A 108044-nucleotide genomic window follows, 5' to 3' on the forward strand; every position below is an offset into this window, starting at 1 on the left:
TAGAATCGTTATTGTTTGAACTGGAGGCCGTTTTTGCCATTGATGTGGCGGCATTCGCCATCATGAGTAATCATCTGCATCTGGTGTTGCATATCGATATAGAGACAGCAAACCGATGGACAGACAGAGAAGTGCTTTGTAGTGCTCAAATCCCCTACCGGTGCTTGAATACAGACAGAAAGAAGATTAAGTTATTGTTTTACAGTGGGTGGCTTGATTTTTCCTGAAAATTACAAAATAGATTATAGATTAAAGAACGAATATGGATATTTTAATAGAAACACCTCGTCTCTTAATGAGAGAGTTTTGCTTGGATGATGTAGATGCTGTCTTTGAATTTTCTACTAATCCAGAGGTTATGCGTTATACGGGTGATGTGGGTGCCGTTAATACCAAAAAAGATGCAGAGAATTTAATTGTTAATTGCTGGCAAGCAGAATATAAGAAGTATGGTTACTCTCGGTATGCATTGATTTATAAAGAAGATGATAAAGTCATAGGGTTCTGCGGAGTTAAGTACGAACCTGATTTGAACTGTCCAGACATAGGTTGTCGGATGCTACCCGAATACTGGGGAAATGGATTGGCCACAGAAGCTGTAAAAGCCACTTTAGAGTATACAATAAATACGCTTGGGCTTACTAAAGTAATTGGTGAGGTCTTAGTTGAGCATCCAGCATCAGGTAACGTTTTACTTAAATCTGGTCTACGTAAGGTTGACACTTATGAAAAAGATGGGTTTATATTGAATAGATATGAATAAAAACTTAAGTTTACAAGTAATAGTAAAGAAAGATAACAAGTTACTGAATTCGATAAACGAATTGGCGGAGCGTTATTTTTCAAGGAAGATATTATGAGAATTTGGCACATCGCTTTTTTAAGCCTCCTGTTACCAGGTTGCTCTTCGTCCAATAAAACCACCTATCAACCTGTTTGTTTTCAATCCGTAGAACAAGCAATAAACATTGGTGAATCTCTTATATCCGCGGGGTATTTTGAAAAAGTAAGTTACTGGGTTAACGGAGACCCCAGCATACCTGTTCGTGGGTTGGGTTTGGAATGGGATGGATTCGAACATTCAAAGTATTGTCCCAGCGGCGGGTATCCTGTCCTCATCTCTTACCTGGATAAGGATGAACTTGGGAACTCTGAAATAGTAATTAAATGGGCTCAAATAGTTTTTAAAAATATGCTTAAGGAACGAGGCATTGAAACATAACGAGTGACGGTGGCAACCCGTCAATAAGTATTTCGCTAATTGTGATAGCTTTCACCCATCGGGTTCGATTTTTCATCATGGTATTGAGCGTAACCAACGGCTCTCGCATACAGGATATCAACGCTACTTTGGGAAGCGATTATTTCCTGAGGGGCGTCCCTTTGCAATGTTATTTGTGCCAACGGCTTTCGGCGACACCGAGGGGGGAATTGGTGCAACTCTGTTAGTCCTAAATAGCTTGAAATATTTGAGAGATCTGCAGACATACACCTATTTTCCAGGCATAGGCGGAACTGTGACCGTCGAAAACAGGGTCGAATTTTGTTCCCGACAAATTCGGCATTTCCTACGTCCTTGTAGGTCAGACGTTTTCGTCGAGCGCCCAAGGATGGGTTCACAACAACTTCCCTGTTTAACGGCCAGCTCACCATCCCTGTTTAACGGCCAGCTCACCATCCCTGGTTCGCGCTCGAAAGCATGTTGCTATGCAACTCTCGCCGAGTCACAGGATCGCCTGTGCGAAAGGCGCACCGCAGGTGATTGGCTACAACTAGCTAGCCGCTAGGATTAAGTTCATTGGTGAGTTTTGGCTTAAAGCCATGCTAGCCACTGTGCCAGTGGCCTAAAGTCGTGGAACAAGTGCATCCATGCACAACGGCCAGCTCACCATCCCAGGTTTGCGCTTGAAAGCATGTTGCTGCGCAACTCTCGCCATGTCACAGGGGAGTCTGTGCGAAAGTTCGTCTCGAACATCCTGTTTTTCAATTGCATTCTTGCTTCTTGCCCATCCCAGCGGCAGGCAACGAGAAACATCCATTGCCGGAAACTTGACCAGTGCTTATTGGCAGCATCAAGGGGGGCATTATCGCCATTTGGCAAGATTAGCCTTGTTGGAAATAGGTAAGGATGGGGAATGAATGTACCATTCCCCAATCTCAACTTCTGGGTAAAAACAGAGTGAAGCGGGCGCCGCCCAGGGGAGATTGATCTATTTGCCACTGGCCTTGGTAGCTCTGCAGCAGATCTTTGACTATCGCCAGTCCTATACCATGACCTTGTTGGTAGTTATCGGCTCTGACACCGCGCTCGAACAGCTGGGTTTTCTGCTGCTCTGTAATGCCCGGGCCATCGTCTTCGATGCAGATGTTCAGCCCTTTTTCGCTAACCCAGGTTTTGAGGGCGACCTTGCTATTTGCTGCCTTGCAGGCGTTATCCAATAGATTGCCGAGGAGTTCGGCCAGGTCGGCTTCATCACCGTAAAACAGGGCATTTGTTGCCAGGTCAGCCTCAAACTCCAGCACCTTGTCGGCATAAATCTTGCCAAGGGTTCGCAGTAGTTTGTCGGCCACGGTTTTGCTGTTTACCCCTTGATGCCAAGGGCCGCTGCCGGCACTTTGGGCTCGCTTCAACTGGTGCCCTATGCTGGCGTTAATTTGGCTGATGGGCTCTTGGGCATCGCTTGGCAAAGACTTGAGGCTTTGCAGTACCGCCAGCGGTGTTTTCAGGCTATGGGCCAGATCCGACAGGGCGTTGCGATAACGTTGGCGTTGGCGCTGCTCGTTGCTTATCAGGGCATTGAGCTGGGTCGCAACCTGTTGCAGCTCCTTGGGATAGTCACTGCCGAGATGTTGCCGTTTGCCTTGCTCAACCGCTTCGAGCTCGGCGCGAAAGCGCGCCAGTGGTTTGAGTGTCCACCAGAGCCAGCCTCCTTGTACCAGTAACAGGAACAGCATCAATAGTCCCAGGTATTGCCAGAGCTGGCGGCTGAAGGCGCCTTGGGTTTGCTCAAAGCCGGTCTGATCTTTGATGATGTGTACGGTAAAGGGAATATCCCGGCCATTATCCGAGGCCGAGGCAAAGCTGGCGCTGAAGCTGTAATTGAAGTGGGGTTTGCCCAGGAGAAGCATTTCGCCAAAGCGGCCTTCTCCGAGTGGTGGGCTTGGAAGCTTGCCCGGAGGCGGCATACCGATAAAGGAAGGCGAATGCCATACCAGTTTGCCTTGGCTGCTGACCAAGGCGTAGAGCCCGGATTGATCTATGTTGAACTGTTTGTCCTGTAATTGATCCGGCAGAACCAGTTCGCCCTGTTCCACTTCTGCCAATGCCAATACTCCATAAAGGGCGGCGCTGAGTTCATCTTTTACCGCGTGGGCCAATTGGGCACGAAAGGCATCGCTCAGGGTCACGCCGATAAGCGGCAAGAGTACCAGATTCAACAGCAGGGCGCTGATCACCAGCCGGCCCTTGAGTGAACCGGGCAAAAGCCTTGCTGGCAAGGGTTTCATCAGGGGTTATCTCTAACTGGAAGCGCGTTGAGGCGATAACCCTGACCACGCAGGGTTTCAATAAGCCCAAGCGTGCCCTCGGGATCCAGCTTCTTGCGCAAACGGCGAATAAATACCTCAATCACATTGGAGTCCAGATCAAAGTCCTGATCATAGATATGCTCGATAAGCAGACTCTTGGAAGTGACTTCTCCCTGATGCAGCATCAGATACTCGAGCAATTTGTATTCGGAGGCGCTGAGGCTGACGCTGTGTTTGCCAAGTCGGACTTCACCGCTGCTGGTATTCAGGGTGACAGGGCCACTTTGCAGCAAGGGGCTGGCCTTTCCGGCGCTGCGGCGGATTAAAGCCTTGATCCTGGCGGTGAGTTCCATGGGGTGGAAGGGTTTGGTGAGGTAGTCATCAGCGCCGGCATCCAGGCCTTCCACCTTGTCCTGCCAGCCATCTCTGGCGGTGAGGATCAGCACAGGGTAATCCAGTCCCTTGGCTCGCATCTGTTCAATCAGTGCTATGCCGCTGAGTTTGGGCAGGCCGATATCGATAATGGCGGCATCATAGGGATATTCCGCCGCCAGAAACAGGCCTTCTTCGCCGTCTGATGCCGTATCCAGATTGAAACCTGCCTCTTGCAGATGTTGTTTTAAGTTGGCTTGTAAGGCGGCATCATCTTCTACCAATAACAGTCGCATAAGCTATTTCCTGTCAGTTTGCCTGCAGTCGGCCGCTGCGGGCATCCACAGAGACATAGACAATTCGGCCACTGTCCTGCAGCAGTTTGACCCGATAACCCGGGTTGCCGTTGACCTTCACAGACTGCACCCTGAGTACTTTACCGCCATAAGCCTGCTTCACCAGTCTGGCGGCTTCATCGCCGCTGCGGACTTTCAGCTTGGCCTCCTGGCCCTGAGTTGTTCGTTCCGGCTTGGCAAAGGGGCCGGCATGCAGGGGCTGAGCGAAAGCCAGCGACAGCAATAGCATGCTTGCCGCGATAATTCCGCTTGAGTGATAAGCTTGATGCTTGATTTTACTGCCCCTTTTCATGGTTTTGCCCTTTTGGAAACGCTTGGCCCAGTGTAAAAGATCCCCGCGGTGGATGAAATAGCCAGCCGGGTCTTCACTCTCTATCTGTCCTTCCCCCTGGTTTTCGCTCTGGCCCGGTCAGTTGTACTCCTTCCAAGATGAACATCGGCTGACAGAAACCGTTCATCTCATGTTCACCCAGGCTGACTTTTAATAATGCCAACAACCCGGATAAGCGCGAGATGCGCCCTGTGGAGAAGCACTATGAAATTATTATCTTACACTGTATTTGGCCTGTCGCTGTTTTTGGCTCTGTTTTGGGGGGCGCCCGCTGCCTATGCCAAGGAGCCTGTCGGCGGACAAGCCTCCATCGGCCAAAAAGCGCAGCAACCAAGCGATGAACAGGATAGCCCAGGCACCGAGATACGGGCGGCACAACACAGGCAGTTGCTCAAGCAACTGCAGCAGGAGTGGCAATTTGCCGGAGCTCAAGTTTCCGGTGAGCGCATGACCCGCGAGCAGATGATTGCCAAGAAACAGAAACTGCCCGAGAGCCAAGCCGCGCCGCAGCGGATGGTCTCCACTACGGCCCACAGCTATTACCATGAGTTCAGCTTTTATGAGGCGGCCAGCTACCTTTATGACGATTATGACTCTGATGGCTTTTATCGCAGCTTTGCGGTGCGCTTCGATGCTGATGTTTACGGCAATGATCCGGCCGAGTCTGTGCCCGTTTATGCCGAGCTTTATCTGAGCCGCAACGGCGGTGACTGGGAGCATTACTACAGCACTGAGGTGTTCTACATTCAGGGAGACAGTACCCAGGATGACTTTGAAGTGCTCACCACGTTAGAGAGCGGCTATCCCAGCGATCACTATGATGTGCTGATCGACCTTTATGAACCCGGTTACAGTGACATAGTGGCGACCATAAGTTCTTATGAAAGCAATAGCCTCTATGCCTTGCCGCTGGAAAGTCGCGAATGGGACAGAGATGATGGCGCGACCGTGATAGTCGATGCCGGCGGCAGCCTGTCAGTGGTGGCGCTCGTAAGTCTGGTACTGCTTGGCGGCTTGCGTTACAGACGCGGCCGAGTTGCCCCCTGAAATCACAAAATTTAACTACACAGGCCGGGGTCTCCCCCGGCCTGTTTCTTTCCGGGTTCCCAACGGGGGCCGGAATGGGTCAACAAGGTTTACGCTTGTTGGCTTTTTATTTAGAGGCTTGCAGGATCACAAACTTACCATTGGAGGCTATGGTTTTACAGTTGCCGAACAGGCGCTTGAGCTTGATGTGGTAACCCAGGTGACGGTTGCCGACCACATGCAGTATGCCGCCGTTCACCAGGCGCCGTCTGGCATCGAGGAACATCTGCCAGGCAATATGATCTGTGATGGCCTCTCCCTGATGAAAAGGCGGGTTACAGAGCACCAGATCCGGTGCGACCCCGGCGCTCAAATGACTCAGACAGTCGTCCCAATAGAAGTGGCCGCGTTCGGCTTCAAAGCCATTGCCGTGCCAGTTGAGCCTGGCACTTTCCACGGCCATCTCTGAGTCATCGACAAAGTGAATACTCGCCTCGGGATAACGCTTGGCCGCCGCCAGCCCCAAAACGCCATTGCCGCAGCCCAGGTCCACCACAGAGCTAAACTCACCTTCGGGGAGGTTGGCCAACATCAAACGGGCGCCGATATCCAGTTTGCCGGCGGCAAATACATTGCTGAGATTACAGATATTGAGGCCGAACTCGCCAAGGGGCCACTCGCTGGGGGCCGGCAATTCGCGTGTCTGGCCATCGGCGAAGGCGGTAATCACCCGGGTCTTTTTCCATGCCAGACTGGCGCTGGCCTGGCCCAGATGTTTGCCAATCAGGGCCAACAAGGCTTGATTGATGGATTTGGCCTTGGCGCCAATCAATACCCGGGTACCGGCGGGAAGCATATTGGCCAGCAGGGTCAGCTGCCAGGCAAAGAAGTTGAGGTTCTTGGGCAGCTTCAGCAATATGGTATCGGGTACACAAGCAGGTATTTCCCGACTGTTTAGCCAGTGAATGTCGGCATCGCTGAGATGGTTTTTCTCAAGATTTTGTCGAGTGCCAAGGTGGGAAGTGCGGGCATCCGAGCTCCAGTGAATCTTTGCATCGGGGTAACCTTGACGAATGGCGCACAGCAGGGCACCAAAGCTGTCGTTGATAATAAGCACAGATTGAGGTGCCTCTTCCTCGGCGAGCTGTTTGAGCAGGTGTTCATCGGCGGCATCCCAGGCCTGGAGGTTGGATTCCTGCTCTTCGGGATAGCGGTGCAGAGTGAGCTGAATATCAGCGGCTGAGAACTGGCTGGTCATATAACTGGGCTTAAAGGACGAATTTGCGCGGATTATCGCAAATACTGGCGCTCAAGGCGATATTTGCGAAAATCTGCCTTGGTCATTATCTAATAAAGAAGGCTTAAGCCTGGCAATAAGCCACAGAGAAACAATGCCATGAAGTTCAAAGATGAGTTCAAAGATGAGTTCAAATATGAGTTCAAAAGAGATACAGCAGTCGCTGTTTGCGCTTGAGCCTGGGTCATCTGCTGAGTCGGCAACAGGCGTGCAGCGGTTTGAGCAACCGCCTATGTTGCTGGTGCGCGGTTATCTCAATCCAGCCCAGCAGGATGCCATTTGGCGCGAGGCGGAGCATTATCCCCTGACTCGCCCCGAGCTTGAGATATTCGGTAAGCGTCACGCCATTCCCCGTACTCAGGTGTGGTTCGGCGATCCCGGCTGTGATTATCGTTACTCAGGGTTATTGGTCAGGGCGCTTCCCTGGCCCAAATATCTGTTAAGGCTAAGGCAAAAGCTGGATCGGGATTGGCAGCTTGGCAGCAATGGCGTGCTGGTAAACCGTTATGCCGATGGCCGCGACGCCATGGGTTGGCACAGCGACGATGAACCTGAGCTGGCAGAGGGGGCCGATATCGCGTCAATCAGTCTGGGCGCCGGGCGCGATTTTGATTTGAGACACAAGCAAAGCGGCGAGAAGCTGCGGCTCAGGCTTAACTCGGGCGATCTCTTGTTGATGCGCTGGCCGATGCAGCAGGAGTGGCAACATGCATTGCCAAGAAGGCTGAAACTCACAGAGCCCAGGCTCAATCTCACCTATCGGCGGCTCAAACCGGGTTTTCATCCTCCTGGTGGTTGAAAATTGTCGGATTGATCTTTGTTCGCCGAAGCAGTAACCTGCCGCCAATCCCAACAGCTTATATCAGGTTTTACCATGTCCGTTGCTCAGACCATAGAGCAGAAGTTGCGCCTTGCCCTGACGCCGAGTCATATAGAGGTCATCAACGAGAGCCACAATCACCATGTGCCGCCTAATTCAGAGACGCACTTCAAGGTGATCATTGTCAGTGAAGCCTTTGATGGCAAGCGTCTGCTGGCTCGCCATAGAGAAGTGAACCAGGAATTGGCGGAAGAACTGGCCAATGGCGTGCACGCTCTGTCCATGCATACTTATACTCAGGCCGAATGGGATGCTCAAAGCGCCGTGCCTGAGTCGCCCAAGTGTCGTGGTTAAAAGTCCCTGCTTGATAAACCGCCTCCAGGGGCTGCATTTGTGTTTTGGCGCTGTAATAATAGCGCTTTGAGACGCGAAACCATTTAACAGTGCAAGCCAGCTTGCCATCCAAGGGAGAATACCCATGCCATTGTTAGACAGCTTTACCGTGGACCATACCAAGATGGAGGCACCGGCAGTGCGGGTGGCCAAGACCATGAGCACACCAAAGGGCGATACCATTACGGTATTTGACCTGCGTTTTTGCGCGCCCAACAAGGATATTCTCAGCGAGCGCGGCATTCATACACTGGAACACCTGTTTGCAGGCTTTATGCGTGATCACCTCAATGGTGACGGAGTGGAGATCATAGATATTTCGCCAATGGGCTGTCGCACCGGCTTTTATATGAGCCTTATCGGGACACCGGAAGAAGGCCGGGTTGCCGATGCCTGGTTGGCAGCCATGGAAGATGTGCTCAAGGTACAAGATCAAAAGGCTATTCCTGAGCTGAACGAATACCAGTGCGGTACCTATCAGATGCATTCTCTGGAGCAGGCACAGGATATTGCCCGCAATATTATTGCCGCCGGTGTCAGCGTTAACCGCAACGACGATCTCAAGTTGAGTGAGGAACTGCTGAAGCAGCTCTAATCCCGCCCGGCTTACCTCGCACAATCAAGCGACTTGATATTTACTCAAGTCGCTTTTTTTTTGTCCGCAAATCAGTTAGTTTACAAAAATATAACATCAAATATGCGGTAACTGCTGATAGGGGATTGGGATATGAGTCAGAGGCGAGGCTTGCTTAAGGTGAGTGCTGTGGCCGGTTTGGTGAGCGGGAGTTTGGCCGGGCAGTGGGCGCACGCTTCCGAATCTTTGGTTGCTGACCATCCGGCTTTTGAGACTGCAGCAATCAATGCCATGTACTATGACTCGGCCGAGCGGCAACTGACCGCCGGTGGCGAGCTTATCCCAACCTTGCCTGGCAGTTTCAGTATTCGCGGCGCCGGTGGTAGCGGCCATTCCGGAATAGCGATTATCGAAGACAGGGTCAATCTGGCGCCGGCGCCTTATTCTGCGCCTTATCTGTGGCAACTGCCGGATCCCGATACCCTGGTTGCCAGCTCGGCCAATGCCGCCGGTAGCTTGCTCTATGGTGGTAGCGGCAGTTTTGGTGTTTTGGAAACCCAAAGCCTGGGGTTGCATGATACTCCGGGCAACAGTTTGCGGCTTCAGGGCAATGAGGATAAAGGTTGGGGCGCCGAGGGCCGCGGTCTGATTGATGCCGATGACTATAAGGTATTGCTGCAGGCGAGCCACAGGCGCCAGCAACCCTGGCAAGAACCGAGAAGCGCTGAGCTGGGGCAAGATGACAGCCAGACCAAGGTCCTTTTCAAGATAGCGGCCAACAGCTTGCCGGGTGCCCGCAGTCGGCAACATACTGAATTTAAGTATCAATATTCACAGCAGCGACAGTTTTTACCGGGAATGGGGCTGACGCCTGCCGATTGGCAACTGAACCCTGAGCTGTTGTATGGCGCTGCCACGCAGGATAGACTCAAGAGCCGCAGCCACAGATATCAGCTGTCACACCGCGTTGAGCCTACCGCCGGCTCCCGGGTGTTTACCGAGCTTTACTACCATAGCCATCACAGCTCGCAGTTGCAGATGAGTTTTGCCGATGGCGCCTTTATTCAAGGTGACGCGCTTGAGCAACTGGCGGCCTTGGATGCCGCTGCTATCGGCGCGGTTTCATTGGTCGACTTTCGCCGTGATGATGACTTCGAGGCTATGGGGATCCAGACTCAGGCCATTACTCAATATGGTCGTCACAAGGTGAGTTACAGTGCCCGTTGGCACAGAGACAAGGCCGAGCTGGCACCCGGCCTGGGGAGTTGGCTGTGGCAGGGTGGACGACTGAGTGATACTGCGCAGAGTCTGAGTATCAGGATTGATGACAAGGCCAGTGTTTGGAGCTCGGCGGTGACGGCTGAGCTCAACTGGTCGGCTGTGACTCTGGAGCTCGGCGTCGGCTATGAAGATGTCAGCTTGGAGCGCAGTAGCGAAACCGTGCCGCTTTCAGCCGCGGATTTCTCCGAAAGTGAATGGTTACCCACGGCAAAGCTTAGTTGGCGCGGGGAGGCACTGAGCCTGTTCATCAGTGTCGGCAGAGCTTGGGCGGCGGCGAGCCCCGGCAACCAGGGGCAACGCTCCCAGCAAGCCTGGCAATATGAACTGGGTGGCCGCTTTGAATCAGGTAGGCTGAAAAGTGCACTGAGCCTGTACCAGCGAGACTTCGATAATCTGCATTTTGATTGCACGGCAAATAGCTTCTGTGACCCAGCGCTGCGCCTCAATCAATACAATCTCGGAGAAGTCGATGTCAAAGGCGTCGAACTGGCGCTCGACTACCGCCTGGACTCAGGTAGTGTCAATTGGCCCATGGGGCTCAAGTACCATTACACCCAAGCCAAGGCGCTGCACTCGGGTTGCCTTATGCTGAGCGGACCTTGCCTGATGGCAGATGAACAGTTGCCCTGGTTGCCCGAGCATGCCTTGAGTCTCCATGTTGGGTTGGAGTGGGACGGCTTTAAGGCCAAGGCTCAGGGAATTTATCGTTCAGAAGTGGCAAGTCTTAGCCCTCAGGAGACGGCAAAAGACAGCATGCAGCTGGATCTGCTGCTGAGTTATGACTTCAACTCAAAACATCAGCTCTATTTTCGCGCTGAGGATCTGCTTGATGACGCTAGTCCGTTACGTGAAGATGACAGTGGTTTATTGGCAAGTGTTGGCCGACGTTTACAGCTGGGCTACCGAATGAAATTTTGAAGCAGAGCCTCCCCGGCAAGGCCCTGAAGATGAAATAAGTATTTTTGACTATTTAGTCTATTATTTCTTTAAAAATTAAAGGTATAACTTTGTGCGTCAGGACAAAATCCTGCCTTTTGCCTACTTGTCGCTATCTCTGGTTAACTCGTTTGGCTCAATTCTCTCTTGGTCACTTTGAAAGCAGGTTAAAACACTACAATTTTCGTGGCGATAGCGTTGCAATTGGGGTAAAATGCGCGCGACCAGCGTGATTGCGATCGCATTTCTGTGATAAATCTGCGCTAGCTCAACGCTCGATTTTTTTGTGTGAGAGTCGGGGGTTAGCAGGAACGCGGCGCATTGTCTTTCCTTCAAAACGTAGTGCATGTGGATATGATTACAATTAAGAAAGGATTGGATTTGCCTCTAGCAGGCGGACCAAAGCAAGTTATCCATGATGGCCCAGCCATTAAACACGTAGCTACTTTGGGTGAAGAGTATATTGGCTTACGTCCGACGATGAAGATCAAAGTGGGCGATAAAGTGCAAAAAGGTCAGGTGATTTTTGAGGATAAAAAGAATCCTGGCGTTAAATATACGGCTTTGGCCAGTGGCACAATATTAGAAATCAACCGCGGCGCCAAACGTGTTCTGCAGTCGGTCGTCATAGAGATAGAAGGGGACGAAGCCGTCTCTTTTGCCAAGTATGATGTCCAGGCTCTGGATACTCTGGAACCGCAGCAGGTTCGCGATAATCTGATTGAATCAGGTATGTGGACCGCATTGCGCACCCGTCCTTTCAGTAAGGTGCCGGCAGTGGATGCGACAGCAGCGGCTATCTTCGTGACAGCCATGGACACCCAGCCACTGGCGGGCGATCCTCAAGTTGTTATCGCTGAGCATAAAGACGATTTCGTCAACGGCCTGAAAGTACTGGCCCGACTGACAGACAAAGTCTTCGTCTGTAAAGCACCAGGAGCAGACATTCCAGCGGGTAATGCCCAAGTGGAAGAGTTTGCCGGCCCCCATCCGGCGGGTCTGCCTGGGACTCATATCCACTTCTTGATGCCTGCCTCTGCCCGTCGCAGCGTATGGTACCTGGGTTATCAGGACGTCATCGCGATAGGTCAGCTGTTTACCTCAGGTGAATTGAACAACCAGCGCATAGTGGCCATCACAGGCCCCAAAGCCAAGAACCCTCGCTTGGTGCGTACTCTGCTGGGTGCCAGCACTCAGGCCCTGACCCAAGACGAAGCCGATGGCCAAGTTCGGGTTATCTCAGGTTCTGTGCTTAACGGCCGTACAGCAATAGGTCCTCATGCTTATATGGGACGCTACTTCCAGCAGTTGACCCTGATTGAAGAGGGGACCGAGAAAGAGTTCTTCGGTTGGGTGATGCCCGGATCCGATAAATACTCCATTACCCGTGCCTTCCTGGGGCACTTGAGTCCTTCCCGACTGTTCAATATGACCAGCAGTACCGGTGGTTCCGAGCGGGCCATGGTGCCTATTGGCAACTATGAGCGGGTGATGCCTCTGGATATTCTGCCCACTATGTTGCTGCGCGATCTGCTCTCCGGTGATACCGATGGCGCCGTGGCATTGGGTGCGCTGGAGCTGGATGAGGAAGACCTGGCACTGTGTACTTTCGTATGTCCCGGTAAGTATGACTATGGTTCATACCTGCGTGACTGCTTGGAGACCGTCGAGAGGGAAGGCTTATGAGCTTGAAAGATTTTCTTGAGCGTATTGAACCGCAATTTGAAAAGGGCGGTAAATACGAGAAGTGGTATGCGCTCTATGAAGCCGCAGCGACCATTTTTTACACCCCGGGTAAAGTGAACAAGGGCAAGACCCATGTGCGCGATAACCTGGATCTGAAACGCATGATGATTACCGTTTGGGCCTGTACTTTCCCCGCCATGTTTGTCGGGATGTACAACGTGGGTCTACAGGCACAAATCGCCCTGGCCGCTGGTTTCGGTACTCCCGATGTTTGGCAGGTGGGGCTGTTTGAGCTCTTCGGTACTCAACTGACTGCCGATTCCGGCTGGGCCACCTTGATGTGGTATGGCGCCTGCTTCTTCTTGCCTATATATGCAGTGACCTTCGCGGTTGGTGGTATTTGGGAAGTGCTGTTCGCCTCGGTTCGTGGCCATGAAGTCAACGAGGGTTTCTTCGTAACCTCAGTACTGTTTGCCTTGACCTTGCCGGCAACTATCCCATTGTGGATGGTGGCACTGGGTATCACCTTTGGTGTGGTCGTGGCCAAGGAAGTGTTCGGTGGTACCGGACGTAACTTCCTCAACCCTGCACTGGCCGGTCGTGCTTTCCTGTTCTTTGCCTATCCGCTGAATATGTCCGGTGACACTTCTTGGGTCGTTGCTGACGGTTTCTCCGGCGCCACAGCGCTGAGTCAAGCGGCTTCAGGTACTCTGGACTACGCCTTCAACCAGAACTGGTGGGACGCCTTCTTTGGCTTTATTCCTGGTTCCGTCGGTGAAGTTTCTACCCTGGCTATTCTGCTCGGTGGTCTGGTTATCATCTATACCCGTATCGCTTCCTGGCGCATCGTCGGCGGCGTGATGGTAGGTATGATTGCCGTCTCTCTGCTGCTGAACCTGGTCGGTTCTGAAACCAACCATATGTTTGCCATGCCTTGGTACTGGCACCTGGTACTGGGTGGTTTTGCCTTCGGTATGATGTTTATGGCCACTGACCCAGTGTCGGCTTCCTTCACCAACCAGGCCAAATGGGCTTACGGTATCCTGATAGGTGCTATGGCAGTATTTATCCGTGTCATCAACCCTGCATTCCCTGAGGGCATGATGCTGGCGATTCTGTTTGCCAACCTGTTTGCGCCACTGTTTGACCATTTTGTAGTCCAGGCAAACATCAAGCGGAGGATTGCTCGTGGCTAGTAATAAGGATTCGTTCGGAAGAACGCTATTTGTTGTCGTTGGCCTGTGTCTTGTCTGCTCGATTTTCGTATCGACTGCAGCGGTATTGCTCAAGCCAACCCAGCAGGAAAACAAACTGCTGGATAAGCAGAAGTTTATTCTGGAAGCCGCCAACCTGATCGATACCAAATCCGGCAAGGTCAGCAAAGATGTGGTTCTGGAAACTTACAAGAAGTATGTTGAAGCCAAGGTTATCGAGCTGAAAACCGGTGACGAAGTCACAGATATCAACGGCGATACCTATGATCAACAGAAAGCCTCTCGCGATCCTGCCACCTCAGTGGTGCCTGAGCATGACATAGCTTCGGTTAAGCGGATCGCCAAAAACGCCGTGGTTTATCTGGTGCGTGATGATGCCGGTAAAGTGACCAGCGTGATCCTGCCGGTTCATGGCTATGGTCTGTGGTCAACCATGTACGCCTTCCTGGCTTTGGAACCGGACATGAATACCATCCAGAACCTGGTGTATTACAACCAAGGTGAAACCCCTGGACTTGGCGGTGAAGTTGAAAACCCAAGCTGGAAAGCCAAATGGCAGGGTAAGAAGCTGTTTGATGAGCAGGGCAACATAGCTATTACCGTGACCAAAAACCCAGCCGTTGCCGAGTCAGCTCATGGTGTTGATGCCTTGTCTGGTGCAACTTTGACCAGTAATGGTGTTCAGCATTCGCTGACATTCTGGCTGGGCGAGGAAGGTTTTGCTCGCTTTATTGAAAAAGCACGCAATGGAGGATTGAGCTAATGGCCGATAGTAAAGAACTCAAACAGGTTCTCACTGGACCTATAGTCAGCAATAACCCTATTGCGCTGCAGATCCTCGGGGTGTGTAGTGCCCTGGCGGTAACCAGTAAGCTGGAAACCGCATTGGTGATGACCATAGCATTGACGGCGGTAACCGCGTTTTCCAACCTGTTTATCTCCATCATACGTAACCATATTCCTGCCAGTGTTCGGATTATCGTACAGATGACCATTATTGCCTCGCTGGTAATAGTGGTGGATCAGGTACTGCAGGCATACGCCTATGACATCGCCAAGCAGCTGTCGGTATTCGTTGGTTTGATTATTACCAACTGTATCGTGATGGGCCGCGCCGAGGCCTATGCGATGAAGACCCCACCGCTGATGAGCTTTATGGATGGTATAGGTAACGGCCTGGGTTATGGTCTGGTACTGATGAGTGTTGGTTTTGTCCGTGAACTCTTTGGTAACGGTTCGTTGTTTGGCGTCGAGATACTTTCCAAAGTATCAGACGGTGGCTGGTATCAGCCCAACGGCCTGTTACTGCTGCCGCCAAGTGCCTTCTTCCTGATCGGTATTCTGATTTGGATAATCCGCACTTATAAGCCAGAGCAAGTAGAAGCAAAAGGGTAAGCGCGATGGAACATTATATCAGTTTGTTAATTCGCTCTGTTTTCATCGAAAACATGGCACTGGCCTTCTTCCTGGGGATGTGTACCTTCCTGGCCGTTTCCAAGAAAGTGAAGACGGCCATGGGGCTTGGGGTTGCGGTTATTGTGGTGCTGACCATTTCAGTACCTGTTAACCAGATAATCTATCAAGGTATTCTGGCTCCTGGCGCACTGGCTTGGGCTGGTGTCCCGGATGCCGATCTGAGCTTCCTTAAGTTCATTACCTTTATCGGTGTTATCGCAGCTTTGGTTCAGATCCTGGAAATGGCTCTGGATAAGTACTTCCCGCCACTGTACAACGCCTTGGGGATCTTCCTGCCGCTGATCACAGTAAACTGTGCGATTTTCGGTGCGGTATCTTTCATGGTTGAACGTGACTACAACCTGGGTGAGAGCCTGGTGTTCGGTTTCGGTTCCGGTTTTGGCTGGGCATTAGCTATCGTCCTGTTGGCCGGTATCCGTGAGAAGCTGAAGTATGCTGATGTGCCTAATGGTCTGCGTGGTCTGGGTATTACCTTTATCACTGCGGGTCTGATGGCCTTAGGTTTCATGTCGTTCTCTGGTGTGTCCCTTTAAGGGGCACCAAGCGGCTTCCGAAATTGAACCTCTAAGGATAAGTTAATGGATATTCTTGGTATTTTTAAGTCTACTCCACTCGAGGTTTACCTCGGTGTGAGTATGTTTACCGCGATAGTTCTGATCCTGGTACTGGTGATCCTGTTCGCCAAATCCAAGTTGGTCTCCAGCGGTGATATTACTATTGGCATCAACGGTGACCCAGAGAAGGCAATCACCACTGCTGCCGGTGGCAAGTTGCTGGGCGTTTTGGCCAACAACGGTATCTTCGTGTCATCAGCCTGTGGTGGCGGTGGCTCTTGTGGTCAGTGTCGTGTCAACGTTAAGTCCGGTGGCGGCGATATTCTGCCAACCGAACTGGATCATATCAGCAAGGGTGATGCCCGTAAGGGGTGCCGACTGTCTTGTCAGGTTAACGTCAAGTCAGATATGGAAATTGAGCTGGATGAAGAGATCTTCGGCATCAAGAAATGGGAATGTACTGTTATCTCCAACGATAACAAGGCAACCTTCATTAAAGAGCTCAAGCTACAGATCCCCGATGGCGAGTCAGTACCTTTCCGTGCCGGTGGTTATATTCAGATTGAAGCCCCGGCTCACCATGTGAAGTATAAAGACTTCGATATTCCAGCAGAGTATCGTGGTGACTGGGAACACTTTGGTTTCTTCAACCTCGAATCCAAGGTTGATGAAGAAACCATTCGTGCATACTCTATGGCAAACTATCCGGAAGAGTTCGGCATTATCATGCTGAACGTGCGGATTGCTACGCCTCCACCACGGAATTTGAGCCTGCCTTGTGGTAAGATGTCGTCTTACATCTGGAGTCTCAAGCCAGGTGATAAAGTCACTATCTCCGGCCCATTCGGTGAGTTCTTTGCCAAAGATACCGATGCTGAAATGGTCTTTATCGGTGGTGGTGCAGGTATGGCGCCTATGCGTTCTCATATCTTCGACCAGCTCAAGCGTCTTAAGTCCAAGCGTAAGATGAGTTTCTGGTACGGTGCCCGTTCCAAGCGCGAAATGTTCTATGTTGAAGATTTCGATGGCCTGGCGGCAGAGAATGATAACTTTGTCTGGCATGTGGCCTTGTCCGATCCTCAGCCTGAGGACAACTGGGATGGCTACACAGGCTTCATTCACAACGTGCTCTATGAGAATTACCTCAAGTCGCACGAAGCCCCTGAAGATTGCGAGTTCTACATGTGTGGACCTCCAATGATGAACGCAGCGGTAATTGCTATGCTGAAAGATCTTGGCGTTGAAGATGAAAACATCCTCCTGGATGACTTCGGTGGCTAAGCATTAGTTCATTCCCTGGCACTGCCTTTTGGCAGTGCCAGTTTGTAAGGGAAATTCATAGTATGCAGTTCAAGACCGCTAAGTTTACAACGCTGGCAAATTGGCTGGTCCTTATGGGATTGGCCTTTTTTGTTTCTGGGTGCAGCAGTCAGGATGATGTGATAGCACTTTCCGGAAGCACTATGGGCACCACTTATCATATTAAAGTGGTCAACAGTGAGCGCTTGCCGGATGCCCAGCTATTACAGGCTGAAATCGATATGGCGCTGGAGCAGGTGAACGACCAGATGTCCACCTACAGACCCGACTCCGAGCTTTCACGTTTCAATCAGCTCAAGCAAGGCCAGAGCCTGGCCGTTTCTGCTGATACTATTACCAATATTCGTGAAGGTATCAGGTTATATCAGCTCACCGATGGCGCGCTCGATATTACCCTGGGGCCCTTGGTCAACCTGTGGGGCTTTGGCCCGGACAAACGGCCTCTGGAAGTGCCTTCTGCCGAGCAGATAGCCGAGGCCAAGGTACGAATGGGGATAGATGCCATTCAAATAGAAGGGGATAAGCTCAGCAAGAGTCAGTCCAGCGTCTATGTGGACTTGTCATCCATAGCCAAAGGATTCGGGGTCGATAAAGTGGCTCGTTTGCTGGATAAGTATCAGCCCAAAGGTTATCTGGTGGAGATTGGCGGTGAGATTAGCGTTAAGGGAAGCAAAGGCGATGGCAAACCCTGGCGGGTGGCGATAGAGCAGCCGGCGGAGAATGGCCGGGCAGTGCAACAGGTGATAGAGCCTGGCACCATGGCCATGGCTACCTCGGGCGATTATCGCAACTATTATGAGGAAGACGGACAGCGCTTTACTCATATTATCGATCCCCGCAGTGGCTTTCCGGTCGAGCACAGATTGGCCTCTGTCACTGTGTTGCACCCTGACTGCATGACGGCTGATGGTTTTGCCACTGCCATGATGGTGATGGGCACAGAAGCATCACTGGCCTTAGCTGAAGAAGAGAAGCTGGCCATCATGCTGATTGAAAAACAGGACGAAGGGTTTAAGGTATACTATAGCTCTGCGTTTAAAGCCTTCGTTCACTAGAGTAATTGGAGCCTTTATGAGTACTTTTATTGCAGCCTTTGTGATACTGCTGGCGTTTTTCCTGCTGATGTCTGTGGGCTATTTAATCAAGCGCAAGGCGGTGCAGGGCAGTTGTGGTGGCCTCGGGGTCTTGGGTATAGAAAAGGCCTGCGATTGTGATGAACCTTGCGATAAACGCAAGGCCCGTGAAGCGGCTGAAGAAGCCCGGCGCGAGCGTTTAACCAAAGATAGAATTATTTGAAAAAGGGCCTCTTCGGAGGCCCTTTCTTCATTCATCGCCCTCGTCATTTTCTCCTGTACTACACTCAGTGGCAAAGCGGTCTGTAGAGGAGATATGCCCATGAGCCGGGAGCCGGAAGCTATTCTCGATTCAGTGGTACAGTTGACCGAGCAGCGGCAGTTGGATTCGCTGGCTGAGAGCCTGGTGTCCACAGTATCGCAAATGCTCAGTATAGATGAGGTGTGTATCCTGGATGTGGATAAGCTCACCAAGCGTAAAGGGGGCCTGGATGGCCAGCGCAATGTCAGTAGCGCCAGCTTGGCGGTGTCGGTCAAACTCTGTATCGAACAGCAAAGGGAGATCTGTTTCTCCAACGGTCTGCATCAGGAGTTGGCCGTTCCCATCATCATCAATGATAAACTCACCAAGGTGCTCTTGGTCAGCGCGCCTTTATTGACTGAGCAAGACAGGGTTCTACTCAGAGGTTTCGCCAAGGTCTATGAGAACTATTTTCACATAGTGGTGGAGAGCGAAACTGACAGCCTGACCAATTTATTAAACCGCAAGGCTTTTTTGCCACAGCTTTACAGTTCGGTAGAGATTGCCTGTGACCTCCTGCAGGAACAAGCGCAGGCAAGTCAGGATGCCGACGAGGAGCTCAAGCTGTGGATCTGTATCTTCGATATAGATTACTTCAAGAAAATCAACGATACCTTTGGTCATCTCTATGGCGATGAAGTCTTGTTGCAGGTTTCGGCGCTGATGAAGCAGGTGTTTAATCCCCAGGATCTTATGTTTCGTTTCGGCGGTGATGAGTTTGTTATTTTGCCGGCACCGCGAAGCCGCAGGGCGCTTATCGAATTGTGTCAGGAGTTCACCCAGAATTTGGCTCAATTGCAGCAAGAGCGTTTAGGCGGGATCCGCATCTCTATGGGCATTGTGGGAATCGATCCCCGAGTTGATCCCGGCACCTTGCTCAATCAGGCTGACAATGCACTGTATTTTGTTAAAGGCAATGGCCGTAACCAAGTAGCGTTTTATGGGCAACTGCTGGCGGAAGGCAAGCTACAGAGACCAGAGATAGAAGATGATATCGAGCTTTTTTAATCACTTGAACACAAAATCGGCTTGCTAACCTTAGTCAATATGATAATGATTATCTTTTGTAAGCTGGTGAAATTAAAGGTTAATTTGTAATACCCTCTACTTTAGGCTAGGCTGGAAAAACTTGACTTGGATCAAGTTTAATCAAAGCTAAAGGACGAGATAATGAAAGGTCATCCCAAAGTGGTTTCCCAGCTCAACAAGGTGTTGACCTGCGAGCTGACAGCCATCAATCAGTACTTCCTTCATGCCCGCATGTTCAAGAACTGGGGCCTGGAAGGACTCAACCATAAAGCCTACAAGAAATCGATTCAGGATATGAAACACGCCGATAAGCTTATCGAGCGGGTGTTGTTTCTCGAAGGCCTGCCCAACTTGCAACAGTTGGACAAGCTGCGTATAGGTGAACACAGCGAAGAGATGCTGGCCTGTGACAAACAGATGCTGGAAGAACAACTGACTGTGCTGCGTGATGCCATTGCCCTGTGTGAGATTGAACGTGATTATGTCAGTCGCGATATCCTCGAGGATCTACTGGAAGATGAAGAGGAACATCTGGATTGGCTGGAAGCTCAGTTTGAGCTGATAGGCCTGACCGGACTGGCTAACTATCTGCAATCACAGATTGAGACAGAATAAGGAGACAGATATGAAAGGCCATCAGCAAGTCATAGATGTGCTCAATAAGCTGCTGACCGGGGAACTGTCGGCAATGGATCAGTATTTCGTACATGCTCATATGTATGAAGACTGGGGGCTAAATGAGCTCTATGAGCGTATTAAACATGAGTCGGATGATGAAAGAGAGCATGCCGCCAAGTTGATTGCACGGATCCTGTTTCTGGAAGGCACTCCGGATGTTGCCAGTCGCGATGCCCTCACCATAGGTAAGAATGTGCAGGAGATGCTGCACAACGACTTGCAATATGAATACAAGGTTGCCGCCAATCTGAGAGAAGCCATCACCCTGTGTGAACAACTCAAGGACTATCAGAGCCGGGAGTTATTGGAGCTATTACTTGAAGAAACGGAAGACGACCATATGTATTGGTTGGAGAAGCAACTGGGCCTTATTGGCAAGGTTGGACTACAGAATTATATCCAGTCCAAGATGTAATGGTATTAAAGCCGTCACCACAGGAGCCGCTATTGCGGCTCTTTTGCTATCTGGTGTTGGTTGAATGCACTTAAGTTGGTAATAAGATACTGAATCGCTTCGGTTTGGTGCGGGCGATTGTTTACATAGAAAATTATATTGTTTCTTGTCATTTAATAGTCAAACTTGTTAACGGATTCTGATACATTGCTGGTTTCCTTAAATAAAAATATAACAAATAGGACTCGCAATGGAGCAGATAAGACGTTCCCTCAGTTTGCAACTTGTATTGGCTATCGCCGGTGCCCTGGCGCTGTTGTTGTCTATAGTGGCCGCAGTGATGGTTAAGAGCAGCAGCGACGATACCCGTGCCCGCATAGATCAGGACATATCGGCGCTGATCACCCTCAAGGCAAATGAAATCGGCAACTACTTCTACGCCAAGGGGCAGATTATTCACTCTGTCTTTGCTAACCCTGCCATCAATAACTGGTTTGCCAAATACCATAGCCGTGGCTCAGATCTCAGTCTCGATCCCGGTTATCAACAGCTGGTTGATTATTTCCACTTTTTCTCCGAGCAGGACAAGGAGATCAAGTCGGTGTTTTTTGGCTCGGCCAATACTTTCGAGTACTTTGATCTCAATGGTCGTTACGATGGCGATCCCGACTACTACACCAACAAACGTCCCTGGTGGCAGGAGGCGATAGCCAAAAATGGTTTGTTTGTCGGCGATCCGGCTGTGGATGCCAACGACGGCTCAATCTCGGCCACGGTCAAGACAGTAGTCAAGGATGCCAATGGTCGCCTTATAGGCATAGGTGGTATGGATATTCTCATCGATACCATAGGTAAAAATCTGCTGGCGCCAATCAAATACCGGGGCGAAGGTCAGGCATTTTTGATGACTGAGCAGGGAAAGTTGGTGTACTTCCCGGGTTTTAATCAAACGTTCCCCGCCGGCTCTGATGCGGCCGTTATTGACAATCTCAGCGGTGACAATCAGGGCTTTAGTGAACTGAAACGTGAAATGCAAACCCGGGATGCCGGTATCGCCGAAGTCACTTATCAGGGAGAGTTGCAGCGAGTGAGCTATATTGCCATTCGCGGTGATTATCCCAAGGTGCGCTGGTATTTGGGGTTCATGTTGCCCAATGAAGTGTTTCAGGCTCCTGTGAAGCAAAGCCTTTGGCAAACCAGCCTGGTTTCAGTGGGGATTATTTTACTGGTGGCGTTAACCGTTTTCCTGATGATGCTGCCGTTTCGGCGTAATCTCAATAGCCTGCTGCACACCATGGAAGATATCGCCGAGGGTGAGGGCGACTTGTCACGCCGCATTGAAATCAACCGCACCGATGAACTTGGGCGTCTTGGCGCAGCATTCAATCGTTTTGCCGCCAAGGTGCAGAGTCTGTTGCTGGAAACCCGTGAGCTCAGTGGTCGGGTGGATAATGGGGTTGCCGCCGCGGCTGAGGTGTGTGACAACGCACTGGCCTCTGTCAGTGCCCAGAAACAGGAAATTGCCTCGGTGGCTACAGCTGCTACCGAAATGGCCCACACAAGCCAGGAGATGGCGACCAACGCCCAACGAGCCGCCGAGTTTGCCGAGACGGCACTGTTGCAGTCCAGAAACGGCGCAGATGTGGTGCAGCAGGCCAGTCAGGGAATGCACTCACTTTCCACACAGGTCAACCAGGCTGCCGGGGTTATTCGGGCGCTCAGAAGCAGCTCGGAGGAGATAGGCGAGGTGCTCAGTGTGATCCGCGCCATTGCCGAGCAAACCAATCTGCTGGCACTCAACGCCGCCATTGAAGCGGCCCGCGCCGGGGAGCAGGGAAGGGGCTTTGCGGTTGTTGCCGATGAGGTGCGCACCCTGGCATCCCGCACCCAGGACTCGACGACCAATATTCAGGGCATTATCCAGACTCTGCAGCAACAGGCACAGCAAGCCGAACAGGTGATGGAAGCCGGAGTCAGGGAGGCCAACCAGGGCCAAAGCCTGACTCTGGAAGTGGAGCGAGCATTGACAGAAATCACCGCGGCAGTGGATGCCATCCAGTTGCAAACCATGGAGATCACAGCGGCTATAGGCCAGCAGGCTGTGGTGGCCGAAGAAGTGGCCTGCAATATTGAAAATGTTCGTGGCCGCTCCGATGAATCCCTGAGCGCCAGCGAAGAATTGTCACAAAAGATGCGGGCATTTCAACAGTTGGCCACGGCTCTGGGGCGCAACATAGGTCAGTTCCGCATAGATTAAGACGAGCTTTAAATCCATAAAGGAGAGCCCAGGCTCTCCTTTTTTGCTCCCGATTGAAATACCTTTACGTTATCCTGGCTTGTTAACTGTGTTTATATACAGTACTCTGTTTGTGTCCGGCTCGACCGAGCCCTTTGAGATCCGGAAAGTAAGCTTGAGAAAGATCATACATATCGACATGGACTGCTATTTTGCCGCAGTGGAGATGCGTGATTTTCCAGAATATCGTGGCCGACCTCTGGCCGTAGGTGGCAGCAGTGACAGACGCGGGGTGATAAGCACCTGCAATTATGAGGCGCGTAAATTCGGCGTTCGCTCTGCCATGGCCTCAGCCTATGCGTTAAAGCTTTGCCCGGATCTGCTGCTTATCCCCGGACGCATGTCTGTCTACAAGGAGGTCTCGGCAGAGATCCGGGCCATCTTTGCCCGGTATACCTCACTGATTGAACCTCTGTCGCTGGATGAAGCCTACCTGGATGTATCCGATAGCTCGTTATGCCAAGGCTCGGCCACCCTAATTGCCGAAGCGATTCGCGCCGATATCCTGGCGGAAACCGGCCTGACAGCCTCTGCGGGTATCGCCCCGGTCAAGTTTCTCGCCAAGGTGGCCTCGGATCTCAACAAGCCCAACGGTCAATATGTGATAACGCCACAGGCGCTGCCTGAGTTTGTTAAAACCCTGCCGCTTATCAAGATCCCCGGTGTCGGTAAGGTCACCGCCCAGAAGCTGGCTGATATGGGGCTGCATACCTGTGCGGATGTGCAAAAGGTGCCTCTGGCCATATTGCAGCAGCGGTTTGGGAAGTTTGGAACCTTACTTTATGAAAGGGCTCAGGGGATAGACGAACGGGAGTTGACTATTAACCGAGAACGTAAATCGGTCGGGGTAGAGACCACGCTGGCAGAGGATATCCATACTCTGGCTCAGTGTCGTCAGGTGATGCCACAGTTGGTTCAGGAGTTGGCCCGCCGTTTGGAGCGCGGAGCCAAAGACAGGCAAATTCAAAAGCTGGTGGTCAAACTCAAGTTTAGTGACTTTAAACAGACCACTATAGAAACCCGCTCGAATGAGTTATCTGTGCGTCTGCTGGATGACTTGCTGACCCAGGCATTGCAAAGAGCCAACGGTCGTGGCATCCGCCTGCTGGGGGTAGCTGCCGGCCTGGTCAGCCAGGATGACAGCCACTCATCGGCAGAGGAAACTATACAGCAGTTGGATTTGGCTTTCTAAATTTACAGTTTGGATTAGTTTACAGAAATGCATTCGGCTATCGGTTCTTGGGGTAACGGAACTGTTGGGCTAAAAAGCTCCTTCTACGGCATTACCTAGGCGCCAGTTCACCCAGCGCTTACTGTACGAGGCGATTCCTGGGTATTGGGCCATCATCATAGGGCCATCACCAATTTCCAACATTAGGCGAGCTGCACAGATGAGGCCGAGAATCTTCATTGCCCTTCAACAATGGCTGAATATGGCGTATCACACTAGCTTCACTTTCGGCGCCTTGGGTTTCAGTACTTTCTGTATCAAGAGTGCTGACAGGATAAGTCCCATGCCGACCAGAGTCGCCAGTGTGATGGCTTCTTTCAATATCAGCGCAATAAACACCATGGACAGGAGTGGCGTCAGAAACACCAGGTTGGTGATGCTGGCTGCTCGCTCTGTGGTTCTCAGTGCCATTAGCCAGAGCACAAAGGTAACGCCCATTTCAAACAGCCCCACATAGATACCGGCCCCTAGCGCTTGCCAATGCAAAGAGGGCAGACTTTCTGTTGCCAGCAGGGTGATGGTTATTAGCGGTAGACTCACCAAAAAACTCAGCAATAGGCTGACAATGGCATCGCCCTTGTCTTTGGTATTAATGATCCAATATAAGCACCAGAGCAGGGTACTGGAGAGTGCCAGCAGGATACCGAAGGGGTTTTCAAAGTCCATCGATAACAGGTTACCGCCGGTGGCGATTACCAATACTCCAAAGTAGCCGGTGATGGCCGCCAGCATGTCGCTGAGTTGCAGCTTTTGCTGCAACATGGGGGCGGCAAGCAGTGGCAGCAGTACCGCCCAGGTGTAGTTCAGCGACAGCGCCTGCTGCGCCGGCAAGAGATCATAGGCTTTGAACAGTACCAGATAATATAGAAAGGGATTCAGTATTCCGGTTTGCAGATAAAACCAGGGCCGGGCGCGAAACTGCTGCTTTAATAATGTGAGTTTTTTCTGCCAGGCAAGAATAAGCCCCAGACAGATGGATGAAGTGATAACGGCAACAAACACCAGTTGCAACGGCGAGAAGAAGCCAAGGGCGATTTTAAAGGCGGTCGCAACAGTGGACCAGAGGAATACGGCGGCCATTCCGTAGATCAGGGCCAGCTGGGATTTTTTCACTTTAGAGGTCTCTGTTTCTACTCTTGTTTTATGGCTGGTTCGGCCACGGTCGCAATCGACACTATTTTATTCAGCACTGCTAAACAAAAAAAGATCTTCGGCACCGACGATGCGAAAAAAGATTGTACAAAAGATCCATTTTTTTCTTCCTGGCCCTTGTAAAGCAGTTTTACGCCCTTATATAGGGGGTAAGGCAAGATTGGGGGCCATCTACAACGGGCTTGAAAACAGCGAGTTTACCCCCATATCTGAAATCAGATAAACATATTCAGTTCGAAAGAAAAGATTTTTCGGAGGACCTCATGGGTAAAATTATTGGTATCGACTTAGGCACAACAAACTCTTGTGTAGCTGTCCTCGATGGTGACAAGGCTCGCGTATTGGAGAATGCCGAAGGCGATCGTACTACACCTTCTATCATCGCCTTCACTGAAGACGAGACGCTGGTTGGCTCACCTGCAAAGCGTCAGGCTGTTACCAACCCTGCCAACACTTTCTTTGCCATCAAGCGTTTGATTGGCCGTCGCTTTACTGACGATGAAGTTCAGCGCGATGTCAGCATCATGCCTTTCAAGATCATCAAGGCCGACAACGGCGATGCTTGGATTGAAAGCCATGGCAAGAAAATGGCACCTCCTCAGGTGTCTGCTGAAGTACTGAAAAAGATGAAGAAAACTGCTGAAGATTTCCTGGGTGAGCCAGTGACTGAAGCGGTAATCACAGTACCTGCTTACTTCAACGACTCTCAGCGTCAGGCCACCAAAGATGCCGGCCGTATTGCGGGTCTGGAAGTAAAACGTATCATCAACGAGCCAACTGCAGCGGCACTGGCCTATGGTATCGACAAGAAGCAGGGCGACAACATTGTTGCTGTATATGACCTGGGTGGTGGTACTTTTGATATCTCCATCATCGAAATCGACAGCAACGACGGCGACCAGACTTTCGAAGTACTGGCAACCAACGGTGATACTCACCTGGGTGGTGAAGACTTCGACAACCGTCTGATCAACTACCTGGCTGACGAATTCAAGAAAGAGCAAGGTCTGGATCTGCGTAACGACCCTCTGGCTATGCAGCGTCTGAAAGAAGCTGCCGAGAAGGCCAAGATTGAGCTGTCCAGCACCACTCAGACCGAGGTGAACCTGCCTTACATCACTGCCGATGCGACAGGTCCCAAGCACTTGGTGGTTAAGATCACCCGTGCCAAACTGGAATCTCTGGTTGAAGACCTGATCCAGCGCTCTCTGGAGCCTCTGAAAGTGGCTCTGGCTGATGCCGACCTGTCAGTGTCTGACATCAACGAAGTGATCTTGGTGGGCGGTCAAACCCGTATGCCTAAGGTTCAGGAAGCGGTAACCAACTTCTTCGGTAAGGAACCACGTAAAGACGTGAACCCTGATGAAGCGGTAGCCGTAGGTGCTGCGATTCAAGGTGGTGTACTGGCCGGTGACGTGAAAGACGTACTGCTGCTGGACGTAACGCCTCTGTCTCTGGGTATCGAAACCATGGGCAGCGTAATGACTAAGCTGATTGAGAAGAATACGACTATTCCTACCAAGGCACAGCAGACCTTCTCTACAGCAGACGACAACCAGAGCGCAGTGACCATTCATGTGCTGCAGGGTGAGCGTAAGCAAGCCAGCGCCAACAAGTCACTGGGTCAGTTCAACCTGGAAGGTATTGAGCCTGCTCCACGCGGCATGCCACAGATTGAAGTGACTTTCGACATCGACGCCGACGGTATTCTGCACGTGTCTGCCAAAGACAAGAAGACAGGCAAAGAGCAGAACATCACCATCAAGGCCTCTTCCGGTCTGTCTGATGATGAAGTCGAGAAAATGGTTCGCGACGCCGAGGCTCATGCCGAGGAAGACAAGAAATTTGAAGAACTGGTCAGCGCCCGCAACCAGGCTGACGGTCTGGTACACGCCACCAAGAAACAGGTGGAAGAAGCCGGTGACGCTCTGGCAGCAGACGACAAGGCCAAGATCGAAACCGCTATGGCTGCTGTAGAAACTGCCACCAAGGGTAACGACAAAGAAGCTATCGAGAAGGCGACTCAAGAGCTGATAGAAGCTTCTGCCAAGCTGATGGAAATCGCTCAGGCCAAGGCACAACAAGGCCAAGGTCAAGGCGAAGCCCAGAGCAGCAATGCCCAGGCCGATGACGTTGTCGATGCCGAGTTCGAAGAGGTTAAAGACGACAAGAAGTAATTGGGTGGTAACACTCGATTAATTCCGGCGGGCGTTACGGGGCAACCCTAACGCCCGCTTGTGTGAATCCAGCTTGGAAAGCGTGAGATTATGTCAAAGCGAGATTATTACGAAGTATTGGGCGTCGGTCGCGACGCCAGCGAGCGGGAGATCAAGAAGGCCTATAAGCGCCTGGCGATGAAGTATCACCCTGACCGCAATCCGGGCGATAAGGCGGCCGAGGCCAGCTTTAAAGAAGTCAAAGAAGCCTACGAGATCCTGACCGACGAAGACAAAAAAGCTGCCTATGATCAGTTTGGTCATGCCGGGGTTGACCCTAACCGTGGCGGTGGTGGTTTTGGTGGCGGCGCTGATTTCGGTGATATCTTTGGTGACGTGTTCGGGGATATCTTCGGTGGTGGTCGTCGCGGCGGGCATCGTCAAGCTGCCCGTGGTTCAGATCTGCGTTACAACCTGGAACTGTCGCTGGAAGAAGCGGTGCGTGGTATTACCCGTGAGCTTAGGATCCCAACCTTGGTTAGCTGTGATCTCTGTGATGGCAGCGGCGCGAAGAAGGGTACCTCGGCGACCACTTGTGGTACCTGTCATGGTGCCGGTCAGGTACAGATGCGTCAGGGTTTTTTTGCTGTGCAGCAACCTTGTCCTACCTGTCATGGTCGCGGCAAGATCATCAAAGAACCTTGCAGCAAGTGTCACGGTGATGGCCGCATAGAAAAGAGCAAGACACTGTCGGTGAAAATTCCGGCCGGTGTCGATACCGGCGACCGTATCCGCCTGGCCGGTGAAGGTGAAGCCGGTGAATTCGGAGCCCCGGCGGGGGATCTCTATGTACAGGTTACTGTGCGCGAGCACCCGATCTTTGTCCGTGACGGCAATAACCTTTATTGTGAAGTGCCGATATCCTTCGCCAAGGCCGCCCTCGGCGGTGAAGTGGAAGTGCCGACACTGGATGGTAAGGTCAACCTGAAGATCCCGGCGGAAACCCAGACCGGCCGCATGTTCCGCATGCGCGGCAAAGGGGTTAAGTCGGTGCGCAGTCACGCGGTTGGCGATCTGCTTTGCAAAGTGGTGATGGAAACGCCGGTGAACTTGTCAGAGCGTCAGAAAGAGCTGCTGCGTGAATTTGAAACTTCAGTCACCGGCGCATCCAAGAAACATAGCCCCAAGGCTGAAGGCTTCTTCGATGGAGTGAAAAAGTTCTTTCAGGATTTGAATAGCTAACCGGCGCTCTACCGAAACAAAAAACCGATGCTCAAGGCATCGGTTTTTTTTGGGGTCATACTTGAGCTGGCGTTAATGTCGCACTCGATACTTATGCTGTTGCTGCTGTTTCCGGCCGCGGATTTAAGCACTTTTAGAATAGCAATGTTCAGAGTTACTGTCTGGTATTCAGAGCCCTGATATTCAGGCACCCAGCTTATGGAGCAGGCTTAGCCACAGTTGTTGCTCTTGCTCACTCAAGCGTGACATAAACTCATCGGCGACTTGCTGAAATGATACCTCGGCCTCAGTAAAAATCTTAGTGCCCGCCGGTGTCAGGGCTACCAGGCTGACTCTGGCATCACGGCTGGCGGTTTCCTTTTCTACCAGACCCATTTTTTCCATTGGGTTAAGCAGGCGGGTGATCCCCGAAGCGCTGAGTCCGGCACCCTGGGCCAGGTCGATCCTTCTGAGTTTATTGCCCTCGGCCTTTGCCAATTGTCTCAGTACCAAAAACTCGCTGAAGCTGATACCGTGCAGCGACAACCTGCCTGCCAGACTGCGTTGCAGTTGACTGTGCATCTCGGTTATAGCAAGCACAATGCTTGTCGTTATGGGTTGTGTCATCTGTGAAACCTCTGGAAACGAAATTAACTTGACCAATGCTTTATTAATACTTGATTGTGCAAGTATTAGTCTATTTGCTTGAGCAGTCAAGTAGTTTGCAAGTTTCTATCGGGTTGGATGACTTATGGCGCTGAGCTTCAGGTCTTTGCCTAAGGCTTTTGTTCGGAAGAAGACTCTTGCTCTTGCGGTGGCGCAGACTCTTGCCCTTGCTTTGGCGCAGACTCAGCTTGGGTTACGGGTGCATTGGCATTGCTTATCATGGCGGAGCTGCGCTCAAAGGTCATTATCAGGCGCTCAAACATCCCCTGAACCATTTCCAGTTGCTCCTGTGTCAAACCATCGGTTTGCAGCCGGGCTAAAAGGCGTTCGCAACTGCTACGGAAATCAGGTGGATTTTCGCCGCGGGAACAGAAGATAAAGGCGTTGGCGAGCGCCAGTTGCCAGTCTTGCAGTAGTTCGTCGAGTTGGCTGTCGCTGATGCTGGCCAGCAGGCGGCGCAGACGCATTGATACATGGCCCAGGTTAAGGCCGGTGAGGCCTAAGTCGGTCAGGGTTCGGTTGCTGCTCTGGCTGCTGCGTTCATAATTGGCCAAGCGCAGCAAGCGATCAGCCATACGGGCATTAAACCAGTCTTCAGGCTTGTCCTGTTTGACCATCTCAATCAGATCTTTGCGGGTGGCGTTGAGTAGGCGTTGCTGCATCATTTTGACCCCGGGCTCAGTCACCAGCTTAAACAGCCAATAGAGGATGCTGACGCCGACAAAGATGGCCATCGCCTTGCTCAGGGTGTTGTCTACGGCAAAAGCCTGGCTCATGTCTTTGCCGGGGCTGACCAAAATAGCAAATGGGATGCAAAATCCAAGGCCGTAGGGCAGGGTGGCCTGATTGGCCAGCGCCATCAGGCCAATAAAGAAGGGGCCTGCCAATACCAACAACATGATCTCAATATCGCCGCTGCTTTGGGCCAGTAGTCCGAGGGCGTAAAATATTGCGACAGGAATGGCGATCATTACTCCTATCAGCAGTCGCCGCAGGATCATGCTCAAAAGGGGTAAGGGCAGTCTGGCCATCATGATGGAGAAGATCACCGGCATGGTCATTATCATCAGGGCCGCACTGGAAGCGGTGCCAATCCACATCCCGGCACCTATCAGGAAAATCAGCATGGTTCTGACACCCGTGATAAGCCCCAGCAGGGGATCTCTGTGGGTCTGCATCGCGGGAGCATTGAGCAGCGTTTTATCCGGTGACTCCAACGCCTTGAATGCCCGCAGCACCAGCACCAAATCGCTGGCCAGCTCCGAGGCGGTTTTCAGCAGCCGCGATTCCAGTGGGCTGATACAGGTATGAGTGTTGCGAAAGTGGATGATTTCGCGCCTTTGCCTGTGTGCCAATTCATAACAGAATTGGAAATCGTCCGACTCGGACATCGCCTTGAAGTTGCTTTTTAGGGTACGGATTAGCCCTGAGAGAGTGCTTGTCATCAACTCTTCGTGGTTACGCTGCAAACGGCCGAATATCTGGATCACGGCGAGCAATGATAACACCTTGTTGAATAACAAATTGGCCGCACGACTGCGTCCCGGGCCTTCCGGACCCTCGTAGCTGAGAGCGTTGGCATCGTCGCTGGCTGCTGCCAGTGATTCAAGAATTGCGTCTATCTGATTATGGCGATTTTCATGGGAGCCGTTGAGATCCAGCTCCAGTGTGAGGTATTCCAGGGTTTGGTTGACTATTTTACGGGTTTGTTTTTGTAGCCCTTCGGTGACTCTGACTGGCCACAGCAACTGGCTCATCAGAGTGGCACAGATGGCACCGACTATAATTTCGCTGACCCTGGAGTGGGCGACGGCGAAGATGGTTTCACTGTTTGCTGTAGCTGGGCTTACCATCACCAAGAGCACAATAAGACAGGGGGTGATCCCCGCCATGGCAAAGGCGTAGACAAAGTTGATATGGCGTACCATGGCCGACAATGCAGAGTTGAGCCCCAACCACAGCGCCAGGGTGAGCATGGCCAGTTCGGGGGCACCGTAAAAAATGCTGAGAATAGCTATGCCGGCAACCCCGCCTACCAGGGTGCCTATTATCTGGCAAAGACCTTTTTCCAGCACCAGGCCACTTTCGGGGCGCATCTGCAGGAATATTGCCGATACCAGCGCCCAGTAGGGGCGCTCCAAGTCCAGATAGAGCGCCGCCGTCAATGCCAGTGCCATGGCAATCACCCCTTTGGTGGCGAAGATTAGCGTGCGCTTGTCCGGGGTCAGAAATACCGCCAGCGTGGGAGATAGGGGCATATTATTTTTCGGCTTGCAGTTGGATGGAAACCGTCAATCCGGCGCTGAGTTCATGTTGTTCCGAAGCCGGGTCCAGCTTGATATCAACAGGGATCCTCTGTGCCAGCCTGACCCAGTTGAAGCTCTGTTGAATTTGCGGCAACAGTTGACCATTGGCATTGGTATTGGTATCGGCAATTGCTTTGCCTATGCTGATCACTTCGCCCCTGAGCGGCTCGCCACCGCTCATTAGGCTGATTTTGGCCTTTTGGCCTACCTTTATTAATGGCAGTTTGGTTTCTTCAAAGTACCCTGTGACATAGAAAGAGCCTTGTTTAACCAGAGATAATACCGCCTTGCCCTGGTTAACATAGTTGCCCCGACGCAGGCTGAGGTTGATTATGGTGCCATCGGCGGGGGAGTGAACCTGAGTGCGCTGCAGATCTATTTTGCTGCTGTCGAGTCTGGCCTTTGCCAAGTTGTAGCTGGCTTTGGCCAACTCTGTGTTGATCCGTGCAGTTTCCAAATCCTCTTCACTGATCACCTCGCGGCCGGTGAGATTCTTGCGCCGTTCATATTTGTGCTTGGCCAGTTCCCATGCATGTAGCTTGTTTTCCAGCTCGGCGGCCAATTCGGTACTGGCGGCTTGATAACGGGTATCGTCCACCTTAAACAGCAGATCGCCACGTTTGACTTGTTGGTTATCTTTAACATTCAGTTGAGTGACCCAGCCTGAGACATCGGCCGAGAGGGTAATGACTTCGGCCCGCACCCGGCCATCACGGGTCCAGGGGGAATAGAGGTAGTGATTCCAAATCCAATATCCGGCCACTAAGGCAGCCAGCACGAGAAGCAAGGTAATGGAGATGCGCAGTACTTTTGCCATGATAAGTGTCAACTCTCAAACAGGTAGATAATCAGTGCCAGATAGCACACGAACAGGGCGACTTCGAACCAGGCCACTCGCCAGATTTTTGTGTACAGTCCGGTCCAGTGAAGAACCAGTCTGGTCAGAAACCAGAGTGCGAGCGCAAGAGGTGCGAAGAGAACCAAAGGACTGAACAGCAATCCCCCCAAGGCTAATTCTTCAAGCATTGTATGAGTTGGAACCTATAAAAAGACGTTTGGTAAAGAGTAACTTATAAGTGGATAACGGCGTTTGCCGTATCCATGTATCTCAATCAGTGTCGTGCCTGACAAGCCAGAGGTCAACTTTTTTCAAGCCTTGGCTGTACGCGCAGCTGGCTGTACGCGCAGCTGGCTTTTGGCCGGCGGGATCATTGGCGATACGAGAAGCTGTGCTTGCGTGTGACACTCAGGTAAAATCCAGGGAAACTTTATCACCGGAAGATAAAAGATGAATAACCGAATTTTCGGCCTACTTGCCATACTCTTTGTGGGAGCTCTTTCAGGCTGCTCCACTACTCAGTCGCCCACCGGGCGCTCGCAGATGCTGTTGTTTTCGCCCGAGCAGATAAACCAGATGGGTACCGCCTCTTTCGAGCAGATAAAAGCAAAAGAGAAGCAGAGCCAGGACAAGGCCGCCAGTGCCTATGTTGCCTGTGTGGCGCAGCGTATTACCTCTTTATTGCCGCAACAACATTGGCAATGGGTACTGTTTGAGTCGGATCAGGTCAACGCCTTTGCCTTGCCCGGTGGTCATATCGGTGTCTATACCGGGCTTCTTAAGGTGGCCAACAATGAAGACCAACTGGCAACGGTAATCGGCCATGAGATAGCGCATGTGTTGGCGCAGCACGGTAATGAACAGGCCTCACGGGCCCAACTCAGCAATACCGGTATGCAGTTGGCCGGTACGGCGTTGGGGATGGGGCAAGTAGCCAATGCCGATCTTTACATGGCGGCCCTGGGGCTTGGGGTGCAGGTGGGCTATATCTTACCCTATGGCCGGGCGCAGGAATCCGAGGCCGATGTGATGGGGCTGGAGCTGATGGCCAGGGCCGGCTTCGATCCTGGAGCCGGGGTGACCTTATGGCAAAACATGGCCAAGGCGGGGGGCGGTCAGGGGCCGGAGCTGTTGTCGACTCATCCATCCAATGAGAACCGCATTGCCCAGTTGCGTGATTTACAAGCGCAGATGATGCCGCTCTATCAGGCGAGCAAGGGTAAATTTAGCTCTTGCCAAAAATGAGGTTAACAAAGTCGGCTTGAGGCTCGGCCTTCTGTCCATTTTGGCTTGAGACTCGGCGAATGAACAAAGCGTAAGGATACGAATAAGCGCAACACTTGAACCCGGATAAGTGTTACACTGTGCCGCGAAAAATTCACAGATAAACTGAGAGTAAACTGATTATGTCTGATAAGTTCACCAGTGTTGAACAACAAGCCAGCTACGGCGTAGGCCGCCAGTTGGGTGAGCAACTGGCCGCAAACTCTTTCGAAGGTCTGGATATTCCAGCCGTTCAAGCCGGTCTGGCCGATGCATTTGACGGCAAAGAGAGTGTTGTTTCCATGGAAGATATGCAGGTTGCTTTCTCTGAAATCAGCCGTCGCTTGCAAAAGGCGCAGGAAGAGGCTGCCGAAGCCGCTTCTGCCGAAGGTAATGCTTTCCTGGCCGAAAACGCCAAACGTGAAGGTGTGGTGACTACCGAATCAGGTCTGCAGTACGAAATCATCAACGAAGGCTCAGGCGAGAAGCCAAGCTATGATTCCAACGTTCGTACTCACTATCACGGTACCTTTATCGACGGTAAAGTATTCGACAGTTCAGTAACCCGTGGTCAGCCTGCCGAATTCCCGGTTTCCGGCGTGATTGCCGGTTGGACCGAAGCGCTGCAACTGATGCCGGTTGGCGCCAAGTACAAGCTGTATGTACCGCATCACCTGGCCTACGGCGAGCGCGGTGCCGGGGCGGCTATCCCGCCTTATTCCACTCTGGTCTTTGAAGTGGAACTGCTGGACATTCTGTAATACCAAAATCGCTTGAGTCTGACTCAGGCGATTTTTTTAGCCTGTATGTGGAGAAAGTTATGAGTGGACATGTCAGAGTTGCGGTTGCCGGAAGCAGCGGCCGTATGGGGCGTACCTTGATAGAAGCGGCCGCGCATTCCAGCCGGATCATTCTGGGCGCGGCCATCGAGCGCGCTGGCTCGACTCTGGTGGGAGTCGATGCCGGAGAGTTGGCCGGGGTCGGTTGTCTTCATGTCCGGGTCTGCGATAGCCTGGATCAGGTTGCTGATGACTTCGATGTGCTGGTGGATTTCACCAGCCCGGAAGGCACCCTCAGCAATCTGGATTGGTGCGCCCGCCATCATAAGGCGATAGTGATAGGCACTACAGGTTTCAATTCGGCGCAAAAGGCGCAGATTGAGGCCTTTGCCGAGCAGATCCCTGTGGTATTGGCACCCAATATGTCGGTTGGGGTTAACTTGATGTGGAAGCTGCTGGAATTGGCGGCGGAAGTCATGGGTGATTATACCGACATAGAGATCATCGAAGGCCATCACAGGCACAAGAAGGATGCACCTTCAGGTACCGCCTTGAAGATGGGGGAAGTGATTGCCAACACACTGGGGCGGGATCTGGAAAAAGTCGCCGTCTATGGCCGCGAAGGGATCACCGGCGAGCGTGAGCGCGACACCATAGGTTTTGCCACTATCAGGGCGGGCGACTTGGTGGGTGAGCATACCGCCATGTTTGCCGATATGGGCGAGCGTTTGGAGATCACTCACAAGGCTTCCAGCCGAATGACCTTTGCCAACGGCGCCATGCGTGCGGCACTTTGGTTGCAGGAACAGGATGCCGGGCTCTACGACATGCAACAGGTATTGGGGTTGAAACCCCTATGACATTATTTAAAAAACCGCCGATTGGCGGTTTTTTTTTGAATTCCTCCGTCTGGCTATAGACGGATCGATATTTATCGTGTAGGATGCGCGGAATTTGTCAAAATTTCGTATTTTAGCGGAAATTGGTACTTTAAACAAAGATAAAAACATTACATTTCAGTGGCTTGGCTCTTTTCTCGGAGGTCGCGTTGACAAAGTCTGCCTTACTCGTACTCGAAGATGGAAGCGTATTTTCCGGCACAGCAATCGGTGCCGATGGGATCGCAGTCGGAGAAGTCGTTTTTAACACTTCGATGACCGGATATCAAGAAATCCTCACCGATCCATCTTATTCTCGCCAGATAGTAACTCTAACCTACCCACATATCGGTAATACCGGTACTAACAATGAAGACACAGAATCCGATGCAGTTCATGCCTGTGGTCTTATTATTCGTGATCTTCCCCTCCTCGCCAGTAACTTCCGTAACCAACAATCCCTCAGTGATTACCTCAAAGCCAACAAGGTAGTCGGTATCGCCGATATCGACACCCGTAAGCTGACCCGTATTCTGCGGGAGAAGGGCGCTCAGGCCGGTTGCATTCTGGTGGGTGAGCAGGACGTAGACAAGGCGCTGGCCGCCGCCAAGGCATTCCCTGGGCTGAAAGGCATGGACTTGGCCAAGGAAGTGACGACCGACAAGTCTTACACCTGGCGCAAGGGAACCTGGCGTTTGGAGAGCGGCCTGCCGGTCGATACTCCCGAGTCAGAACTCAAGTACAAGGTAGTGGCTTATGACTACGGCGTGAAGCAGAACATACTGCGGATGCTGGTAGACAGAGGCTGTGATGTGACTGTGGTTCCTGCACAAACGCCTGTCAGTGAAGTACTGGCGATGGCACCGGATGGGGTATTCCTCTCCAACGGCCCCGGTGACCCGGAGCCATGTGACTATGCCATCAAGGCGATTCAGCAAATTCTCGAAACCGATATCCCGGTATTCGGCATCTGCCTTGGCCACCAACTGCTGGCGCTGGCCAACGGTGCCAAGACGCTGAAGATGAAGTTTGGTCACCACGGTGCCAACCACCCGGTAAGCGATATTGACAAAGGCACTGTGATGATCACCAGTCAGAACCATGGTTTTGCTGCCGACGAAGCCACACTGCCTGCCAACATCAAGGTGACTCACAAGTCGCTGTTTGATGGCTCACTGCAGGGGATCCACCTGACAGACAAGCCGGCCTTCAGCTTCCAGGGTCACCCTGAAGCGAGTCCGGGGCCGCACGATTGTGCACCACTGTTCGATCACTTTATCGAACTGATTGAGCAATACCGTCACCAAGTCAAGCTGTAATCGCCGTGAGAAGATAGAAGAAAATGCCAAAACGTACTGATATCCAAAGTATTCTTATCCTGGGTGCCGGCCCAATCGTTATCGGTCAGGCCTGTGAATTTGACTATTCGGGAGCCCAGGCCTGTAAGGCGCTGAGAGAAGAGGGTTACCGGGTTATTCTGGTGAACTCCAACCCTGCAACCATCATGACAGACCCGGAAATGGCCGATGCCACATACATCGAGCCTATCCACTGGGAAGTGGTGCGCAACATTATCGCCAAAGAACGCCCCGATGCGATTCTGCCAACCATGGGCGGCCAGACGGCGCTGAACTGTGCCCTGGAACTGGAAGCCAAAGGCGTATTGAAAGAGTTTGATGTCGAGATGATCGGTGCCACTGCCGATGCCATCGACAAGGCCGAAGACCGTGCCCGTTTCGACAAGGCGATGAAGAGTATCGGCCTCGAGTGTCCTCGTGCCGGTATTGCCCACAGCATGGAAGAAGCGCACAAGGTACTGAATGAAGTGGGCTTCCCCTGCATCATTCGGCCCTCTTTCACCATGGGCGGCAGCGGCGGCGGTATCGCTTACAACGTCGAAGAGTTTGAAGAGATCTGTACCCGGGGTCTGGACTTGTCGCCGACCAATGAGCTGCTGATTGACGAGTCGCTGATTGGCTGGAAAGAGTACGAAATGGAAGTGGTGCGCGATCGCAACGACAACTGCATCATAGTCTGCGCCATCGAAAACTTTGACCCCATGGGCGTACACACAGGTGACTCCATCACAGTTGCACCGGCCCAGACCCTGACCGACAAAGAATATCAACTGATGCGTAACGCCTCCATGGCGGTGCTTCGGGAAATCGGCGTTGAAACCGGTGGCTCCAACGTGCAGTTTGGTATTAACCCCAAAGATGGTCGCATGGTGATCATCGAGATGAACCCAAGGGTATCGCGCTCATCTGCGCTGGCTTCCAAGGCGACCGGTTTCCCGATTGCCAAGGTTGCAGCCAAGCTGGCGGTGGGCTTTACCCTGGATGAGCTGATGAACGACATTACCGGCGGCCTGACCCCGGCTTCGTTCGAGCCCTCTATCGACTATGTGGTTACCAAAATCCCTCGCTTCAACTTCGAGAAGTTTGCCGGCTCCAACGACCGCCTGACCACTCAGATGAAGTCTGTCGGTGAAGTGATGGCCATTGGCCGTACCTTCCAGGAGTCGATGCAAAAAGCTCTGCGCGGTCTGGAAACCGGGATGACAGGTTTCGACCCTATCGTGGATATCAACGAGCCGGAAGCCCTGGCCAAGATACGTTACGAGTTGCAGGATGTCGGCCCTGAGCGTCCTTGGTATATCGCCGATGCTTTCCGCGCCGGTATGTCCATGGAAGGTATTCGCCGCATCACCAACATAGACCCTTGGTTCCTGGTGCAGATTGAAGATCTGGTGCTGCAGGAAGAGAAGGTCAAGGAAAGCGGCTGGAGCGGTCTTACCCAAGAGTTCCTGCGCAAGCTGAAACGTAAAGGTTTCTCCGATGCGCGCCTGGCGTCACTGCTGGGGGTTTCTGAAAGTGAAGTGCGCAAACTGCGTCACAAGTATGAGCTCTTCCCTGTCTACAAGCGGGTAGATACCTGCGCCGCCGAGTTCGCCACGGATACCGCCTACATGTACTCCACCTACGAGGAAGAGTGTGAGGCCAATCCGTCCGATAAAGACAAGATCATGGTGATAGGTGGCGGCCCCAACCGTATCGGTCAGGGTATCGAGTTCGACTACTGCTGTGTGCATGCAGCGCTGGCGATGCGTGAAGACGGATATGAAACCATCATGGTTAACTGTAACCCTGAAACCGTTTCCACCGACTATGACACTTCTGACAGACTCTACTTTGAACCTGTTACCCTGGAAGACGTACTGGAAATTGTGCGGGTTGAGCAGCCCAAAGGGGTTATCGTGCAGTATGGTGGCCAAACACCACTGAAACTGGCCCGAGCCCTGGAAGCCGCAGGTGTACCCATCATAGGAACCAGCCCGGATGCTATCGACCGCGCCGAAGACCGTGAGCGCTTCCAACAAGCGGTTGAGCGTTTGGGGCTGAAACAGCCTGAAAACAGCACTGTGACCAACCTGGAGCAGGCGGTACTGGATGCCGAGCGTATAGGCTACCCTCTGGTGGTTCGTCCCTCCTATGTTCTGGGTGGCCGGGCGATGGAAATTGTCTACGACGAGCAGGATCTGCGCCGTTACTTCAACGAAGCCGTCAGTGTATCCAACGAGTCGCCGGTACTGCTGGATCGCTTCTTGGATGACGCCACCGAAGTAGACGTGGACGCTATCTGTGATGGTAAAGATGTGGTTATCGGCGGCATCATGGAGCATATCGAGCAGGCCGGTGTTCACTCAGGTGACTCAGGTTGTTCATTGCCTCCTTACACTCTCTCCAAGGCGATTCAGGATGAGATGCGCGAGCAGGTACGCAAGCTGGCGCTGGAGCTAGGCGTTGTCGGTCTGATGAACGTGCAGTTTGCGGTCAAGAGTGATGTGATTTACCTGATTGAGGTAAACCCGCGCGCCGCCCGTACAGTGCCTTTCGTTTCCAAGGCCACAGGTGTGCCTCTGGCCAAGATTGCCGCCCGGGTGATGGCCGGTACTTCACTGGCCGAACAGCAACATACTCAGGAAGTGATCCCGCCTTACTACTCAGTGAAGGAAGTGGTTCTGCCGTTCAACAAGTTCCCGGGTGTTGACCCTCTGCTCGGCCCTGAAATGCGTTCTACCGGTGAGGTGATGGGTGTGGGTGATACCTTCGCCGAAGCCTACGCCAAGGCGCAACTGGGCTCAGTGAAGGATGTGCCCAAGTCAGGCCGCGCCCTGTTGTCTGTTCGTCACAGCGACAAGAAGCGGGTTTCGGATCTGGCGGCCAAGCTGATTGAACTCGGCTATGAGCTGGATGCCACCCACGGCACGGCTGTGGTGCTGGGTGAAGCGGGTATCAATCCCCGTCTGGTGAACAAGGTGCATGAAGGTCGTCCACACATTCTTGACCGGATCAAGAACGGTGAATACACCTACATAGTGAATACCACAGAGGGTCGTCAGGCCATCGAGGATTCCAGACAGCTGCGCCGCGGCGCGCTGCAGCACAAGGTGAACTACACCACCACCATGAATGCGGCTTTTGCAACCTGTATGGCCCATGATGCCGACGACAGAAGCAATGTTGCCTCGGTGCAGGAACTGCACGCCAGGGTCAACAAGTAAACGCTGTCAGTCAGTAACTGAAAGTGACCAGGCCACCCATTAGGGTGGCCTGTTTTTTTGTAAACCGGATGATTTGGGTCAAACGCCTTGGCTTTGGGATCTTGGCAGCTCTTGCTAAACTCGCCCACTATCAAGGCGTTTCATTTAAGACGCTGCAATCAAGATGTTTCAGGGAAAGGAAGTGATGATACTCGAGTCTGTCTCAAAGGAGCCCAAGGGCCGGGAAAGCGTTGCGGGGCGAGTCACAGGGCTGTTTAACCGGCGGAGCAAATCACGGGCTCTTGCCTTGAGTTTTGGCTTGGCTTTGAGCCTCGGCAGCAACGGCGTGCGGGCCGATATCAACACTGTGCCTTTGGTGGCGCCTTTGTATCACGGCGGCGATCTGCTGCAAAAGCAGCTGTTTAAAGGGTTGGAGCTCAGTGTCACCACAGGGCGCGATCTGGCGATATTTTCCGTTGCCGGTATGAGTCTGGATGCCTACATTTTAACACTGCCGCTTGATGCGCCGACCAAGGCCAGGGTTATAGCCCGGCTGTCGGATCCTTTCTACAGCATCCCCCTTGGGCATTTTCTCTACCTTTTTTACGACAGATACAGCCGCGCCGAGAACCGGGATCAGTTCCGGGATTATCTGCTGAGCCAATACAGCGAGGAGCAAATCGCACCCTGGCAGCATTCGCTGTTCAGCCTGGAGGAGCAGGTCAAAGACAATACCGAACCGACCGCCGAAGCCAATGACAGACGCGAAGGCATGACGCTCAATCGCCAGTTGGTTGCCATGTTGGTGACTGTCTATGATCGCCTGTTCAACAATGATGACTGGGCCCTTGGCAAGAAACTGCCGGAACATTACCGCTATCTTGGCAACACCCCTGAAGATCTGGCGCTGATTGCCGACATTCAGCCGCTGATCATCACTGAGATTGGCAAGTATGTCGGCAGTCTGCCCGAGGGGGATATGCGCAGCGCCCTCGAGCTGATTATTGAAGATGGCAAGGCGGAAAATGCCGCCAAGGTAAACAACAAGGCGCAGGCGATAACAGTTACTCTTATCGACTTTGTCCGTCTCAATGTGCTCAAGGCCTATCGCCAATATGCATTACCGGCGCAGCGGGCCAAGGCCTTTTCTGCCTGGATGCAGGCCAGTCTCAAGGAAGACCCCAAGGGGCTGAGTGACTTTTTGGCAAGTTGGAGTCAACGCCCAAGAGCGGTGCAGATAACAGTAGATGGTTTGAGCCAGGGACTGATGCAGGCGTTGGTTGCACCCAATTCCGGCCCTTATCTCAAAGAAGTACTAGCCAGGGATGCGGCTTTGTCGCAACTCACGCCCGCGTCAGCCATGGGGCGGCCGCAGCACACTCCCAAACAGGACTTTTTGCGTCAGCTGGTGAAAAATGGCGTCACCGATCAGTACTATCTGCCGTTTTTTAAGTCACTCTATCGCCGGAGTGAAAATGGCATAACCACAGGAGGTATCTCTTCCACGCCTACCATCAGTGTGCGCAATCTGCCGATTATCAAGACAGGCGCCGCAGTGTCCGGTAAGGGGGGCACAGGGATCCCCAATTTTCACTTTGTCGATCGCACCCGTGATCGGGCCTATTACTTCTTCGGCAATGATGCCCTGCAGCTCGAAAATCTGGTGGAAAGCCGTGGCATGCGCACCATGTTCGACCGCCTGAACTATCTCAAGACCTTAAACTGTAACGCCCAATATGACTGGAACGCCCAGACCAGTTTCGATGCCCTGGTCAATTTGGGGCTGGGGGAAGTGATCCGTGATTTTGGCGAGCAGCGCTGTCTCAATGAGTTGTCGCTGCGTGCCGAAGCCGAGAAGGGCTTGCAACATAGCGTGGCGGCGGTTCGCGAGCAACTCGAGGCCTACGACAGGATGGGCGCCTGGCGGTTGTTTTCCCGCATGAGCTTACGGGCCAAGCTCAATGAACAGCTCAATGAGCTGGCCTTGCTGAGTGAGCAGGCAATGCCGGACTATCTGCTTATTTATAACCCCTGGCCGGATCACTTCGCTCATTTCAAGGGGCCGTTCAGCGACGAAATCATAGCGCCGACCGGTGAGCTTAACCGCCTCGATTACTGGCTCGGCCGTCTGGACAAGGTGTATCGGGACGCGGGTATCTATCCGCAGACGCTGTGGGGCATGGCCGGCGATCATGGTTTGGCACCTGTGTATCACACCCTTAACCCTGAACTGGTGTTGCAAGATGCGCTCAAGCAGCGCGGGGTCGAGCTCAAGATAAGCAAAATCTCCTCTGATGAAGGAGAAGGCCCCAAGATAACCAACAACCTCAATCCGCCTTCACTGCATGGGGTAGATTTGGTGATAGCCTCCACTGCCGGTGGCAACTATATGCTGGACTTCTTTAACTCGGACCGAGGTTGGCAGGTGCAACCCCTGTATCAAGAGTTGACCCGTTTTAAGGTTAAAGGAGGTAAGGCGCTGGATATGGTCAGCCTGCTTGCTGATGAGTTGCAGGAATCGCTGGATTATCTGGTGGTGCGCCAAAGCGATTGTACGCTTGATAGCTGCTCTGTGCGTTTGGTGGGATACAGAAACGGGCAGCGCCGCGATGAAATGATTAATCGTGAATCGGGCGTTATCCGTTATCAGGCGCTGGATGGTAAGGGCGCGCCAGAGTTGCTGGCACTGGCTCAGAGCAACCCTTATTTGGCGCCGCTGTCTGATGTTCAGCTGTCTGCCAAGCAACAACTGCTCGAACTGTGCCTGGGGAGTGCCAAGGGCTGCAGCGCCGAGCAGTGGCGCAGCCTGGCGGCCATGAGTCCCAGACCCGATGCCGTGGTGCAGCTGGCACATCTCTATGATGAAGACAGGGCCGGCACCATCAATCTCTTCCCCAAAGAGGGTTTTGGTTACAACACCTTAGTGCCGGGGCGTCATGCGGGGGAACATTATCTGGAAAAAGATGCTTTCATAGGTTTCTGGGGCGAGCCTAGCAAACCCGGCCAGAGATTGGGGCCGCTGGATAACGGCTCACTGGCGCCGACTTTGTATCAGTACCTTACCGGTGAGCAGGTCGAGGTAGGAGACAATGGTTGGGGCTATCCCTCTGTGCTTTCGAGTCTTAACTGAGATGAACTTATTATCGTCGGTGCCACAGAAACAGAGATTTTTGTCGCCATCACTGGCAAGCCTGCCATGGCTTAGGTAAGCTTGTAGCCAAGATGAATTGAGTTTTGGCCGGTGTGTTCCCCGGTATTCCGCTATGCATCCCTGGCGCCGCAGACAAAATGGCGCCCATTCACCCGAAAAATGAGTCTCTGTTGGCCCTTGGCTGACGGAGGCTGCTTTTGTTTGACAGGAGACGAAAGAGATTATGAACAAGGTTCCCATGACCCTGGTTGGGGCAGAACAGTTGCGTAAAGAACTGGATATACTCAAGTTTGATCGCCGTCCCAAGATCACCGAGGCAATTGCCGCGGCGCGTGAACTGGGGGATTTGAAAGAAAACGCCGAATACCATGCCGCCCGTGAAGAGCAAGGCATTTGCGAAGCCCGTATCCGCGATATCGAAGGCAAACTGTCCAACGCCCAGATCATTGATGTGACCAAGATGCCCAACAATGGCCGGATCATCTTTGGTTCTACCGTGACCATACTGAACCTGGACACAGATGCCGAAGTGACTTACCGTATTGTCGGTGACGATGAGGCCAATATCAAAGAGAACCTGATCTCGGTGAACTCCCCTATTGCCCGTGGCCTAATTGGCAAAAATCTCGGGGATGAAGTCAATATCCAAACTCCCGGTGGCCTGGCAGAGTATGAAGTGGTCGCCGTCGAATATATCTGATTGCGTTATCAAGCCGCCTCCGGGCGGCTTTTTTGTACAAGATGGACAAAGTTTAATTTGCCCGCCAGGGCTTGAAAGACTAGCATCCGCCCAAATAACCATTATCAATGGACACCTTGTTGCTGAAAATCATGCGCCTCTTTACCCTGCTGATCGCCATAGGTCTGCTGGGCAATGTGTATTCCGGGATTGCCTCTGATGCAACCTGGAAGGCGTTTGAACAGGCTTTACCCGAGCTCAGTCAGCAAGATGCTGACAAAGAGCCGTTGTCCATAGCTTCATCTACCTCAGTTGGCCAGGAGCCTCAAGCCCAAGAGTCCCGGCATCACAAGTTTGGCAAGCATGATGCTAGTGGCAGAGCTGAGGTGGAAGGCAAGGTTTCCCTGTCTCACTTATCCAAGTTGCTGCGCTCCGAGCAGGGCGACCAACTCTATTCGGCGCCCGGAGCCAGCCAGCGCTGCCTCAGCACTGCCGCTCCGCATGATGTGGCCGAGCCACCCTATGAATTGGCGTTTGAAATCGCTATGCCACCGGCGCCTTTGCTCAGCATAGGTTTTGCCGAGCAATTGCCTATTGAGCAATATTGGACCTTAAAGCACCCAGGAGCCGGTTTGCGCCTTGGAGGCTGGAAAGACGCCAACCTCCGCTATCGCTTCAGTCAGCAAGCCGCCTGACGCTCTCTACCGGGCTTTTCTGTCCGGGTTTCACTTCATCTGTTGTCAGTCACTCCTTCATTGGATGGCTGCGACTGTGATATGTGGCTTAAGCCACGAGTCGAAAAGAGAGCGTAAATATGATAACTGACTCATTATTAAAGAGTAATGCCCGCGGGCGCCAGCCTAAAAAACTGCTGAATCACTACAGCGCCTGGAAATATCTGGTACTGGTAGTCACCCTGGTGGTGATGGCGCTGAGTGCCTTGCCGACTTGGTATGGTGAAGATGCCGCGGTGCAAATATCCCCCAAGGCCGGAATCGCCTTATCTCCGACCCAGATAGTTTCTGAACTGGCCAAGGCCGATATTCTCGTCAAGCGCCTGGACAGCAAAGATCAGCAAACCCTGGTTATTCTCAATGACGAAGGCCAACAGACGCTGGCCAAGTCATTGCTGGCCACTCATGCCCAAGATCCCGCTGAACTCACTCTGGCCTTGAGTCCGGCGGCGCCCGAGTGGTTGCTCGGCATGGGGTTTGAACCCATTAAACTGGGGCTGGATCTTCGTGGCGGGGTGCAATTCTTGTTGGATGTGGATATCACCCCTGTGTATCAAACCCAGGGAAGTTCACTGGCCGACGCCCTGCGTGCCTTTGCCAGAGAGCAAGGGATCCGAGGCTTGAGTGTGCGTCAGGGCGCTGAAGAGCAACTGACAGTGGTTATGCCAGAGGCGGCTCGCGCCGAGGTGCGGCAGTTTATGGCCAAGCAATACCCACTCTGGCAGGTGAGCAGCAATAACAGTCAGCTCAAGTTGGCGCTGACTGAAGCCGAGAAAATCAACTTGCGTAACCTGACGGTGCAGCAAAACCTGCAGATCATGCGTACCCGTATCGAAGAGTTGGGGATCACCGAAGCACTGGTGCAGCGTCAGGGCGAGAGCCGCATCCGTATCGAGCTTCCCGGTGTTCAAGACCCGGCGGCCGCCAAGAGCGTGATAGGGGCAACTGCGACTCTGGCCTTCTATGAGGTCAAGGACAGCGCCACCGGCGCCATCTTGATTAAAGACAAGACCGGCAATCCTGTGCCCGTGGCGCGCAAGCCTGTGCTGACCGGTGAGCATATTGTCGATGCCCGTGCCGGCATAGGTGAAATGGGCACTGCCGAGGTCAATATTACCCTGGACAGCGAAGGCGGTCGCCGTATGACCGACTTCTCCCGAGGCCATATCGGCAAACCTATGGCCACGGCATATAGTGAGTACAGCCGCGATGCCAACGGTAAGGCGGTGCAAAGCAATGAAATTATAAGTGTCGCCACCATTCAGTCTGTGCTGCCGGAGCGTTTTCGGATAACCGGCGCCGGTAGTTATCAGGATGCGCAGCAACTGGCTCTTTTGCTGCGGGCCGGTTCTATGACTGCGCCTGTCACCATAGTTGAAGAGCGCACCATAGGCCCGACGCTGGGTGCAGAAAATATTCACAACGGCTTTGCCGCCCTGGCGCTCGGTCTGGGGATCACCCTGGTGTTTATGGCGCTTTGGTATCGCAGGCTAGGCTGGGTCGCCAACCTGGCATTGCTGGCTAACATGGTGTTGCTGTTTGGCTTGCTGGCTTTGATCCCCGGCGCGGTATTGACTCTCCCCGGGATTGCCGGTTTGGTGCTGACAGTGGGTATGGCGGTGGATACCAATGTGCTGATTTTCGAGCGGATCCGCGACAAGCTTCGTGAAGGGCGAGCATTGGCTCACGCCATTGACAAGGGCTTTGACAGCGCCTTCTCCACCATTTTCGATGCCAACTTCACCACTATGATCACAGCCGTAGTGCTCTACGCCATAGGTAATGGCCCTATTCAGGGGTTTGCGCTGACGCTGGGGCTGGGGTTATTGACCAGTATGTTTAGCGGGATTTTTGCCTCAAGGGCGATTATCAATCTGGTTTATGGCAAGAACTTCAGCCGCGATGTGAGGGTTTAATATTATGATTAATATGAAAAATGCAACCAAGTGGCGTTATTTCAGCAGCGCGGTTTCTGTAATTTTGATGATAGTGTCCATCAGTGTGATTGCCGTCAAGGGGCTCAACTGGGGGCTGGATTTTACCGGCGGCGTGGTCAGTGAAATCCGTATCGACAGCTCAATCAGCGCCAAGACGTTGCAACCTGTGTTGCAGCAGGCCTATGGCCAGGAAGTCAGCCTGATTGCAGCCGGTGAGGCTGGACGCTGGGTGCTGCGTTATGCCGCGCCAAGTGCCGGGCAAACCATGCCCGAACTACCGGAGGTACTGGCGGGTATGAACACTCAGGTGGAAGTGCTCAATACCAGCATAGTCGGGCCTCAGGTCGGCCAGGAGTTGGCTGAGCAGGGCGGTTTGGCTTTGCTGGTGGCTATGCTGTGTATTCTGGGGTATCTCTCTTATCGCTTTGAGTGGCGCCTGGCATCCGGCGCGGTATTTGCTCTGGTGCATGATGTTATCTTTGTGCTGGCTTTTTTCGCCGCCACTCAGATGGAGTTCAACTTGACTGTGCTGGCGGCTGTGTTGGCCATTTTGGGATATTCGCTCAACGATTCCATCATTATTGCCGACAGGATCCGCGAATTGCTGGCGGCCAAACCCAAGTTGGCGGTAAAAGACATCAATAACCAGGCGATTGCGGCCACTTTTGCCCGAACCATGGTGACATCCGGTACTACACTAATGACCATTTCAGCACTGTGGATCATGGGTGGAGGCCCCTTGGAAGGATTTTCCATCGCCATGTTTATCGGGGTGTTGACCGGTACCTTCTCATCGATATCCGTTGGTACTTCATTGCCGGAATGGCTGGGGCTGTCCAGTGAGCATTATCGGGTGACGCCTGTGACCCAAACACCTTGATTGAACTCGTCAATTAATACTGATTTAATCCGCCGGCGCCACAATGTGCGCGCCGATGGGATTATGGCAACAAAAAAGCCACCGGTTAAGGTGGCTTTTTTGTGGGGAAAGGGCTTATCTGGCCTTGGGCAGAGCGATTTTCATCTCTTCGGATTGACGGAAGAGCACCAAAACATGGCCGATTAGCTGCACCTTGGTTGCCTGGGTTTCACGGACAATGGCATCAACGATAGCGGCTTTCAGTTCTCTGTCTTCAGAGGCGACTTTAACTTTAATCAGCTCATGGTGAGAGAGCGCATTATCAATTTCAGCCAGTACCCCTTCAGTCAGGCCATTGGCACCAAGCAGCACTACCGGCTTGAGGCTGTGTGCCAGGCCCTTTAGATGCTGTTTCTGTTTGGTTGTTAAGTTCATTTCTACCAACTTTTGCTGAGTTACTGTTGAAAAGCCGCTATTCTACCCTCATATAGCCCTTGTGTAACTCTCATTTGTTGCGGATTTTGAATGTCAGGTAAGAAACGTACGGCCAGTTCCACCCGTTGGATGCAGGAACACTTTGATGATCACTATGTCAAATTGGCACAAAAACGGGGGCTGCGTTCGCGGGCCGCGTTCAAGTTAGAGGAGCTGCAACAAAAAGATCAGCTGATTAAACCCGGGATGACAGTGGTCGACCTGGGGGCGGCTCCCGGAGGTTGGTCTCAGGTGGCGGCCAAGTTGGTCGGTGAAAAAGGTAAAGTGGTTGCCTGTGATATTTTACCGATGGACCCAATCGTTGGCGTCGATTTCCTTCAGGGAGACTTCCGTGAGGAAAAAGTCCTTGAGGCCTTGCTGACCCGGGTAGGGGAAGATAAGGTTGACTTGGTGCTATCGGATATGGCGCCCAATATGAGTGGTTCAGATGGTGTGGATCAGCCCAGAGCCATGTATTTAGTGGAGTTGGCGCTGGATATGTGTCATCAGGTGTTGGCAGCCAATGGTAGTTTTGCTGTTAAAGTCTTTCAGGGGGAGGGCTTTGACGAGTATATGAAAGCAGTCAGACAAGCGTTCAAGACTGTAAAAACCCGTAAGCCGGATTCCTCCAGGCCACGTTCTCGCGAGGTCTATCTGGTAGCGACAGGGTACAAGTTGTAGTACCCTGATTGAAGTAAATCTCAAGACTTTGTGAGGTTCAGTAATTGAGTGACATGGCAAAAAATTTGATTCTCTGGGTGGTCATCGCCGTGGTGCTGATGTCCGTGTTCCAGGGTTACTCCCCCTCTTCTTCGTCAGCGCAGAAGATGGATTATTCGACTTTCCTGGACGATGTTCGTAGCGGCCAAGTCAGTAACGTGGAAGTGAAAAGCGACCAACGTACGATTGAAGGCGTCAAAAAGTCCGGTGAAAAGTTCACCACCATTATGCCCTTGTATGACCAGGATCTGATCAATGACCTGGACCGTAAAGGCATCCGCATGAAAGGGCAGGAAGCCGAAGAGTCAGGTTTCCTGACACAGATCTTTATCTCCTGGTTCCCCATGTTGCTGCTTATCGGGGTGTGGATCTTCTTTATGCGACAGATGCAGGGCGGTGGCGGTAAAGGCGCCATGTCCTTTGGCAAGAGTAAAGCCAAGCTGATGAGCGAAGATCAGATTAAGACCACCTTTGCCGATGTGGCCGGTTGTGACGAGGCCAAGGAAGAGGTGAAGGAGATGGTGGATTATCTGCGTGATCCCAGCAAGTTCCAGAAACTCGGTGGCCGTATTCCTACCGGTGTATTGATGGTTGGTCCTCCAGGTACAGGTAAAACCTTGCTTGCCAAGGCGATTGCCGGTGAAGCCAAGGTACCTTTCTTTACCATTTCAGGTTCTGATTTTGTGGAAATGTTTGTCGGTGTCGGTGCCTCTCGGGTACGTGACATGTTCGAGCAGGCCAAAAAGTCGGCGCCATGTATCATCTTTATCGATGAAATCGACGCCGTGGGTCGTCAGCGTGGTGCCGGACTCGGTGGTGGTCACGACGAGCGTGAGCAAACATTGAACCAGATGCTGGTGGAAATGGATGGCTTTGAAGGTAATGAAGGTATTATTGTTATTGCCGCAACCAACCGTCCAGACGTATTGGATGCCGCGCTGCTGCGTCCAGGCCGTTTCGACCGCCAGGTTGTTGTAGGGTTGCCGGATGTTCGCGGTCGTGAGCAAATTCTTAAAGTGCACATGCGTAAAGTGCCTTTGGGTGACGATGTCAAAGCCAGCGTTATTGCCCGTGGTACGCCTGGGTTCTCAGGTGCGGATCTTGCCAACCTGGTTAACGAGGCGGCACTGTTTGCTGCTCGCGGTAATCGCCGTGTGGTGACCATGGAAGAGTTTGAGAGTGCCAAAGATAAGATCATGATGGGCGCCGAGCGCCGCTCCATGGTGATGTCTGAGTCCGAGAAAGAGATGACGGCTTACCACGAAGCCGGCCACGCGATTGTGGGCTATCTGGTGCCTGAGCACGACCCTGTGCATAAGGTAACCATTATCCCTCGAGGCCGTGCCTTGGGTGTGACCTTCTTCCTGCCGGAAGCCGATGCCATCAGTGAGAGCCGCCAGAAGCTGGAGAGTAAGATCTCTGTGGCCTACGGTGGTCGACTGGCAGAAGAGATTATCTTTGGCACTGAAAAAGTCTCTACCGGCGCATCTCAGGATATTAAATATGCTACGGCCATTGCCCGTAACATGGTGACCCAATGGGGCTTCTCCGAGCGACTCGGTCCGCTGCTGTACGCAGAGGAAGAGGGTGAGGTATTCCTGGGCCGCTCCATGGCCAAGTCCAAGCATATGTCTGATGAGACTGCGGCCATCATAGATTCTGAAATCAAGGCTATCATCGACCGCAACTACCAGCGAGCCAAACAACTGCTGGATGAGAATATGGATGTACTGCACGCGATGAAAGATGCGCTGATGAAGTATGAGACCATAGACTCGCGCCAGATTGAAGACCTGATGGAGCGCCGTGAAGTACGCCCTCCGGTCGATTGGCATATGGATGACAACGGTTCTTCCAACGGTAATAATGGCAATAAAGCCGCCAAGCCGGAAGAAGCCGAGGTTGAAGAGCATGAGCCGAGTGAGACGACTGCTGATTTGGGTAAGCCCGGCGAGAGCCCACTGAAATAGGCCCATTTTGAGGTTAAAGAAAACCCCGCAAGGGGTTTTCTTGTTTCTGCCTGAAGGCACAATACGAAATCCAATAAAGATGTTCTCGCGCTTGACGCGTAAGGGAGTAATGAGTGTTTGAATTGAAGTCCGGTGCTCACCAACTACTACTCGATGAGCCTAAGGTGATGGGGATCCTCAACGTAACCCCGGATTCGTTTTCCGATGGCGGCCGTTTTTCTTCCTTTGAACTGGCCTGCCGACGTGCCGACCAAATGGTGGCCGATGGCGCCGTGTTTATCGATATCGGCGGCGAGTCCACCCGTCCAGGTGCTGCCGATGTCAGCGTCGAAGAGGAGCTTTCCCGGGTTGTTCCCCTGGTGGAGTATATTGCTGCCAAGCATCCCAAAACCTGGATCTCTTTAGATACCAGCAAAGCCGAAGTGATGCGCGCCGGTATCAATGCCGGCGCTCACCTTATCAATGATGTGCGGGCCTTGCAGGAGCCGGGCGCCCTGCAAGCCGCTGCTGAACTGCAGGTGCCTGTATGTCTGATGCATATGCAGGGGCAGCCCAGAACCATGCAGAATGAGCCTCACTATGAGGATCTGCTCGCCGAGGTGAACGACTTCTTTGCCAAGCGTATTGAGGCCTGTATTGAAGCGGGGATCGCCAGAGAGGCAATATTGCTGGATCCGGGTTTTGGATTTGGCAAGACGCTGGAACACAATTATCATCTGCTGGCTCATTTGCAAGAGCTGGCAAAATTTGATCTGCCTTTACTTATCGGACTGTCGCGAAAGAGTATGATAGGAAATCTGCTTGAGCGCAGCGTAGATAGTAGATTGGCAGGTAGCCTGGCTGGCGCCATGTTGGCTGCTCAGCGGGGAGCTCATATTATTCGGGTACATGATGTTGCAGAGACTTGCGATGTACTTAAGGTGATGGCTGCCAGCAAACGTTTTGGATAATAAATGTATTTGGGATAAAAGCATTTCAAGCCAATAGGTCAGCCAATATTAGGTTTACAGTATATAGAATAGCCATTTGAAGATGGTTCTCAGTAGGAGTGAACGTGAGAAAGTTTTTTGGTACGGATGGGATCCGCGGCAAGGTCGGAGCGGGCAAGATGACTCCGGAGTTGGCTCTTAAGCTTGGCTGGGCTGCCGGTAGGGTCTTGTCCCGCAGTGGCACTCGTAAAGTGATCATAGGCAAGGATACCCGGATCTCTGGTTATCTGTTTGAGTCGGCTCTGGAAGCCGGCCTGTCTGCCGCCGGGCTCAATGTGATGTTGATGGGCCCTATGCCGACGCCTGCAGTTGCCTACCTGACCCGAACATTCCGCGCCGAGGCCGGAGTGGTTATCAGTGCATCTCACAACCCCTACTACGATAACGGTATCAAGTTTTTCTCCACAGATGGCAGTAAGCTGGATGACGAGTTGGAACTTGAAATTGAAGCCGAGCTGGAAAAGCCTCTGGTTTGTGTCGAGTCACACCTGCTGGGGAAAGTCTCCCGCATTGATGATGCTGCCGGTCGTTATATCGAATATTGCAAAGGTAACTTCCCGGCGGACCAAACCCTCGCCGGACTCAAGATAGTGGTAGACTGTGCTCACGGCGCAACCTATCACATCGCCCCCAATGTGTTCCGCGAACTGGGCGCCGAGGTAGTGACCATAGGGGATAAGCCCAATGGCATCAACATCAATGATCAGGTTGGCGCGACCTCCATGGCCAAGATTTGTGAGACCGTGGTCAGCGAAGGCGCCGATCTGGGTATCGCGCTCGATGGCGACGGTGACCGTATCATGATGGTCAATCGACAGGGTGAAGTGATAGACGGCGATCAGATCCTCTATATTCTTGCCTGCGACGCGCAAAAGCGCGGCATTCTTAAAGGCGGGGTTGTCGGTACTCTGATGTCCAATCTGGGGCTCGAATTGGCGCTCAAACAGCTCAATATCCCTTTTGCCCGTTCCAAGGTCGGTGACCGCTATGTAATGGAGTTGCTGAAAGAGAAAGATTGGCGCATAGGTGGGGAGAACTCTGGCCATATCCTCAATCTGGATCATGGCACTACGGGTGATGGCATAGTGGCAGGTATTCTGGTGCTGGCGGCAATGCGTCGTCACAATGCGTCACTGGAAGAGCTGACTGAGTCGATGCAGATGTTGCCTCAGGTCCTTATTAATGTTCGCTTTGAAGGCAACTCAGATCCACTGGCGTCACAACTGGTGAAAGACGCCCAAGTTCAGGTCGAGTCGCGACTTGGCGAGCGTGGCCGGGTACTGCTGCGTAAATCCGGAACTGAGCCTTTGATCCGGGTAATGGTGGAAGGGGACGATGAAGTCCTGGTGCGCGCCCATGCCGAAACCATAGCCGCCGCAGTCAAACAAGCGGTTTAAACTGGCATTCTTCAGCTTAATCAAAGTAAAATTAACGACTTAAGTTGGAATTGTGAGCGATTTACTGAGTGTGAGCATAAAAAGTAGCCGAACACACAGTAAATCGCAAAAATTCCGTAATCAGGTATTGTAAGTTAATAAGTGGTTCGCTATTATTCACGCCGCTTTCAGAGGAGATGGTGATGGCACTCAGACGTCCAATGGTAGCAGGCAACTGGAAAATGAATGGCAGTGCACAGTTGGCACAAGAGCTGTTCAAGAAGTTTGCCAGCAAGCTACATAATGATTCTGTTGAAGTGGTTTTATGCCCACCAGCGATTTACCTGGAAAGCGTAAGGCAACTGCTCGAAGCTAACAAAGAAACCCTGAATGGTTCTCTGGTTAGAATGGGGGCTCAAAACCTGAGTCAGCACGATTTTGGTGCTTATACAGGTGAAACCTCGGGGCGGATGCTGAAAGATGCCGGTTGTCGTTATGTGATAATTGGTCACTCGGAACGCCGTCGTATGTACGGTGAAACGAGTAATATAGTGGCAGAGAAATTTGCCGCGGCTCAAAAGCACGGTCTGACTCCGATACTTTGTGTTGGTGAATCTGGCCCGGCTCGTGAAGCAAGACGTACCTTTGAGGTGCTTGCCGAGGAGCTTGATGTGGTAATCGAAAAGAACGGTACCATGGCTTTTGATAATGCGATCATCGCCTATGAGCCCCTTTGGGCTGTAGGGACAGGAAAGAGCGCAACACCAGAGCAGGCGCAAGAAGTTCACGCGTTTATACGCAATCGCCTCTCTGAAGTGTCCCCTTATATTGGGGAAAACATCAGGATCTTGTACGGCGGCAGTGTCACACCAAGTAATGCTGCAGATTTATTCGCCCAACCTGATGTAGATGGTGGACTGATAGGCGGTGCTAGCTTAAACTCTACCGAATTCTTGAGTTTATGTTCAATAGCAATGAGCGCTTAATATGAAAGAAGTACTGATGGTTATTTACTTGTTGGTGGCTTTGGGTCTGATTGGACTCATTCTTATCCAGCAAGGCAAGGGAGCTGACATGGGCGCATCTTTTGGTGCCGGTGCTTCAGGAACCCTGTTCGGTTCAGCAGGTTCAGGTAACTTTCTGACTCGGACAACGGCGATTCTCGCTATCGCGTTTTTCACTCTCAGCCTGGTTATCGGCAATATGAGTGCGCATCACGTGAAGCAGGATACCAACATTTTGGGGCCTGAGGTAGAACAGACCCAACAGTCTGAGAGCAAAATTCCAGACTAATACCGAATATGCCGAGGTGGTGAAATTGGTAGACGCGCAGCCTTGAGGTGGCTGTGACCTAACGGTCGTGCGGGTTCAAGTCCCGCTCTCGGCACCAATCTTTAACTGAGTTAATGAATGTGAAATTTTTCTCAGTTATTGCAAGTGAAAGCTGAAATCAGTAAACTTGCAGCAGTTGACGCGGGGTGGAGCAGCTTGGTAGCTCGTCGGGCTCATAACCCGAAGGTCGTCGGTTCAAATCCGGCCCCCGCAACCAGCTCCCAGTGATGAATTAAGCTAATATTTAATTCATCCTGTTTACAGGTTCTTGAACATAATGACCTCGTGATTACGGGGTTTTTTGTTATCTGGGACTTTTAAAATTGCTGCCTTTTACGGCAGCTCAATACTGGGGCTATTAATAGCCCTTTTTTGTTTTTCGGGGGTTACCTTGGCAACATTAGAATCCAGACTCACAGAAATGCTTACTCCAGCAGTGGAAGGCCTCGGCTACCAGCTCTGGGGTATTGAATTTGTTAAGGCCGGCAAGCATTCAACCTTGCGGCTCTTTATTGACAGTGAGAACGGCATTAATATTGAAGATTGTGCCAATGCCAGTCGTCAGGCGAGCGCCATTCTGGATGTCGAGGACCCAATCACTTCCGAATACACGCTGGAAGTCTCCTCTCCCGGTCTCGATAGGCCGCTGTTCACCTCTGAGCAATATGGTATGTACCTTGGAGAGGAAGCAAAGATTCAACTGACTATGCCGGTAGCGGGTAGTCGTAACTTAAAAGGTACCATCACTAAGGTGGAAGGGCAGATGCTCACTCTGACAGTGGATGGAAAAGACTTGATTATTGCCTTGGATAACATCCGTAAAGGCAACCTGATCGCTAAGTTTTGATGGTTTCAAGGTGAACGAGGCAAGACGATGAATAAAGATATTTTGCTGGTCGCTGAAGCGGTTTCCAACGAAAAGGCTGTACCGCGCGAAAAGATTTTCGAGGCGCTCGAAATTGCGCTGGCTACCGCAACCAAGAAAAAGTATGAAGGCGATATCGATGTTCGTGTTGCCATAGATCGCAAAACTGGCGATTACGAGACTTTCCGTCGCTGGTTGGTGGTTGATGATAACGGTGAAGCGTTGGAAAACCCTTACCGTGAAATCACTCTGGAAGCGGCTCGTTATGAGAACCCTGAGATCCAGCCTGGCGAGTTCATTGAAGATGAAATCGATTCGGTACAATTTGACCGTATTACTACTCAAACCGCCAAGCAGGTAATAGTACAGAAAGTCCGTGAAGCCGAGCGCGCCCAAATCGTCGAGCAGTTTATCGACAAAGAAGGTGAGTTGGTTACCGGTGTGGTCAAAAAGAGCAACCGCGACAGCGTAGTGGTTGATCTCGGCAACAACGCCGATGGCGTGCTGTTCAAAGAAGACCTGATCTCCCGTGAGACTTTCCGTCCTGGTGACCGGGTACGCTCCCTGCTGTATGCTGTGCGTCCTGAGGCTCGTGGTGCTCAGTTGTTCCTGACCCGCACCAAGCCTGAAATGTTGATCGAACTGTTCCGTGTTGAAGTACCGGAAATTGCCGATGAGATGATCGAAGTGATGGGCGCCGCCCGCGACCCAGGTTCACGTGCCAAGATCGCCGTGAAATCAAACGATCGTCGTATCGACCCTATCGGGGCTTGCGTCGGTATGCGCGGTGCCCGGGTGCAGGCTGTATCCAATGAACTTGGTGGCGAGCGTGTTGACATAGTGCTGTGGGACGATAACCCGGCACAATTTGTTATCAACGCTATGGCACCAGCCGATGTGGCCTCAATTATTGTTGACGAAGATAACCACTCAATGGATATCGCCGTCGAAGCCGATAGTCTGGCACAAGCTATCGGCCGCAATGGTCAAAACGTTCGTTTGGCGACACAGCTGACAGGCTGGGTACTGAACGTGATGACAGTGGAAGACATGAACAAGAAACATCAGGCCGAAAGCGCCAAAGTGATGGAGCTGTTCGTGGGTGCGTTGGATGTGGACGAAGATTTCGCCCAGGTGCTGGCCGACGAAGGATTCACCTCTCTGGAAGAGGTGGCTTATGTTCCTGTTTCCGAGCTGTTGGCCATCGAAGGATTTGATGAGGACATAGTTGCCGCATTGCGTGAGCGCGCCAAGGCTGCCTTGTCTACCCGTGCACTGGCATCCGAAGAAGCACTGGATGGTGCCGAACCTAGCGAAGAGTTGTTGTCCATGCCTGAAATGGAGCGCCACCTGGCGTACGTTTTGGCAAGTATGGGTGTGATAACTCTGGAAGATTTAGCCGAGCAAGGCATTGACGATTTGATCGAAATTGAAGAATTGACAGAAGAAAAAGCAGGTGAGCTCATCATGGCAGCCCGCAACATCTGTTGGTTTGGCGAAGAAGCATAGTCGATCAACAGGGGGATTTAACTGATGGCAGAGACAACAGTAGAGAAACTGTCCACTGAAGTGGGAAAAAGCGTAGAGCGATTGATCGAGCAGTTTTCCAAGGCCGGTATCAAGAAAGGCAAGGATGACAGTGTCACCGAGGCCGAGAAACAGCAACTGCTGGACTACCTGAAAAAACAACATGGTGCGGACAGTGCGCCCACCAAGATGACATTACAGCGTAAAACTGTATCGACTTTGAGTGTTGCCGGCAGCGGCGGCCAGTCCAAAGACGTCAAAGTCGAAGTACGCAAGAAACGCACCTTTGTGAAGCGTGACCCGGCCGAGTTGGCCCGTCAGGCGGAAGAACAGGCTCGCGCCGAAGCAGAAGCCAAAGCTCAGGCAGAAGCCGAAGCGAAAGCCAAGGCAGAAGCGGAAGCCAAGGCTAAGGCAGAAGCCGAAGCGAAAGCCAAGGCGGAAGCTGAAGCCAAAGCCAAGGCCAAAGTGGCTCAGGATGCCGGTAAAGCCAAAGAAGAGGTTAAGGCCGATCCCAAGACCAGCGCCGAGCAGGAAGCTGCCCGTGTTGAGGCCGAGCGTCTGAAAGCGGCTCAAGCTGAAGCTGTTAAGCGCAAGGCCGATGAAGAAGCCGCCCGTGCGGCAGCCGAAGCCCGTCGCCTGGCTGAAGAGAATGAAAAACGCTGGGCCGAAGAAGAGCGCCAGCGTCTAGAAGCCGAGAAGCGCAGCGATCATCATATCACCACCTCTAAAGTGGCCCGCGCCGCCGAAGACACCAGTGATATGGATGAGGAGAAGCGTGGTCGTCGTTCACGTCACAAGAGTGCCGGTAAGAAACGTACCAAGGATTCCCGTGACGGTCGTGAGCGCAATATCCGCAATCGTGCGCCTCAAGCCATGAGCCATGGCTTCAATAAGCCGGTAGCCGCGGTAAACCGCGATGTACGTATAGGTGAAACCATTACTGTGGCCGAGCTGGCGCAGAAGATGGCCATCAAAGCCACTGAAATCATCAAGACCATGATGAAGATGGGCTCTATGGTGACCATTAACCAAGTACTGGATCAGGAAACTGCCCAACTGGTTGCCGAGGAGATGGGCCACAAGGTTGTGCTTATCCGTGAAAACGAGCTGGAGCATCAGGTTCTGGCCGATCGTGACGGTGAAGATGTCAAACTGGAGCCTCGTGCGCCGGTTGTGACCATCATGGGTCACGTTGACCACGGTAAGACCTCGCTGCTTGATTATATCCGTCGCACTAAGGTCGCGGCCGGTGAGGCCGGTGGTATTACCCAGCATATCGGTGCCTACCATGTAGAAACCGATAACGGCATGATCACCTTCTTGGATACTCCAGGCCACGCAGCGTTTACCGCCATGCGTGCCCGTGGTGCCAAGGCCACAGATATCGTGATTCTGGTTGTGGCTGCCGATGATGGCGTAATGCCTCAGACTATTGAAGCTATCCAGCATGCCAAGGCCGGCGGTGTACCGCTGATCGTGGCAGTGAACAAGATGGATAAGCCTGAAGCCGATGTCGATCGCGTCAAGAGTGAACTGTCCCAGCACGGCGTGATGTCGGAAGATTGGGGCGGCGACAACATGTTTGTGTTTGTTTCTGCCAAGACTGGTATGGGCGTGGACGAGCTGCTGGAAGGCATCTTGCTGCAAGCCGAAATCCTCGAACTCAAGGCCGTACGTGACGGCATGGCCGCCGGTGTGGTTGTTGAGTCTCAGCTGGACAAGGGTCGCGGTCCTGTTGCTACCATCCTGGTTCAGGAAGGTACTTTGCGTCAGGGCGATATCGTTCTGTGTGGTCTGGAGTACGGTAAGATCCGTGCCATGAAGGATGAAAACGGCAAGAACATTACTGAAGCCGGTCCGTCGATTCCGGTTGAAATCCTGGGTCTGTCCGGGGTGCCTTCTGCCGGTGACGAAGCGACAGTTGTTCGTGACGAGCGTAAGGCCCGTGAAGTTGCCCTGTATCGTCAGGGTAAGTTCCGCGATATCAAGCTGGCGCGTCAGCAGAAGTCCAAGCTGGAAAACATGTTTGCCAACATGACTGAAGGTGAAGTGAAAGAGCTGAATATCGTGCTCAAGTCCGACGTACAGGGTTCTTTGGAAGCCATCGTCGACTCGCTGACCCGTCTGTCTACCGAAGAAGTGAAAGTGAACATCATCGCCAGTGGCGTGGGTGCACTGACTGAGACAGATGCGACTCTGGCCGCAGCGTCCAACGCCATCATGGTGGGCTTCAACGTCCGTGCCGATGCACAGGCCCGTAAGACCATCGAAAGTGAGAGTGTGGATCTGCGTTACTACAGCGTGATCTACGACCTCATTGACGAAGTCAAGTCGGCCATGAGCGGTATGCTTTCTCCTGAATTCAAGCAAGAGATCATTGGTCTGGCTGAAGTGCGAGATGTGTTCAAGTCGCCTAAACTGGGTGCAATCGCCGGTTGTATGGTGACCGAAGGTATCGTTAAGCGCAGCGCACCTATCCGGGTTCTGCGTGAGAACGTGGTTATCTATGAAGGTGAGCTAGAGTCTCTGCGTCGCTTTAAAGATGACGTTAGCGAAGTTCGCAATGGCATGGAATGTGGTATCGGTGTGAAGAACTACAATGATGTTCGCGTAGGCGACCAGATTGAGGTGTTCGAAACCGTCGAGGTTGCCCGTACCCTGTAACGACAACATCGAAAAGGGCGGCAGAGGCCGCCCTTGTTGATTTTGGGGAAGAATACTATGGCAAAAGAATTTAGTCGTACCCGGCGTATTGCCCAGCAACTGCAACAGGAACTGGCGCAGGTACTGCAGCGTGATATGAAAGATCCTCGTGTAGGCATGGTCACGGTTAATGACGTGGAAGTCTCACGGGATCTAAGTTATGCAAAAGTGTATGTCACCTTCTTTGAAGAAGACCCGGTTAAGGTTGATGAAAAGCTGGCTGCACTTAACAAGGCAGCGCCTTATGCCCGCACCTTGGTAGCCGGCAGAATGAAGCTCAGGGTGATGCCTGAACTGAAATTTGTCTATGACAAGTCTCTGGTCGAGGGGATGAGAATGTCCAACCTGGTAACTGAGGTCATCAATCAGGACAAGGCCAAGCAGCAAACTTTTGGCACTGAATCTCACGACAAGGATGAGGAAAACAACTGATGGCGCGTCGTCCCAAAGGCCGTTTGGTCGATGGTATCGTCCTGTTGGATAAAGACACTGGCATGAGTTCCAACTTTGCCCTGCAAAGGGTAAAGCGGATCTACAACGCCGCCAAGGCCGGCCATACCGGCGCGCTGGATCCTCTGGCGACCGGTATGCTACCCATCTGTCTTGGCGAAGCCACCAAGTTTTCCCAGCATCTGTTGGATGCTGATAAACGCTATCTGGTGACAGCTAAGCTTGGACAGCGAACTGATACTAGCGATTCAGACGGTGAAGTGGTGCAAACTAGGCCGGTTGAGTTTTCCATGGCTCAATTGGAACAGGCGCTGGAGCATTTTCGTGGCGATAGCATGCAGGTGCCTTCCATGTACTCGGCACTCAAGTATCAGGGCCAACCCTTGTACAAGTACGCCCGTGAAGGCAAGGAAGTGCCTCGCGAAGCCAGGCCTATTCACGTTTATGAGCTCAAGTTCATCTCTTGGGAGAATGACGAGCTGACGCTGGATATTCACTGCTCCAAGGGCACTTATATTCGCACCATAATAGATGACTTGGGGGAAATGCTTGGCTGCGGCGCCCATGTGATCATGCTGCGCCGTACTCAGGTGGCGGGTTATCCCTATGAGCGTATGGTTAGTCTGGCACAGCTCGAAGCCTTGCTGGAACAGGCCATGACCGAAGAGCGGGTGCCTTCTGAGCTATTGGACCCTTTGCTGCTTCCCATGGATACGGCGGTTGCCGATCTTCCCGAGTGCAACGTCCCCGACGCCATGGCCGGTTATTTGCTTAATGGTAACCCGGTGCGGGTTGCCAAGCTGGAAGCAGATACTCTGGTGCGGATCACCTTGGGTGACAGCAAGCGCTTCATTGGTGTCGGCATGATGAATGACGATGGTTTGTTGGCTCCTAAACGCTTGGTAGTGTTACCTGAGGCAAAAAGCCGAGCTTGACTTGCGATCTACAGCCCTTGGGGTTATTATGTCGCGCCCTTGGCTGAGTTAGTGATCGGCTGGGGAAACTATAAAGACTATTTTGGAGAGACACATGTCACTAAGTACTGAAGCGAAAGCGAAAATCCTGGCTGAATTCGGCCGTGGCGAAAACGATAGCGGTTCTACTGAAGTTCAGGTTGCACTGTTGACTGCTCAGATCAACCACCTGCAAGGCCACTTTAAAGAGCATACTCACGATCACCACTCTCGTCGTGGTCTGCTGCGTATGGTTAGTTCTCGTCGTAAGCTGTTGGCTTACCTGAAGCGTACCGATGTCGCTCGTTATACCGCTCTGATCCAGAAGCTGGGTCTGCGTCGCTAATCGCGAACTGTACCAAAAGAAGAGGAGACTTAGGTCTCCTTTTTTTGTGTCTGCAATTTTGGGGAAGCGTATTTTTACTCGCCCCTTTTCACTCAATGTCAGTCATCAAAAACTGGCTGATTACAACTCAGCTCAGTTGACCATCCAATTTGAGGATCCTGGCATTATGTGGAGCTATGTATTTAGCTTCAAATTCCTCCAGTGACAACGGCTGACTGAAATAAAAGCCTTGGCCTATGGCGCAGTGATTTTGCTTCAGCCATTCAAGTTGCTGCTCGTTCTCTATGCCTTCGGCGACAATTTTCAAATCCAATTGCCGCCCCAGCATCAGAATGGTGGAAGCTATTGCGCTCTCTTGAGGAAGATCGGTTACAAAACAGCGATCAATCTTCATGGTGGTTATTGGCAGGTGTCTTAGGTAAGAGAGGGATGAGTAACCCGTACCGAAGTCGTCGACGGCAATACCAAAGCCTGCCGACTTAAGTTGTTCAAGCTTGCTGATCGCCAGCTCAATATCATTCATCAATGAGGTTTCGGTGATCTCCACTTCCAGCAATTCGGGCCTTATTTGATAACGCAGCGCCATCTGTTTGATGTCCGGTACCAGGCTGGCGTCAGCAAACTGCTGTGAGGCAACATTGACAGCGATTGGAGGACTGAAGTTGTAACGTTGCTGCCAGCGCCGCAGTACCCGGCAGCTTTGCTCTATGACCCAGCGGCCAATAGGGATGATGATCCCGGTTTCTTCGGCAACCGGAATAAACGACATGGGGCTTATCAAACGGCCGTCTTTTTGCCAGCGGATCAGTGCCTCGCATCCCATCAATTCACCGGTTTCGATATTAACTTTTGGTTGAAAGTGCAGTAGAAATTCGTTGTTACGGATGGCATCGTGCAGCGAAGCTTCTGTGCGCAACCTTACCGCCGCCCTTTCTGTCATCTGTTGCTTGAAAAAAGCCCATTGGTTGGAGCCAGCGGCCTTGGCGCTATACATGGCGATATCGGCGTGACGAATAAGATCTTCGGCGCTCAGGCCATCTTCGGGGTAGATGGAAATACCTATGGATGCGGCCGGGTGAATGGCATGTTCATTGAGTTGTACCGGGGTATTGAGCTGGATTAATAGTTTGTCGACAAAGTCGGCCGCCTGGGTCGGTGATTGAATCTCATCGGCCAGGATCACAAACTCATCCCCACCGAGACGGGCCACAGTTCCCTTGTCTCCGACCACTCGTTCCAGAATGCGGGCTATCCTTGCCAGAAACTGGTCACCCACCGCATGCCCCAGTGAGTCGTTGACGTTTTTGAATCTATCGAGGTCGATAAACAGCAGACTGAAGTTACGTTTGTGCACTCGGGCACGTTGAATGGCGACTGCTATGGTTTCCAATAACAAGGTACGGTTGGGCAGGCCGGTGAGAGGATCCCGGGTCGCCATTTTGCGCAGCTTGCTTTGGGTCTGGCTGAATTGTTTAAGGATCTGGTTGAACTTGGAGGTAACCAGCCCCAATTCGTCATCTTTATGGTTGGCCGATACCGGCAACATATTTTCATCCGGTGACTCAGGGTCAATCTTGTCTATTGCTTCACTGATCCGGGCGATGGGTTGGGTCAAAAAGCGGTGGAATACTATGGAGAGCACCAGTGTCAGAAACAATGCCCTGGCCAAAGTCGCAGCAAAACTGAACTGCAACTGGCTGATAAGAGTCTGGGTCAGTTCACGGGTATCATAATTGATGGTGAGCGTGCCTATCAGTTGCTCTTTTTGCGCGCCTTCAAAATAAAAAGGACGTTGCAGTGGCCTTGATATCTGCTTGAGATCGCCAAATAGTTTGAGACTCAAATTACCAAAAGTATCTGAAGGCTCAGGGCGGCTGCTGCCGAGATTGACGAATAGGGAGTTGTCATCCAGGGTGATCCTGGCTGAACCGACATGCTCCACTTTCATCACGCCTTCCATTGTCTGACGCGCCAAATTGTCATCCAATGCCCAGACCGCATTGGCGGCCGGTTGTTCAACTGAGTCGAGTAACTCTTGCTGACTACTGAGCAACGATTGCCTTTCTGTGGTCACCACAATCAAAATTTCAATGATAAAAATAGCAACGGCAAAGAAAAGAGCTGTGAAAACCACCAGATTGGTTTGCTTCCAGGTGAGCGACTTGAACCTGGCGGTATTCATCTGCCTTTTCCTGCTATTATGTGGGCGAATTCTATATTCAAGGCTAGTCCAATTTGGTAGCAATGCAGCAACATGTGATTGATATAGTCCACTTTAGAAAAAAGAAGCGTCTTTGTCATCATCTGGCACTCTTTATCTATTCTAGAGGTTTGCAGTATACTTACGCGCGAAATTCAAGGTTATTAAATTAAGGAATGGGTCAAGTGAATCCTATTGTAAAAAGTTTTGAGTATGGTCAACACACAGTCACTCTGGAAACAGGGGTTATTGCACGCCAAGCCGATGCAGCCGTTCTGGCCAGCATGGGCGATACTACAGTTCTGGTGACTGTGGTTGGCAAGAAAGAAGCAGACCCAAGCCGTGACTTCTTCCCGCTGACTGTTAACTATCAGGAAAAGACTTACGCAGCCGGTAAGATCCCTGGTGGTTTCTTCAAGCGTGAAGGTCGACCATCTGAAGATGAAACACTGATCGCCCGCCTGATTGACCGTCCTATCCGTCCACTGTTCCCTGACGGCTTCACCAACGAAGTCCAAGTGATCATCACTGTGGTTTCTGTTGATCCACAGATCGAGCCAGACATTGTGGCCATGATAGGTACCTCTGCTGCTTTGGCTATTTCCGGTATTCCATTCAATGGTCCTCTGGGTGCGGCACGTGTCGGTTACATCAATGGCGAATATGTGCTGAATCCTGGTGCAGAGCTGCGTGAAAACAGCGAGCTGGATCTGGTTGTTGCCGGTACCCAGAGCGCCGTGCTTATGGTTGAATCTGAAGCCAAGGCCCTGCCTGAAGAAGTGATGCTGGGCGCCGTGGTATACGGTCACGAGCAGCAGCAGGTAGTGGTTAATGCCATCAATGAACTCAAGGCTGAAGCCGGTAAGCCTGCTTGGGACTGGACAGCTCCTGTTGCCAACGAAGAGCTGGTTGCCAAGGTTAAGGCACTGGCCGAAGAAGGTCTTACCGCCGCTTACCAGATCATCGCCAAGCATGAGCGCCGCGATGCGGTAGTTGAAGTCAAGAAAGCCGCTATCGAAAAGCTGCTCGAGGAAAACCCTGAACTGGATCAGCGTGAGCTGGACGGCCTGCTGGGTAGCCTGGAGAAGAAAGTGGTTCGTAGCCGCATCATCAAAGGTATGCCTCGTATCGACGGTCGTGAGCCGGATATGGTGCGTGCCCTGTCTGTAATGGCCGGTGTGCTGCCACGTACTCACGGTAGCGCCCTGTTTACCCGTGGTGAAACTCAGGCGCTGGTGACCTGTACTCTGGGTACCGAGCGTGATGCGCAGAAGATTGACTCCATCATGGGCGAGCGTACCAACCGCTTCATGCTGCACTATAACTTCCCTCCATACTCTGTCGGTGAAACCGGCATGGTGGGTTCACCCAAGCGTCGTGAAATCGGTCACGGTAAGCTGGCATGGCGTGGTATCAACGCCGTAATGCCTTCTGCCGAAGAATTCCCATACAGCGTGCGCGTAGTATCTGAAATCACTGAATCCAACGGTTCCAGCTCTATGGCGTCTGTGTGTGGTACTTCTCTGGCGCTGATGGATGCCGGTGTACCTATCAAGACTTCAGTTGCCGGTATCGCCATGGGTTTGGTGAAAGAAGGTGATGATTTCGTCGTATTGTCTGACATTCTGGGTGATGAAGATCATCTGGGTGATATGGACTTTAAAGTGGCCGGTACCCGTGATGGTGTAACCGCACTGCAGATGGATATCAAGATTGAAGGTATCACCAAGGAGATCATGGAAATTGCACTGCAGCAAGCCTATGGTGCCCGTGTGCATATCCTTAATGTGATGGACCAGGCCATTGGCTCTGCCCGTGACGATATCTCTGACCACGCTCCACGTATCACTACCATCAAGATCAACCCTGAGAAGATCCGTGAAGTGATAGGTAAGGGCGGTGCAACTATCCGCGCGCTGACCGAAGAGACAGGTACTACCATTGAGCTGGAAGACGACGGCACTGTGAAGATTGCTTCAAGCAATGCCGACGCCACCAAGGAAGCTATCCGCCGCATTGAAGAGATCACCTCTGAAGTGGAAGTGGGTCGCATCTACAAGGGTAAAGTTATCCGCATCGTTGACTTCGGTGCCTTCGTTAACATACTGCCCGGTAAAGATGGTCTGGTACACATCTCTCAAATTGCTGAAGAGCGTGTGGCCAACGTATCCGACTACCTGCAACTGAACCAGGAAGTTACCGTTAAGGTAATGGAAGTGGATCGTCAGGGCCGTGTACGCTTGTCTATCAAAGAAGCACAACAAGCTGCTCCAGAAGCAGCCGAGTAAGCTTTCATCGCATGAGAAAAGGAGACCTTAGGGTCTCCTTTTTTATTGCCACCACTTAAATTATCTTGGATTTGCCCGCGTTGGCGGATAGCGTAGCCACGGCTGTATTGCTATGATTGAGCCTGCATTGGGATATGACAAAGGAAGGATTGGATGAGTTTTAATCTGCGCGCCGCTGTGTTTTCTGTACTGGCCGGAGCCAGTTTGCTGACTTCGGGATGCGCTTCCCTGCCGGCGTCTGAAACCAACAGTGAGCTGTTGGTCGCCCCTGTTTTGCCTGACTATAAGTTGGAGGTCACTCTGGCAAAACTCAATGAAATCCTGGCGAGGGCCGAACTGACTACTGAGCAACGGGCTCGTTTTCATTATGACCGTGGGGTTATATACGACAGCGTGGGCTTGAGGATCTTGGCTCGCATCGATTTTCATCAGGCGCTGAAATTGCAACCTAACTTAGCTGATGCCTATAACTTCCTCGGTATCTATTACACCCAGGAAGGTGAGTTTGAAAGTGCTTACGAGGCCTTTGATGCGGTTCTTGAGTTGTCCCCTGAGTATGATTATGCCTTCCTCAATCGCGGTATTGCGCTTTACTATGGCGAGCGCAAACAGCTGGCGGCTAAAGATATGGAAAGCTTTTATCTCAAGGATGAAAGTGATGGTTACCGAGCGCTGTGGTTATATCTGACCGAGTATGAGCTTTCACCCCAGGAAGCGCTGGCAAGGCTGCAGTTCAACCGTACCCGTCTGGATGACAATGCCTGGGCGACTGTGTTGGTCGACTATTATCTGGGCGCGGTTGATGAATCTCGGGTGTTTGCCATGGCCAAGAGTGGCCTGACTCACCCCAAAGAGTATGCAGAGCGTTTGTGCGAATCCTACTTTTATCTGGCTAAGGTGGCGTCCGAGCAAGGTGACAAAGATAAGGCGGCCGATTATCTGCGCCTGGCGCTGGCCACCAATATCTATGATTTTGTTGAACACAGATATGCCAGAATGGAACTGGCATTGCTGGAGCAAACGCCGGAACCCGTGCAACAGACGGCTAACTGATCTGCCTTTATCTGACAATCAAAGGCCTTGCCTAGCCAAGGCCTGAGGGAGGCGCTATAATTTGCGCCTTTTTCAAGCGTCATAAGTGTACGGAAGAACATGTCAGGTATTAAAGTCGAAGTGGACAAGCGCCGCACCTTCGCCATCATTTCTCACCCGGATGCGGGTAAAACCACCATTACAGAAAAAGTCTTGCTTCATGGCCGCGCCATTCAATCTGCCGGTACAGTAAAAGGCCGTGGTTCGTCTCAGCATGCAAAATCTGACTGGATGGAGATGGAAAAGGAGCGGGGGATCTCGGTCACGACTTCTGTGATGCAATTCCCCTATAACGACTGCCTGGTTAATCTGTTGGATACCCCCGGCCACGAAGACTTCTCTGAGGATACCTACCGTACCCTGACAGCGGTGGACTCCTGCCTTATGGTTATTGATGCTGCCAAAGGGGTTGAGGACAGAACCCGTAAGTTGATGGAAGTAACTCGGCTGCGTGACACCCCTATCGTTACCTTCATGAACAAGCTCGACCGGGATATCCGCGATCCGATGGAATTGCTCGATGAAGTGGAAAACGAGCTCGATATTCTCTGTGCACCTGTCAGCTGGCCGATAGGCTGTGGTAAGTCTTTCAAAGGCGTTTACCATATTCACCGCGATGAAACCATTCTGTATCAGACAGGTCATGGTCACACTATTCAGGAAGTACGGATAATCAAAGGATTGGGTAACCCTGAGCTGGATGAAGCCGTTGGCAGCGACCTGGCAGCACAGCTGCGTGACGAGATGGAGCTGGTAACCGGTGCCTCCAATGAATTTGATCTTGAACTCTTCCTGTGTGGCGAGTTGACACCTGTGTTCTTCGGTACCGCCCTGGGTAACTTTGGGGTCGACCATATGCTGGATGGCTTGACTGCTTGGGCGCCCAAACCTATGCCGAGGCAGACCACAGAGCGTTTGGTCGAAGCCGGTGAAGAGAAGTTTTCCGGTTTTGTGTTCAAGATCCAGGCAAACATGGATCCCAAACACAGAGACCGTATCGCCTTTATGCGTATCGTTTCCGGTAAATATACCCAGGGCATGAAGATGAAGCATGTCCGCATAGGTAAAACTATCAGTATTTCCGATGCGGTCACTTTTATGGCCGGTGACCGTGAGCGCGCCGCCGAAGCCTACGCCGGTGATATCATAGGTTTGCACAATCATGGCACTATTCAGATTGGCGATACCTTTACCCAAGGGGAAGAGTTGAAGTTCTCCGGGATCCCCAACTTTGCACCTGAAATGTTCCGTCGTATTCGCCTTAAAGATCCGCTGAAGCAGAAACAGCTGCTCAAAGGCCTGGTGCAACTCTCGGAAGAGGGGGCTGTGCAGGTTTTCCGTCCTCTGGATACCAATGATTTGATCGTAGGGGCTGTTGGGGTACTGCAGTTTGAAGTGGTGGTCGCCAGACTCAAATCGGAATACAACGTGGAAGCCATCTATGAGGCTATAAACGTGGCAACCGCGCGTTGGGTCTACTGTGATGATGCCCGTAAATTGGAGGAGTTCCAACGTAAGTGCTCCACCAATTTGGCGTTGGATGGCGGTGATAACCTGACTTATATCGCGCCGACCATGGTTAATCTTAATTTGTCCATGGAGCGCTATCCGGATATTGAGTTTGCCAAGACCCGGGAACACTAAATCACAAAGGTGGAGCTTGCTCCACCTTTTTTATTGGGATGTTGTTGAGAGATCTTCTGATGTTTTTTATTCAAAAGTGCTGGAAAAGTTACATCCGTTTTTGCGACAGCTTGGGGTTAACCGAAGATAGTCGCCGTTGTTGTATGCCAAGGCTCAGTGATCCGCCATTAACGAAACGTAAGCAGAAAGATCCTCTGGCAGACGGACAAAAAGAAGGAAAGCAACATGATCTTTGACTCCCATGCTCATCTGGATTTCAGTGAATTTGATCATGACAGGCGAGCCCTCATGGCCGCGATGAAGGCCGCCGGTATTGGTGGGGCCATTATTCCCGGTGTTAGCAGTGAACATTGGTCAAAACAGAAAGCGATTGCTCACCAACTGCAACTGCCTTATACCTTGGGGATCCATCCCTGGTATTGCCCGAAAACCCTCATTGAATGCGACCAATCCCTTGCAGCACTGAGAACCGAGCTCATGACAGCGAATGACTCTTTGATGGTGGGAATTGGCGAGTGCGGTTTGGACAAACCTAAGGCAGAGCTTGCACCAGATAACCCGGCGTATGTCCCTTGGAATTTACAATACCGAGTGCTTGATGGGCAGTTGGCCTTGGCGGCAGAGTTGAAGCTGCCACTGATACTGCATTCGGTGAAAAGCCATAATGAACTCTTGGGAATGTTGAAACAGTATTCGCTGCCGCGTGGCGGAGTGATTCATGCATTCAACGGCTCTTATGAAACAGCAATCGCTTATCTGGAACTGGGTTTCAAATTGGGGATTGGTGGCTTATTGCTGAATAAAAACGCAAAAAAGTTACGTGACACAGTTAGCAAATTACCTCTAGATGCGCTCTTGGTCGAGACAGATTCACCCTCAATGACACCTCATTTCCTGCCGGAAAAGCGCAATACCCCTCTGACGCTGGTACAAATAATAGCCGAAATGGCGAATTTGCAGAAAAACAGCAATGTTCTAATATCAGAACACCTCCAACAGAATCTAATGCAACTGTTTGAGCTTTAGTTTTTTTTAATGGAACAGGTGTAACTCGCATTACATGCGGTGACTAAACTTTTGAAAATTAACTTCAAAAACTTGATCAAAACGACGATTTTGCCCCGGAGGTCGGGTATAATCTTGCTCGGAAAAAGGTTGGTTAACAACATAATTAAAAAGCGTTAACAATAGGGTGATGGTTAATGAATATACTTATGAGCTTGGTAGGGGTGGTCACCCTACTCGCGATTGGTTTCTTGTTGTCCAACAACAAGAAAGCAATCAATCTTAGAACAGTCGGTGGTGCACTGGCGATTCAGGCCGCTTTCGGTGGCTTTGTGCTGTATGTGCCGGTCGGTAAAGATATCCTGAAAAGTATCTCCGACGCTGTTTCCAGTGTTATCGGTTATGCACAAAATGGTATCGGTTTCCTGTTTGGTGATTTGGCTAACTTCAAAGTCGGCTTTATCTTCGCAGTAAACGTGCTGCCAATCATAGTGTTCTTCTCTTCTCTGATCGCTGTGCTCTATTATCTGGGCATCATGCAGTGGATTATCCGCATCATAGGCGGTGCCTTGCAGAAGGCCCTGGGTACCAGCCGTACCGAGTCTATGTCTGCCACTGCCAATATCTTCGTGGGTCAGACCGAAGCACCTCTGGTGGTTCGTCCCTTCATTCCTACCATGACTCAATCTGAGCTGTTCGCCATTATGGTCGGTGGTCTGGCATCTATCGCTGGTTCTGTTCTGGCCGGTTACGCGCAGATGGGTGTACCTATTCAGTATCTGGTTGCGGCATCTTTCATGGCCGCTCCAGGTGGCTTGTTGATGGCCAAACTGATGCACCCAGAGACCGAAACCGCCAAGAACGACATGGATGAACTGCCGGACGATCCGGACAAGCCAGCCAACGTGCTTGACGCTGCTGCAGCCGGTGCTTCTTCCGGTATGCACCTGGCGCTGAACGTTGGTGCTATGCTGCTGGCCTTTATCGGTTTGATTGCCATGATCAACGGTATTATAGGTGGTATCGGCGGATGGTTCGGCATGGAAAACCTTACCCTGGAACTGATCCTTGGCTATATCTTCATGCCGCTGGCTTACCTCATTGGTGTGCCTTGGAATGAAGCCATGATTGCAGGTTCTTTCATCGGTCAGAAGATAGTGGTCAACGAGTTTGTGGCTTACATGAACTTCGCTCCTTTCATCCATGATGCTGCTATGGCTTGTACTACAGTAGCCGCTGATGTCACTAAAGAGCTGCCTATGTGTGTGGCTGAGACTCAGGCGCCAATGACAGCCCGTACAATGGCGATTGTCTCTTTCGCTCTGTGTGGCTTTGCTAACTTGTCTTCTATCGCAATTCTGCTGGGCGGCTTGGGGGCTATGGCACCAAATCGTCGTCACGACCTGGCTAAACTGGGTCTGCGCGCCGTGGTTGCCGGTTCTCTGGCTAACCTGATGAGTGCGACTCTGGCAGGTTTGTTCCTGGCACTGTAAGACGGTAGTGAACAGAGGCCTGAATTCGCAGGCCTCTTGTTAACCCAATCGATTTCCAAACTTAGCTTTGCTTGGCTCATATGCCAACCTATGGTTGGCAAGATGAGCAGAACAAGAGTACAGATATTTCTGGCTAGTGAGTGAAATGGGTACTTTTGTTCAAATATAAAATTTAGTGTTCGCATTTTATTTTTGTCTTTCTTGTGGTTTTGGATGGAGAAGGTAGAATGCGGGCGCCAATTAAAAGAATGCCGCTCCAAGAGGGTGGCGAGAACCAAAGATGAATGGGGTTGATGATGAAAAACGTTAAAACTTTAGCTTTAGCCGCTACCGCGGTCGCCGCCATGTCAGGCAATGCTTACGCCGCTGATCGTTCTGATCTGCACGGCAGTGATTACAAGTGGATGCAGTTCAACCTGATGTATTCTATCGGTGAGAAGCCCGATAACCCAGCTACAGGTGATCAGCACAACTACCTGGAAATGGAGTTTGGTGGTCGTTCCGGTATCTTTGACCTGTATGGTTATATTGACGTGTTTAACCTGGGTAACCAGTACACCAACGACGGTGACAAGAACCCAGGTTCAGGCAGCAGCAAGCTGTTCATGAAATTTGCACCACGTATCTCCTTGGATGCCGTATTCGGTAAAGATCTGTCTTTCGGCCCAGTTCAAGAAGTTTACTTCTCTACTCTGTTTAACTGGGACGGCCTGATTAACGACGGTGACGGCACTGGTGTTAACAGCTCTTTCTGGGGTGTGGGTGCTGACGTTATGGTGCCATGGCTGGGCAAAACCGGCATGAACCTGTATGGATACTACGACCTGAACAATAAAGAATGGAACGGTTATCAGTTCTCTATGAACTGGTTCAAGCCTTTCTACTTCTTCGACAACAAGAGCTTCCTGTCATTCCAGGGTTACATCGACTACCAGTTCGGTGCTGACGAAAACAAGACAGCTTTCGTACCAACTTCTACCAATGGCGGTAACGTATTCTTCGGTCTGTACTGGCATTCAGATCGCTACGCTCTGGGTTATGGCCTGAAAGGCTTTAAAGACGTATACCTGATCGAAGACGGTGCCGGTGCTCTGGCTCTGGAATCTACAGGTTGGTCTCATTACCTGAGCGCGACCTACAAGTTCTAATCGCAGATGGGGGTGACCCACTTGGGTGACCCCCGTTTTTATTTTGCTCTGACTTAATCTTTACCTAAGCCTGAGCTATAGTGAATTGGGTTCAATGAACCCGGATTAATAGCCGGAAGCTGGTTCAGCTTGTTTACGTAAAGGTTGACAGATTTCTCGCGTTAAAAAGGATTTTTCGCGGCAAGGCAAGGAACTTGAGTTCCCCCTTCCCGGTCTTCAAGGATTCAAGTCGTGATACTCGTTATCAAGGTTGAATACCCTACAAAGATGATTTGCAGTCAAATGCAGGCGTCGCCCGAAGGCCCGGCCATAACAATAACCACAAAGCCCCTCTGGCGCTGCCAAGACAGATTTTTAATCCTTTGATTTTATGTCTCGGAGAGCAATTATGAGCGATTTAAAACAAGCAGCACAGCGCGCCATCCAACTGATGGACCTGACCACTTTGAATGATGATGATACCGATCAAAAGGTGATCGAACTGTGTCATAAGGCCAATACTCCGGCCGGTCATACCGCTGCTATCTGCATTTATCCACGCTTTATTCCTATCGCGCGCAAGACTCTGGATGCCATGGGCGCAGATGATATCCGTATTGCCACAGTCACCAACTTTCCCCACGGCAATGATGACATAGCTATCGCGGTGCTGGAAACTCGTGCAGCAGTCGCCTACGGTGCTGATGAAGTGGATGTGGTATTCCCTTATCGTGCGCTGATGGAAGGCAACGAAACTGTTGGTTTTGAGCTGGTAAAGGCTTGCAAAGAAGCCTGTGGTGACAATGTGCTGTTGAAAGTGATCATCGAATCCGGCGAACTGAAAGACCCGGCGCTTATTCGCAAGGCTTCCGAGTTGTCTATCGATGCCGGCGCTGACTTTATCAAGACCTCTACCGGTAAAGTACCTGTCAATGCCACTCTTGAAGCGGCTGAAATCATGCTGACCGTCATCAGTGAGAAGAATCCAGCTGTAGGCTTCAAGCCCGCCGGTGGTGTGCGTGATGCCGCCCAAGCCGCTGAATTTCTTGGCGTAGCCGAGCGTATTCTGGGCAGTGACTGGGTTTCACCCCGGACTTTCCGCTTCGGTGCATCCAGCCTGCTGGCCAGTCTGCTGCACACACTGGAACTGGCTGACGCTCCAGCACCGACTCAAGGTTACTAATCCCCGCTGATTGTGATCCAAGTCTATTTGGGGACGTCAAAACTTGGTTAGTATCTGTAATAAAATTACTACACATTTGACGTCCAACCCCAATGCTGTAACAGCTTCTTTAGACAAGGTTGCAGCAGAAAGGAGGCAGTATTATGTTTCTGGCACAAGAGATAATCCGTAAAAAACGTGAAAAAATGGCGCTTTCCAAGGAGGAGATCCAGTTCTTTGTCAAAGGCATTACCGATAACAGCGTGTCTGAAGGTCAGATAGCTGCATTCGGGATGGCGGTGTATTTTAACGACATGAGCATGGATGAGCGCATCGCACTGACGACGGCTATGCGTGATTCCGGCACTGTGCTCAATTGGGATAGCCTGCAGCTCGACGGCCCTGTCATAGACAAACACAGCACAGGCGGCGTGGGCGATGTTATCAGCCTGATGCTTGGCCCCATGGCGGCAGCCTGCGGCGGTTATGTTCCCATGATTTCCGGTCGTGGTCTGGGCCACACAGGTGGCACTCTGGATAAGTTTGACGCCATCCCCGGCTATCAGACTGAGCCCGACAGCGAACTGTTCCGTAAGGTGGTTAAAGAGGTCGGTGTGGCCATTATCGGTCAAACCGGCGATCTGGTCCCTGCCGACAAGCGTTTCTATTCCATTCGTGACAACACGGCCACTGTCGAATCCATCCCGCTTATCACCGCCTCTATACTGTCGAAGAAGCTGGCTTGTAGCCTGGATGCGCTGGCGATGGACGTCAAAGTGGGCAGCGGTGCCTTTATGCCTACTTATCAGGCATCCGAGGAACTGGCTCGTTCTATTGTTGCGGTTGCCAATGGTGCAGGTACCAAGACCACGGCTTTGCTGACAGATATGAACCAGGTGTTGGCCTCCTGCGCCGGGAACGCGGTCGAAGTGCTTGAGGCGGTGAACTTCCTTACCGGCAAATATCGTAATCCGCGCCTCTACGAAGTCACCATGGGACTTTGCAGTGAGATGTTGCTGCTCGGTGGCCTTGCCGCCAATGAGGCCGAGGCCCGCAGTAAGCTCAACGCCGTGCTGGATAATGGCAAGGCCGCCGAGATCTTCGCCCGTATGGTTTCCGGACTGGGCGGCCCGGTCGATTTTGTCGAACATCCTGAAAAATACTTGCCTCAGGCCAAGATTATTCGTCCTGTGTATGCCGAGCGTTCCGGCTTTGCTTACAGCATGGATACCCGTGAACTCGGCTTGGCTGTGGTCACTCTGGGTGGTGGTCGTCGTAAGCCAGGTGATGCCCTGGATTACAGCGTCGGCCTGACACAGGTTTGTGCCCTGGGACATGAAATCAATGCTGACAAGCCGCTGGCAATGGTGCATGCCCAGTCAGAAAGCGCCTTCGAAGAAGCCGCTGCCGCGGTGCGCAGAGCCATAGTCATTGGCGACAGCGCCCCTGAGAAAACACCGGAGATCTATCGCGCCATCCGCGCTGCCGATCTCCAGGAGAAGTAGTATGAAACGTACCATTATTTTAATGCTGGATTCCTTCGGCGTCGGCGCAGCCGGTGATGCTGCCAAGTTTGGTGACCTGGGTTCAGATACCTTTGGTCATATCGCCAAAGAGTGTGCCGAAGGGCGTGCCAATGATGGCCGTGAAGGGCCGCTGAAGTTACCCAACCTTAGCCGTCTGGGGCTGGCACATGCCGCCATGGAAAGCACAGGTCAGTTTGCCCCCGGGTTTGACGCCGATGTCGAGCTGATAGGCGCCTATGGCCATGCTGAAGAGCTGAGCTCAGGCAAGGATACCCCCAGTGGTCACTGGGAGATGGCCGGTGTTCCCGTGCTGTTTGATTGGGGCTATTTCAGCGACAAACAAAACTCTTTCCCCAAAGAGTTGACCGATAAGATCCTGGCGCGCGCCGGCCTTGGCGGTTTCCTCGGCAATTGTCACGCATCCGGTACTGCGATTCTGGAAGAATTGGGTGAAGAACATATGCGTTCCGGCCTGCCTATCTTCTATACCTCGGCCGACTCCGTGTTCCAGATTGCCTGCCATGAAGAAAGCTTCGGCCTGGAAAACCTCTACCGTTTGTGTGAAATCGCCCGTGAAGAGCTTGAGCCATATAATATCGGCCGAGTTATAGCGCGACCTTTTGTTGGCAGCGGCGCCGCCGATTTTGCCCGCACCGGCAATCGCCGTGACTACGCGGTAGAGCCACCGGCGAAAACTGTGCTGGATAAGCTGAAAGCCGCCGGCGGCCAAGTGGTCAGTGTCGGTAAAATTTCCGATATTTATGCCCATTGCGGTATCACCAGCAAGGTTAAGGCCTCGGGCCTGGAGGCTCTATTCGATGCTACACTGGAGCAGGTCAAGGCTGCCGGTGACAACACCATAGTCTTCACCAACTTCGTGGATTTCGATTCCCACTATGGCCACCGCCGTGATGTGGCAGGTTATGCCCGGGGATTGGAATACTTCGATGCAAGATTGCCTGAAATCCTGGCACTGCTGAATAAGGATGATTTGCTTATCCTGACTGCAGACCATGGTTGCGACCCTACCTGGGAAGGCACAGATCATACCCGCGAACATGTGCCGGTTTTGGCCTATGGCGCAGGTTTGAGTGCCGGCTCATTGGGGCGTCGCAAGAGTTTTGCCGATATCGGCCAATCCATTGCCAGCTACTTCAAGCTGGAACCAATGGAATACGGCGAATCATTTATTCGCTGACAAGATTTGGCTCCCTCGCCGGAGCCGTCTTTAATAAACAGACTTGAGTCTTTATAAAACTAACGGGGTTATTTCGATGGCAACACCACATATTAATGCAGTTGACGGCGCATTCGCTGAAACCGTACTTTTCCCTGGCGATCCATTGCGGGCCAAGTACATTGCCGAAACCTTCCTGGAAAACGTAGAGCAGGTTACCGACGTACGTAACATGCTTGGTTTTACCGGTACTTACAAAGGTAAGCGTATCTCTGTGATGGGTTCAGGCATGGGGATCCCTTCCTGCTCCATCTATGCCACAGAGCTCATCAAGGACTATGGTGTCAAGAACCTGATCCGTGTGGGCACCTGTGGTGCAATCAGCACTGATGTTAAAGTGCGCGATGTGATTATCGGTATGGGTGCCTGCACCGACTCTCAGGTGAACCGCCTGCGTTTCAAGGGCCAGGACTTTGCCGCTATCGCCAACTATGAGCTGATGAGCGCCGTGGTTGACTCAGCCAAGGCTCACGGTACCAAAATTCGTGTAGGTAACGTGTTCTCTGCCGATCTCTTCTACACTCCGGATCCAGAAATGTTCGACGTGATGGAAAAGATGGGGGTACTGGGTGTGGAAATGGAAGCTGCCGGTCTCTACGGTGTTGCCCATGAATTCGGTGCCCGCGCTCTTTGTGTGGTAACTGTTTCCGACCATATCCGTACCGGTGAAAAGACCAGCTCTGATGAGCGTCAAACCACTTTCAACGATATGATCGTCATGACGCTGGATGCTGCGATTACTCTGTAATCCGGTAACCAACTGACATCATAAGGGCTCCCTCGGGAGCCCTTATTGTTTTTAAGCCTTTCCACTTATTCCTGGAGTGCGGCTCTGCAGCTGAAGCTGGCTCTTGGGCTACTCGTTATTTTTGTTTGCTTCTGCAGTTTGTGACTCCCGTTTGGGGGCTACTTCTGTCCTGGGACCTTTACTGCGGGGATTGTCCGCATCGACAGGATCCGGGATCAGGCTATCGCTGGCTTGTTCAGCTGCTTTGTTGGTCGCGGCGTTATTGCCAGTCTCAGGTTCAGTGTTTACTTCAGAGCGCTCTGACCTGGTCGCCTTTGCGGCCAAGGCGTTGGCCGGCTTTTCTGCCTGTTTGGGTGACATATTGGTGTTGGATTCAGCGTCAAGCTCTGTCTGGGATTCGCCGGTATCCGTGGCTGAATCTTGGCTTTCAGCAGCAATCGGTTCAGTATCCAAGGTTTCCTTGGCGGTTACTTTGTCTTGCTGCTTGAGCTTTTTGCGCCTGCGCTTGACCCGGGTGCGACGGCGGTCAAAGTCGGCACGTTTGAACGACAGCGCCCGTGATAATAACAGGCCGATAAAGCCTGCTACTATCAGCATCAGTTGCTGCTGCTCCATATTCAGCTCATGGGCTTCCTGGATCTCATTGAAAAACAGCTTGGGATCCAGCCTGACTTCGACAAAGCCCAGGTTGTTACCTTGCTGGATCACCGGCTCGACATAAGGAGGGTAGGGTGCCAGCAGATCATCCAGTTCCGGGGAATCCGGCTCCAGCAACTCGGGGCTGACATCCTGGGCAAAGGATAGCCGCTGACCATCCTCACTGTAGATAGTCGCCGCCATCACCTTGGGATCTTCCACCAGGGCGCTGGCCAGCCATTGCAACTGCTCATCATTTTGCAGTTGCAACGCCGGTGCGGCACCATAGGCTGTTTGTTGCACCAATAATCTGGCCATCTTTTGGGTTTGGGTCTTCAGAAGCCGCTGCCCTTGTAGTAGGCTTGTCTGCCACAGCTGGACCAGGCCGACCAGCAGAGTGACGGCTATGGCGATCTGCAGCAGTCTGCTGATCTTCTGGCTTTTTTTAAGGCCCTTGAACAACAATACTTTGTCCCTTAATCAAATTCGGTGTTTCCCTAATCATAATGGATTATGGGTATGCCCGATAGCCGGAGAGCAGTGACCATGGAGTCAGTCTTACCTTTTCCCCTGTTGGCCAGTCAACGTCAGAATGGTGTCTATGTCTTGAGTCTGCAGCAGCATACTTGGCCGGCATTCAAGGAAGGGCAACATGCCCAAGGTGAGCGATTACGGCTGATCTTCAATGAAAAGGCTGCGGCTGCTGTTGCCGATTTGCTTCCCGAGTTGGCACCGAGGGCGGTGGCGATTTTGCAGCGCGAGCAATCCTTGTATGGGCTCGAGTTGCTGCTCGAGGTGGGCATCTGTCAAGCCATGCACAATCGTCTTGAGTCAATTGGCGAGCTGGATTACCTGTCCATTGCAGCGACAGCGAGTTTGCCGCAGCTTTCGACTCCGGGGCTGTTGGTGATGGATATGGACTCGACCGCCATTACTATTGAGTGTATCGATGAATTGGCGGCCGCCGCCGGCGTGGGCGCCGAGGTGGCACAAGTGACCGAACGGGCGATGCAGGGCGAATTGGATTTCGAGCAGAGCTTGCGCCAGAGGGTGGCCAAGCTCAAGGGCGCCGACCAGAGTATTATTGATGATCTCTGTGCCCGTTTACCTCTGAGTCCCGGGCTTGAGAGCATGATAGCCGAGCTCAAATCCCATGGCTGGCGCACTGTGGTGGCCTCAGGTGGTTTTACCCCTTTTGTCGGCCATCTGCAGCAGTTGCTTGGGTTGGATGCCGCCTTTGCCAATGAACTGGTAATAAGCGATGGCAAGTTGCTCGGCGAGGTTCGCGGCCAAGTGGTGGATGCCGCCTTCAAGGCCGATGTGGTGACAAAATGCGCCGGGCAGTGGCAGATAGCTGCCGGGCAAAGGCTGTCCATAGGCGATGGCGCCAACGACATCCCCATGGTGCAGGCAGCCGATTTTGGTATTGCCTATCATGCCAAACCTAAGCTGGCCTCTGTCGCTGCGGCGAAGATCAATAAGCTGGGCCTGCAGGCATTACCTTTCTTGCTGCAAGGGCGCTGAAGCGTTAACAGTTAAAACTAGAGTGATTGCTCTTGTTTTTATGACCGGGATTCATTAGCTTTTGCTATAGAACCCGGTGACGACACACTCCATGGAAACTGTACAGCAATCAATCTTTCTGCCTTATCGTGATGGTGAACTGCATCTTCGCAAAATTTTTCCCGCAGCCGGCTTTCGGCATCAGATCCCGATTTTGATGTTGCATGGTGCCATGTCCAATGGCCGGGTGTTTTACAGCAGCAGAGGCCGAGGGCTGGCGCCTTTTCTGGCTCAGGCGGGCTTTACCGTTTATGTAATGGATAGTGCAGGTCGTGGCCTCAGCACGCCTAAGCTGGCGCGCGGGTTTGAGCTTGGACAAGGTGAGGTCATCCGTGAACAACTGCCCTTGGTGCAACAATATCTGCTTAAGGCCGAGTCTCTGGACAAGCTGCATTGGTGCGCCCATTCCTGGGGCGGGGTGCTGATGGCCAGCGCCTTGGCACGGTTTCCTGAACTGCAAGCGTCGGTGGCATCACTGCTAACCTTTGGTAGCAAGCGCACCATAAGAGTCAGGTCATTGAAAAAGTGGCTGATGGTGGATCTGGTTTGGAACCGCTTGGCTCCCGGCATTGCTGCCGGTCACGGCTATCTCGCAGCCGACAAGTGGCGCATGGGCATGGATAACGAGAGCCGGGCTTCGCTGCAGCAGAGCATAGATTGGGTGCGCGGTGATTGGATAGATCATGACGATGGTTTCGATTATGGCCGGGCTGCCGCCAAAGCCACTTGGCCCAAGAGTTGGTTTATCGCCGGACAGAATGACACTGTACTCGGTAATCCAGAAGATGTGCTGGATATGATGGCCGAATGCGGCTTGCAAAATAGTCGCTTTACCTTGCTGTCACGGGAAAACGGCAATCGCCACGACTATGGTCATGCGGATATGCTGACCCATGTGGATGCACCAAACGATCATTTCAACAAGGTGCTCGCTTGGTATCAGGGTTTTGAGCTTTCCAGCGTCAGTGACTGAGCCTCTGGATTTAATTCCGGGTAGCGCAGCAAGACCTCGCTGGTGATTTCCAAAAACTCGCCGACACCCACTACCCGCCACAGCATCTCTTCGAGCTTCTTGGCCTTGTGCTTGGCATGGACACCTATATATTCCAGCTCGCGGCGGATATAGCCCAGATCCGGCTTACCGGCGGCGCCGCGATAGACCTTTAAGGCCATAAAGCTGCCGAGCGACTGCGCCTGACGGATAAAATCCACTTGGGCCTGACGCTCCGCCAGTTCATGGCGGGTAGTGCAACGCAGCCGCAACTGGCCGCTGGATTGGCGCACCAACTGCACAAAGACTTCGAAGCTGTCCATGGTCATCTGCGGCTTCATCGCCCGTATCGGGCCGATAAAGTCGCGCTTTAGACGGCCGTCTTGCAGTAAAGGTTCGAGATTGAACTGCAATTGCTCAGCGCTGCTGTTGGCGAACAAGTCGCTGACGGCATCCGGTTCTACGCCGACCCCCAGCGCCGACAAACGGAAAGACTTGACGGTTTTTTCCACAAGGAAAGGCACTGAATGCAGTTTGCGCATCAAGAGGTTTTTCATCGCTTCGGCCAGTTCTTTGACCTCAGAGTTATCCTCTGTCAGTTGCTGCAATTTCTCGCGGTTCTGCGCTATCAGCCGATGTAAAAACTCCACGCCCGGATGAGGCGTGTGACCCATCACCGCCGCCAGATGCAGGGTGACACCGTTTTTACGACTGCGCACCAATCGATAGGGCAACGCCTGAAGTTTGGCCTTGGGCGCCAGTGCCTGCAGCTTGGGAAAGCTGAGCAGTAGCGGCTCCTTGGGATTGAGAGTCGCGTTTTCATCCAGATTCAGCTGCAGGCCACGACTGGAAATATCATGGGTGATCCCTGTGTATTGCTGTTTGCCCTGACTGATGTTGACCAAGGTCTTGAAGGAGAACCTGGCTTCCTGGCGCCGTTCGCTGAAATACATGGACACCAATCGGATACTGTTGGTGGTAATTTTGGCTTGGCCGAAACGCTTGAGCTCATTGGCATCCATCTTGAACGGCCAGCGACGATACTCTTCGGCGGCCTGTTCGTCGGTCACATCCATCAGTTGCAGTATGTGGCTGTATTTTTGCAGCTGTTGCTCTGTCAGCGCCGAGTAGTTGCTGTCATCGCCCGGTAGCATGGAGGCCTTATAGGAACCCTGGTGGTCTATGGCGTCCAGACTCACCTGGATAACCTTCCAACTGCCCTTGGTGGCACCAAAACCCAAAAACAGAGGTTGCAGGCGGCTTTTTTTCAGTTCGCTGAGGCTGGCTGAGTAGAAGTAGAGTTGACCACGGGCGTTATAGGTAAAGCTGAACAGCAATCTGTGGTCGGCGTTGCCCGGCTCGGCGAGCATGGCCGCCAGTCTCTGCTTGCTCAGCAGTCCCGGCAATTGGTTGATATCGGCTTCATCGAGGAAATCGTGCAACAGTGCCTGATTGTCCCTACTCAGCAGCAGAGCACCAATAGCAGGATTGCCTTGGCTGTCCTGTTCGATAAACAGCGGCAGGTGCGGCAGATGGGCCAAGTAATGGCGCTCGAACCCCAGTCCTGTTGCTGTTGTCAGTACATCGTTGACATCCACCTTGTAACGGAACTTATAACCGCGAATAAGGTTGGCAAGTAGCTCGGAGAGCTGCTTACTGCCGCCGATGCGTTTGAGCCGCATCCAGCAGGTGTCCTGCTCTGTCTGGGCATCGACTATCTGGTAGTCGACCCCGAGTTGCAGATCCCGGTAATAGTATTCATCGCTGAGATCCAGCAGCTTGACCCGCAGCGGCCGGTTAAGATCTAAGTTATGTCTGGCGGGCAGACGCACTCTGGCGCCACCGACGGAGAGATCTGCGGTATTGCCGCGCACCTCCTCTCTGCCGGCTTGGGAAACCGATATCTTGATGCTGTAGTTCATCCGCTCTTCACTGCGGTTGAAGTAGCGCCCCAGCACAATCCCGGGTACCAGATAGGGATTCCCCTGTCCTTCCTGATTGCGGGGCGTTTGCTGCAGCCGTTGGCGGCGCTGGTGATGAGCCTCCATCACCTGTTCGTATACCCCCATAGTGTATTGGTTGCGGTACAGCGCCAGTGCGGCATCAAAGGCCTCTTTGGCCGGGACATCGAGGAAGTGGCGTTGGTCGGCAAAGTGATACTCCTGGCAGGGCAGTTCCGACTTGTCTCTGAGGTCAATAATCCTCAGGCAGGGGGAAGCCAGGCGCTGGATTTCCATTTTCAACAGAAAGCGGGTCGAGTTGGACTCTTCTGCGGTGAGCTGCAAGAAGATCTCACTGAAGTCCGGCTCCATCATCAGGGGCTTGAGTTGTTCAATCAGGGCGCTGTGGTGATCTGGACTCATGGACTCGCTCTTTAAGGGGTGCTTATTCTTGTGCTGACTGTTAGTCTTATGTCGGCCCGGCTTTGGGAAGCTTGAACCCAATTCGGGATTATTACTCTGAAAGTATCACTTTGAAAGTGCAATTATTTTAATTAACTATTACAGATTTTACACAAGTTTGAACCCAGATGGCGAAGAATAAAACAGCATACGTGTGCAACGAATGTGGCCAGGACTTTCCCCGTTGGCAGGGGCAGTGCAGTGCCTGTCATGAATGGAATACCATTACCGAAGTCAGGCTGGGGGCGGCTACACCATCCCGGGGCGGTCAGTTCAGTGGTTATGCCGGTGCCGGTGCCGGTGCCAGTGAGATCCAAACGCTGGATCAGATAGATCTCAACGAAGTGCCGAGGATCCCCAGCAGCTTTATCGAATTTGACCGTGTGCTCGGTGGCGGAATAGTCGCCGGCAGTGCCATCCTGATTGGCGGACATCCGGGGGCCGGCAAGAGTACCTTGCTGCTGCAGACTTTATGTCAGCTGGCCGAGACCATGCCGGCTCTTTATGTCACCGGCGAGGAATCTTTGCAGCAAGTGGCGATGCGAGCCCATCGTTTGGGCCTGCCCACAGGGCGCTTGAAGATGTTGTCCGAAACCAGTGTCGAGACTATCTGCACTGTGGCACTGCGGGAGAAGCCCAAGGTCATAGTGATAGACTCGATTCAGGTGATGCATATCAGTGATGTGCAGTCCTCCCCCGGCAGTGTGGCCCAGGTTCGCGAATCGGCCGCCTTTCTGACCCGTTTTGCCAAGCAAAATGGTATCGCCATCATCATGGTCGGCCATGTCACCAAAGACGGCTCTCTGGCAGGCCCCAAGGTGCTGGAGCACTGCATAGATTGCTCGGTGATGTTTGAAGGGGACAGCGATAGCCGCTACCGTACCCTGCGCTCCCACAAGAACCGCTTTGGCGCCATCAATGAACTGGGGGTGTTCGCCATGACGGAGCGGGGGCTCAAGGAAGTGGCCAATCCGTCGGCGATATTTCTGTCTCGCGCCGATGAAGCCGCCTCCGGCTCCTTGGTGATGGTGGTTTGGGAGGGCACCCGGCCGCTGCTGGTGGAACTGCAGGTGTTGGTGGACAGCTCGGCACTGTCGCATCCGCGGCGGGTTGCCGTGGGGATGGATGCCAACCGTTTGGCTATGTTGCTGGCGGTAATGCATCGTCATGGCGGCTTACAGATGTCGGATCAGGATGTATTTGTTAACGTGGTCGGTGGTGTCAAGGTGACAGAAACCAGCGCCGATTTGACTCTGTTGCTGGCCATGGTTTCCAGTTTCCGTGGTGATATTCTGCCCAGGGATCTGGTGGTGTTCGGCGAAGTGGGCCTTTCCGGCGAGATACGTCCTGTGCCCAATGGTCAGGAGCGTTTGGTGGAAGCTGCCAAGCATGGCTTTACCCGGGCGATAGTGCCCAAGGCCAATATGCCGAAAAAGCCGCCTCAGGGGATGCAGGTGATAGGGGTGAGCAAACTCAGCGAGGCACTCGGGGCTATGTGAGCGCTATGTGATTGCTATGTGAGTCATAGCCCGGCAAGCAGGGCTATTGCCGCCCTGTGACCTGTGAAGCAGGAGCCGCTTCAGCGGCTCTGTTCATGTTCGGCAATAAACTGTTCCAATTCGCGGTGCAGCAGTGAGGCATCGCCAAGATTCAGCTCCAATAGCCTTCTTAAGTGACTGATACTCTCAATATCGATAAGGGCGCACTTGAGGCCCAAGAGGCCGTTGCGGCGATGCACGACGTCAGCCTCCATGCACAGTTCTACTTCGGACTGGGGTAGGCAAAAACTCAGCGCCAATACACCTTCTGGAGCGAAATCGGCAGGTTCTTCCACCATGGCGCCATTGAGACAGAGATCCAGCAAATGGGTGCTCCATACCTTGTTGTCGCAGCTCAGCTGGGCATCTATGGTAAACAGGATCCGTGAAAACTTGCGCTTTTCATCCATACTCAGTCCTTTAATTTTTGATTCGTCCTTATTGTAGCCACATAAAAAGCGCTTGGCACCGAACTCAGGTCAAATATCTATCCGCTACAGACAAAATATGAAAAATTGTGAATAATGGCCTCTATCCCAGCCGGTTGGAATACAAGTATGGCATACCGCATATTGATAGTGGACGATGAAGCTATCATTCGGACTCGTTTAAAAGGCTATTTTGAAAAAGATGGTTACCAGGTGATGGAAGCCGCCGACGGTGAGCAGATGTGGCAGCAACTGCAACAACAGCATGTGGATCTGGTGATGCTGGATATCAATATGCCGGGGGATGATGGCCTGATGCTGACCCGTGAGCTGCGCAGCCGCTCAGATGTGGGCATTATTCTGGTAACCGGCCGGGATGAGGCGATAGATAAGATAGTGGGCCTGGAGATGGGCGCCGATGATTATGTCACCAAGCCGTTTGAGTTTCGCGAGCTCAGGGTCAGGGTCAAAAACCTGCTCTGGCGCATCTCTCTGGTGAAGAAGGCTCAGCAGCAAACGGCTGAGCAATTGTCGCGCTCGGACGACAATCTCTATTTTGAGGGTTATCACCTGCAGCTTAACAGTCGTCGCTTGAGCCTGGATGGGCAAGTTATCAAGTTGACCAAGGCCGAGTTTGAGCTGCTGGTGGCTTTTGCCCTGCATCCGCAGCAGGTGCTCTCGAGAGAGCGCTTGATGCAGCAAACCAGCCACAGGGATCAGGATGTCAACGACCGCACCATAGATGTGATTATTCGGCGCTTGCGCAGCAAGCTGAGTCCAGAGCTGTTTGTCACTGTGCATGGTGAAGGTTATCTGTTTGCCGCCGATGTCAGCGACTGAGTTCTGAGCCCTTGGCTTCCACTCTGTATACCGGATAGAAATCCGCCGGGGCCAAACTGTCATCCAACTGCATGTTTTTGAGGTTATCCGGGCGCAACTGCAAAATTGCCGGGCCTATATCACCAAACGCCTTTTCCCCCTGCAACAGCCTGACGGCGAGATCGACCGCCAGTCGCCCCTGTAGTACAACTCTGTCATCATTGGCATAAGCGACCTTGTTGCGCTTGAGCCCTCGCAGTATATCCGGCGACAGATAGCTGCTCACCAGCGCCAATTGGTTGGTCAGGCTTCTCTGCCTGAGAGTGCCCATGGCGGCTTCAATAGCAACGGCACTGCCGAGCAAGGCTTGCGGCAGCGGCTGCATGTTTTGATTGAGCAACAGATTGAGCTGATCCCGGTAGAGATTACGGTTGTTGTCGGCATGCATCACGGCCACAATCTCCACCTGGCTGTCTTGCAGTGCTTGTTTGACACCTTTTTCCACCAGATCGGTACCGCCACGGCCTTCGGGGCCCGCCAGCATAGCCAGGCGTTTGTGCGGGGTAGATGCGAGATACTCACCGATCAGATAACCCATCTGATACCAGTTGACTCCTATATGGGTTTGTACCCGGTGGTCAGCCAACTGATTCACCAGCGCCAACACAGGCTTGGTCAGCTCAAGCGTATGGCCCTCAAGCAGGTGTGGGCTGACGGCGCCGAGCAAAATCGCATCGGCATCACCATCGAGGCAGGATTTGAGTTGTGCCAACTGGGTCTGGTTGTTGCCATAGCCGCCGGCTTCATGGAGTTCCAGCCCGAGCCCCAAGGCTTGGCTCTGTTTTGCCAAGCCATAGTCAATCCCTATCCAGTAAGCATCTTTCAGATGCGGCACCAAAGCGCACAGTTTCCAGGGTTTATTGGCTTTGGTGAGTGGCGTGTGGGTCAGAGGACTGGCCTGCTGGATTGCTTCGTTGAAAGGACTGCGTTGCTCCAGCTCCCAGGTTTCATTGGCCAGTGCGGCAGGGATAAACATCAGCAGAGCCAATAACCACAGCAGCAGTCTTTTAGTTGCAGGCAACACAGCCTCGAACTTGGTGGCAAATTGGCTCATGGGGAAGATCCTGATATATGATGCAAGTATTCTACCATAGCATTCCTGCTGGATGTTTGAGTGAGTCAATGCCTATGCGAACCAGTATCAACAAGGATAACAAGTGAGACCTTTATCTTCATGGCTTAGCAGCCTGACCGGCCGTCTGATGCTGGCGTTTTGTTTGTTGGCGCTGCTGCTGTTATTACTGGTGACTCTGGGCAACTTGAGCCTTTACTGGGTCAAGGGCGCCGACAGTTTTCTTTATGAGAAGGCCTTGCCCGCATCAGAAGCCGCGCGGCAGCTATCGCAATCGGCCACCTCGCTGGCAGAGAATGCCCAGCGCCTGGGCACGGCTGCCGATGAAAAACAGCGCCAATATTTGGGGCGCCGTCTGTCGCTAGAAAGCAATCGCATGTTGGCGGCGATTGCGACCCTGGAGCAGTTGGCGGTGCCGGATTCAGCCAATCTGAAACAGGCGGCGGCCACCATTATCGCTGAGCTGACCTTACTCGGCGAGCAGACGGGGGAGCGGCTTGAGCGTACCCAAGCGCTGAAACAGAAAGGACTTTTATTGGTACAGGCTTCCAAGCAGGCCGACAATCTGCTGCGCTCCGAGCTGGCGGTGCTGGACTCAGTCATTATTGCCAAGCTAAGCCAGATTCCGGGGGCGGCGGCAGTGGATGACATTATAGAGCTGGATCTCAGCAGCGCCGAGCAGCTCAACCGCGCCCTGAAACTGACTCATAAGATAGCCTTGCTCGGGCAGATATTTGCCGCGGCCGATGCGCCGCAAGACTTGGTCGGTGCCATCAATCAGGCGCCGTTGACCGATGATGCCCTGTCCCCGGGATTGCTCAAGCGCATTCCTGTGGCCGATTTGGTTCGGGACCCAGGTAGAGCCGAGGCGCTCGAGGCCGAATTTGCTCGTCTTGATCAGGTGACTGCCGGCCAACAATTGGCCGAATCTATATGGCAGTTGCAGCAGCAACTGGAGCAAAGGCAACTGGTGATTTCGGACAACCTCAAGTCGATGGAGCAAACCGTGGATGCCGCCCTCGAGGGCCAGCAGCAACAGCTGAGTTTGGCCAGACGCGACTTTTTGGGGCAGCTCAATTGGGCCAGCGCCGGGCTCTGGGGAACGGGCGCCTTGATGTTACTGCTGATCCTGTTTGTCAGTTGGCAGGTTATCTATAAGGGTATCGCCCGGCGCTTGAGCGATGCCACCCAGGCTCTCAGTCGCCTGAGTCTTGGTGATACCAATGTCAGCATACGCTCTTACGGTGATGATGAACTTACCGCCATGGCCTCGGCGCTGGAAGCCTTCAAACAGAAAACGGCCCATAATCAAAAGTTGCAGCAGGATCTGCAACGCACCGCTGCTGAGTTGACCGAGCATAAGCTGGCGCTGGAGCGGAAGGTGGCCGAGCGAACCCGCGAGCTCGCCCAGACCAACGCCCAGCTGGAAGAGGCCAGTCAGGCCAAGTCGCTGTTTTTGGCCACCATGAGCCACGAAATACGCACGCCGCTTAACGGCTTGCTAGGCACCCTGAGTCTGCTGGGGCAGGCGGAGTTACCCGCCAAGGCGCGGCAGATGTTGGCGCTGTCCCAGTACAGTGGCACTCAACTGCAAACCGTGCTCAATGACATCCTCGACTTCTCCCGTCTGGAGCAGGGCAGGCTGATCAATGAGCCAAGGGCCGTGGAGTTGCCGGCACTGCTCAACGAAGTGACCGCCATCATGTTGGCCGGGGCCAATCTTGCCGGGCTTGAGCTCAGGCTGTTAAAGCCGGAATTGCCCGAATGGGTCTGGCTAGATGGGCCCAAGCTCAGGCAGGTACTGTTTAACCTTCTGGGCAATGCCATTAAGTTTACCACCAAGGGCAGTGTGACTCTGGAGGTCAGTATTGAAGGTGCGCGCCTGTGCTTCAGCGTGACCGATACAGGTATCGGTATCCGCCCCGAGGCTATGGCACGTCTGTTTACTCCTTATGCCACAGAGGCGACCCATGCCAGTGCCAGGGGAACCGGGCTTGGGCTGAGTATCAGCCGTGACCTGGTGCAACTGATGAATGGCCGTGAGAGTGGGGATGCTCCCGCCATCGAAGTCATCAGTACGCCGGGGCAGGGCAGCCGTTTCAGTTTCAGTGTGCCGCTTCAGCCCTGTGAGCAGGGGGAGCAACAATCGAGTAGCCTGCCACAGAGTGAAATCGCCAAGCGGGTGCTGCTGGTGGAAGATAATAGGGTTAATGCCTTGGTGGCTCAGGGCTTTTTGGCGCATCTTGGGCATGAGTCACTCTTGTGTGTCAGTTTGGCAGAGGCACGGAATGTGTTGCTTGATAACACGTCAGGCCCATTCGATGCCGTGATGCTGGATTTACAGCTGAGTGACGGCTCCGGCAGTGAGCTGTTGCCTGAGCTAAGGCAACAGCTGGGCACCAAGGTGCCGATTGCCGCCTTTACCGCCCAGTTGCAGACTCAGGATATGGCTGATTACCAGGCCATGGGCTTTGATATAGTCCTGGGTAAGCCCTTGGGATTGCAGGCTCTGGCCAACTGGCTCGGGGTTGTCTCCGGCTCGAATCAGAGCGATGAGTGCCCTAAGGAAGAGGACTCTCAAGCGCCGGGCCTTAGATCCCGCAATACGGACAACGCCCAATGGCTGGCGCTGGAGCAACTTGAGCAGGACCTGCAGGTGCTCAGCAAGGCCACTTTGCTGGAGATGCGGCAACAGTTTGTGGACAGCAGTGATGCGCAGCTGCAAGCTTTACAGGCGGCAGATGGGCAACGGGATATCATGGCCGCCAAGCTGCACGCACTCAAGGGCAGCAGCGGTAACATGGGGCTTGAAGCGCTGCACTTGCGCTGCGCCGCACTGGAACAGTCCATCAAGGCTGGCAAACCTTTACGCGACGAGGAACTCACTGAGCTGACAGATTGCGTAGCGGCATCGTTGCTGGCGCTCGATAACTGGCTTGAGCAGCAATCAGACTAAGACGCTTTTTTACCTGGGGTTTAAGCGCTGAAGACAGGAAGCGCTGCATTTACCGGCTGCTGAAGATATAGAAAGGGCGCCACTCGTTACTTGAGTTGGCGCCCTTTGCCCCTTTGACTCCTTAACCCTTTAACCCTTTGATTAGGGGGGCTGTGTTACGTTTGATTCAGGCAAGTACTTGTTAGCTCTTGTCTAAATCGCCTTGCTCAGTGCGCTGCGGCGCCTTTCAGCCATTCGGCATCACTTTGAACAAAGGCCAGGGTCAGGCGCGCGAGCGCGGCATAAAAACCGCCGCGATCGCATTCGGTCACCCGCTGACAAAATGGTTCCAACCAACTGAGCAGGCACTCTTGCAGAAACTCCTGTTGCGTTGATGCCGAGGCGTTCAGACACAGATGAGCCTGGTATGCCAGAATCACCGCCAGGTGGTCGGCGGGCTCGGGGAAGTCACCGCTCAGCTGCAGCTGGCTTCGCTGCAAAAAGGCCAGCATCTGTTGATGCTGCTCACCAAACAGGGTGACATCCTCATCCGCTTGCAGATAGAGGCCGGCATAGGGCGAAGCGCTCTGTTTACTGCCCACCAGAAACAGCCCGCAAAAGTCTGCCGCCAGCTCCAGCAGCGCCTTGTCTCTGTCCTGCATCCAGGCAATCGCCAGCAGTTTTTGCTCCATCAGCTTGGCTGCTTGCTTGAGGGCGGGATCGCTGCCCAGCTGTTGCCAGAAGGCCTTGCTTTCCGGCGCCGTCAGTTGGCTGAGGCGCTCGGCATTCAACTCGCGGGCGAACAGGCCCGAGAGGAAGTTGTACAGCATGGCTCTGCCTTGATTTAACTGTTCCATTGGCTTACCTCAGTTATCTGCAATTAGTGATGGTGCGAATAAGTCCTCGTGGGACTTGTTCGCACCTTCCCTTAGATTGTTATCTCAATTGGCCCATCGAAGGAGGATACCTTGGGCGCCTTACCGGTGAATTTTTCAAACTCCACCTGGCAAGTGTAGGCCGAGCAGGCCTGCGCCAGCTTGGAGGTACCTATATCCTGAGTCAGGGTATTGGGGTCACCATAGCTGCACAGGGCACCGATTTCGGCGCCGCCTTCGACGCTGCCATCTTTGCCGACCGGCCCATACCAGGCACCTTCATGGATCCGGATAACCCCTTTGGGGAAACGGCCGGAGACGACGGCACCGGCCAGCAGCTGGCCACGGTCGTTGAACACCCGCACCAGATCGCCGTCTTTGATACCGCGGGCCCTGGCATCTTCAGGGTTAATGTAAACCGGCTCACGCCCCTGCACCGTATAGGTTTCGCGATATTCCTTGGACTCACACATCTGTGAGTGCAGGCGCTTGTCCGGGTGGCAGGACTGCAGCCAAACCGGGTACTTATCGCTGCCTGGACCGCCATGGCTGCGCTCGGATTTTTCCATCCAAACTGGGTGGCCCGGGCAGTCATCATAACCGAACTGGGCAATCTTACGGCTGAAGATTTCAATCAGGCCGGAAGGAGTACCCAAGGGGTTAATCTCAGGATCCTCACGGAAGTCGGCGTGTCTGACCCAGTTTTGCCCTTCACCGAAGTGCACATAACCCTGCTTCCAGAACTCGTTGAAGTCCGGCATGGCAAACTTGCCCTGGTTGGCGGCCTTACACTCGTTGTAGAGTTTTTCCAGCCATTCCATTTCGGTTAGCCCGCGGGTGTATTCCTTCTCTTTGCCGAGTATTTTGGCAAAGCGGGTGAATATCTCAAAGTCCGACAGACTTTCAAACAGCGGCTCAACCATCTTGTGCATCGCCAGAATACCGCGGCCGGCGTAGGCACCGTAGACATCGATATCGTTGCGCTCCATGGTGGTACAGGCGGGCAAGACTATGTCTGAGAAGCGGCAGGTGGCGGTCCAGTTCACATCTATGGAGACCACGCATTCCAGCTTGCGGAATGCCTGCTTCATACGGTTTCTGTCCTGATGGTGGTTCCAGGGGTTGTTGCCCGAGAATACCATCATGCGGATATCCGGATAGGTGACCTTGCTGCCGTTGGCATCAATAGTCTTGCCGGGTTCCAGAATGGCATCTATCCAGCGGGCGACCGGAATAGTGCTGCTGGCACCCTTGAAGTCGTTGTTGTCGAACAGTGGCTTTTGGCCTTCGTCCAGGTTACGCGGAAAGGCGCCCGGCGCGGCGGCACCTGTGGCGGGTACGCCGATACCTGAGTAGTGGTGACCATAGCTGATACCACCGCCAGGCAGGCCTATCTGGCCTATCATGGTGGCCAGTACCGCCGCCATCCAGTAAGGCTGCTCACCGTGTTGCTGACGCTGAATACACCAGCCCATCATGATCTGGGTACGGCCCTTGGTCAGGGTACGGGCCAGATCGCGGATGACTTCAGCCTTGACGCCACAGATGGCTTCGGCCCATTCCGGAGTCTTGGCGATGCCGTCTTTGTCACCCAGGAGGTAGGGCAGGAACTCTTCAAAGCCCAGGCTATAGCCTTCGATAAACTTGGCATCGTGCAGCTTGGCTGTGTACATCTCATGGGCGATACCCAACATCAAGGCCACGTCTGTTTGTGGGTTGACATACAGCTGCTCACAACCCAGATAGGCCTGGGTCTTGGTTTCGACCGGATCTATGCTGATCACCCGGATCTTACCGGCTTTGACCTTTTCCTTGAGCTGCGCCAGATAGGCGAAGGACTCGTGGGTTTCGGCGTTCCAGCCCACCTGCAGGTTTTTGTAAGGATCGTTGGACCAGAGCACTATGGTATCGCTGTGCTCGAGGATCAGCGGCCAGGAGGTGCCTTGAGCGTACACTTCGGTAGAGCCCAGCACATAAGGCATAATCGTTTGCCCGGCGCCGGTGGAGTAGTCGCCCACTTTCTTGACGAAGTTGCCGTGCATGGCGATGGCGCGCTGCATATGGCTGGTGCTCGAGTGCAGCTGTCCGGTGGCACGCCAACCGGTTTGTCCGGCGTGCAGGCCAGATGGGCCGTATTGGGTTTGAATGATATCCAGTGACTCTTTGAACAGAGTCAAGGCCTTGTCCCAGGTGACACGAACGAAACGGAAGTCGCCGCGTTCATGGGTATTGCTCTTGTGTCCCTTGAGCAGGAAGTCGAGCCGCACCATGGGGTAACGGATCCGTGATGGGTTATAGACCAGGCCACGGATACCGCGGATCATGTCGGTGGGATACTTGTCGTACTCCAGTGGTTTGACTTCGGCAATAACCCCGTTGCGGCGCTTGATACGAAATGCACCGAAGTGGGAGCCTGTGGTCAGCCAGGCATCACCGTCATCCATCCCCTTGGCCAGCGCCGACAAGGGAGCGAGTACCGAACTGCTTCCGGCAACCACAACGGAAGTGGAGGCCAGGCCTTTTAAAAAGTCTCTTCTGTTCATAACGCCAACCTCTTAGTGCTCTTCTTTGCTGAAGGTGGAAGAATGTTGTTGCAGGTATTTCTGCACCAGTGCCTGGGTGTCCTGATCCATGTTGACGAAGGCCAACATCCCCTGGAACATGCCCGGCCAGGTGTTGGCATCGAAGTGATGCTCATCGGGCTGGGTGTGACAGACACTGCAGCTAGAGGCATAAGTGCTGCGGGCATAGCCCCAGAGTGGTGCCAGTTCGGTCAGCAGATAATCGCTGTCGGTCCAGATCTCGGCTTCCACACGCTGCCACTTGAGGCCAGTCATGGGATCTTCTTTCTCTTCAAAGGTCTTGATCACCCCGTCGGTTTCGGCGGCGGCCTTGGTCAACTGAGCCGAGAGGATATTGATACCGAAGTCCATGTAGATCACCCGGCCGGCACCTATCTTTTTACGCCAGCCATCGATGGCGATTTTGACCCGCTTGCCCTTGAGCTCCAACACCTTGATTTCGGTGGCCACGTTCAGAGTACCGGCTTCTTCCGTGCTCTTGTCATCCAGATACAGAGGCTTGGTCAAGGCGCTGAAATATTTGCCGCCCTGTTGCAGTGAAGTTTCACCCGAACCCACTTCGGCAATCAGTTCCGGGGCTCTGGCAGTACCCATATCAGGCAGCTTGTGAGCTATGCCCTTGTGGCAATCGATACAGGACTGATCTTTCTCGGCCGCTTGTTTCATCTGTTTTTGCGCCAGGGCTGACATCTCGTCCCATTTCATTGACTTGTAGTCATGGCAGTTTTTACAGGCCTGGGAGTTGTCACGGGCAAAACGTTTCCATTCACGGCTGGCCATTTCCAGACGCTTGGCTTCAAATTTTTCCGGAGTGTTGACCGTTTGGAACAGCCAGCCCCAGACATCGTGAGATGCTTCCATCTTACGGGCTATCTTGCGGCTCCAGTCGTGGGGCACGTGGCAATCAGGGCAGGTTGCCCGCACGCCGGAGTGATTCGACCAATGCACAGTTTGCTGCAGCTCTTGATAGGGATTGCTCTCCATCGAGTGGCAACTGATACAGAAGGCCTCAGTGTTGGTGGCTTCCAGCGCCGTGTTGAAGCCGCCCCAAAAAACAATGCCCATGATAAAGGCCGACAGGCTGATGGCGCCCAGGCTCAGGTACTTGGTTGGGCGGTTGAGAGTACGCCAGATTGCTATTAACCGTTTCATCTATTCAATCCTCTCTTGTATCAGTGACTGGCGACGCCGCCGAGGGCCAGCATGATCCAGATGATCAGGCCATAGAGGCTGATACCTGTGATGGTCAGGGCCGGAAACAGCATGAAAATAATCAGGCCGTGGGCCATAAGTTCCTGTTTTTTGCTTGATGTGGACTCAGACATAGTGATTGCTCCAACGCAGCAGGGTTTGCTTGATGGGGCCACTATAGGGAAAGGATGTGAATGACGATTGCGCTGCCAATGAATGGGATTTGAGTAAATATGAAAAGTTATGAACAACTGCATATTCAGGATGAGCCACAGATCCCGAAATCTTTTTAGCCGGGGGCGCCAATTTGCAGTATTATCCGCGACCAACAAAGGCTGCGTTGGACATCGTTTGACGATACTCCTTGGTGCCCACCACCTGCAGGTCACGTTTTGTTGTGGATCTCTCACCCGCCCAGCGGGGCTCTCACCTGCCGTAGCCGGCGTCATCTGACCCGAATAAAGAGATCAAAAAGGTAGAATAATTATGATGTCTTCAAAGACAAGTACCGCTGTACCTACTACATCATCATGGCTGGAACGCTTCTTCAATATCAGCGCTCGTGGCAGCACTGTCCGCCAGGAAGTGATCGCCGGTTTGACCACGTTTCTTGCCATGGTTTACTCAGTTATCGTTGTCCCCTCCATGCTGGGAAAGGCCGGGTTTGATCCCGGCTCCGTGTTTATTGCCACCTGTCTGATTGCCGCCTTCGGCTCATTGCTGATGGGCCTGTGGGCCAATCTGCCGATGGCGATAGGCTGCGCCATCTCACTGACTGCATTTACCGCCTTCAGTTTGGTGCTGGGGCAGGGCATGAGCCTGCCTGTCACCCTGGGAGCGATTTTCCTTATGGGTATCGTCTTTACCCTGGTGAGCGTTACCGGCATTCGCCAGTGGGTGCTTGCTAACCTGCCCAAGGGGATTGCCCATGGTACAGGGATAGGTATCGGCCTGTTTTTGCTGCTGATTGCCACTAACAGTGTGCAACTGATTGTGGCCAATGATACCGGTTTGCCGGTCAAGCTCGGCGATATCCACAGCTTGCCGGTGATCGCCACTGTCGTGGGGCTGGCTGCCACTATCGGACTCGAGCGTCGCCGGGTACCGGGCGGCATTCTGTTGGTGATCATCGCTCTGTCAGTGTTTGGTTTGCTGTTTGACCCCAATGTGGAGTTCAAAGGCGTGTTTGCCATACCCGACTTAGGCGCAGAAGGCTCTTTGATTGGCCAGCTGGATATCATGGGTGCGCTTAACCCTGTGGTGCTGCCGATAGTGCTGGCGCTGGTGATGACGGCCATCTTCGATGCCACAGGCACCATAAGAGCCGTGGCCGGACAAGCCAATCTGCTGGATAAGGACGACAACATCATAGGTGGCGGCAAGGCGCTGACCTCGGATTCTGTCAGCTCTATTTTCGCCGGTCTGGTGGGCGGCGCACCTGCCGCCGTTTACATTGAATCGGCCGCCGGTACTGCCGCGGGCGGAAAAACAGGCCTGACCGCCACTGTGGTGGGGGTACTGTTCCTGCTGATGATCTTCCTGGCACCCCTGTCTTATTTGGTGCCTGCCTACGCCACGGCGCCTGCGCTCATGTATGTGGGACTGCTGATGTTGTCCAATGTCACCAAGCTGGACTTCGATGACAAGGTGGATGCCATGGCGGGACTGACTTGCGCGGTATTCATCATACTCTCCTGCAACATAGTCACAGGCATTATGCTGGGGTTTGCGACCCTGGTTATCGGCCGTATCTGCAGCGGTGAGTGGCGTAAGCTTAAGCCAGGTGTGTTGGTTATCACTATAGGCCTGGTGGTGTTCTATATGGGCGGCTGGGCCATCTAACCTTGAGGTTCAAGCTTCAGGCTTGGTTTAGGGAAGGCTGACAAGGCCTTGTTTGTTGGCGCTTTTAATTCCCTACAGGGCATACTGCCCCTGATCCAATAAGACGGCGGTCAAGCATTACTGCTTTGGCCGCCGTTTTTATTGCCCCGGAATAGGGATGAGTGGATTAATCCAGCAGCAAGTCGATTTGGTTCAGTGAACACAGGTGAGCATAAACCGGTGAGTAGACGCCGCGCTTGGCAAATTCCAGTTTAACCTCATCGCTCAGGGCATTGAGCTTTTGCTCATCGACGATATAGAGGCCATCTATATTGCTCTTTTCACCTTGTTTGTTGGTTACTGTCAGAGTCTTGGGTTGCAGTAATTCATGGCTGGTCAGGGTCTTGACGAACTGCTTGGTGATTTCACGGTACTCAATCAGGTTGCCGATAAATTCGATGCGGTTTTTCAGGAATTCTGTCTGCTCACCGGTTTCGGTAAACAGGGCTTCGCCCTTGTCTTCGCTGACATGCTTGCTGTTGACATCGATACCGATAAGGACATTTTCCTGGCTGGAGTCTCCGGCGGCAAAAGGTTGCATCCGGCACTGCATTGGCAGGTAACGTCGGGTCCAGGTGTTGTCCTTGATAAAGCAGTTGCTCTCAGGCTTCAGAGAGGTGATGGCAACCGGCTGGAAATCTCCACTTTGGCTGTTCTTGGCGAAAATGATCGGGAAACTGGTGGCGGCAGGCAAAAATTCCTGCACCAGCAAAGGCAACATATGGTGCTTCTCAAATTCGCTGAAATCTATGCCTGGAGTGACTTTCAGAGCCTTGTGTGCGCCGTTGTTGAGCGGGACGTATTGTGCTGTCATTGTCTTTTTATCCTTGTTGTTATTTGAGGTTCCGTCAGCCAATCAACTGACGCACCGGAAAATAAATCGTCACTGAAATATCGGCGCCAGAACCGCTTCTTCGGTTGTATTAGTACCGCAAACCAGTAAAAAGTTCAGCTTGAGACTTATTGGCTTGTGACCCCAAGCATGCTGCGGATGTTAACAGTGGTCAAACTGGATGTCATTGTTAAAAATATGTTCGCAAGCGCTGTTTTCAAGGGGGCTTGGGAAAATAAAAATTGTCAAAAAAATGTAGAAATAAGGTTTATACTTGTGTATGTTTACCGATGACAGCGTTGTCATTATTTGTGTGACTATTGTTCTCATGGCCATGTTGTCTTGTAAGGTCTGCATGTCGAGGATGAGGTCTCCTTTACATGCCTTCCACAGTTGAGTATCTGTCGGGCGGCTGCGCAACTGTGTTTTCAATACTGTAGTCTCTCCCCGGAAACTAGAGTGGGCTGGGTGCTGATTTCAGTACCTGGCCATTTTTTTATCCCGGTTGTCACTCAACATAGCTTGTTGAGGTGACAGCCACTGCTTGAGTCGACAGAGAATATGGCATCATGGTGAAAACAATAATAAGGACAGGAGAGTAACGGAATGAAGTTAACTATCGCGGCGTTAGCCATTGCCTTGAGCTTGGGGCTGACGGCTTGTTCTGACAAGCCGCCGGCAACCGGGACTGAACCAGGGCAGAGCCAAGCCGGTTCTTCGTCAAAAGCCTCGAACGAAGATCTGACTCAGAATAAGCTGCATAGCTTTGCCCAGAGTTTGCAGTTGAAATATGCCGTGCTGTCCAATGTGCCGGATGACAACTGCGACCCGAGCCGTGCCGAAGGCCGCTGTTTCCAGGCGCAAATTCGCCTGACTCCCGACGAAGATCTCAGCGCTTCTGACTGGGCCATCTATTTTAGCCAGATGCGTCCGGTACTCTCGGTTGCCTCACCTGAGTTTCATATAGAGCATATTCAGGGCGATCTGCATCGTCTGACGCCAACCGCCGCTTTCGGCGGTTTCAAAAAGGGTGTCAGCGAAATCATCAATTTTCGCGGTGAGCTGTGGCAGCTGTCGGAAATTGATGCCATGCCCAACTATTACATGGTGGTTGAGGGGCTCAAGCCGGAGGTCATCGCCAGCACTGAAGTTAAGCAAGACCCGGATACCGGGCTTGAGTTGCTTCCCTATGTGCAGCCTTACACGGATGCCGAGAAACAATATCGCCGCAGCTCACAGGATAAGCTGCCCTGGGATACCGCCAGTGTCGTCTTCGGCCAAAATGCCGATACTCCCGATGATGCCGGCCTTGCGGTGGCAAGCCTTATTCCTAAGCCGGATTCAGTGACTTGGCTTGAACAAACACCTGTCACCCTCAATGCCGGGATTAAGCTTAACCCGAGCCACATAGCTACCGGAGTCGAGCTGCAATCACTCAAGGCGGCGCTCTTGCGCCTACAAAGGCTGGGTGTCAGCCAGAGTGAGCAAGGATTGGCGCTTAACTTGCTGCCGCTCAAGGGCGGACAAAGCGAGCACTATCGACTCGAGATTGAGGCCGGCGGAATTAACCTGGCCGCAGCAGACGCCGCGGGTTATTCCTATGGCTTGGCGAGTCTTGCCGCCTTGCTGCAGTTGCCTGCCGATGATACCCAATCAATAGCACTGCCACAGCTGCGCATTCAAGACGGCCCCAGATACCCGTTTCGCGGTATGCATCTGGATGTTGGCCGCAACTTCCACTCCAAGGCGTTTGTGCTGAGCCTGCTGGAGCAGATGGCGGCCTATAAACTTAACGTATTGCATCTGCACATGGCCGACGATGAAGGCTGGCGCCTGCAGATCCCCGGTCTGCCGGAGCTGACCGAGATTGGCAGCAAGCGCTGCCACGATCTCGATGAAAACCGCTGTTTGCTGCCGCAACTGGGCAGTGGCCCCAATCCTGAGACTCAGGTCAACGGGTACTACACGACCCAGGACTATATAGATATTCTCAAGTTTGCCGCCGCAAGACAGATCCAGGTGATCCCATCGATGGATATGCCGGGGCACTCCCGCGCCGCCATCAAATCGATGCAGGCACGTAGCCGCAAGCTATTGGCTCAGGGCGACAGTCAGGCCACCAGCCAATACCTGCTGGCGGATCCCGAGGATGCTACTGTCTACAGCTCTATTCAGTATTACAACGACAACACGCTCAATGTCTGTATGGAGTCCAGTTACACCTTTGTCGCCAAGGTGATAGATGAAATTGCCAAGCTGCATCAGGCCGCCGGAGTACCGCTTAAGCGATACCACATAGGTGCCGATGAGACCGCCGGTGCCTGGCTCGACTCGCCGGCCTGTGAACGCTTTATTGCGGCCAATTCGCAGCGGGTGGCCGACAAATCTGCCCTCGGCGCCTACTTTATTGAGCGGGTATCGCAGATGCTGGCCGAGCGCGGCATAGAGGCTGCCGGTTGGAGCGATGGCATGAGTCACGTCAACCCGGCCAATATGCCGAGCCCGGTGCAAAGTAATATCTGGGACATAGTCGCCCACGGCGGCTTCAAGCGGGCGCATGCCCAAGCCAATCTCGGCTGGGATACTGTACTGTCCAACCCGGAAGTACTCTATTTCGATATGCCGCCGGCGGCCGATCCGAAAGAGCCCGGCTATTACTGGGCCAGTCGCAGCAGCAACAGTCGCAAGTTGCACAGCTTTATGCCGGATAACCTGCCGGCCAATGCCGAGCAGTGGGGCGATATTGAGGCCAGGCCTTTTGTCGCCGATGACACAGAGCAACTCAGCCCACAAGGAAAGCGTCTCAGCGGCCCAATGGCGCCGGGCAGGGGCTTTGTTGGCCTGCAGGGGCAACTCTGGAGCGAGACGATTCGCAGCGACACGACCGCAGCCTATATGATTTTCCCTCGCCTCTTGGTTTTGGCGGAAAAGGCCTGGCATAAGCCGGACTGGGAACTGGCTTACCGGCATCAGGGGGCAAGTTACAGCCAGGATTCCGGTTATTTCGGTGCCGAGCAGCGACAGGCGCAGGCAGAGGATTGGCATCGACTGGCCAACATCCTGGGGCATAAGGAGTTGGCCAAGCTGGATAAGGCCGGGGTGCATTACCGTTTGCCGCTGCCGGGCGGCAGAATCAAGGGTGGCAAGCTTGAGGCCAATATCATCTTTCCCGGGCTCAAGATCCAATATCGCCGACCAGGAGCTGAATGGCAGGAGTATCGCGGCCCTGTGGCAATTGCTGCGCCGCTTGAGCTTCGCAGTGTTTCGCCCGATGGCCGCCGCTACGGCCGGGTTCAGCCACTGAATTAGTCTTTAAGCAGGTACGGATGTGGGCTGGCGTTAACAGATAACGCCAGCCCACGCTGCCTGACTTATTTTTAATCCCTGGTTTTTAATGCCCGGTTTTTAATGCTTGAGTGGCGTTTGAGAGTGGTGAAGGACGCCCGAGTCGCTCAAAGATAGTGGCTTACTGAATATTTATTGGTTAATTTTCAATGCATTAATTAAGTCTGAGGCCTAGCCATGAGTCGATTTATCTCCGCTGATGAAAAATAAAATGACAACGCTGTCATTTGTAATGTAACATTAGTTTAACCACATGGTTAACGATAGCTTTAACTTGAGTCCGCTCAGTGGAATGTCACCGGGGTTAATCCTGAAAGGCGCCTTACTGCAGCGATTTGTCAGTGTTCCGCCGCGCCAGATTGCGCCGTGACCATAAAAGAAACAGAAAGAGGTCTGCCATGGGGGGAAACCCGACACCGGATACACAAGTGTATATAGGGATAGACGGCGGCGGCAGTAAGTGCCGGGCAACTGTCTACTGCCGGCAAAAGGGTGTGCTGGGAACCGGAGTTGCCGGTCGGGCCAATCCTTTGCACGGTCTGAGCCAAACTTTCGACTCCATCATAAGTGCTACAGGTTTGGCCCTGGCCGATGCCGGTCTGCAGCAAGCCGATTGCGCCAATATGGTGGCCGGTCTCGGGCTTGCCGGTGTCAATATTCCCAGGCTTTATCAGGAGATCCTCGATTGGCGGCATCCCTTTGCGGCCATGTACCTGACCACAGATCTGCATACCGCCTGCATAGGCGCCCACCAGGGGGAAGAGGGTGCCGTCATCATCACAGGCACAGGCTCCTGTGGTTATGCCCATGTGGGTGAACGGCAATTGTCTCTCGGTGGTCATGGTTTTGCTCTGGGCGATAAGGGCAGTGGTTCCTGGATGGGCTTGAAAGCCGCGGAGCAGGTGTTGTTATCGCTCGATGGTTTTGCGCCGCAAACAGCCCTTGGCGCCAAACTGCTGGCCCATTTCGGGGTGACAGATGCCCTGGGGATAGTGGAAAACCTCGCCGGACGCTCCTCCAGTTGTTATGCCGCCCTGGCGAGAATAGTGCTGTCCTGTGCGGCCGAGGGCGATGATACCGCTACCGCTATTGTCAGCGAAGGTGCCGACTATATCAGCCGGTTGGCACGGCGCCTGTTTGAACTTAATCCGCCGCGATTTGCCATGATAGGCGGCCTGGCCGAGCCGCTCAGGCCCTGGCTGGCCGACGATGTGGTCGAACGAATCGCCCCCGTGTTGGCGCCACCGGAAATCGGTGCCGTGCACTTTGCCATGCACCAACACTCGCAATTTTCAGCCCGTCCGGCCGATGCCGGCGCATACGACTTAGCAAAGGTGAAACCATGACCCATACCATAATGGAGCGCGAGGCTCGCAGTGCTCCCGAGAAGATTGCCAACCAGTTGCAGGCCAATGACCAGTTAACCCGGAAACTGGGGCAGCGGCTGCGCGAGTTTGCGCCCAAGTTTGTGATGATTGTGGGTCGCGGCTCTTCCGATCACGCCGGGGTATTTGCCAAGTATCTGTTTGAAATAGAGGCCGGTGTGCCTACTTTTGCCGCCGCGCCTTCGGTGGCCAGTGTCTATGGCAAGCGCTTGCAGTTGGCCGGTGGCCTGGTGATAGTCATCTCTCAGTCGGGACGCAGCCCGGATATTCTGGCCCAGGCCAAGATGGCCCGCGAAGCCGGTGCCTTTTGCGTGGCGCTGGTCAATGATGAAACCGCCCCCATTAAGGACATAGTCGATCTTGTATTGCCGCTGCGCGCCGGAGAGGAGCAGGCGGTGGCCGCCACCAAGAGCTATTTGGCTACCCTGTCGGCGCTGCTGCAACTGGCCGCTGCCTGGACCCAGAGCCCTGAGTTGGCCCGTGCCATAGATGAATTGCCCCAGGCGCTGCAGGCGGCTGTGGATGCAGAACCGCAACTGACTGCCGAATCTTTGCAGGGCAGCAACAACCTGGTAGTGCTGGGACGAGGACTGGGTTATGCCATCAGTAAAGAGATAGCGCTCAAACTCAAGGAAGTCTGTGCTATCCATGCCGAGGCCTTCTCCAGCGCCGAGTTTCTTCACGGCCCTGTGACCCTGGTGGAGAACCAGCTCAAAATAGTCGATGTCTGTGTGGCCGATGAATCCTATGCCAGCCATCTTGAGCAGATAGCCGAAGTCGGGCGCCGAGGCGCTGAGTTGGTTCACCTCAAGCAAACCGCCAATGAGGTTCATCCCAGAGTGGCGCCTCTGGCATTGCTGCAGCGTTTTTATATCGATGTGGCCGCTGTGGCCATAGCCAGAGGCATAGATCCGGATCAACCGGCCGGGCTTAAGAAAGTCACCCAAACCCTTTGATCCAAAACCTTTGAGCCGACCCCTTTGATTAAAGTGGCCGACGTGCCCAACCTGGATAACGCAGTGGAGAGCAGAGAATGACGCAAACCTTTATCGCCGAGCGCTTGTTCGATGGCAGCCAATATCATCACAATCTGAGCTTTGCCGTGGAGAACGGCCATCTGCAGGCCTTGGACTCTGCGGCAGGTTCAGATGTTATCCGCCTGCAAGGCCTGGTCGTACCCGGGTTTATCGATGTGCAGGTCAATGGCGGTGGCGGCGCGCTGTTTAACGGCGAGCCTACGCTCGAGTGTATCGCAACCATAGGCCGGGCCCACGCCAGGTTCGGCACCACAGGCTTTTTGCCGACCCTGATCAGCGACAGAATCGAGGTGATGAACCGCGCGGCCGATGCGGTGGCCGAGGCGATAGCCAGGCAAAGCACAGGGGTGTTGGGGATACATTTTGAGGGGCCGCACTTGTCTGTGCCGAAGAAAGGCGTGCATCCACAGCAATATATCCGCCGAATTTCCGATGCCGAGCTGGCACTGTTCAGCCGTCAGGACTTGGGAGTTCGCTTGGTGACCCTGGCGCCGGAAAATGTGGCGCCTGAGGTTATCAGTGCCTTGGTCGAGGCCGGTGTCCGTGTTTGTCTTGGTCACTCCAATGCCGATTATGATACCGTGCGTTTGGCTCTGGCGGCCGGTGCCAGCGGTTTTACTCACCTCTACAACGCCATGTCGCCCTTGGGCTCCAGAGCGCCGGGTATGGTGGGCGCCGCCATAGAGGACGAGGCCAGTTGGTGTGGCCTTATTGTCGATGGTCACCATGTGCATCCGGCCGCAGCCAAGGTGGCTATCCGCGCCAAGGCCAAAGGCAAGATGCTCTTGGTGACGGACTCCATGCCACCTGTGGGGTTGGATCAAGATGCCGGTTTTGAGCTCTTTGGTCAGCAGGTGCTACGCCAGGGCGACAGACTCAACGCCATCACAGGAGAGCTGGCCGGATGTGTGCTGGATATGAATACCGCGGTGCGAAACGCTGTCTCTCTGCTGGGGCTCAGTGTTGAAGAATCCATGCGGATGGCGAGCGAGTATCCGGCGGCATTTCTTGGGCTTGAGCAGCAGGGCCACTTGGCTGCGGGCAAACGTGCCGATTTTCTGGTGCTCGATAATGAACTCAAGGTGCAAAGCACCTATATCGGCGGTCAATTGGTTTACGCCGCCGAGGAAAGAGTATGCTGAAATAAGCCGTTGCGCCAAGAATGCGATTAACCCTCTTCACATAAGCAGTGCAGCTTTTACCCGGATAAAGATAATAACAACAGGGAAGCCCTATGACTGAAAAGATAGCGGCGGTAGCTGAGACCGCCAACAAGCCCAGGCTGATGTCGCTCGATGCGCTGCGGGGCTTTGACATGTTCTGGATCCTCGGCGGTGAAGCGCTGTTTGCCGCCCTCTTGCTGCTGACTACTTGGAGTGGCTGGCGTTGGTTTGATGGCCAGATGCACCATAGCAGTTGGCATGGTTTTACCTTCTACGATCTTATCTTCCCGCTGTTTATCTTCCTCTCCGGCGTTGCCCTGGGTTTGTCTCCCAAGCGTCTGGACAAGTTGGCGTTTGCCGAGCGACTTCCCAAATATAAGCACGCAGTTAAGCGTTTGGCTTTACTGCTGTTTTTTGGCGTGCTCTACAATCACGGCTGGGGGACGGGCATGCCGGCGGCCCTGGATGAGATACGCTATGCCAGCGTCTTGGGGCGTATCGCCTTCGCCTGGTTTTTTGCCGCCATGCTGGTATGGCACACAGGGCTCAGAACCCAGATCTATGTTGCAGTCGCTGTCTTGCTGGGATACGCCATGGTGCAGCTGTGGCTGCCTGTCCCGGGTGGCAGTGCCGGGGACTTCAGCGCCGCCGGTTCCATCAACGCTTGGGTAGACAGTCATTTCCTGCCCGGGATCAGCTACCAACATAAGCCTTATGATCCGGAAGGCCTGTTATCGACCCTTCCCGCAGTGGTCAATGCTTTGGCCGGTGTGTTTGTGGGCCGCTTTTTGCAGCAGCAAAGTTTTTCAGCCTGGGGCAGGGTAGGTTTGCTGTGTCTGGCCGGGCTTGTTTGTTTGGGGCTTGGCTGGCTGCTTAATCCTCTGATCCCGGTTAATAAAGATCTCTGGACCAGCAGTTTTGTGCTGGTGAGCAGCGGCTGGAGCCTGTTGCTGCTGGCACTGTTTTACGCCGTTATCGATGTGCTTGGGCTGCGTTGGTTGGGTTTCCCCTTTGTGGTGATTGGTTGCAACGCCATCATCATCTATCTCGCTTCCAGTCTGGTTCAGTGGCGCTATAGCAGCGAAAGTCTGCTTGGCGGTTTTATCAATAGCGCCCCCGAGAACTGGCAGCCATTGCTTGGTGTATTGGCCATGCTCGGGGTGCAATGGTTGCTGCTCTGGTGGATGTATCGCAGGCAGTTGTTTATTCGGGTTTGAGGTTAGCTCGCCTAACAAGTGGCCATATGCCTGGTTTAAAATTAATGACAGCGTTGTCTTTTTTGTTATTATGACGTAACTTTATTGAAACAAAGCCGTGTATAAAGCTGCCGCGGCATCAAGGTTTCAAGGGTTAAACACCACTCAAGATGGATGGGGCGCCGATAAATTTGGTTGCCAAACAATAAATTACTATAAGAAGCAGGTTTATGAACATGACAGTTGCTACCCCGGCTGACGCAGCCTCAAGAAGCAGTTTTCTGCCTATGACTATCGTAGGTGCGCTGTTTTTCATCTTTGGATTTGTGACCTGGTTGAATGGTTCATTGATCCCTTTTCTGCAAATCATCTGTGAGCTCAATGAGTTTCAGGCACTGTTTGTCACCTTTGCCTTCTACATCGCCTATACCGTGATGGCGCTGCCCATGTCGTCGATCCTGCGCCGCACCGGCTATCGCAATGGCATGGCAGTGGGGCTGGGGATCATGGCAGTTGGCTCTGTGCTGTTTATTCCCGCCGCCTTCAGCGCCAATTTTTTAATGTTCCTGCTGGCGCTTTTTGTACTGGGAACAGGCCTTACTATTTTGCAGACGGCATCCAACCCCTATGTGGTGCATATTGGTCCGAAGGAGAGCGCCGCCATGCGGATCTCCATCATGGGGCTGATTAACAAGGGCGCCGGGGTGATAGTGCCTATCCTGTTTACCGCTTTGGTATTGGCTGATCTGGAAGGGTTCACCGCCGGGCATCTGGCTGCCATGGCCCCGGCCGAGCGAGAAGCCCAAATAAGCGAACTGTCTTCGCGTCTGGTGATGCCCTATATCTATATGACGCTGGCGCTTGTGGTACTGATCGCACTGGTGAAGTTTTCTGCTTTGCCGGAAATCGCCTTCGAGGGAGAAGAGGGAGAGCACGCCGACAAGAGCGGTATAGTGCATTTCCCTCAGGTGATCCTGGGCGCCATAGCCATCTTTGCCTATGTGGGGGTTGAAGTGATTGCCGGTGATACCATAGGCCTCTATGGTGCCAGCCTCGAGGTCAACAATTTCGCATCCCTGACCTCCTACACCATGGTGTTTATGGTTATCGGCTACCTTTTGGGGGTTAGTTGTATTCCACGTTTTATCAGCCAGGAAAAGGCTTTACTCGCCTCGGCCTTGGCGGGTATTGCTTGCATCTTTGGTATCATCTTCTCATCGGCCGAGAGCCATGCTATCTCGTCGCTGCTGTGGGGGTGGAGCGGTATTCCAACTATTCCGGATACAGTCACCTTCGTAGCCATGATGGGCCTGGCTCACGCTCTGGTTTGGCCCTCTGTGTGGCCGCTGGCGCTGGAAGGGCTGGGCAAGTACACGGCCCAGGGCTCGGCGCTGCTGATCATGGGTATTTCAGGTGGCGCCATACTGCCGCTGATATTCGGCAAGATCGCCCACTTCAGCGACAATGTGCAGTTGGGTTACTGGATAGGCTTGCCCTGTTATCTGTTTATTCTCTTCTATGCGCTGAAAGGCCATAAGATGCGCAGTTGGTAAACAGGGGAATTCCGGGCATAAAGAAGCCACCTGCTAAACAGGTGGCTTCTTGCTTATCAAGGTATCTCTTGTATTCTTCTGTAACTCTGGCTCTTGCAACAAATAGAATAGATAAAGAAACCAGTTAACCTTTCCGTGCCGAGCTTGGCAGGTAATCAATTCCAACTTGGATTAGTCGTACGCTTGTGGCTATGAGCCACTTGCTCCTTGATTGAGCCGTTATCGCCGACATAGATATCAAATGCCGTAGAAGTAGTTACCCAGTAGCAGCGTCAGAGCATAGCCCACCGAGTAGCACAGCAGCAGCGCCGGAACATACTTGAGGTAGGAGACAAAAGTCAGCTCTTTGACCTTGCTCATGGCGATGATCCCGGCCGCCGAACCTATTACCAGCAGAGAGCCACCAACACCTACTGCGTAGGTCAGGCCGAGCCACTCTGGTGTGGTCAGTTGCGGTGCGGCTTTCAAAAGTGCCGCGGTCAGTGGCACGTTATCCAATACCGCCGAGCCCATACCTGTGACAAAGTTGGAAATGTTGGGGTCGTGACGGGCGTAGACCTGGGCCAGCAGATCCAGCGTGCCTATCTCTTTGAGCATACCCACCAACAAGAGGATCCCGAGGAAGAACAGCAAGGTGTCGTATTCCACTTGGCGGATATACTCGAGGATCTGCAGCTCTTCTTTGTCGTTACGGGCTGTGTGGCCCACCAGGAACATGATTGACAACCCGGTGAGGAAAGTCAGCACGGGGGGAATGGCAAACAGAATATTCAGTGCCATGGTCATCAATATGGTGGTGAAGAAGATGATGGCGATCAGCACATCCACTGTCTCGTAACTTTGACGAATAGGTGTGGTGGACACCTCGCCCTTGGCATTGAGGGAGAAGAGTATTGCCAGCAACATCACGCTGAACGCCGCCGGCAGCACCAACATCAACAGCTCTGACATATGCACATGGCCGCCGAGGAAGATCATCAGGGTAGTGACGTCACCCGTTATCAGAGAAACTCCTCCTGAGTTGACGGCAAAGATAATCAATACCGCCATCCGGCGACGCATCTGTTTGTCGAGCTTGAAGGTGGTCAGCAGTCCCAGAGAGACCAAGGTAGCGGTGACGTTGTCACAGATGGCCGACAATACCAGGGAAAACAGGGCGACTTGCAGCATCAGCATCCGGGTGCTCACCCGTTGCGGAAACAGCTTCTGCACTAAAATTTGGATCATGCCCTTGGCGTTGAGGTAGGCCACAAAGGTCATGGTCGACATCAAAAACAGCCAGAGCGTCGCGATTTCCAGCAGGTTTTCATTGAGTTGATGCTCTACCAGCTTTTCATGGCCGGGGTCGCCGGCAGACATGAACAGAGCTATCCAGGAGATACAACCGAAAAACAGAGTCGTTTTGGCTTTGTTGAGGTGAGTCACCTCTTCAAAAATGATACTCAGCAGTGCCAGCACCGCCAGTATGATAAGAAAGGTATAGAGCATAAATGCAATTCCAACTGCTGATTTTATGTTCGTCTGCCCTGGGGGACGTGGGCAGTTTTTGTGTCGGCCATCAAGGTTCAATTAATCAAGCTGTGATAGCGCGTGCGGATCAGACCACACTGACATGGATAACGCAACTGTTAACTGGGACACATTTTCTTAGACTTTGTGATAAGCGTCCGCTGGCTTTCGGGGGGATCCAGTGATTTGGTCTGTTTATTTTTCATATCTTGGTATTTTGTACTGATTGGGCCTGTTTGGCAGCGAAAGGCGACAGTCGACTCGCGAGCCGGTGGCAAGTTGGCGTGACAGCCATGGTGCAGCCTCAATTGGCTTGTGAGCATGGCGTTGGGTGGAAATTTGCAGAAGGGGAATTGAGCAACCAGAATTCGAGCTGGACGCCAGAGAAATCTACCCGGCGGGAGTGGGCATAAGTGGGCATAAAAAACGAGGCCGTATAGGCTAATGCCGATCAGTTAAGACAGATCGCTTGACGATCTCACTGAAAGGATCAAAA

At 52.9% G+C, this 108044-nt stretch carries 87 protein-coding genes, 2 tRNA genes and 1 pseudogene; 69 read left to right on the forward strand and 21 right to left on the reverse strand.

The genetic code is table 11. The annotated features are described in order from the left end of the window. The 3 genes and pseudogenes from CX651_RS20085 to CX651_RS04260 form a co-directional block, all read left to right on the forward strand. A pseudogene (locus tag CX651_RS20085) lies at positions 1-137 on the forward strand (transposase); the annotation flags it as partial. 125 nt (positions 138-262) lie between these two features. Then, positions 263-763: a GNAT family N-acetyltransferase gene (locus CX651_RS04255; protein ID WP_101053873.1), complete on the forward strand. Its 501-nt coding sequence runs from the start codon at positions 263-265 to the stop codon at positions 761-763. Positions 764-856: 93 nt separating this feature from the next. Then, a complete protein-coding gene (locus CX651_RS04260) occupies positions 857-1222 on the forward strand; it encodes a putative periplasmic lipoprotein (RefSeq protein ID WP_101053876.1) in 366 nt (121 codons plus the stop codon). 935 nt (positions 1223-2157) lie between these two features. Here the strand turns inward: CX651_RS04260 and CX651_RS04265 are convergent. From CX651_RS04265 to CX651_RS04275, 3 genes are read right to left on the reverse strand one after another with little or no spacing between them, the layout of a single operon-like run. Then, complete coding sequence (locus CX651_RS04265) at positions 2158-3507, reverse strand: ATP-binding protein (protein ID WP_101053879.1); 1350 nt, start codon at positions 3505-3507, stop codon at positions 2158-2160. Further along, positions 3507-4196, reverse strand: a complete 690-nt coding sequence (locus tag CX651_RS04270) for a response regulator transcription factor (RefSeq protein ID WP_025011881.1) — start codon at positions 4194-4196, stop codon at positions 3507-3509. The genes CX651_RS04265 and CX651_RS04270 overlap by 1 nt, the downstream gene beginning before the upstream one ends. 13 nt (positions 4197-4209) lie before the next feature. Then, on the reverse strand, positions 4210-4548 hold the full coding sequence (locus tag CX651_RS04275) for a PepSY domain-containing protein (RefSeq protein WP_025011880.1): 339 nt from the start codon (positions 4546-4548) through the stop codon (positions 4210-4212). 243 nt (positions 4549-4791) lie between these two features. On the opposite strand from CX651_RS04275, the gene CX651_RS04280 reads away from it, so the two are divergent. Next, on the forward strand, positions 4792-5634 hold the full coding sequence (locus tag CX651_RS04280) for a choice-of-anchor H family protein (protein ID WP_101053882.1): 843 nt from the start codon (positions 4792-4794) through the stop codon (positions 5632-5634). 106 nt (positions 5635-5740) lie between these two features. Here CX651_RS04280 and CX651_RS04285 read toward each other — a convergent pair whose 3' ends face one another. After that, entirely contained in the window at positions 5741-6871 is a 1131-nt protein-coding gene (locus CX651_RS04285) for a methyltransferase (RefSeq protein ID WP_101053884.1), read from the reverse strand. A 175-nt stretch (positions 6872-7046) separates the two neighbouring features. Between CX651_RS04285 and CX651_RS04290 the strand changes: the two genes are divergently transcribed. From CX651_RS04290 to dinB, 17 genes are all read left to right on the forward strand, one after another. After that, positions 7047-7709, forward strand: coding sequence for an alpha-ketoglutarate-dependent dioxygenase AlkB family protein (locus CX651_RS04290; protein WP_101053888.1), 663 nt, complete (start codon positions 7047-7049; stop codon positions 7707-7709). A 75-nt stretch (positions 7710-7784) separates the two neighbouring features. Beyond that, positions 7785-8084, forward strand: coding sequence for a BolA family protein (locus CX651_RS04295; RefSeq protein WP_101054037.1), 300 nt, complete (start codon positions 7785-7787; stop codon positions 8082-8084). A 124-nt stretch (positions 8085-8208) separates the two neighbouring features. Next, entirely contained in the window at positions 8209-8718 is a 510-nt protein-coding gene (gene luxS / locus CX651_RS04300) for an S-ribosylhomocysteine lyase (protein ID WP_039033608.1), read from the forward strand. A gap of 132 nt (positions 8719-8850) precedes the next feature. Continuing rightward, the gene (locus CX651_RS04305; RefSeq protein ID WP_101053890.1) at positions 8851-10896 is read left to right on the forward strand and encodes a TonB-dependent receptor domain-containing protein; all 2046 of its coding nucleotides are present in this window, start codon (positions 8851-8853) and stop codon (positions 10894-10896) included. Positions 10897-11268: 372 nt separating this feature from the next. Then, positions 11269-12600 (forward strand): Na(+)-translocating NADH-quinone reductase subunit A, encoded by a 1332-nt coding sequence (locus tag CX651_RS04315; RefSeq protein WP_101054040.1) that lies wholly within the window; start codon positions 11269-11271, stop codon positions 12598-12600. After that, positions 12597-13796, forward strand: a complete 1200-nt coding sequence (locus tag CX651_RS04320) for an NADH:ubiquinone reductase (Na(+)-transporting) subunit B (protein ID WP_039033611.1) — start codon at positions 12597-12599, stop codon at positions 13794-13796. The genes CX651_RS04315 and CX651_RS04320 overlap by 4 nt, the downstream gene beginning before the upstream one ends. After that, positions 13789-14577 carry a Na(+)-translocating NADH-quinone reductase subunit C gene (locus CX651_RS04325; protein ID WP_039033612.1) on the forward strand — a complete coding sequence of 263 codons (789 nt, stop codon included), beginning with the start codon at positions 13789-13791 and terminating at the stop codon, positions 14575-14577. The genes CX651_RS04320 and CX651_RS04325 overlap by 8 nt, the downstream gene beginning before the upstream one ends. Then, a complete protein-coding gene (locus tag CX651_RS04330) occupies positions 14577-15209 on the forward strand; it encodes an NADH:ubiquinone reductase (Na(+)-transporting) subunit D (protein WP_039033613.1) in 633 nt (210 codons plus the stop codon). The genes CX651_RS04325 and CX651_RS04330 overlap by 1 nt, the downstream gene beginning before the upstream one ends. A 5-nt stretch (positions 15210-15214) precedes the next feature. Further along, on the forward strand, positions 15215-15823 hold the full coding sequence (gene nqrE / locus CX651_RS04335; RefSeq protein ID WP_039033614.1) for an NADH:ubiquinone reductase (Na(+)-transporting) subunit E: 609 nt from the start codon (positions 15215-15217) through the stop codon (positions 15821-15823). A 45-nt stretch (positions 15824-15868) separates the two neighbouring features. Next, positions 15869-17125: an NADH:ubiquinone reductase (Na(+)-transporting) subunit F gene (gene nqrF, locus CX651_RS04340; RefSeq protein WP_101053896.1), complete on the forward strand. Its 1257-nt coding sequence runs from the start codon at positions 15869-15871 to the stop codon at positions 17123-17125. Between the two features lie 62 nt (positions 17126-17187). Continuing rightward, the gene (locus CX651_RS04345; RefSeq protein WP_101053899.1) at positions 17188-18219 is read left to right on the forward strand and encodes an FAD:protein FMN transferase; all 1032 of its coding nucleotides are present in this window, start codon (positions 17188-17190) and stop codon (positions 18217-18219) included. A gap of 16 nt (positions 18220-18235) precedes the next feature. Further along, the gene (nqrM, locus tag CX651_RS04350) at positions 18236-18460 is read left to right on the forward strand and encodes a (Na+)-NQR maturation NqrM (RefSeq protein WP_025011868.1); all 225 of its coding nucleotides are present in this window, start codon (positions 18236-18238) and stop codon (positions 18458-18460) included. A gap of 99 nt (positions 18461-18559) precedes the next feature. Then, positions 18560-19546, forward strand: coding sequence for a GGDEF domain-containing protein (locus tag CX651_RS04355; RefSeq protein WP_157822663.1), 987 nt, complete (start codon positions 18560-18562; stop codon positions 19544-19546). 162 nt (positions 19547-19708) lie between these two features. After that, positions 19709-20182, forward strand: a complete 474-nt coding sequence (gene bfr / locus CX651_RS04360; RefSeq protein ID WP_101053905.1) for a bacterioferritin — start codon at positions 19709-19711, stop codon at positions 20180-20182. A 10-nt stretch (positions 20183-20192) separates the two neighbouring features. Continuing rightward, positions 20193-20660, forward strand: a complete 468-nt coding sequence (gene bfr / locus CX651_RS04365) for a bacterioferritin (RefSeq protein WP_039033619.1) — start codon at positions 20193-20195, stop codon at positions 20658-20660. A gap of 229 nt (positions 20661-20889) precedes the next feature. Next, positions 20890-22896, forward strand: a complete 2007-nt coding sequence (locus CX651_RS04370) for a methyl-accepting chemotaxis protein (protein WP_101053908.1) — start codon at positions 20890-20892, stop codon at positions 22894-22896. Positions 22897-23050: 154 nt separating this feature from the next. After that, the gene (gene dinB / locus CX651_RS04375) at positions 23051-24127 is read left to right on the forward strand and encodes a DNA polymerase IV (RefSeq protein ID WP_101054042.1); all 1077 of its coding nucleotides are present in this window, start codon (positions 23051-23053) and stop codon (positions 24125-24127) included. Positions 24128-24376: 249 nt separating this feature from the next. Here the strand turns inward: dinB and CX651_RS04380 are convergent, their stop codons facing one another. Then, positions 24377-25279 (reverse strand): DMT family transporter, encoded by a 903-nt coding sequence (locus CX651_RS04380; RefSeq protein WP_101053911.1) that lies wholly within the window; start codon positions 25277-25279, stop codon positions 24377-24379. Between the two features lie 302 nt (positions 25280-25581). Between CX651_RS04380 and dnaK the strand changes: the two genes are divergently transcribed. Beyond that, complete coding sequence (gene dnaK / locus CX651_RS04385) at positions 25582-27495, forward strand: molecular chaperone DnaK (protein ID WP_039033622.1); 1914 nt, start codon at positions 25582-25584, stop codon at positions 27493-27495. Positions 27496-27585: 90 nt separating this feature from the next. Beyond that, positions 27586-28716 (forward strand): molecular chaperone DnaJ, encoded by a 1131-nt coding sequence (gene dnaJ, locus CX651_RS04390; RefSeq protein ID WP_039033623.1) that lies wholly within the window; start codon positions 27586-27588, stop codon positions 28714-28716. A gap of 183 nt (positions 28717-28899) precedes the next feature. Here dnaJ and CX651_RS04400 read toward each other — a convergent pair whose 3' ends face one another. From CX651_RS04400 to CX651_RS04415, 4 genes are all read right to left on the reverse strand, one after another. Then, positions 28900-29322: a MarR family winged helix-turn-helix transcriptional regulator gene (locus CX651_RS04400; protein WP_101053917.1), complete on the reverse strand. Its 423-nt coding sequence runs from the start codon at positions 29320-29322 to the stop codon at positions 28900-28902. 149 nt (positions 29323-29471) lie between these two features. After that, positions 29472-31619 (reverse strand): FUSC family protein, encoded by a 2148-nt coding sequence (locus CX651_RS04405; RefSeq protein ID WP_101053920.1) that lies wholly within the window; start codon positions 31617-31619, stop codon positions 29472-29474. A gap of 1 nt (position 31620) precedes the next feature. Continuing rightward, positions 31621-32484: an efflux RND transporter periplasmic adaptor subunit gene (locus CX651_RS04410; protein ID WP_101054045.1), complete on the reverse strand. Its 864-nt coding sequence runs from the start codon at positions 32482-32484 to the stop codon at positions 31621-31623. Positions 32485-32492: 8 nt separating this feature from the next. Further along, entirely contained in the window at positions 32493-32693 is a 201-nt protein-coding gene (locus tag CX651_RS04415; protein ID WP_039033625.1) for a DUF1656 domain-containing protein, read from the reverse strand. A 262-nt stretch (positions 32694-32955) separates the two neighbouring features. Between CX651_RS04415 and CX651_RS04420 the strand changes: the two genes are divergently transcribed. The 10 genes from CX651_RS04420 (at position 32956) to secF (ending at position 47349) form a co-directional block, all read left to right on the forward strand. After that, positions 32956-33750: a M48 family metallopeptidase gene (locus CX651_RS04420; protein WP_039033626.1), complete on the forward strand. Its 795-nt coding sequence runs from the start codon at positions 32956-32958 to the stop codon at positions 33748-33750. 161 nt (positions 33751-33911) lie between these two features. Continuing rightward, positions 33912-34529, forward strand: a complete 618-nt coding sequence (locus CX651_RS04425; RefSeq protein WP_039033627.1) for an FKBP-type peptidyl-prolyl cis-trans isomerase — start codon at positions 33912-33914, stop codon at positions 34527-34529. Between the two features lie 59 nt (positions 34530-34588). After that, positions 34589-35407 carry a 4-hydroxy-tetrahydrodipicolinate reductase gene (gene dapB, locus CX651_RS04430; RefSeq protein ID WP_101053923.1) on the forward strand — a complete coding sequence of 273 codons (819 nt, stop codon included), beginning with the start codon at positions 34589-34591 and terminating at the stop codon, positions 35405-35407. A gap of 188 nt (positions 35408-35595) precedes the next feature. Continuing rightward, positions 35596-36744: a glutamine-hydrolyzing carbamoyl-phosphate synthase small subunit gene (carA, locus tag CX651_RS04435; protein WP_101053927.1), complete on the forward strand. Its 1149-nt coding sequence runs from the start codon at positions 35596-35598 to the stop codon at positions 36742-36744. Positions 36745-36767: 23 nt separating this feature from the next. Further along, on the forward strand, positions 36768-39989 hold the full coding sequence (gene carB / locus CX651_RS04440) for a carbamoyl-phosphate synthase large subunit (RefSeq protein ID WP_100144222.1): 3222 nt from the start codon (positions 36768-36770) through the stop codon (positions 39987-39989). Between the two features lie 163 nt (positions 39990-40152). Then, positions 40153-43098, forward strand: coding sequence for an alkaline phosphatase family protein (locus CX651_RS04445; protein ID WP_229839764.1), 2946 nt, complete (start codon positions 40153-40155; stop codon positions 43096-43098). 244 nt (positions 43099-43342) lie between these two features. After that, the gene (gene greA, locus CX651_RS04450) at positions 43343-43819 is read left to right on the forward strand and encodes a transcription elongation factor GreA (RefSeq protein WP_039033631.1); all 477 of its coding nucleotides are present in this window, start codon (positions 43343-43345) and stop codon (positions 43817-43819) included. A 107-nt stretch (positions 43820-43926) separates the two neighbouring features. Next, entirely contained in the window at positions 43927-44493 is a 567-nt protein-coding gene (locus CX651_RS04455; protein ID WP_101053931.1) for a hypothetical protein, read from the forward strand. 119 nt (positions 44494-44612) lie between these two features. Next, positions 44613-46448, forward strand: coding sequence for a protein translocase subunit SecD (gene secD / locus CX651_RS04460; RefSeq protein WP_101053934.1), 1836 nt, complete (start codon positions 44613-44615; stop codon positions 46446-46448). A gap of 4 nt (positions 46449-46452) precedes the next feature. After that, the gene (gene secF / locus CX651_RS04465) at positions 46453-47349 is read left to right on the forward strand and encodes a protein translocase subunit SecF (RefSeq protein ID WP_373296815.1); all 897 of its coding nucleotides are present in this window, start codon (positions 46453-46455) and stop codon (positions 47347-47349) included. Between the two features lie 114 nt (positions 47350-47463). Here secF and yhbY read toward each other — a convergent pair whose 3' ends face one another. After that, positions 47464-47763 (reverse strand): ribosome assembly RNA-binding protein YhbY, encoded by a 300-nt coding sequence (yhbY, locus tag CX651_RS04470; RefSeq protein WP_025009926.1) that lies wholly within the window; start codon positions 47761-47763, stop codon positions 47464-47466. A 90-nt stretch (positions 47764-47853) separates the two neighbouring features. On the opposite strand from yhbY, the gene rlmE reads away from it, so the two are divergent. From rlmE to rpsO, 14 genes are all read left to right on the forward strand, one after another. Next, positions 47854-48483 carry a 23S rRNA (uridine(2552)-2'-O)-methyltransferase RlmE gene (rlmE, locus tag CX651_RS04475; protein WP_025009927.1) on the forward strand — a complete coding sequence of 210 codons (630 nt, stop codon included), beginning with the start codon at positions 47854-47856 and terminating at the stop codon, positions 48481-48483. 53 nt (positions 48484-48536) lie between these two features. Further along, complete coding sequence (gene ftsH / locus CX651_RS04480) at positions 48537-50492, forward strand: ATP-dependent zinc metalloprotease FtsH (protein ID WP_165564589.1); 1956 nt, start codon at positions 48537-48539, stop codon at positions 50490-50492. A gap of 113 nt (positions 50493-50605) precedes the next feature. Further along, positions 50606-51442, forward strand: coding sequence for a dihydropteroate synthase (gene folP, locus CX651_RS04485; RefSeq protein WP_101053942.1), 837 nt, complete (start codon positions 50606-50608; stop codon positions 51440-51442). A gap of 98 nt (positions 51443-51540) precedes the next feature. Continuing rightward, entirely contained in the window at positions 51541-52878 is a 1338-nt protein-coding gene (gene glmM, locus CX651_RS04490; RefSeq protein WP_101053944.1) for a phosphoglucosamine mutase, read from the forward strand. 182 nt (positions 52879-53060) lie between these two features. Continuing rightward, entirely contained in the window at positions 53061-53843 is a 783-nt protein-coding gene (gene tpiA / locus CX651_RS04495) for a triose-phosphate isomerase (protein ID WP_039033635.1), read from the forward strand. Between the two features lies 1 nt (position 53844). Next, complete coding sequence (gene secG, locus CX651_RS04500) at positions 53845-54150, forward strand: preprotein translocase subunit SecG (protein ID WP_101053947.1); 306 nt, start codon at positions 53845-53847, stop codon at positions 54148-54150. A 10-nt stretch (positions 54151-54160) separates the two neighbouring features. Continuing rightward, positions 54161-54247, forward strand: a tRNA-Leu gene (locus tag CX651_RS04505). 82 nt (positions 54248-54329) lie between these two features. Next, positions 54330-54406 (forward strand) — tRNA-Met (locus tag CX651_RS04510). Positions 54407-54580: 174 nt separating this feature from the next. Further along, positions 54581-55036, forward strand: a complete 456-nt coding sequence (gene rimP / locus CX651_RS04515; RefSeq protein WP_025887922.1) for a ribosome maturation factor RimP — start codon at positions 54581-54583, stop codon at positions 55034-55036. Between the two features lie 27 nt (positions 55037-55063). Further along, positions 55064-56563 carry a transcription termination factor NusA gene (gene nusA / locus CX651_RS04520; protein ID WP_101053950.1) on the forward strand — a complete coding sequence of 500 codons (1500 nt, stop codon included), beginning with the start codon at positions 55064-55066 and terminating at the stop codon, positions 56561-56563. Positions 56564-56587: 24 nt separating this feature from the next. Next, positions 56588-59245, forward strand: a complete 2658-nt coding sequence (infB, locus tag CX651_RS04525) for a translation initiation factor IF-2 (RefSeq protein ID WP_101053953.1) — start codon at positions 56588-56590, stop codon at positions 59243-59245. A gap of 57 nt (positions 59246-59302) precedes the next feature. Continuing rightward, positions 59303-59716, forward strand: coding sequence for a 30S ribosome-binding factor RbfA (gene rbfA, locus CX651_RS04530; protein WP_101053956.1), 414 nt, complete (start codon positions 59303-59305; stop codon positions 59714-59716). Beyond that, positions 59716-60669, forward strand: coding sequence for a tRNA pseudouridine(55) synthase TruB (gene truB, locus CX651_RS04535; RefSeq protein WP_101053960.1), 954 nt, complete (start codon positions 59716-59718; stop codon positions 60667-60669). Before rbfA ends, truB begins: the two co-directional genes overlap by 1 nt. 94 nt (positions 60670-60763) lie before the next feature. Beyond that, on the forward strand, positions 60764-61033 hold the full coding sequence (gene rpsO / locus CX651_RS04540; RefSeq protein WP_039033642.1) for a 30S ribosomal protein S15: 270 nt from the start codon (positions 60764-60766) through the stop codon (positions 61031-61033). Positions 61034-61160: 127 nt separating this feature from the next. On the opposite strand, the gene CX651_RS04545 is transcribed toward rpsO, so the two are convergent. After that, positions 61161-63215, reverse strand: coding sequence for a putative bifunctional diguanylate cyclase/phosphodiesterase (locus tag CX651_RS04545; RefSeq protein ID WP_101053963.1), 2055 nt, complete (start codon positions 63213-63215; stop codon positions 61161-61163). A gap of 203 nt (positions 63216-63418) precedes the next feature. On the opposite strand from CX651_RS04545, the gene pnp reads away from it, so the two are divergent. From pnp to deoD, 10 genes are all read left to right on the forward strand, one after another. Beyond that, entirely contained in the window at positions 63419-65521 is a 2103-nt protein-coding gene (gene pnp / locus CX651_RS04550; protein WP_100144254.1) for a polyribonucleotide nucleotidyltransferase, read from the forward strand. Between the two features lie 153 nt (positions 65522-65674). Then, positions 65675-66574 (forward strand): lipoprotein NlpI, encoded by a 900-nt coding sequence (gene nlpI / locus CX651_RS04555; RefSeq protein ID WP_101053966.1) that lies wholly within the window; start codon positions 65675-65677, stop codon positions 66572-66574. Between the two features lie 99 nt (positions 66575-66673). Next, entirely contained in the window at positions 66674-68257 is a 1584-nt protein-coding gene (gene prfC, locus CX651_RS04560; RefSeq protein WP_101053969.1) for a peptide chain release factor 3, read from the forward strand. A 228-nt stretch (positions 68258-68485) separates the two neighbouring features. Further along, entirely contained in the window at positions 68486-69283 is a 798-nt protein-coding gene (locus CX651_RS04570; RefSeq protein ID WP_165565987.1) for a TatD family hydrolase, read from the forward strand. Positions 69284-69459: 176 nt separating this feature from the next. Continuing rightward, positions 69460-70755, forward strand: a complete 1296-nt coding sequence (locus CX651_RS04575) for a NupC/NupG family nucleoside CNT transporter (protein ID WP_039033647.1) — start codon at positions 69460-69462, stop codon at positions 70753-70755. A 296-nt stretch (positions 70756-71051) separates the two neighbouring features. After that, positions 71052-71903: a nucleoside-specific channel-forming Tsx family protein gene (locus tag CX651_RS04580; protein WP_101054056.1), complete on the forward strand. Its 852-nt coding sequence runs from the start codon at positions 71052-71054 to the stop codon at positions 71901-71903. Between the two features lie 388 nt (positions 71904-72291). Beyond that, positions 72292-73065 carry a deoxyribose-phosphate aldolase gene (deoC, locus tag CX651_RS04585; protein WP_101053978.1) on the forward strand — a complete coding sequence of 258 codons (774 nt, stop codon included), beginning with the start codon at positions 72292-72294 and terminating at the stop codon, positions 73063-73065. A 143-nt stretch (positions 73066-73208) separates the two neighbouring features. Beyond that, the gene (gene deoA, locus CX651_RS04590; protein WP_025009943.1) at positions 73209-74549 is read left to right on the forward strand and encodes a thymidine phosphorylase; all 1341 of its coding nucleotides are present in this window, start codon (positions 73209-73211) and stop codon (positions 74547-74549) included. Position 74550: 1 nt separating this feature from the next. Further along, entirely contained in the window at positions 74551-75768 is a 1218-nt protein-coding gene (locus CX651_RS04595) for a phosphopentomutase (RefSeq protein ID WP_044733933.1), read from the forward strand. 76 nt (positions 75769-75844) lie between these two features. Continuing rightward, positions 75845-76555, forward strand: coding sequence for a purine-nucleoside phosphorylase (gene deoD, locus CX651_RS04600; RefSeq protein ID WP_039033651.1), 711 nt, complete (start codon positions 75845-75847; stop codon positions 76553-76555). 108 nt (positions 76556-76663) lie between these two features. Here deoD and CX651_RS04605 read toward each other — a convergent pair whose 3' ends face one another. Next, positions 76664-77656 (reverse strand): YtjB family periplasmic protein, encoded by a 993-nt coding sequence (locus tag CX651_RS04605; RefSeq protein WP_101053981.1) that lies wholly within the window; start codon positions 77654-77656, stop codon positions 76664-76666. A gap of 81 nt (positions 77657-77737) precedes the next feature. On the opposite strand from CX651_RS04605, the gene serB reads away from it, so the two are divergent. Next, positions 77738-78715: a phosphoserine phosphatase SerB gene (gene serB, locus CX651_RS04610; protein ID WP_101053985.1), complete on the forward strand. Its 978-nt coding sequence runs from the start codon at positions 77738-77740 to the stop codon at positions 78713-78715. Between the two features lie 91 nt (positions 78716-78806). Then, a complete protein-coding gene (locus CX651_RS04615; RefSeq protein WP_101053988.1) occupies positions 78807-79727 on the forward strand; it encodes an alpha/beta fold hydrolase in 921 nt (306 codons plus the stop codon). Here the strand turns inward: CX651_RS04615 and CX651_RS04620 are convergent. Beyond that, on the reverse strand, positions 79694-82108 hold the full coding sequence (locus CX651_RS04620; protein ID WP_101053991.1) for a PilZ domain-containing protein: 2415 nt from the start codon (positions 82106-82108) through the stop codon (positions 79694-79696). The two genes, CX651_RS04615 and CX651_RS04620, sit on opposite strands and share 34 nt — an antisense overlap. A 167-nt stretch (positions 82109-82275) precedes the next feature. Here CX651_RS04620 and radA point away from each other — a divergent pair, with 167 nt between their 5' ends. Then, on the forward strand, positions 82276-83646 hold the full coding sequence (radA, locus tag CX651_RS04625) for a DNA repair protein RadA (RefSeq protein WP_101053994.1): 1371 nt from the start codon (positions 82276-82278) through the stop codon (positions 83644-83646). A gap of 80 nt (positions 83647-83726) precedes the next feature. On the opposite strand, the gene CX651_RS04630 is transcribed toward radA, so the two are convergent. Then, the gene (locus CX651_RS04630; protein ID WP_101053997.1) at positions 83727-84095 is read right to left on the reverse strand and encodes a PilZ domain-containing protein; all 369 of its coding nucleotides are present in this window, start codon (positions 84093-84095) and stop codon (positions 83727-83729) included. Positions 84096-84242: 147 nt separating this feature from the next. Here CX651_RS04630 and torR point away from each other — a divergent pair, with 147 nt between their 5' ends. After that, positions 84243-84953: a two-component system response regulator TorR gene (gene torR / locus CX651_RS04635; protein ID WP_071238053.1), complete on the forward strand. Its 711-nt coding sequence runs from the start codon at positions 84243-84245 to the stop codon at positions 84951-84953. Here torR and torT read toward each other — a convergent pair. Continuing rightward, positions 84943-85968, reverse strand: coding sequence for a TMAO reductase system periplasmic protein TorT (gene torT / locus CX651_RS04640; protein WP_215774485.1), 1026 nt, complete (start codon positions 85966-85968; stop codon positions 84943-84945). The two genes, torR and torT, sit on opposite strands and share 11 nt — an antisense overlap. A 181-nt stretch (positions 85969-86149) precedes the next feature. On the opposite strand from torT, the gene torS reads away from it, so the two are divergent. Next, complete coding sequence (gene torS / locus CX651_RS04645; protein WP_101054003.1) at positions 86150-89020, forward strand: TMAO reductase system sensor histidine kinase/response regulator TorS; 2871 nt, start codon at positions 86150-86152, stop codon at positions 89018-89020. A gap of 206 nt (positions 89021-89226) precedes the next feature. Here the strand turns inward: torS and torD are convergent, their stop codons facing one another. From torD to CX651_RS04665, 4 genes are all read right to left on the reverse strand, one after another. Next, a complete protein-coding gene (torD, locus tag CX651_RS04650; protein WP_101054006.1) occupies positions 89227-89856 on the reverse strand; it encodes a molecular chaperone TorD in 630 nt (209 codons plus the stop codon). Between the two features lie 71 nt (positions 89857-89927). After that, the gene (gene torA / locus CX651_RS04655; RefSeq protein ID WP_101054010.1) at positions 89928-92417 is read right to left on the reverse strand and encodes a trimethylamine-N-oxide reductase TorA; all 2490 of its coding nucleotides are present in this window, start codon (positions 92415-92417) and stop codon (positions 89928-89930) included. Positions 92418-92429: 12 nt separating this feature from the next. Further along, complete coding sequence (torC, locus tag CX651_RS04660; RefSeq protein ID WP_101054012.1) at positions 92430-93608, reverse strand: pentaheme c-type cytochrome TorC; 1179 nt, start codon at positions 93606-93608, stop codon at positions 92430-92432. Positions 93609-93628: 20 nt separating this feature from the next. Further along, the gene (locus CX651_RS04665; protein WP_025009952.1) at positions 93629-93781 is read right to left on the reverse strand and encodes a nitrate reductase; all 153 of its coding nucleotides are present in this window, start codon (positions 93779-93781) and stop codon (positions 93629-93631) included. A gap of 355 nt (positions 93782-94136) precedes the next feature. Between CX651_RS04665 and CX651_RS04670 the strand changes: the two genes are divergently transcribed. Beyond that, positions 94137-95489 carry an NCS2 family permease gene (locus CX651_RS04670; protein ID WP_373296818.1) on the forward strand — a complete coding sequence of 451 codons (1353 nt, stop codon included), beginning with the start codon at positions 94137-94139 and terminating at the stop codon, positions 95487-95489. 166 nt (positions 95490-95655) lie between these two features. On the opposite strand, the gene CX651_RS04675 is transcribed toward CX651_RS04670, so the two are convergent. Continuing rightward, the gene (locus tag CX651_RS04675) at positions 95656-96342 is read right to left on the reverse strand and encodes a SapC family protein (protein WP_025889427.1); all 687 of its coding nucleotides are present in this window, start codon (positions 96340-96342) and stop codon (positions 95656-95658) included. Positions 96343-96966: 624 nt separating this feature from the next. On the opposite strand from CX651_RS04675, the gene CX651_RS04685 reads away from it, so the two are divergent. From CX651_RS04685 to CX651_RS04710, 6 genes are all read left to right on the forward strand, one after another. Next, positions 96967-99669: a family 20 glycosylhydrolase gene (locus CX651_RS04685; RefSeq protein ID WP_101054019.1), complete on the forward strand. Its 2703-nt coding sequence runs from the start codon at positions 96967-96969 to the stop codon at positions 99667-99669. Positions 99670-100103: 434 nt separating this feature from the next. Next, positions 100104-101051, forward strand: coding sequence for an N-acetylglucosamine kinase (gene nagK / locus CX651_RS04690; RefSeq protein ID WP_101054022.1), 948 nt, complete (start codon positions 100104-100106; stop codon positions 101049-101051). Then, positions 101048-102046: a glucosamine-6-phosphate deaminase NagB-II gene (gene nagB-II / locus CX651_RS04695; protein ID WP_101054025.1), complete on the forward strand. Its 999-nt coding sequence runs from the start codon at positions 101048-101050 to the stop codon at positions 102044-102046. The genes nagK and nagB-II overlap by 4 nt, the downstream gene beginning before the upstream one ends. 77 nt (positions 102047-102123) lie before the next feature. Next, complete coding sequence (gene nagA, locus CX651_RS04700) at positions 102124-103269, forward strand: N-acetylglucosamine-6-phosphate deacetylase (protein ID WP_101054028.1); 1146 nt, start codon at positions 102124-102126, stop codon at positions 103267-103269. Between the two features lie 92 nt (positions 103270-103361). Next, the gene (gene nagX, locus CX651_RS04705) at positions 103362-104507 is read left to right on the forward strand and encodes a transmembrane glucosamine N-acetyltransferase NagX (protein ID WP_101054031.1); all 1146 of its coding nucleotides are present in this window, start codon (positions 103362-103364) and stop codon (positions 104505-104507) included. 215 nt (positions 104508-104722) lie between these two features. Beyond that, positions 104723-106039: a sugar MFS transporter gene (locus tag CX651_RS04710; protein ID WP_101054059.1), complete on the forward strand. Its 1317-nt coding sequence runs from the start codon at positions 104723-104725 to the stop codon at positions 106037-106039. A 237-nt stretch (positions 106040-106276) separates the two neighbouring features. Here CX651_RS04710 and nhaD read toward each other — a convergent pair whose 3' ends face one another. Then, a complete protein-coding gene (gene nhaD / locus CX651_RS04715) occupies positions 106277-107527 on the reverse strand; it encodes a sodium:proton antiporter NhaD (protein ID WP_039033667.1) in 1251 nt (416 codons plus the stop codon). Positions 107528-108044 lie beyond the last annotated feature (517 nt).

It is taken from the genome of Shewanella chilikensis (assembly GCF_002836945.1).
Classification (GTDB): domain Bacteria; phylum Pseudomonadota; class Gammaproteobacteria; order Enterobacterales; family Shewanellaceae; genus Shewanella; species Shewanella chilikensis.

Bases quoted from the DNA above. Each gene is read 5' to 3' on its own strand.
- CX651_RS04255 (WP_101053873.1), top strand. From the start codon at position 263: ATGGATATTTTAATAGAAACACCTCGTCTCTTAATGAGAGAGTTTTGC.
- CX651_RS04260 (WP_101053876.1), top strand. From the start codon at position 857: ATGAGAATTTGGCACATCGCTTTTTTAAGCCTCCTGTTACCAGGTTGC.
- CX651_RS04265 (WP_101053879.1), bottom strand. From the start codon at position 3,507: ATGAAACCCTTGCCAGCAAGGCTTTTGCCCGGTTCACTCAAGGGCCGG.
- CX651_RS04270 (WP_025011881.1), bottom strand. From the start codon at position 4,196: ATGCGACTGTTATTGGTAGAAGATGATGCCGCCTTACAAGCCAACTTA.
- CX651_RS04275 (WP_025011880.1), bottom strand. From the start codon at position 4,548: ATGAAAAGGGGCAGTAAAATCAAGCATCAAGCTTATCACTCAAGCGGA.
- CX651_RS04280 (WP_101053882.1), top strand. From the start codon at position 4,792: ATGAAATTATTATCTTACACTGTATTTGGCCTGTCGCTGTTTTTGGCT.
- CX651_RS04285 (WP_101053884.1), bottom strand. From the start codon at position 6,871: ATGACCAGCCAGTTCTCAGCCGCTGATATTCAGCTCACTCTGCACCGC.
- CX651_RS04290 (WP_101053888.1), top strand. From the start codon at position 7,047: ATGAGTTCAAAAGAGATACAGCAGTCGCTGTTTGCGCTTGAGCCTGGG.
- CX651_RS04295 (WP_101054037.1), top strand. From the start codon at position 7,785: ATGTCCGTTGCTCAGACCATAGAGCAGAAGTTGCGCCTTGCCCTGACG.
- luxS (WP_039033608.1), top strand. From the start codon at position 8,209: ATGCCATTGTTAGACAGCTTTACCGTGGACCATACCAAGATGGAGGCA.
- CX651_RS04305 (WP_101053890.1), top strand. From the start codon at position 8,851: ATGAGTCAGAGGCGAGGCTTGCTTAAGGTGAGTGCTGTGGCCGGTTTG.
- CX651_RS04315 (WP_101054040.1), top strand. From the start codon at position 11,269: ATGATTACAATTAAGAAAGGATTGGATTTGCCTCTAGCAGGCGGACCA.
- CX651_RS04320 (WP_039033611.1), top strand. From the start codon at position 12,597: ATGAGCTTGAAAGATTTTCTTGAGCGTATTGAACCGCAATTTGAAAAG.
- CX651_RS04330 (WP_039033613.1), top strand. From the start codon at position 14,577: ATGGCCGATAGTAAAGAACTCAAACAGGTTCTCACTGGACCTATAGTC.
- nqrE (WP_039033614.1), top strand. From the start codon at position 15,215: ATGGAACATTATATCAGTTTGTTAATTCGCTCTGTTTTCATCGAAAAC.
- nqrF (WP_101053896.1), top strand. From the start codon at position 15,869: ATGGATATTCTTGGTATTTTTAAGTCTACTCCACTCGAGGTTTACCTC.
- CX651_RS04345 (WP_101053899.1), top strand. From the start codon at position 17,188: ATGCAGTTCAAGACCGCTAAGTTTACAACGCTGGCAAATTGGCTGGTC.
- nqrM (WP_025011868.1), top strand. From the start codon at position 18,236: ATGAGTACTTTTATTGCAGCCTTTGTGATACTGCTGGCGTTTTTCCTG.
- CX651_RS04355 (WP_157822663.1), top strand. From the start codon at position 18,560: ATGAGCCGGGAGCCGGAAGCTATTCTCGATTCAGTGGTACAGTTGACC.
- bfr (WP_101053905.1), top strand. From the start codon at position 19,709: ATGAAAGGTCATCCCAAAGTGGTTTCCCAGCTCAACAAGGTGTTGACC.
- bfr (WP_039033619.1), top strand. From the start codon at position 20,193: ATGAAAGGCCATCAGCAAGTCATAGATGTGCTCAATAAGCTGCTGACC.
- CX651_RS04370 (WP_101053908.1), top strand. From the start codon at position 20,890: ATGGAGCAGATAAGACGTTCCCTCAGTTTGCAACTTGTATTGGCTATC.
- dnaK (WP_039033622.1), top strand. From the start codon at position 25,582: ATGGGTAAAATTATTGGTATCGACTTAGGCACAACAAACTCTTGTGTA.
- dnaJ (WP_039033623.1), top strand. From the start codon at position 27,586: ATGTCAAAGCGAGATTATTACGAAGTATTGGGCGTCGGTCGCGACGCC.
- CX651_RS04400 (WP_101053917.1), bottom strand. From the start codon at position 29,322: ATGACACAACCCATAACGACAAGCATTGTGCTTGCTATAACCGAGATG.
- CX651_RS04405 (WP_101053920.1), bottom strand. From the start codon at position 31,619: ATGCCCCTATCTCCCACGCTGGCGGTATTTCTGACCCCGGACAAGCGC.
- CX651_RS04410 (WP_101054045.1), bottom strand. From the start codon at position 32,484: ATGGCAAAAGTACTGCGCATCTCCATTACCTTGCTTCTCGTGCTGGCT.
- CX651_RS04415 (WP_039033625.1), bottom strand. From the start codon at position 32,693: ATGCTTGAAGAATTAGCCTTGGGGGGATTGCTGTTCAGTCCTTTGGTT.
- CX651_RS04420 (WP_039033626.1), top strand. From the start codon at position 32,956: ATGAATAACCGAATTTTCGGCCTACTTGCCATACTCTTTGTGGGAGCT.
- CX651_RS04425 (WP_039033627.1), top strand. From the start codon at position 33,912: ATGTCTGATAAGTTCACCAGTGTTGAACAACAAGCCAGCTACGGCGTA.
- dapB (WP_101053923.1), top strand. From the start codon at position 34,589: ATGAGTGGACATGTCAGAGTTGCGGTTGCCGGAAGCAGCGGCCGTATG.
- carB (WP_100144222.1), top strand. From the start codon at position 36,768: ATGCCAAAACGTACTGATATCCAAAGTATTCTTATCCTGGGTGCCGGC.
- CX651_RS04445 (WP_229839764.1), top strand. From the start codon at position 40,153: ATGTTTCAGGGAAAGGAAGTGATGATACTCGAGTCTGTCTCAAAGGAG.
- greA (WP_039033631.1), top strand. From the start codon at position 43,343: ATGAACAAGGTTCCCATGACCCTGGTTGGGGCAGAACAGTTGCGTAAA.
- CX651_RS04455 (WP_101053931.1), top strand. From the start codon at position 43,927: ATGGACACCTTGTTGCTGAAAATCATGCGCCTCTTTACCCTGCTGATC.
- secD (WP_101053934.1), top strand. From the start codon at position 44,613: ATGATAACTGACTCATTATTAAAGAGTAATGCCCGCGGGCGCCAGCCT.
- secF (WP_373296815.1), top strand. From the start codon at position 46,453: ATGATTAATATGAAAAATGCAACCAAGTGGCGTTATTTCAGCAGCGCG.
- yhbY (WP_025009926.1), bottom strand. From the start codon at position 47,763: ATGAACTTAACAACCAAACAGAAACAGCATCTAAAGGGCCTGGCACAC.
- rlmE (WP_025009927.1), top strand. From the start codon at position 47,854: ATGTCAGGTAAGAAACGTACGGCCAGTTCCACCCGTTGGATGCAGGAA.
- ftsH (WP_165564589.1), top strand. From the start codon at position 48,537: ATGGCAAAAAATTTGATTCTCTGGGTGGTCATCGCCGTGGTGCTGATG.
- tpiA (WP_039033635.1), top strand. From the start codon at position 53,061: ATGGCACTCAGACGTCCAATGGTAGCAGGCAACTGGAAAATGAATGGC.
- secG (WP_101053947.1), top strand. From the start codon at position 53,845: ATGAAAGAAGTACTGATGGTTATTTACTTGTTGGTGGCTTTGGGTCTG.
- nusA (WP_101053950.1), top strand. From the start codon at position 55,064: ATGAATAAAGATATTTTGCTGGTCGCTGAAGCGGTTTCCAACGAAAAG.
- infB (WP_101053953.1), top strand. From the start codon at position 56,588: ATGGCAGAGACAACAGTAGAGAAACTGTCCACTGAAGTGGGAAAAAGC.
- rbfA (WP_101053956.1), top strand. From the start codon at position 59,303: ATGGCAAAAGAATTTAGTCGTACCCGGCGTATTGCCCAGCAACTGCAA.
- truB (WP_101053960.1), top strand. From the start codon at position 59,716: ATGGCGCGTCGTCCCAAAGGCCGTTTGGTCGATGGTATCGTCCTGTTG.
- rpsO (WP_039033642.1), top strand. From the start codon at position 60,764: ATGTCACTAAGTACTGAAGCGAAAGCGAAAATCCTGGCTGAATTCGGC.
- CX651_RS04545 (WP_101053963.1), bottom strand. From the start codon at position 63,215: ATGAATACCGCCAGGTTCAAGTCGCTCACCTGGAAGCAAACCAATCTG.
- nlpI (WP_101053966.1), top strand. From the start codon at position 65,675: ATGAGTTTTAATCTGCGCGCCGCTGTGTTTTCTGTACTGGCCGGAGCC.
- prfC (WP_101053969.1), top strand. From the start codon at position 66,674: ATGTCAGGTATTAAAGTCGAAGTGGACAAGCGCCGCACCTTCGCCATC.
- CX651_RS04575 (WP_039033647.1), top strand. From the start codon at position 69,460: ATGAATATACTTATGAGCTTGGTAGGGGTGGTCACCCTACTCGCGATT.
- CX651_RS04580 (WP_101054056.1), top strand. From the start codon at position 71,052: ATGAAAAACGTTAAAACTTTAGCTTTAGCCGCTACCGCGGTCGCCGCC.
- deoC (WP_101053978.1), top strand. From the start codon at position 72,292: ATGAGCGATTTAAAACAAGCAGCACAGCGCGCCATCCAACTGATGGAC.
- deoA (WP_025009943.1), top strand. From the start codon at position 73,209: ATGTTTCTGGCACAAGAGATAATCCGTAAAAAACGTGAAAAAATGGCG.
- CX651_RS04595 (WP_044733933.1), top strand. From the start codon at position 74,551: ATGAAACGTACCATTATTTTAATGCTGGATTCCTTCGGCGTCGGCGCA.
- deoD (WP_039033651.1), top strand. From the start codon at position 75,845: ATGGCAACACCACATATTAATGCAGTTGACGGCGCATTCGCTGAAACC.
- serB (WP_101053985.1), top strand. From the start codon at position 77,738: ATGGAGTCAGTCTTACCTTTTCCCCTGTTGGCCAGTCAACGTCAGAAT.
- CX651_RS04615 (WP_101053988.1), top strand. From the start codon at position 78,807: ATGGAAACTGTACAGCAATCAATCTTTCTGCCTTATCGTGATGGTGAA.
- CX651_RS04620 (WP_101053991.1), bottom strand. From the start codon at position 82,108: ATGAGTCCAGATCACCACAGCGCCCTGATTGAACAACTCAAGCCCCTG.
- radA (WP_101053994.1), top strand. From the start codon at position 82,276: ATGGCGAAGAATAAAACAGCATACGTGTGCAACGAATGTGGCCAGGAC.
- CX651_RS04630 (WP_101053997.1), bottom strand. From the start codon at position 84,095: ATGGATGAAAAGCGCAAGTTTTCACGGATCCTGTTTACCATAGATGCC.
- torR (WP_071238053.1), top strand. From the start codon at position 84,243: ATGGCATACCGCATATTGATAGTGGACGATGAAGCTATCATTCGGACT.
- torT (WP_215774485.1), bottom strand. From the start codon at position 85,968: ATGTTTATCCCTGCCGCACTGGCCAATGAAACCTGGGAGCTGGAGCAA.
- torD (WP_101054006.1), bottom strand. From the start codon at position 89,856: ATGGAACAGTTAAATCAAGGCAGAGCCATGCTGTACAACTTCCTCTCG.
- torA (WP_101054010.1), bottom strand. From the start codon at position 92,417: ATGAACAGAAGAGACTTTTTAAAAGGCCTGGCCTCCACTTCCGTTGTG.
- torC (WP_101054012.1), bottom strand. From the start codon at position 93,608: ATGAAACGGTTAATAGCAATCTGGCGTACTCTCAACCGCCCAACCAAG.
- CX651_RS04665 (WP_025009952.1), bottom strand. From the start codon at position 93,781: ATGTCTGAGTCCACATCAAGCAAAAAACAGGAACTTATGGCCCACGGC.
- CX651_RS04670 (WP_373296818.1), top strand. From the start codon at position 94,137: ATGTCTTCAAAGACAAGTACCGCTGTACCTACTACATCATCATGGCTG.
- CX651_RS04675 (WP_025889427.1), bottom strand. From the start codon at position 96,342: ATGACAGCACAATACGTCCCGCTCAACAACGGCGCACACAAGGCTCTG.
- CX651_RS04685 (WP_101054019.1), top strand. From the start codon at position 96,967: ATGAAGTTAACTATCGCGGCGTTAGCCATTGCCTTGAGCTTGGGGCTG.
- nagK (WP_101054022.1), top strand. From the start codon at position 100,104: ATGGGGGGAAACCCGACACCGGATACACAAGTGTATATAGGGATAGAC.
- nagB-II (WP_101054025.1), top strand. From the start codon at position 101,048: ATGACCCATACCATAATGGAGCGCGAGGCTCGCAGTGCTCCCGAGAAG.
- nagA (WP_101054028.1), top strand. From the start codon at position 102,124: ATGACGCAAACCTTTATCGCCGAGCGCTTGTTCGATGGCAGCCAATAT.
- nagX (WP_101054031.1), top strand. From the start codon at position 103,362: ATGACTGAAAAGATAGCGGCGGTAGCTGAGACCGCCAACAAGCCCAGG.
- CX651_RS04710 (WP_101054059.1), top strand. From the start codon at position 104,723: ATGACAGTTGCTACCCCGGCTGACGCAGCCTCAAGAAGCAGTTTTCTG.
- nhaD (WP_039033667.1), bottom strand. From the start codon at position 107,527: ATGCTCTATACCTTTCTTATCATACTGGCGGTGCTGGCACTGCTGAGT.